The sequence below is a fragment of the Flavobacterium frigoritolerans genome (assembly GCF_025847275.1).
In the GTDB taxonomy this organism is placed as follows: Bacteria; Bacteroidota; Bacteroidia; order Flavobacteriales; family Flavobacteriaceae; genus Flavobacterium; species Flavobacterium frigoritolerans.
This window is the reverse complement of sequence record NZ_JAOZEV010000001.1, coordinates 346,028-461,370: the sequence shown is the minus strand read 5'-3', so window position 1 is coordinate 461,370 and position 115,343 is coordinate 346,028. Positions and strand designations below refer to the sequence as shown.

The 115,343-nt window shown below is 32.7% G+C and carries 101 protein-coding genes and 1 tRNA gene (2 of these 102 running past the window's edge); 43 read left to right on the top strand and 59 right to left on the bottom strand.

Annotated features, from left to right (window positions below):
* On the bottom strand, positions 1-983 hold the 5' portion of the coding sequence (locus OIU80_RS02005; protein WP_264285433.1) for a Kelch repeat-containing protein. Its footprint begins 397 nt before the window's first position; 983 of the gene's 1,380 nt are visible here — the first part of the coding sequence; the start codon lies at positions 981-983; its stop codon lies beyond the left edge, outside the window.
* A 244-nt stretch (positions 984-1,227) separates the two neighbouring features.
* Between OIU80_RS02005 and OIU80_RS02000 the strand changes: the two genes are divergently transcribed.
* On the top strand, positions 1,228-2,457 hold the full coding sequence (locus OIU80_RS02000) for a C40 family peptidase (RefSeq protein WP_264285432.1): 1,230 nt from the start codon (positions 1,228-1,230) through the stop codon (positions 2,455-2,457).
* A 54-nt stretch (positions 2,458-2,511) separates the two neighbouring features.
* Here the strand turns inward: OIU80_RS02000 and OIU80_RS01995 are convergent, their stop codons facing one another.
* The 3 genes from OIU80_RS01995 to OIU80_RS01985 form a co-directional block, all read right to left on the bottom strand.
* Positions 2,512-2,877, bottom strand: coding sequence for an iron chaperone (locus OIU80_RS01995; RefSeq protein ID WP_264285431.1), 366 nt, complete (start codon positions 2,875-2,877; stop codon positions 2,512-2,514).
* A 72-nt stretch (positions 2,878-2,949) separates the two neighbouring features.
* Positions 2,950-4,422 (bottom strand): serine hydrolase, encoded by a 1,473-nt coding sequence (locus OIU80_RS01990; RefSeq protein ID WP_264285430.1) that lies wholly within the window; start codon positions 4,420-4,422, stop codon positions 2,950-2,952.
* Positions 4,423-4,514: 92 nt separating this feature from the next.
* Complete coding sequence (locus OIU80_RS01985; RefSeq protein WP_264285429.1) at positions 4,515-5,615, bottom strand: glycosyltransferase family 9 protein; 1,101 nt, start codon at positions 5,613-5,615, stop codon at positions 4,515-4,517.
* A 481-nt stretch (positions 5,616-6,096) separates the two neighbouring features.
* Between OIU80_RS01985 and OIU80_RS01980 the strand changes: the two genes are divergently transcribed.
* The gene (locus OIU80_RS01980; RefSeq protein WP_264285428.1) at positions 6,097-7,506 is read left to right on the top strand and encodes an APC family permease; all 1,410 of its coding nucleotides are present in this window, start codon (positions 6,097-6,099) and stop codon (positions 7,504-7,506) included.
* A 129-nt stretch (positions 7,507-7,635) separates the two neighbouring features.
* Here OIU80_RS01980 and ald read toward each other — a convergent pair whose 3' ends face one another.
* On the bottom strand, positions 7,636-8,754 hold the full coding sequence (gene ald, locus OIU80_RS01975; protein ID WP_264285427.1) for an alanine dehydrogenase: 1,119 nt from the start codon (positions 8,752-8,754) through the stop codon (positions 7,636-7,638).
* 202 nt (positions 8,755-8,956) lie between these two features.
* Here ald and OIU80_RS01970 point away from each other — a divergent pair, with 202 nt between their 5' ends.
* Positions 8,957-9,418, top strand: coding sequence for an Lrp/AsnC family transcriptional regulator (locus OIU80_RS01970; RefSeq protein WP_264285426.1), 462 nt, complete (start codon positions 8,957-8,959; stop codon positions 9,416-9,418).
* 195 nt (positions 9,419-9,613) lie between these two features.
* Here the strand turns inward: OIU80_RS01970 and OIU80_RS01965 are convergent, their stop codons facing one another.
* Together OIU80_RS01965 and OIU80_RS01960 are read right to left on the bottom strand one after the other, a co-directional pair.
* Positions 9,614-11,062 carry a glyceraldehyde-3-phosphate dehydrogenase gene (locus OIU80_RS01965; RefSeq protein ID WP_264285425.1) on the bottom strand — a complete coding sequence of 483 codons (1,449 nt, stop codon included), beginning with the start codon at positions 11,060-11,062 and terminating at the stop codon, positions 9,614-9,616.
* A 237-nt stretch (positions 11,063-11,299) separates the two neighbouring features.
* Positions 11,300-12,700 carry a trypsin-like peptidase domain-containing protein gene (locus tag OIU80_RS01960; RefSeq protein ID WP_264285424.1) on the bottom strand — a complete coding sequence of 467 codons (1,401 nt, stop codon included), beginning with the start codon at positions 12,698-12,700 and terminating at the stop codon, positions 11,300-11,302.
* A 135-nt stretch (positions 12,701-12,835) separates the two neighbouring features.
* Here OIU80_RS01960 and dapF point away from each other — a divergent pair, with 135 nt between their 5' ends.
* The 4 genes from dapF to OIU80_RS01940 all read left to right on the top strand — a co-directional run bounded on the left by dapF (position 12,836) and on the right by OIU80_RS01940 (position 16,452).
* Positions 12,836-13,618, top strand: a complete 783-nt coding sequence (dapF, locus tag OIU80_RS01955) for a diaminopimelate epimerase (RefSeq protein ID WP_264285515.1) — start codon at positions 12,836-12,838, stop codon at positions 13,616-13,618.
* A gap of 56 nt (positions 13,619-13,674) precedes the next feature.
* The gene (locus tag OIU80_RS01950) at positions 13,675-14,208 is read left to right on the top strand and encodes a GNAT family N-acetyltransferase (RefSeq protein ID WP_229990317.1); all 534 of its coding nucleotides are present in this window, start codon (positions 13,675-13,677) and stop codon (positions 14,206-14,208) included.
* A gap of 57 nt (positions 14,209-14,265) precedes the next feature.
* Positions 14,266-15,306, top strand: coding sequence for an endolytic transglycosylase MltG (mltG, locus tag OIU80_RS01945; protein ID WP_264285423.1), 1,041 nt, complete (start codon positions 14,266-14,268; stop codon positions 15,304-15,306).
* Positions 15,307-15,807: 501 nt separating this feature from the next.
* The gene (locus tag OIU80_RS01940; RefSeq protein WP_264285514.1) at positions 15,808-16,452 is read left to right on the top strand and encodes a peptidoglycan-binding protein LysM; all 645 of its coding nucleotides are present in this window, start codon (positions 15,808-15,810) and stop codon (positions 16,450-16,452) included.
* A gap of 56 nt (positions 16,453-16,508) precedes the next feature.
* On the opposite strand, the gene scpA is transcribed toward OIU80_RS01940, so the two are convergent.
* The 10 genes from scpA to dnaA form a co-directional block, all read right to left on the bottom strand.
* Positions 16,509-18,647 carry a methylmalonyl-CoA mutase gene (scpA, locus tag OIU80_RS01935; protein WP_264285422.1) on the bottom strand — a complete coding sequence of 713 codons (2,139 nt, stop codon included), beginning with the start codon at positions 18,645-18,647 and terminating at the stop codon, positions 16,509-16,511.
* Positions 18,648-18,689: 42 nt separating this feature from the next.
* Positions 18,690-20,060 carry a methylmalonyl-CoA mutase subunit beta gene (locus tag OIU80_RS01930; protein ID WP_264285421.1) on the bottom strand — a complete coding sequence of 457 codons (1,371 nt, stop codon included), beginning with the start codon at positions 20,058-20,060 and terminating at the stop codon, positions 18,690-18,692.
* Between the two features lie 24 nt (positions 20,061-20,084).
* Entirely contained in the window at positions 20,085-20,408 is a 324-nt protein-coding gene (locus tag OIU80_RS01925; protein WP_264285420.1) for an FtsB family cell division protein, read from the bottom strand.
* Positions 20,409-20,519: 111 nt separating this feature from the next.
* Positions 20,520-21,128: a uridine kinase gene (gene udk / locus OIU80_RS01920; RefSeq protein ID WP_264285419.1), complete on the bottom strand. Its 609-nt coding sequence runs from the start codon at positions 21,126-21,128 to the stop codon at positions 20,520-20,522.
* Between the two features lie 200 nt (positions 21,129-21,328).
* Positions 21,329-22,210, bottom strand: coding sequence for an SDR family oxidoreductase (locus OIU80_RS01915; RefSeq protein WP_264285418.1), 882 nt, complete (start codon positions 22,208-22,210; stop codon positions 21,329-21,331).
* A gap of 77 nt (positions 22,211-22,287) precedes the next feature.
* Positions 22,288-23,415 carry a methionine aminotransferase gene (locus OIU80_RS01910; protein WP_264285417.1) on the bottom strand — a complete coding sequence of 376 codons (1,128 nt, stop codon included), beginning with the start codon at positions 23,413-23,415 and terminating at the stop codon, positions 22,288-22,290.
* Between the two features lie 98 nt (positions 23,416-23,513).
* Positions 23,514-23,972 (bottom strand): energy transducer TonB, encoded by a 459-nt coding sequence (locus tag OIU80_RS01905; protein ID WP_264285416.1) that lies wholly within the window; start codon positions 23,970-23,972, stop codon positions 23,514-23,516.
* Between the two features lie 22 nt (positions 23,973-23,994).
* A complete protein-coding gene (locus OIU80_RS01900) occupies positions 23,995-24,717 on the bottom strand; it encodes an SAM-dependent methyltransferase (protein ID WP_264285415.1) in 723 nt (240 codons plus the stop codon).
* Between the two features lie 35 nt (positions 24,718-24,752).
* Positions 24,753-25,220 carry a low molecular weight protein-tyrosine-phosphatase gene (locus tag OIU80_RS01895; protein WP_264285414.1) on the bottom strand — a complete coding sequence of 156 codons (468 nt, stop codon included), beginning with the start codon at positions 25,218-25,220 and terminating at the stop codon, positions 24,753-24,755.
* Between the two features lie 7 nt (positions 25,221-25,227).
* Complete coding sequence (dnaA, locus tag OIU80_RS01890) at positions 25,228-26,655, bottom strand: chromosomal replication initiator protein DnaA (RefSeq protein WP_264285413.1); 1,428 nt, start codon at positions 26,653-26,655, stop codon at positions 25,228-25,230.
* Between the two features lie 186 nt (positions 26,656-26,841).
* Between dnaA and OIU80_RS01885 the strand changes: the two genes are divergently transcribed.
* The gene (locus tag OIU80_RS01885) at positions 26,842-27,252 is read left to right on the top strand and encodes an acyl-CoA thioesterase (protein ID WP_264285412.1); all 411 of its coding nucleotides are present in this window, start codon (positions 26,842-26,844) and stop codon (positions 27,250-27,252) included.
* Positions 27,253-27,276: 24 nt separating this feature from the next.
* Here the strand turns inward: OIU80_RS01885 and OIU80_RS01880 are convergent, their stop codons facing one another.
* Genes OIU80_RS01880 through ribD form a run of 3 tightly spaced genes read right to left on the bottom strand, consistent with a single transcriptional unit; the run spans position 27,277 to position 29,569 of the window.
* On the bottom strand, positions 27,277-27,909 hold the full coding sequence (locus tag OIU80_RS01880; RefSeq protein ID WP_264285411.1) for an IMPACT family protein: 633 nt from the start codon (positions 27,907-27,909) through the stop codon (positions 27,277-27,279).
* A 9-nt stretch (positions 27,910-27,918) separates the two neighbouring features.
* Complete coding sequence (locus OIU80_RS01875; RefSeq protein ID WP_264285410.1) at positions 27,919-28,521, bottom strand: HAD family hydrolase; 603 nt, start codon at positions 28,519-28,521, stop codon at positions 27,919-27,921.
* Positions 28,514-29,569: a bifunctional diaminohydroxyphosphoribosylaminopyrimidine deaminase/5-amino-6-(5-phosphoribosylamino)uracil reductase RibD gene (gene ribD / locus OIU80_RS01870; protein WP_264285409.1), complete on the bottom strand. Its 1,056-nt coding sequence runs from the start codon at positions 29,567-29,569 to the stop codon at positions 28,514-28,516. Before ribD ends, OIU80_RS01875 begins: the two co-directional genes overlap by 8 nt.
* Positions 29,570-29,870: 301 nt before the next feature.
* Between ribD and OIU80_RS01865 the strand changes: the two genes are divergently transcribed.
* Genes OIU80_RS01865 through prmC form a run of 3 tightly spaced genes read left to right on the top strand, consistent with a single transcriptional unit; the run spans position 29,871 to position 32,054 of the window.
* Positions 29,871-30,356 carry a GNAT family N-acetyltransferase gene (locus tag OIU80_RS01865; RefSeq protein WP_264285408.1) on the top strand — a complete coding sequence of 162 codons (486 nt, stop codon included), beginning with the start codon at positions 29,871-29,873 and terminating at the stop codon, positions 30,354-30,356.
* Between the two features lie 4 nt (positions 30,357-30,360).
* On the top strand, positions 30,361-31,170 hold the full coding sequence (locus tag OIU80_RS01860) for a hypothetical protein (protein WP_264285407.1): 810 nt from the start codon (positions 30,361-30,363) through the stop codon (positions 31,168-31,170).
* Positions 31,171-31,199: 29 nt separating this feature from the next.
* Positions 31,200-32,054, top strand: coding sequence for a peptide chain release factor N(5)-glutamine methyltransferase (gene prmC, locus OIU80_RS01855; protein WP_264285406.1), 855 nt, complete (start codon positions 31,200-31,202; stop codon positions 32,052-32,054).
* Between the two features lie 274 nt (positions 32,055-32,328).
* Here prmC and OIU80_RS01850 read toward each other — a convergent pair whose 3' ends face one another.
* Complete coding sequence (locus OIU80_RS01850; RefSeq protein WP_264285405.1) at positions 32,329-33,573, bottom strand: ABC transporter permease; 1,245 nt, start codon at positions 33,571-33,573, stop codon at positions 32,329-32,331.
* A 144-nt stretch (positions 33,574-33,717) separates the two neighbouring features.
* Here OIU80_RS01850 and hisS point away from each other — a divergent pair, with 144 nt between their 5' ends.
* From hisS to OIU80_RS01795, 11 genes are all read left to right on the top strand, one after another.
* A complete protein-coding gene (hisS, locus tag OIU80_RS01845) occupies positions 33,718-35,091 on the top strand; it encodes a histidine--tRNA ligase (RefSeq protein WP_264285404.1) in 1,374 nt (457 codons plus the stop codon).
* Between the two features lie 306 nt (positions 35,092-35,397).
* A tRNA-Trp gene (locus OIU80_RS01840) sits at positions 35,398-35,468 on the top strand.
* 385 nt (positions 35,469-35,853) lie between these two features.
* Complete coding sequence (locus tag OIU80_RS01835) at positions 35,854-36,432, top strand: nucleotide exchange factor GrpE (protein WP_264285403.1); 579 nt, start codon at positions 35,854-35,856, stop codon at positions 36,430-36,432.
* A gap of 96 nt (positions 36,433-36,528) precedes the next feature.
* The gene (dnaJ, locus tag OIU80_RS01830) at positions 36,529-37,644 is read left to right on the top strand and encodes a molecular chaperone DnaJ (RefSeq protein WP_264285402.1); all 1,116 of its coding nucleotides are present in this window, start codon (positions 36,529-36,531) and stop codon (positions 37,642-37,644) included.
* A 171-nt stretch (positions 37,645-37,815) separates the two neighbouring features.
* Positions 37,816-38,736 carry an ABC transporter ATP-binding protein gene (locus tag OIU80_RS01825; protein WP_264285401.1) on the top strand — a complete coding sequence of 307 codons (921 nt, stop codon included), beginning with the start codon at positions 37,816-37,818 and terminating at the stop codon, positions 38,734-38,736.
* Between the two features lie 151 nt (positions 38,737-38,887).
* Positions 38,888-40,204, top strand: a complete 1,317-nt coding sequence (locus tag OIU80_RS01820) for an ABC transporter permease (RefSeq protein ID WP_264285400.1) — start codon at positions 38,888-38,890, stop codon at positions 40,202-40,204.
* Positions 40,205-41,019: 815 nt separating this feature from the next.
* Positions 41,020-42,183, top strand: coding sequence for a sigma-54-dependent transcriptional regulator (locus OIU80_RS01815; protein ID WP_264285399.1), 1,164 nt, complete (start codon positions 41,020-41,022; stop codon positions 42,181-42,183).
* 94 nt (positions 42,184-42,277) lie between these two features.
* Positions 42,278-42,931, top strand: a complete 654-nt coding sequence (locus tag OIU80_RS01810) for a DEAD/DEAH box helicase (RefSeq protein WP_264285398.1) — start codon at positions 42,278-42,280, stop codon at positions 42,929-42,931.
* Positions 42,932-42,969: 38 nt separating this feature from the next.
* Positions 42,970-43,188, top strand: coding sequence for a putative signal transducing protein (locus OIU80_RS01805; RefSeq protein WP_035622589.1), 219 nt, complete (start codon positions 42,970-42,972; stop codon positions 43,186-43,188).
* A gap of 98 nt (positions 43,189-43,286) precedes the next feature.
* Positions 43,287-44,078 (top strand): Cof-type HAD-IIB family hydrolase, encoded by a 792-nt coding sequence (locus tag OIU80_RS01800; protein WP_264285397.1) that lies wholly within the window; start codon positions 43,287-43,289, stop codon positions 44,076-44,078.
* Between the two features lie 5 nt (positions 44,079-44,083).
* Positions 44,084-44,611, top strand: coding sequence for a GNAT family N-acetyltransferase (locus tag OIU80_RS01795; protein ID WP_264285396.1), 528 nt, complete (start codon positions 44,084-44,086; stop codon positions 44,609-44,611).
* Between the two features lie 153 nt (positions 44,612-44,764).
* On the opposite strand, the gene OIU80_RS01790 is transcribed toward OIU80_RS01795, so the two are convergent.
* A complete protein-coding gene (locus OIU80_RS01790; RefSeq protein WP_264285395.1) occupies positions 44,765-45,283 on the bottom strand; it encodes a hypothetical protein in 519 nt (172 codons plus the stop codon).
* Positions 45,284-45,899: 616 nt separating this feature from the next.
* On the opposite strand from OIU80_RS01790, the gene mtaB reads away from it, so the two are divergent.
* Complete coding sequence (mtaB, locus tag OIU80_RS01785) at positions 45,900-47,234, top strand: tRNA (N(6)-L-threonylcarbamoyladenosine(37)-C(2))-methylthiotransferase MtaB (RefSeq protein ID WP_129537510.1); 1,335 nt, start codon at positions 45,900-45,902, stop codon at positions 47,232-47,234.
* A gap of 96 nt (positions 47,235-47,330) precedes the next feature.
* On the opposite strand, the gene OIU80_RS01780 is transcribed toward mtaB, so the two are convergent.
* The 5 genes from OIU80_RS01780 to OIU80_RS01760 form a co-directional block, all read right to left on the bottom strand.
* On the bottom strand, positions 47,331-48,149 hold the full coding sequence (locus OIU80_RS01780) for a hypothetical protein (RefSeq protein ID WP_264285394.1): 819 nt from the start codon (positions 48,147-48,149) through the stop codon (positions 47,331-47,333).
* Between the two features lie 7 nt (positions 48,150-48,156).
* Complete coding sequence (locus OIU80_RS01775; protein ID WP_264285393.1) at positions 48,157-48,978, bottom strand: hypothetical protein; 822 nt, start codon at positions 48,976-48,978, stop codon at positions 48,157-48,159.
* Between the two features lie 16 nt (positions 48,979-48,994).
* Positions 48,995-49,570: an STM3941 family protein gene (locus tag OIU80_RS01770; RefSeq protein ID WP_264285392.1), complete on the bottom strand. Its 576-nt coding sequence runs from the start codon at positions 49,568-49,570 to the stop codon at positions 48,995-48,997.
* 86 nt (positions 49,571-49,656) lie between these two features.
* The gene (locus OIU80_RS01765) at positions 49,657-50,088 is read right to left on the bottom strand and encodes a hypothetical protein (protein WP_264285391.1); all 432 of its coding nucleotides are present in this window, start codon (positions 50,086-50,088) and stop codon (positions 49,657-49,659) included.
* Between the two features lie 709 nt (positions 50,089-50,797).
* Positions 50,798-51,514, bottom strand: coding sequence for a 3-ketoacyl-ACP reductase (locus OIU80_RS01760; RefSeq protein ID WP_264285390.1), 717 nt, complete (start codon positions 51,512-51,514; stop codon positions 50,798-50,800).
* Between the two features lie 578 nt (positions 51,515-52,092).
* On the opposite strand from OIU80_RS01760, the gene OIU80_RS01755 reads away from it, so the two are divergent.
* A complete protein-coding gene (locus OIU80_RS01755) occupies positions 52,093-52,938 on the top strand; it encodes a L,D-transpeptidase (protein ID WP_264285389.1) in 846 nt (281 codons plus the stop codon).
* A gap of 65 nt (positions 52,939-53,003) precedes the next feature.
* On the opposite strand, the gene OIU80_RS01750 is transcribed toward OIU80_RS01755, so the two are convergent.
* The 3 genes from OIU80_RS01750 to OIU80_RS01740 form a co-directional block, all read right to left on the bottom strand.
* Positions 53,004-53,591, bottom strand: a complete 588-nt coding sequence (locus OIU80_RS01750) for a phospholipid scramblase family protein (protein ID WP_264285388.1) — start codon at positions 53,589-53,591, stop codon at positions 53,004-53,006.
* 108 nt (positions 53,592-53,699) lie between these two features.
* Positions 53,700-54,323 (bottom strand): hypothetical protein, encoded by a 624-nt coding sequence (locus OIU80_RS01745; RefSeq protein ID WP_264285387.1) that lies wholly within the window; start codon positions 54,321-54,323, stop codon positions 53,700-53,702.
* Positions 54,324-54,427: 104 nt separating this feature from the next.
* Positions 54,428-55,264: a DUF6929 family protein gene (locus OIU80_RS01740; protein ID WP_264285386.1), complete on the bottom strand. Its 837-nt coding sequence runs from the start codon at positions 55,262-55,264 to the stop codon at positions 54,428-54,430.
* Between the two features lie 257 nt (positions 55,265-55,521).
* Between OIU80_RS01740 and OIU80_RS01735 the strand changes: the two genes are divergently transcribed.
* From OIU80_RS01735 to OIU80_RS01710, 6 genes are all read left to right on the top strand, one after another.
* Entirely contained in the window at positions 55,522-56,403 is an 882-nt protein-coding gene (locus tag OIU80_RS01735; protein WP_264285385.1) for a PPK2 family polyphosphate kinase, read from the top strand.
* A gap of 197 nt (positions 56,404-56,600) precedes the next feature.
* Entirely contained in the window at positions 56,601-58,058 is a 1,458-nt protein-coding gene (locus OIU80_RS01730) for a PhoX family protein (RefSeq protein WP_264285384.1), read from the top strand.
* A gap of 95 nt (positions 58,059-58,153) precedes the next feature.
* Entirely contained in the window at positions 58,154-59,935 is a 1,782-nt protein-coding gene (locus OIU80_RS01725; protein ID WP_264285383.1) for a cytochrome-c peroxidase, read from the top strand.
* 330 nt (positions 59,936-60,265) lie between these two features.
* Positions 60,266-60,865 carry a porin family protein gene (locus OIU80_RS01720; RefSeq protein WP_264285382.1) on the top strand — a complete coding sequence of 200 codons (600 nt, stop codon included), beginning with the start codon at positions 60,266-60,268 and terminating at the stop codon, positions 60,863-60,865.
* A gap of 355 nt (positions 60,866-61,220) precedes the next feature.
* Positions 61,221-62,273, top strand: a complete 1,053-nt coding sequence (locus OIU80_RS01715) for a sensor histidine kinase (RefSeq protein WP_264285381.1) — start codon at positions 61,221-61,223, stop codon at positions 62,271-62,273.
* A gap of 297 nt (positions 62,274-62,570) precedes the next feature.
* A complete protein-coding gene (locus tag OIU80_RS01710; RefSeq protein WP_264285380.1) occupies positions 62,571-63,284 on the top strand; it encodes a LytR/AlgR family response regulator transcription factor in 714 nt (237 codons plus the stop codon).
* 1 nt (position 63,285) lies between these two features.
* Here the strand turns inward: OIU80_RS01710 and OIU80_RS01705 are convergent, their stop codons facing one another.
* Positions 63,286-64,221 (bottom strand): DUF6268 family outer membrane beta-barrel protein, encoded by a 936-nt coding sequence (locus OIU80_RS01705; RefSeq protein ID WP_264285379.1) that lies wholly within the window; start codon positions 64,219-64,221, stop codon positions 63,286-63,288.
* Positions 64,222-64,394: 173 nt separating this feature from the next.
* Entirely contained in the window at positions 64,395-64,907 is a 513-nt protein-coding gene (locus OIU80_RS01700; protein ID WP_264285378.1) for a hypothetical protein, read from the bottom strand.
* A 192-nt stretch (positions 64,908-65,099) separates the two neighbouring features.
* On the opposite strand from OIU80_RS01700, the gene OIU80_RS01695 reads away from it, so the two are divergent.
* The 3 genes from OIU80_RS01695 to OIU80_RS01685 all read left to right on the top strand — a co-directional run bounded on the left by OIU80_RS01695 (position 65,100) and on the right by OIU80_RS01685 (position 68,796).
* A complete protein-coding gene (locus tag OIU80_RS01695; RefSeq protein ID WP_264285377.1) occupies positions 65,100-66,485 on the top strand; it encodes an MATE family efflux transporter in 1,386 nt (461 codons plus the stop codon).
* Positions 66,486-66,575: 90 nt separating this feature from the next.
* Positions 66,576-66,803 carry a hypothetical protein gene (locus OIU80_RS01690; protein ID WP_129537524.1) on the top strand — a complete coding sequence of 76 codons (228 nt, stop codon included), beginning with the start codon at positions 66,576-66,578 and terminating at the stop codon, positions 66,801-66,803.
* Positions 66,804-66,858: 55 nt separating this feature from the next.
* Positions 66,859-68,796, top strand: coding sequence for an LTA synthase family protein (locus tag OIU80_RS01685; protein ID WP_264285376.1), 1,938 nt, complete (start codon positions 66,859-66,861; stop codon positions 68,794-68,796).
* A gap of 287 nt (positions 68,797-69,083) precedes the next feature.
* Here OIU80_RS01685 and meaB read toward each other — a convergent pair whose 3' ends face one another.
* The 3 genes from meaB to OIU80_RS01670 form a co-directional block, all read right to left on the bottom strand.
* On the bottom strand, positions 69,084-70,175 hold the full coding sequence (gene meaB / locus OIU80_RS01680; protein ID WP_264285375.1) for a methylmalonyl Co-A mutase-associated GTPase MeaB: 1,092 nt from the start codon (positions 70,173-70,175) through the stop codon (positions 69,084-69,086).
* 171 nt (positions 70,176-70,346) lie between these two features.
* On the bottom strand, positions 70,347-70,988 hold the full coding sequence (locus OIU80_RS01675) for an NAD(P)-dependent oxidoreductase (RefSeq protein WP_264285374.1): 642 nt from the start codon (positions 70,986-70,988) through the stop codon (positions 70,347-70,349).
* 55 nt (positions 70,989-71,043) lie between these two features.
* Positions 71,044-71,451 carry an Rrf2 family transcriptional regulator gene (locus OIU80_RS01670; RefSeq protein WP_264285373.1) on the bottom strand — a complete coding sequence of 136 codons (408 nt, stop codon included), beginning with the start codon at positions 71,449-71,451 and terminating at the stop codon, positions 71,044-71,046.
* A 114-nt stretch (positions 71,452-71,565) separates the two neighbouring features.
* Here OIU80_RS01670 and OIU80_RS01665 point away from each other — a divergent pair, with 114 nt between their 5' ends.
* The 3 genes from OIU80_RS01665 (at position 71,566) to OIU80_RS01655 (ending at position 74,465) form a co-directional block, all read left to right on the top strand.
* Positions 71,566-72,477, top strand: coding sequence for an AEC family transporter (locus tag OIU80_RS01665; RefSeq protein ID WP_264285372.1), 912 nt, complete (start codon positions 71,566-71,568; stop codon positions 72,475-72,477).
* Between the two features lie 32 nt (positions 72,478-72,509).
* Complete coding sequence (locus OIU80_RS01660) at positions 72,510-73,727, top strand: MFS transporter (protein WP_264285371.1); 1,218 nt, start codon at positions 72,510-72,512, stop codon at positions 73,725-73,727.
* A 99-nt stretch (positions 73,728-73,826) separates the two neighbouring features.
* Positions 73,827-74,465, top strand: a complete 639-nt coding sequence (locus tag OIU80_RS01655; RefSeq protein ID WP_264285370.1) for a peroxiredoxin — start codon at positions 73,827-73,829, stop codon at positions 74,463-74,465.
* Positions 74,466-74,519: 54 nt separating this feature from the next.
* On the opposite strand, the gene OIU80_RS01650 is transcribed toward OIU80_RS01655, so the two are convergent.
* The 4 genes from OIU80_RS01650 to OIU80_RS01635 all read right to left on the bottom strand — a co-directional run bounded on the left by OIU80_RS01650 (position 74,520) and on the right by OIU80_RS01635 (position 79,783).
* Entirely contained in the window at positions 74,520-76,757 is a 2,238-nt protein-coding gene (locus OIU80_RS01650) for a cation:proton antiporter (RefSeq protein ID WP_264285369.1), read from the bottom strand.
* Positions 76,758-76,935: 178 nt separating this feature from the next.
* The gene (gene purB, locus OIU80_RS01645; protein ID WP_264285368.1) at positions 76,936-78,282 is read right to left on the bottom strand and encodes an adenylosuccinate lyase; all 1,347 of its coding nucleotides are present in this window, start codon (positions 78,280-78,282) and stop codon (positions 76,936-76,938) included.
* 92 nt (positions 78,283-78,374) lie between these two features.
* Positions 78,375-79,067, bottom strand: coding sequence for a sterol desaturase family protein (locus tag OIU80_RS01640; RefSeq protein WP_264285367.1), 693 nt, complete (start codon positions 79,065-79,067; stop codon positions 78,375-78,377).
* Between the two features lie 17 nt (positions 79,068-79,084).
* Positions 79,085-79,783 (bottom strand): SIR2 family NAD-dependent protein deacylase, encoded by a 699-nt coding sequence (locus OIU80_RS01635; protein ID WP_264285366.1) that lies wholly within the window; start codon positions 79,781-79,783, stop codon positions 79,085-79,087.
* A 406-nt stretch (positions 79,784-80,189) separates the two neighbouring features.
* Here OIU80_RS01635 and cysC point away from each other — a divergent pair, with 406 nt between their 5' ends.
* The 3 genes from cysC to OIU80_RS01620 all read left to right on the top strand — a co-directional run bounded on the left by cysC (position 80,190) and on the right by OIU80_RS01620 (position 82,549).
* A complete protein-coding gene (gene cysC, locus OIU80_RS01630; protein ID WP_264285365.1) occupies positions 80,190-80,726 on the top strand; it encodes an adenylyl-sulfate kinase in 537 nt (178 codons plus the stop codon).
* Between the two features lie 119 nt (positions 80,727-80,845).
* Complete coding sequence (locus OIU80_RS01625; protein WP_264285364.1) at positions 80,846-81,823, top strand: sulfotransferase family protein; 978 nt, start codon at positions 80,846-80,848, stop codon at positions 81,821-81,823.
* A gap of 63 nt (positions 81,824-81,886) precedes the next feature.
* Positions 81,887-82,549, top strand: coding sequence for a TrmH family RNA methyltransferase (locus tag OIU80_RS01620; RefSeq protein WP_264285363.1), 663 nt, complete (start codon positions 81,887-81,889; stop codon positions 82,547-82,549).
* A 101-nt stretch (positions 82,550-82,650) separates the two neighbouring features.
* Here the strand turns inward: OIU80_RS01620 and secA are convergent, their stop codons facing one another.
* The 4 genes from secA to OIU80_RS01600 all read right to left on the bottom strand — a co-directional run bounded on the left by secA (position 82,651) and on the right by OIU80_RS01600 (position 87,830).
* The gene (gene secA / locus OIU80_RS01615; RefSeq protein ID WP_264285362.1) at positions 82,651-85,992 is read right to left on the bottom strand and encodes a preprotein translocase subunit SecA; all 3,342 of its coding nucleotides are present in this window, start codon (positions 85,990-85,992) and stop codon (positions 82,651-82,653) included.
* A gap of 91 nt (positions 85,993-86,083) precedes the next feature.
* Positions 86,084-86,305 (bottom strand): DUF2795 domain-containing protein, encoded by a 222-nt coding sequence (locus OIU80_RS01610; RefSeq protein WP_007138072.1) that lies wholly within the window; start codon positions 86,303-86,305, stop codon positions 86,084-86,086.
* A gap of 149 nt (positions 86,306-86,454) precedes the next feature.
* Positions 86,455-87,024: a cob(I)yrinic acid a,c-diamide adenosyltransferase gene (locus OIU80_RS01605; RefSeq protein WP_264285361.1), complete on the bottom strand. Its 570-nt coding sequence runs from the start codon at positions 87,022-87,024 to the stop codon at positions 86,455-86,457.
* A 107-nt stretch (positions 87,025-87,131) separates the two neighbouring features.
* Complete coding sequence (locus OIU80_RS01600; RefSeq protein ID WP_264285360.1) at positions 87,132-87,830, bottom strand: ABC transporter ATP-binding protein; 699 nt, start codon at positions 87,828-87,830, stop codon at positions 87,132-87,134.
* 315 nt (positions 87,831-88,145) lie between these two features.
* Between OIU80_RS01600 and OIU80_RS01595 the strand changes: the two genes are divergently transcribed.
* A complete protein-coding gene (locus OIU80_RS01595; RefSeq protein WP_264285359.1) occupies positions 88,146-88,796 on the top strand; it encodes a DUF6565 domain-containing protein in 651 nt (216 codons plus the stop codon).
* Positions 88,797-88,873: 77 nt separating this feature from the next.
* On the opposite strand, the gene OIU80_RS01590 is transcribed toward OIU80_RS01595, so the two are convergent.
* Positions 88,874-89,659 (bottom strand): O-methyltransferase, encoded by a 786-nt coding sequence (locus tag OIU80_RS01590; protein WP_264285358.1) that lies wholly within the window; start codon positions 89,657-89,659, stop codon positions 88,874-88,876.
* A gap of 177 nt (positions 89,660-89,836) precedes the next feature.
* On the opposite strand from OIU80_RS01590, the gene OIU80_RS01585 reads away from it, so the two are divergent.
* A complete protein-coding gene (locus OIU80_RS01585) occupies positions 89,837-91,390 on the top strand; it encodes an SDR family NAD(P)-dependent oxidoreductase (RefSeq protein ID WP_264285357.1) in 1,554 nt (517 codons plus the stop codon).
* Positions 91,391-91,504: 114 nt separating this feature from the next.
* Here OIU80_RS01585 and OIU80_RS01580 read toward each other — a convergent pair whose 3' ends face one another.
* From OIU80_RS01580 to OIU80_RS01565, 4 genes are all read right to left on the bottom strand, one after another.
* Complete coding sequence (locus tag OIU80_RS01580) at positions 91,505-91,975, bottom strand: FKBP-type peptidyl-prolyl cis-trans isomerase (protein ID WP_264285356.1); 471 nt, start codon at positions 91,973-91,975, stop codon at positions 91,505-91,507.
* 152 nt (positions 91,976-92,127) lie between these two features.
* Positions 92,128-92,496 carry a four helix bundle protein gene (locus OIU80_RS01575; RefSeq protein WP_264285355.1) on the bottom strand — a complete coding sequence of 123 codons (369 nt, stop codon included), beginning with the start codon at positions 92,494-92,496 and terminating at the stop codon, positions 92,128-92,130.
* Positions 92,497-92,736: 240 nt separating this feature from the next.
* Positions 92,737-94,599, bottom strand: coding sequence for an ABC-F family ATP-binding cassette domain-containing protein (locus OIU80_RS01570; protein WP_264285354.1), 1,863 nt, complete (start codon positions 94,597-94,599; stop codon positions 92,737-92,739).
* Positions 94,600-94,990: 391 nt separating this feature from the next.
* Entirely contained in the window at positions 94,991-98,104 is a 3,114-nt protein-coding gene (locus tag OIU80_RS01565) for a non-ribosomal peptide synthetase (RefSeq protein WP_264285353.1), read from the bottom strand.
* 1,004 nt (positions 98,105-99,108) lie between these two features.
* Between OIU80_RS01565 and OIU80_RS01560 the strand changes: the two genes are divergently transcribed.
* The gene (locus OIU80_RS01560) at positions 99,109-100,332 is read left to right on the top strand and encodes a YncE family protein (protein ID WP_264285352.1); all 1,224 of its coding nucleotides are present in this window, start codon (positions 99,109-99,111) and stop codon (positions 100,330-100,332) included.
* Positions 100,333-100,434: 102 nt separating this feature from the next.
* Here OIU80_RS01560 and OIU80_RS01555 read toward each other — a convergent pair whose 3' ends face one another.
* From OIU80_RS01555 to pdxR, 3 genes are all read right to left on the bottom strand, one after another.
* On the bottom strand, positions 100,435-101,442 hold the full coding sequence (locus tag OIU80_RS01555) for an ATP-binding protein (RefSeq protein WP_264285351.1): 1,008 nt from the start codon (positions 101,440-101,442) through the stop codon (positions 100,435-100,437).
* A 2-nt stretch (positions 101,443-101,444) separates the two neighbouring features.
* The gene (locus tag OIU80_RS01550; protein WP_264285350.1) at positions 101,445-101,792 is read right to left on the bottom strand and encodes a hypothetical protein; all 348 of its coding nucleotides are present in this window, start codon (positions 101,790-101,792) and stop codon (positions 101,445-101,447) included.
* Between the two features lie 569 nt (positions 101,793-102,361).
* Positions 102,362-103,828 carry a MocR-like pyridoxine biosynthesis transcription factor PdxR gene (pdxR, locus tag OIU80_RS01545; protein ID WP_264285349.1) on the bottom strand — a complete coding sequence of 489 codons (1,467 nt, stop codon included), beginning with the start codon at positions 103,826-103,828 and terminating at the stop codon, positions 102,362-102,364.
* A 164-nt stretch (positions 103,829-103,992) separates the two neighbouring features.
* On the opposite strand from pdxR, the gene OIU80_RS01540 reads away from it, so the two are divergent.
* Entirely contained in the window at positions 103,993-104,442 is a 450-nt protein-coding gene (locus OIU80_RS01540; protein ID WP_264285348.1) for a GNAT family N-acetyltransferase, read from the top strand.
* Positions 104,443-104,647: 205 nt separating this feature from the next.
* Here OIU80_RS01540 and OIU80_RS01535 read toward each other — a convergent pair whose 3' ends face one another.
* The 8 genes from OIU80_RS01535 to OIU80_RS01500 all read right to left on the bottom strand — a co-directional run.
* Entirely contained in the window at positions 104,648-105,082 is a 435-nt protein-coding gene (locus OIU80_RS01535; RefSeq protein ID WP_264285347.1) for a hypothetical protein, read from the bottom strand.
* Between the two features lie 4 nt (positions 105,083-105,086).
* The gene (locus OIU80_RS01530) at positions 105,087-106,175 is read right to left on the bottom strand and encodes an efflux RND transporter periplasmic adaptor subunit (protein WP_264285346.1); all 1,089 of its coding nucleotides are present in this window, start codon (positions 106,173-106,175) and stop codon (positions 105,087-105,089) included.
* A gap of 187 nt (positions 106,176-106,362) precedes the next feature.
* A complete protein-coding gene (locus OIU80_RS01525) occupies positions 106,363-109,518 on the bottom strand; it encodes an efflux RND transporter permease subunit (protein WP_264285345.1) in 3,156 nt (1,051 codons plus the stop codon).
* A 10-nt stretch (positions 109,519-109,528) separates the two neighbouring features.
* On the bottom strand, positions 109,529-110,914 hold the full coding sequence (locus OIU80_RS01520) for a TolC family protein (protein ID WP_264285344.1): 1,386 nt from the start codon (positions 110,912-110,914) through the stop codon (positions 109,529-109,531).
* A 78-nt stretch (positions 110,915-110,992) separates the two neighbouring features.
* A complete protein-coding gene (locus tag OIU80_RS01515) occupies positions 110,993-111,400 on the bottom strand; it encodes an HYC_CC_PP family protein (protein WP_264285343.1) in 408 nt (135 codons plus the stop codon).
* A 389-nt stretch (positions 111,401-111,789) separates the two neighbouring features.
* Entirely contained in the window at positions 111,790-112,773 is a 984-nt protein-coding gene (locus OIU80_RS01510; protein WP_264285342.1) for a T9SS C-terminal target domain-containing protein, read from the bottom strand.
* Positions 112,774-113,154: 381 nt separating this feature from the next.
* Positions 113,155-113,643: a hypothetical protein gene (locus tag OIU80_RS01505; protein ID WP_264285341.1), complete on the bottom strand. Its 489-nt coding sequence runs from the start codon at positions 113,641-113,643 to the stop codon at positions 113,155-113,157.
* Between the two features lie 14 nt (positions 113,644-113,657).
* Positions 113,658-115,343, bottom strand: partial view of an RHS repeat-associated core domain-containing protein gene (locus OIU80_RS01500; RefSeq protein WP_264285340.1) — the 3' portion only. The gene runs 4,809 nt beyond the window's last position; the window shows 1,686 of its 6,495 coding nt (coding positions 4,810-6,495); the start codon falls outside the window, past its right edge — the gene reads right to left on this strand; it ends in the stop codon at positions 113,658-113,660.

Here is a 115,343-nt window from a genome sequence, read left to right as displayed (position 1 = left end):
ATAAGATAAATTTTATCGTCTATCAGTATTCCGTTAGCTTCTTCTGCCGTTGGCATGCTCGTAAGTTCATACCAATATCCGGAAGTAATATTGTACAAATGCACTTTATCTGTAAAATCTTTTACACCACTTTCAGTTGCTTTTATAGAACCTCCCATTACAATAATATTGTCTTTATAAGTAAAAGAAGCGAAATCAGCAGCCTGATGTGGATTTGTCTTATCGACTTTAATGGTAAGTTTTTCAATATCTAAAACTTCAATTTGATCTTGTAGATATTCCCAGCTACTTACTTCATTTACGAACATTTTTTTTCCACCCAAAATATAAATCAAATTGTTATAGAAATGAAGGTTATGATACGCTCTAACCTGTAGTTTTAAATCTGGAAATTCCCAAGAGTTGGTTTTGATATCATAAATAGAAAGATACTTTTTATAATGTCGTTTTGTTGTTCCTTTTCCTTCATTAAAAAAATCCTTAAAGGTAGGGGCAGCTATTTTTGCCCGCACTTTAGCCATGTGATCGATTTCAGGATAAGCGTCACCGCCACTAATATAAATTTTATCGTCTTTTAAAAAAGATCCAAATGAATAAACAGGATGTTTTAAAGAAGTTATTTCTGTAAAAGCAAGTTTTGTTTTCAATTTAGGATTGGCGGCAATTGTAACACCTGATAAATTTTGTACCTCTTCTTCAAGAAAAATTTTGTAGTTATTTTTTGCTAGATAGGTTAAGGAAACATTTTTAGTAATGTAACCAATATGAGAAAGTTCTAATGTTTCATCGTCTTTAAACTCAGGAAGAACTTTCAAATAAAACTTACCATTTTCATCGGTTATAGTTCCAACTTTACTAGACAATGCAAATACATTGGTGTTTTCAATCGGAAGATTGTCTTTTTGAGAAATTACATTGCCTTTTATATTTTGAGCAATTAATATTGCAGGAAAAAGAATGAAAATAAAAATTAAATTTTTCAAGATGACTTTATTTTAAAAGGTTATTCTTTGTTTAAAAGTAATGCTATTTTTTAGTAAAAAATAATTGAATTAATATAGAACGATTATGTTTTATGCGGAATTTGTTAATTTGAATATAAAGAGTTGTTAAAAATTAGTGATTTTTAGTTTAAAAAGTTAAATTAGCTTTTTAAGTAATTGGATTGTTGTTTTTTGATTTTTTTAAATGAATTAAATAGAATCTGCGAATGTAATTTGAATAAGAATGAAAAGTTTTGTATTAGTATTAGCATTGTTTTTTTTTAGTTTTGGTGTTTTTTCACAAGAAAAATATATCAAGCATAAAATTTCTAAAGGAGAGAATGTTAGCGTAATAGCAAAAAGATATAATGTAAAAGTAAAAGATATTCTGGATTTAAATCCTAAGGCAAGCAAGTTATTGAAACTAAATTCAATTTTGCTAATTCCAAGTTCAGAGAAAAATGTTGCCAATAAAGATAAAGCAACAAAAACGAAGACAAAAGAAAAAGAAGTAATTGCAAGTAGTAAAAGCAATTCAAATAATTCGACTACTACAACGAGTAATCAAGAAACTACTACTCATGAAATTCTAGCAAAAGAAACATTGTACGGAATTTCAAAACAATACCAACTTACAGTCGATGAATTAAAAAAAGCCAATCCAAAATTAGAAAGCGAAGGGCTTAAAATAGGACAGCAAATTATAATTCCGGCAAATGCAAAGCCAATCATAATAGCAGGTTCTAAATCGGTTGAAACAGAAAATGTAATAGTTGCTACACCTCAGCCAGAGATAATCGAAAAAGCTATAGAGACTGAAATTGTACGAGAGGTTTTGCCTAAAGAAACTAAATATGCAATTGCAAAGGAATTTGGACTTACAGTTGCAGAATTAGAAAAACAAAATCCATTTATAAAAAAGAAATTACCAGTTGGTTCAGTTTTGAAAATTCATCCTTCAAGTAGTTATGTGAAGAAAGATGTGCAAGAAGAGGCTAAAACTTCAATAGATAATACTGCTACAGCAGTAGCAACGGCAGTTACTAAAGATACTGCAACAACGGCAAACGTAAAGTTTACTCATGATTCAGATTTATTAAACCAATTGGTTTTAAATGCTACTGAAAATGTAGGTGTGCGTTATCGCTCAGGAGGAACAACCAGATCAGGTTTTGATTGTTCAGGTTTGATGGTAACAACATTTGGTAGTTTTGATATTAAGTTACCTAGAAGTTCTATTGAACAATCTCGTGTTGGAGTTAAAATTGCTTCAGAAGAAGCAAAAAAAGGAGACCTAATCTTCTTTAAAACAAATGGGAGACGTCAGATAAATCATGTTGGAATGGTAATAGAAGCTAACGATGGTGAAATCAAATTTATTCATTCTTCAGTTCATCGTGGGGTTATAGTTTCATCTACAAAAGAGGCATATTACGAAAGAAACTTTACACAAGTTAATCGCGTTTTGGAATAAGATATCCTCTAAAATATATTTGAGATTATTTAAAAGTTTTTCAGTTAAAAAAAACTACTTTTTTATTTTTTCTAAATTTTCTTCAACCCGAAATTTTACAATCTTAGTTATTAAATTCAAGGGGATAGGTTTGTCTAATGGGAATTGAATTGAACCTTTTCCTGATTTATAGGCAGATAGTTCTTCTTGAAAAGCTTTGTTACCCGAGGGCATTGCATAAAAACCAATATGATTCTTGAAAGCCGCAAAGTGAACTAAGTTTCTATTAAGAGTAAAAGTAGGAATGGCATAGCTTAGTTTTTCTTTAGCATCTGGAGCAGCCTTTTTTATTGTCTGTCGAACTTGTTCTAGTATTTCCTGAATCTCAGATGGGAAATTAGTAATGTATTCATCAATATTTTTGGGTTTTGAAGTTGTCATAGTTTTTTGTTTTATAAAACAAAACCGCAATTTGACAAAATTACGGTTGTTCTAATAAGTTTATTAAAGGTGTTATTTAGATATTTCTTCTAATACCTTTTTTGCATTTCCATTTTTTGGATCAAATTGTAATGACTTTTTATAGTTTGTAATGGCAAGTTTTTTATTCCCATCTTTTAAATAAGCTTCACCTAAGCTGTCATATGCATTTCCAGATTGAGGAAAAGTATCGACATTTATTTTAAAAACAGCTATAGCTTCTTTAGTCTTTCCTGACTGTAATAATTGATATCCGGCACTGTTCATTTCGTTTTCCTTTATAGCATATTCATCAGATTTGTTGAGCTCTTTTAGTTTTGCTAATCCCGCCTCTAGTCCTTGAGATTTAATAACATCTAAAAAAGCATAAGCGCTAGATCTTTTAGGCATGTCATATGGTTTATCATATAAAATTGCTCTTATAGCTTTACACATTTCATTAAGGCTAGCTCCGCCAGTATTATTTAGTAAGACTATCAGGTCTTTAGATGATGGAATTCGGGTAATTAATGTATTGAAACCATTTATTCCTCCACCATGTTCGATAATTTGCACTTTCTCGTCTGATTTCCCAATGTTAACATCTTCAATAGACCAGCCATATCCGTAATAAGATGGAGGTCCTGCAGGAATATATTTTCCAAATAATAGATCTCTATATTTAGTCGATAAAAGTTTTTCAGTATAAAGGGCTTGATCCCATAAATATAAATCTTCTACAGTCGAATATAGAGAACCAGCAGCGTAAGGAATAGACATGTCTATATAACGCGAGTTTACATAGGCTTTTCCATTTCTTTCATATCCGGTGGCTCTATTTTCTAAAATGACGCTATGATGATCATATCCAGAATTAGTCATTTTAAGTGGGGTGAAAATGTTTTCTTGTAGGTATTGCTCATATGTTTTTCCAGTAACTTTTTCTATTATATAACCCAATACAAAATAGCCAGAGTTGCTGTAAGTAAATTTTTCTCCTGGTTTGAATTGAAGCGGTAAATCGGCGAATGTTTTTATAAAAGCTTCTGGTGTATAGGGGTTCCTACTAACATCTGGAAAAAAATTAGGAAATGAAGTGTAATTAGGTATGCCTGATGTGTGTGTTAGTAATTGATGAATAGTTATTTTATCGCCATTGGTTTTAGAGTAGTTAGGAAGATAAGTAGATATTGGAACATCTAGTTGGAGTTTTCCTTGTTCAACTAGTTGGAGTATTGATAGTGCAGTGAATTGTTTAGTAATAGAACCCAATCTGAATTTTGTATTAGGTTGGTTGGGAATTCCCCATTCCATATTGGCTAATCCAAAGCCTTTTTTGTAAATAATCTGGCTATTTTCTGTTACAAGTGCAGTTCCTGTAAACTGATCGTATTTTGAATATAAGCTTAGTAGTTCATTTATTTTGTCGGCCTTGGTTTGTGCAAAGTTTGTGTTTACTAAGATGAATTGAAAAAGAACACTAAAAATAAGCACTTTAGATAAAGAGTGATTTGAATTTTTTTTCATGATGATTGATGATTTTTGGTTACTATATTATAAGCATATATTAGTAATAGACGATTAAAATTTAATATAGTTACTAAAATCCAGAACTTTATTTAATATAAAGCTATAATTGTTGATGTAGTGGTAACTCGAAGTGATAAGTTATGACTAATCATGTATGTTATGATTTTGATAGATTGCAAAATAGAAGTTTTGTTAGTGTTTATGGCTATACTATTATTGTAGTAAGGTTCGTATTTTTTTTGTTCACTAATAGAAAATAACCCAATTGTAGATGTTTGTACGGAACTTGCTAAGTGCATGATTCCGCAATCAGCTCCAATAAAAGCTTCGGTGTTTGCGATTAATGCGCCGATTTTACGAATATCTTTACTATAAAAATGAGTGGCTTTAAAACCTATTTGCGAGACATTTTCGATAGGTAAAATTTCAATAATATTATGGTTGGGGTATTTGGTTTTTAATCTTTTATAGAATTTCCCCCACCACAATTCCGAATAACATTTGTCACCTGTTGCATAGGTATATATACAAAGTGTTTTTTTATCGTTATTGACTAAATTGGTTAATGTTTTTTTTCCTTCAATAATTTCAGAACTACTTAATTTGAGATTTAGAGCACCAATTGGAGTGTTGTTAGGAGCAATGTTGATTGCACTTAAATAGCTCCTGAAGTTATATACAGGGTATTTTGCAATATGCGCATAATCGTTATATTTTAATTGAATGTCTTCGGTAGTAGGATCACCAAAGAATTTGAATTTTGAATTTGAAAACTTGACCGAAAGTCTTCCAGATGAAGAATTTTTATCGACATTAATTGCAATGTCATATTGTTTTTTTCGGAGAGATATCCAGACTTTAATATATTGAAGTAAATTCTTAAAAGGTTTTCTAGGTAATTGGATTATTTTATTGACATTATCATAGTTTTCGAATAAGATAGGAGCTAAGTTTCCTTTTACGAATAAATCTATTTTGCACCCAGGGAATGTGTTTATGACTTCTTCTAATAGTGGAGTAATTAATAAAAGGTTTCCTAATCGGGCATTTGGTCTGGAAATTAATACTCTTTTAATTTCGGTTTTAGAGATTGGGTTGCCTTTCTTATTGAGTGTTGAGTTACCAACATTTTTGGTTAAGCGGTGCATTAAATTGCGACGTATTATGTTTATGCTTTTTAAGATTTTCATGGTAAAAATATTATTGATTAAACTTATTTTTAGTTAAAAAAGAATAAATGGTAACTCAAAAATCAATAGAGCTAAAAGCTAAATTAATAGTACATATTGATAATTGGTATTGCTAAACGACTCAATAAATTATTTTTGAAGGGTCTTTAATGTAAAGTTAATTTGTTCATTTATAAGGAGATTACATGATTTTGTCTTTTTCTTATATTATTAAACGAAATTATTTTTTTTAAAATAATTGATGGTAAAGTATTAGTTATCTTGTGATTAAGTTTTTGGATGCTGAAAAGAATAATAGCGAAAGAGATTATTCATTGATTTTTAGATTTTGTATTGTAAATAAAAATAGCTTAGGCTTTACTCTGCTTGAAGATGTTATTAAAACTAAAGATTAAGACTGTGGTATAATCTAAAAATCAATGATCTAAAAACTAAGATTTCCAAAAAAAGTATATCTTTAGCTAACCAAAAACCAAAATATATGCAAGAAAACAAACCAGAAGATTTTAAAAGAGAACTCGGATTATTGGATGGAACTATGCTAGTAGTTGGATCCATGATAGGCTCAGGAATATTTATTGTGAGTGCCGATATTGCTCGACAAGTGGGTTCTGCTGGTTGGCTAACTATGATTTGGCTGATTTCGGGATTAATTACAGTTATAGCAGCAGTGAGTTATGGAGAGCTAAGTGCTATGTTTCCAAAAGCAGGAGGGCAGTATGTTTATTTAAAAGAGGCTTACAACAAATTAATAGCTTTTCTGTACGGATGGAGCTTTTTTGCAGTTATCCAAACAGGTACAATTGCAGCTGTAGGTGTAGCTTTTGCAAAATTCGCAGCTTATCTTTATGAGCCATTTAGCGATGAGAATATACTTTTTGAGATTGGTGCTTTCCGTTTAAATGCGGCTCAATTGGTTTCTATTGTTACGATTGTTTTCTTAACGTATATTAATAGTCGTGGAGTTAAAAACAGTAAAATATTGCAGACAGTTTTAACGATCATTAAAATTTTATCGCTTTTAGGATTGATTGTTTTCGGATTAACACTAGGCGCTAAAGCTTCTATTTGGGATGCAAATTGGGCAGATGCTTGGTCAACACGAGCTTTTGATACAGATACTAAATCTTGGTTCCCAATTGGAGGAACAGCATTAATTACAGGTATTTCGGCTGCTATGGTTGGATCCTTGTTTTCTAGTGATGCCTGGAATGGGGTGACTTTTATTGCTGGTGAAATTAAAAATCCAAAACGCAATGTAGGCTTTAGTTTGTTTCTAGGAACCTTTATAGTTACGATTATCTATGTTCTAACTAATCTAATGTATTTGGCAGTTATTCCTTTGGATGAAATAGCTACAGCAAAATCAGATAGAGTAGCAGTTGTAGCATCACAATATATTTTTGGAAATATTGGAACATTAATCATTGCAATTATGATTATGATTTCGACTTTTGCTTGTAATAATGGATTAATTATGGCAGGTGCCAGAGTGTATTATACAATGGCTAAGGATGGTTTGTTTTTTAAGAAAGCAGCAGTCTTAAATGAGTCGAGTGTTCCTGCTTGGGCTTTATGGGCACAATGTATTTGGGCTTCGGCTTTATGCTTGACAGGAAAGTATGGAGACTTACTTGATTTTGTAATTATCATTGTTTTGATCTTTTATATTTTGACTATTTACGGAATCTTTATTTTGCGTAAAAAAATGCCAAATGCAGAAAGACCTTATAAAGCTTTTGGCTATCCGTTCCTGCCAATCTTGTATATTGTAGTAGCGTCGGCAATATGTATTTGTTTGTTGCTTACCAAATTCTCTACTTGTGGTTGGGGAGTATTAATTATGCTAACAGGAATTCCAGTATATTATTTGACCAAGCCGAAAGAGTAATAAAAGGTAAAGTTTGTTTTAATTAAAATTTAAAACTAAAATCGAACTGAAATAAATTTGTATAAAAACAGAAAACCCGTCATATGACGGGTTTTCTAGTGTAGTAAGCACTTGTTATAATGCTAGCAATTATATGTTTGCTAACACTAATTCTTCATTATAAGGAAGATTCCAAGCTTCGGCAACTCCTTTGTAAAGAATTTTTCCATTTGCAATATTTAAACCTTTTCTCAATTCTTCATTTTCATTACATGCTTTTTGCCATCCTTTGTTAGCCAATTGTAAAGCATAAGGAAGAGTAGCATTTGTTAAAGCAAGTGTAGATGTGTAAGGTACAGCTCCAGGCATATTAGCCACACAGTAATGTACAATATCATCAATAATAAAAGTTGGGTTTTCGTGAGTTGTTGGTGTACAAGTTTCAATACATCCACCTTGGTCAACGGCAACATCCACAACAACAGTTCCTGGACGCATTAATTTAAGCATATCACGAGTAACTAAATGTGGAGCTTTTGCTCCTGGAATTAAAACAGCTCCAACTACTAAATCAGCATCAGCAATTGCTTTAGTGATATTATAGTGATTAGACATTTCTGTATTTACATTAGCAGGCATAATGTCATCTAAATGACGTAGACGTGCTAAACTTACATCCATGATAGTAACTTGAGCTCCTAAACCAGCAGCCATTTTTGCAGCTTGAGTACCTACGATTCCACCACCAAGTACTAATACTTTAGCAGGAGGAACACCAGGAACACCGCCTAAAAGAATTCCTCTTCCTTTTAATGGCTTCTCAAGGTATTTAGCTCCTTGTTGGATAGACATACGTCCAGCAACTTCTGACATTGGAACTAATAAAGGTAAACTACGATCTGTTTTTTCAACAGTTTCGTAAGCTAAACATACAGCTCCTTTTTCGATCATAGCATGTGTTAATGGCTCTGATGAAGCAAAGTGAAAGTATGTAAATAATAATTGATCTTTTTTGATTAAATCATATTCAGAAGCAATAGGCTCTTTTACTTTAATAATCATTTCAGCAATAGCATATACTTCTTCAATAGTTGCTAGAACCTGAGCTCCAGCCGCAGTGTACTCCTCATCACTGAATCCGCTTCCTAAACCTGCAGTTGCTTGAACGTAAACAACATGACCATGTTTTTTCATTTCAGAAACCCCAGCTGGTGTAACAGCTACACGGTTTTCGTTATTCTTGATTTCTTTTGGAACACCTATTATCATTTCTTAAGTTTTTTTTGTTTTTGTTAATTTTGTTTTACAAAGCTACATATAGAGAATATATTATTGATATTATGATTATAATTAAGAAAATATTGTTTTTATTTAATATTTTTACAAAAAAATATTCTTTTTAAGAGGCATTTAACGACTGTAAAAAGAAAAAATGACTGATTATCAATAATTATTTGAAACACTTTTTACTATGCTTTTAGACGAAACTGACAAAAAAATCCTACGCCTTTTACAAGAAGATGCGCGCCATACTTTAAAGGACATAGCAAATAAAATAAATTTGTCTCTTACGCCTGTCCATGACCGAGTTAAACGTCTTGAAAGAGAGGGAGTTATTGAGAAATATGTGTCTATTTTAAGTAAGAAAAAACTAGGGAATAATCTTACGGTTTATTGCCAGGTAACGCTCACAAAACAAACGTATGATACTTCGGAAGGATTTAATCAATCTATTTTGAATTTACCTGAAGTTGTAGAATGTAATTATGTTTCAGGAAATTTTGATTATATGCTTAAAATTATCATTCCTGATATGGAATCCTACCATCAATTTCATCAAAAGAAATTATCTGTTTTGCCAGAAGTTTCTTTAATCAATACTGTCTTTGTAATATCCGAAGTAAAGAGCACAACAGTTTTACCAATAATATAAAGACTATTGTTTAAGTTAAGTTATTGTTGAGACAAATGTGAATCATATAAGTGATTATTAATTAGTATAAAACTTAAAAGACCCTACATCGCTTATATAGTTTAAATTAATAAGACTAGAAGATTGTCTAAAACTAAAAAAGCATCAAGAAATCTTGATGCTTTTAAGAAAAAGTTGGTTTTGGTTGTTTGTATACTAGTAATAGGTAAAGCGTCTTACTTTGGCAATATATTTAGCCAATCGAATTACTTGATGGCTGTAACCAAATTCATTGTCATACCATATATATAATACAATACTTTTTCCATCTTTGGAAACTATTGTCGCGTTGCTATCATAAATAGATGGTGCCGAAGTACCAATTATATCAGAAGAAACCAACTCAGTATTCAAAGAGTATTTTATTTGCTCTACCAGTTCCCCTTCAAGCGCATATTTTTTCATTATTTTATTGATTCCAGCAATCGAAGTAGCTTTTTTTACATCAAGATTCAATACAACCAGAGAGCCATTAGGAACAGGAACACGAATTGCATTCGAAGTTAATTTTCCTTCAAGAGATGGTAATGCTTTTGCAACTGCACTTCCTGCGCCAGTTTCGGTAATAACCATGTTTAAAGCAGCAGCTCTCCCTCGACGGTATTTTTTGTGCATATTATCAACTAAATTCTGGTCGTTCGTATAAGCATGAATAGTTTCTAGATGACCTTTTACAACTCCTAGCGTATCTTCTATTGCTTTTAGAACAGGAGTAATAGCATTTGTGGTACAAGATGCAGCTGAGAAAATATCATTCTCATCTGGGTTATATTCGTTGTGATTTACTCCATGTACAATATTAGGAACTCCTTTTCCTGGAGCAGTAAGTAAAACTTTGTCAACGCCTTTAGAAACTAAATGTCTGCTCAAAGCCTCTTGTGTTGTAAAAGCACCAGTATTATCAATAACTAAGGCGTTGTTGATGCCATATAGAGTGTAGTCTATTTCTTCTGGAGAATTTGCAGAAATTACATGAACTGTAGTTCCGTTAATTAATAAAGCATTGTTCTTAGGATCAGCTACCACAGATCCTTGGAAGTCTCCATGAATAGAATCATATCTTAATAAAGAAGCTCTTTTTTCAAGATTTGCAAGTTCACTTTTGTCACGAATAACAATAGCTCTTAATCGCAATTGATTTCCTTTTCCGGTTTTCGACATTAATTCTCTAGCCAATAAACGGCCAATTCTACCAAAACCATAAAGAACAACATCTTTAGGTTGAATCTCTTCAGATGATTTAGCTTCTTTTAATTTTTCAATTACAAAATGGCGGGCATCAGGGTATTTTTCATCCTCCAAACGATATTCATAAGTTAACTTTCCAATATCTATTTTGGCAGGTGGTAATTTTAGAGATAAAACAACTCTTGCAATTTCAACAGAATCAAAAATAGTAATAGGTTTACCTACAAATTCTCCTGCATATTGATGCAGGTTAATGATGTCGCTTACATTTTTGTCCAGTAATTGATTTTTAAATAAAACCATTTCGATGGATTTGTCATACCATAAATCGCTTATGATTTTAATCAATTCTACTCCGGCTTTTCGTCTGTCGACTTGAAATGATACTTCTTTTTGGTACAATGATTTTTTGCTCATAGTTGAAAATTTCTAAAAATAAAACAGCTTGTTTTTTTAAATTTGGCGCAAAAGTACCTATTTCAATCGATTTCGTAAACTATTTTGTGATTTATTTTGGAAACTTATATAGAATTATTTTCTTCCAATAAAATCAAAATAGGATCTTCTAATAACAAAAACTTAAATCATATATCGAAAGAAAATAAAAAAGCCATCTTATAATTAAGATGGCTTTAGTTTTGGGAAATAAAAAAATTAGATGATAACTCGGATAACTTCTCCGTTTTTATTAATCATTTCAATTCGTATGCTTTGATTCTCGTCTTTTTGATTTAAAAGTCTTGAAACAGTTTCGATATCTGTCGCTTTTATATTATCTATACTTAATATAATGTTGCCTTTTAATTCATCGTTATATTGTTTAAGATTTTCGTTTGTAAGTGCTTTTATTTTTACACCATAGTTTATACCAAACTTCTTTTTGTCAATACCATCGATATTTTCTAATTCGATTCCTTTAAATTCGGTACTAAAAAATTCATTTTTATTTAAAGTAACAGGTACTACTTTGTTTTTTCCGTCACGGATATAAGTTACCTGAACTACGTCATTAGGTCTTTTTGTATTAATATATCCAGAAAAATCGGCGTAAGTAGAAATATCTCGATTATCTAATTTTACAATGATATCTCCTCTTTGAAGTCCAGATTTTTCAGCTCCAGATTTTTTAGTCACTTTATTGATATAAAAACCTTGGGTTTGTGATATACCTAATTCTTTAGCAGCTGTATTATTAAGTTCACCGCCTTCAACACCTAATATAGCTCTTTGAACATTACCAAACTCCATTATATCTTCGATGATTTTTCTAGCAATATTAGACGGAACAGCAAATGAGTATCCTACATAAGAACCTGTTGTAGATGAAATCATGGTATTGATACCGATTAATTCTCCTCTTGTATTTACTAATGCACCACCACTATTACCTGGGTTTACAGCGGCATCTGTTTGAATAAAAGATTGGATCCCGTTAGTGTCTAAATTTCTTGCTTTTGCTGAAACAATTCCTGCAGTTACTGTAGAAGTTAGGTTATATGGATTTCCTACTGCCAAAACCCACTCACCAACTTTTACTGAATCCGAATTAGCAAAAACGGTATAAGGTAATTTTTCGTCGGCATTAATTTTTAATAAAGCAATATCCATTTTTGAATCTGTTCCGATAAGTTTTGCGGTATAAGATTTTTTATTGTTTAAAGTAATTTCAATTTCAGTAGCATTTTTTATAACGTGATTATTGGTCACGATATATCCGTCAGCAGAAATAATTACACCAGATCCTGTACCAACTTGTTCTTGCGTCTGTTGACCTCCATACCCGTAAAAAAATTCTAACATCGGGTTAGTAACAGTTCTGCGGGATACATTTTTTACGTGTACCACTGTATGAATCGTTTTATCTGCTGCTGCAGTAAAATCTACAGTTTCGGCAGCTAATCCTACTTCTTTGGAGTACGAATTAGGAGCTACAGTTACTATTGGATTTTTTTCACCAAAAAAAGACCCGTTATTATCAAATAATAACTTGTATGCACCAAGTGTAGTAGCGCCGCTTAATAGGGATACTAAAAATAAGGTTGAAAATCGTTTCATAGTTGATTAGTGTTTTAAGTTATCTATTATAAAATTATATCAAAAAAAATCTGAAGTAAAGTGGTTTAACTCTCTTTAACAATGATTAACATTTCATTAATAGTTCGTACTTTTGTAGTTAATAATTCAAGAATAATGCAAGTAGAATTTTATAAATATCAGGGAACTGGAAATGATTTTGTAATGATTGATAATCGTTCTGATTTTTTCCCAAAGAAAGATACAAAATTAATTGAACGTTTGTGCGACAGAAGATTCGGAATAGGTGCAGATGGACTTATTTTATTAGAAAACGATTCTGAAACCGATTTTAGAATGGTGTATTATAACGCCGATGGAAACCAAAGTTCGATGTGTGGTAACGGCGGTCGATGTTTGGTTGCATTTGCCAAAAAGCTGAATGTAATCGAAAATGAAACTACTTTTATAGCGACAGATGGTTTGCATCATGCTACAATAGCACCAGACTCTATTGTTTCTTTGCAAATGATAGATGTTGATGCTGTAAATAAATTTGAAGATCATACGTTTTTAGATACAGGTTCTCCGCACCATGTACAATTAGTAGATGACTTAGAGCATTATAATGTAAAAGAAAATGGTGCTGCTATACGCTATGGCGATTTATATGGTAAACCAGGTAGCAATATCAATTTTGTAAAGAAAATAGATGATAAGACGTTTTCATTACGTACCTACGAAAGAGGGGTAGAAGATGAGACACTTGCTTGTGGAACTGGTGCTACAGCAGTTGCAATAGCCATGAATGCGATAGGAGAAACAAATGAAACAGACATTAACTTAAATGTTGAAGGAGGTAAACTAGTGGTTTCTTTTGAAAAAATAGGAGAGCATTTTACCAATGTTTTTCTTAAAGGACCTGCTGAATTTGTATTTAAAGGAACAATCAAAATTTAGATAGTATAATCCTAATTATTAGCCGGAGAAAGTCTAAGGCGAACTAAAAACATCAAATGATAACATTAAAAGGAGATACCATTTATATACGAGCATTAGAACCTAATGATTTGGAGTTTATTTATGCAGTCGAAAACGATCTTAGAATTTGGGAAGTCAGCAATACTCAAACACCTTATAGCCGATTCTTGATAAAACAGTATCTAGAAAATGCACATCAGGATATTTATGAAGCAAAACAATTGCGACTAGCTATTTGTCAGGATCAGGATTTTCCTGCCATTGGTTTAGTTGATTTATTTGATTTTGATCCTAAGAATAATAGGGCAGGTATCGGAATTGTAATTCAAGATAATGAAAAAAGGAACCAAAATATTGGTTCAGAGGCTTTAGAGCTATTAATTAAGTATTCTTTCTATCATCTTAATTTACATCAATTATATGCAAATATTGGTGTTAAAAACGAAGCAAGTAATGCACTTTTTACTAAATTTGGCTTTGAAAAAATTGGAACAAAAAAAGATTGGCTTTTGGTGAACGGTGTTTACCAGGATGAAGCAATGTTTCAATTAATTAATAAGAAGTTTTAAATATTTAGTTTTAGATAATTTTGATTTTATAAATACTAGCAAGTAATGCAACCCCATATGAATATAAAGAAAATTATAACGATAAGTGCCGTTATTGTAATTTCGGTTTTGATGGTTTACGGATTCATTTTGATAAACCAAATTTTTAGTGCTAATACTAAATTTTCTGAGAAAGAAGTTTATGTATATGTGCCTACGGGATCAGATTATGAAAATGTCAAAAAAATATTGGAGCCCTATGTAAAAGATTTAAATAATTTTGAAATGGTTGCCAATAAAAGAAACTATCCGGAAAATGTAAAACCAGGACGTTTTTTATTGACCAAGGACATGAACAATATGGATTTGGTAAGAGCAATGCGATCTAATGTTCCAGTTAAATTAGCGTTTAATAATCAGGAACGTTTGGAGAATTTTGCAGGGCGAATTGGCTCTCAAATTGAGGCTGATAGCTTGTCTTTGTTGACCGCTTTTAAAGATCCTGAGTTTTTGAAAGAAAATGGTTTTAACGAAGAAAATGTATTTGCAATGTTTATTCCGAATACTTATGAAGTGTATTGGAATACTTCGGCGCTAAAGTTTCGTGATAAAATGATTAAAGAATATCATAATTTCTGGACTGATGAACGAATTGCAAAAGCCAAAGCACAGGGATTAACTCCAGTAGAAGCTACAATTTTAGCTTCAATAGTACATAAAGAATCGGTAAAAAAGGATGAGAGACCAAGAATTGCAGGGGTTTACCTAAACAGATTGCGTTTGGAAATGCCATTACAAGCAGATCCAACAGTTATTTATGCAATCAAAAAGAAAACAAATGATTTTGACCAAGTAATAAAAAGAGTTTTCTATAAAGACTTAACAATGTCTTCTCCTTATAATACTTATATGAATACGGGACTTCCTCCAGGACCAATTGCAATGCCTGATATCACAGCACTAGAAGCAGTTTTGAATCCTGAGAAAAATGATTATATCTATTTTTGCGCAAGTATAGATCGTTTTGGGTACCACGAATTTGCCTCTACTTTAGCACAGCATAATGTAAATGCAAAAAAATATTCAGACTGGATTAATAGCCAAGGAGTGGTAAGATAGTTTTGATAGTGAAAATAGCAGTTTGTCTAAATAAGGTTTTTAGATATAATTGAAAAATATAAAAGATGCCGAAGTTATATGACTTCGGCATTATTTTTTAGTTGATTTTTTTTGAAATTTAATTTGGTTGCCGAGTTATCTGAAATTACTATAACATTAAACTGTTTTTTTGGGGAAAGTAATGCTCTTTTTTTTATTGAGAATACAGAAAAAAACAATACTAATTTGATGAATTGAGACATAAAAAAGGCTAGCAGGTTTTACCTGTGTCTCGACGTTTTTCTTACAAAAATTGAATGGAAACTAGTTTTTTAGAAAACGTTTTCATTGGCTTTTAGCGCGATCAAGAATTAAAAATATTTTCTGGAACGCTCTTCTAACTAGGAGGTTAGGGGTGTTTTTAGAAAAGTTTAACTAGTTGATTTATAGCTTTATAAATTTTGTTGTATCTTTGCGGGCAGAAATTTTTGAATGGGACAGCGTTCAAAAGAAAAACAATCTATGATAAAGAAATGGTATTTTTACACAACGTTAACAGTTATTATTGCATTTTTAAGCACGGGTTTTAAGCCCTTTAAATTAGACGCCAAACCTTGGTTTCTTACAGAAAATACAGATGGAACCGAATACTTACTACCATCTAAAGAGAAGAAAGATTATCCTGTTGTAGACAGTATTCCTTTCACCGGAAACCACCTAATCGGTTTCAAAGAAGCAATCGCTTTAAAAGAATCTCAAGGCAAATACAGAAAAGTAAATACACTTGGTTATATGGGGAAATATCAATTCGGAACCCAGGCCTTACGTGCAATTGGAGTTCGAAATAATGAAGCATTCCTAAAAAATCCTGCGTTACAAGAAAAAGCATTTATAGCTTTATTGTCTAAAAACAAATGGATATTAAGAAAAGAAATCGAGAAATACGAAGGGAAGTTGATTAGCGGAATTTATATTACCGAATCAGGAATATTAGCGGCGGCTCATTTAGGAGGTGCTGGTTCTGTTAAAAACTTTTTTAAGCATAATGGACAAAAATACTTCAGAGATGCTTATGGAACGTCTATAAGAAGCTATATGAAAGCTTTTGGAGGATATAATGTATCTTCTGTCGAAGCAGACAATGATGCTACTGTGCATTCAATGTAATTTATTAGAATTAAGGATATAAAAAAACCTGCAAGTGATTGCAGGTTTTTTGTTTTTTAATCAATTAGGATTTCCAGAATTGTAATTGCAGCTTCGCTTATTTTTGTACCAGGTCCAAAAACAGCAACTGCACCTGCATCAAATAAATATTGATAATCTTGTGCAGGTATTACGCCTCCTACAATTACCATAATATCTTCGCGTCCATGTTTTTTAAGTTCTTCAATAACTTGTGGAACAAGGGTTTTATGCCCCGCAGCAAGTGAAGAAACGCCTAGAATATGGACGTCATTTTCTACAGCTTGTTTGGCTGCTTCAGCAGGAGTCTGGAAAAGTGGGCCAATGTCTACATCAAAACCTACATCGGCATAACCAGTGGCAACTACTTTTGCGCCTCTGTCATGACCGTCTTGCCCCATTTTGGCAATCATAATTCTTGGACGACGACCTTCTTGTTTTGCAAAGGTATCGGCCAATTGTTTTGCTTTCTCAAAGCTTTTGTCGTCTTTTATTGCTGCACTGTACACGCCACTAAAGGATTTAATTTGTGCTTTGTATCTCCCAAAAATAGTTTCTAATGCATCGCTAATCTCGCCTAAGGTGGCACGATTTCTTGCTGCATCAATAGCTATTTCCAGTAAATTTCCGTCGCCGGTTTTAGCACAATGAATTAATTTTTCGAGTATTGCTTTTACTTTTTCAGAATCTCTCGTAGCTTTAATATGTTCGAGTTGAGCAACTTGTTGCTTTCGAACCATTTGGTTGTCGACATCAAGAATCTGTAAAGGATCTTCTTTTTCTAGTCGGTATTTGTTAACACCTACAATTATATCTTGTCCGCTGTCTATTCGGGCTTGTTTTCTTGCAGCCGCTTCTTCTATTCGTAATTTAGGAATACCTGCTTCAATAGCTTTAGTCATTCCGCCTAGTTCTTCAACCTCTTCAATTAGTTTCCATGCATTGGTCACTATCTCATTTGTTAAGCTTTCAACATAGTAACTACCTGCCCATGGATCAACTGTTTTGGTTATTTTGGTTTCTTCCTGCAAGAAGATTTGTGTATTACGAGCAATTCTTGCCGAAAAATCTGTTGGTAATGCAATTGCTTCGTCTAGTGCATTTGTATGTAAAGATTGTGTACCGCCAAAAGCAGCAGCAGTAGCTTCAATACAAGTACGTGCAACATTATTAAATGGATCTTGTTCTGTTAAACTCCATCCGCTAGTCTGGCAGTGTGTTCTTAATGCTAAAGATTTATCATTTTTAGGATTAAACTGTTGAACCAGTTTGGCCCAAATCATTCTTCCAGCGCGCATTTTGGCGATTTCCATAAAGTGATTCATTCCTATAGCCCAGAAAAAAGACAATCTAGGAGCAAACTCATCTATAGACATTCCTGTTGCCAGTCCAGTTCGAATATATTCTAATCCGTCAGCAAGAGTGTAGGCTAATTCAATGTCGGCTGTTGCTCCTGCTTCCTGCATATGATATCCTGAAATTGAAATCGAATTGAATTTTGGCATTTTTTTGCTTGTAAATTCAAAAATATCAGCAATAATCTTCATTGAAGGAGTTGGTGGGTAGATATACGTGTTACGCACCATGAATTCTTTTAGGATGTCATTTTGGATGGTTCCTGAAAGTTTTACAGGAGGAACACCTTGTTCTTCGGCTGCAACAATATAAAAAGCCATAATTGGTAAAACAGCTCCATTCATTGTCATTGAAACTGACATTTCTTCAAGCGGAATTTGATCAAATAAGACTTTCATGTCTTCGACTGTATCAATAGCAACTCCGGCTTTACCCACGTCACCTACAACACGTTCATGATCAGAGTCGTAACCACGATGGGTAGGTAAGTCAAAAGCAATTGATAAGCCTTTTTGACCAGCAGCCAGATTACGTCTGTAAAAAGCATTACTTTCCTCTGCCGTTGAAAAACCTGCATATTGCCTGATTGTCCAAGGGCGTCTGACATACATAGTTGCATAAGGACCTCTTAAATTAGGCGCAAATCCTGCTCCAAAACCAATATGTTCTATGTTTTCAATATCTTGTTCAGTATAGGTAGCTTTTAAATCAATGCCTTCGGCTGTTTCAAAGTAGTTGGTTGGCTGTTGATTTTTAGAAACAACATCTAACTTCTCACTTTTAACATCTAGCCTGATATGGTTGAGGTCTTTTCGTATCATTGAAACACTTTTTGTATGGGTTGTTATTACTTTAAAATTAGATTATTCAAGAGCTAAACGTTCCTGTTCTAATTTTTCGGACAACCGTTTTTCTATTATTGGTGTAATTAATGTTTTTCTAGGTTTTATTTTTACAAAAGGAAAGAGCTCTAAATCATGCTTCATTTTGTCTTCTTTGTTTGGGTACTTATTTGTCCCGAGCAATATTTCTTTTTTTGAATCAAATAATTCCTGTTCCTTATCTGCACTTTCCTGAATCCTTCTTTTAATGGTTCCTTCGTTCAGTAGTTTTAGGAACCCACCATTAGCTTCGATGTCTTTAAAAAGGGTTAATGCTTTTTCGGCAAGTTGTTTAGTAAGACTTTCGATATAATAACTTCCGTCGGCAGGATTATTGACTTTGTCAAAATAACTTTCGTTTTTAAGAATCAATAGTTGATTACGAGCTATTCGATCTCCAAATTCATTGTCTTTGTGGTATAAAGCGTCGTATGGTAAATTTGCAATAGCATCAGCACCACCAATTATTGCCGACATACATTCGGTTGTGGTACGTAGCATATTTACATTATAATCATACAAGGTTTTATTTCGTTTTGTTGGAGAAACCAATAAATGGCATTCGATATTTGAATTGTATTCGGTTGCAATCAGATTAAAAAGTAATCGCAAAGCACGAAGTTTGGCTATTTCAAAAAAGTAATTTGTTCCTACTGATATTTGTAACACTATAGTTCCGTTTATCGAAGGAATTCGGTTAAAATATTCGTTGGCATGTGCTACAGTATATGCAATTTGTTGAACCATATTGGCGCCAGCATTTTGATATAAACCTGCATTAATACTTATTAATGATGTATTTGGAATTTCCTTTGAAAGAATCTCAAGTGTTTCGAAATTGTTTTTTTCTTTGGTTGTAAATGAAAACCAATTTCCATCTTTTGCTAGTTGTCCAATTGGGTCAATAGTATAATAAAAAGTTGCGTTTTTCTGTTTCGATATTGCGTTTAGTTTTTTAACGAAATCGATTGAAATGAAATTCAAATTAAAGTAAACGTTTCTATTTTTCAGATCTAAATTTTGCAATAATTTTTCAATGTCAATAGTGTCATCTTCAATTGTAAAACGTAAACTTTCGGCTCCTCTTTTTAGTGAATCTGAAGCCCTTTCAACTGATTTTGAAACGTCATGAACAAATATGTTCTGGCATATTTTAAAATCAGTTGCTTTGGTTGTGACTTCAACAGGCTCTATATCTTCATCATTATGATAAAATGGTTTTACCTGAATGTCTTCTGGCGAATTCCAAATCAGTGTTTCGTTATAATCGGCACCATCCAATTCAAATTGAATTTGTTGTTTCCACTGTTTGGATGATACGGGATTAAAATTATCGAAAAGGGGAGTAGCCATTTTTATCTTTTTATAATTTTGATTTTATTTTTTTTTGATAGTGTCACCTTCAAATTCTATGATGTATATGTCTTCACTATCTTTTTTCATAAAGTACTTTTCCCTAGCATATTTCTCAATTTGCTCTGGGTTTTTAAGCTCTTTTATTTGTTCCTGATCTTTTTTTATTTCTTCCTGATAATAGGTTTTATTGTCTTGTAACTCATTTATTTGATTATCGAGAAAACGATGGTCAAAATAGGAGTAATTATCTAGAAAAACCATCCAGACTATAAAAAATAACAATACCCAAACATACTTGTTGCTTAGGAATTTAAACCAGGATTTGTCTTTATATGGATTAGTCATTTTTTATTTTTTAGCCCCGGTAGAACCGATATCCTTTGTGAGGAACGAACAAAGATAAAGGTGAAAACGGGATTAGCTCCTAATTATTAATGCAATAAATTTACAATAAAATTATAGAATACGTTGAGTAATTACTGCACGAACTACATCTATTGCTACAGTATTGTATTTGTCGTTTGGTATTATGATGTCAGCAAAAGCTTTAGTAGGCTCTATAAATTGCTCATGCATAGGTTTTAATGTGTTTTGGTAACGTGTTAAAACTTCGTCTAGGTCACGACCACGTTCTGCGATATCACGCTTTAAACGTCTGATAAGTCTCTCGTCAGAATCGGCATGAACATATACTTTAATGTCAAAAAGCTCTCTAAGTTCTGGGTTTGTAAGGATTAAAATCCCTTCTACGATCATTACTTTTCTAGGATGTGTGCTAATTGTATCGTCGGTTCTATTATGAGTGATGAAAGAATAAACTGGCTGATCGATTGTTTTTCCTTCTTTAAGGTCTTTTAAATGGCTAACTAATAAATCGAAATCTATCGCACGTGGATGATCAAAATTAATTAGAGCTCTTTCATCAAAAGATAGATTTTTATTTTCTTTGTAATACGAATCCTGAGAGATTACGCCCACTTCGGCATGAGGTAATTCATTCATGATTTGATGTACTACGGTTGTTTTTCCGCTTCCTGTTCCGCCTGCAATTCCAATGATGAGCATAAAAATGTTGTTATAATTTGAAGCGGCAAAAATAAGAATTAATACGGATTTGTCACCAGATAAAATTCTTAAAATTCGGTGTAGCTTTTATGTTACTTTTTGAACTTTTTAAGTAAAAGAAAAGGTCTCAATTACATTGTAATCGAGACCTTTTGTGCAATCAGTGATTTGTTTAAATACCTGACTTTAGTAAGCACTTATTATTTGTTTTTCTTTGCTTTTATCATCATTTCAAGCTGATCCCAAAGCTCTTCTGGAATTGCTTCTAATAAATTAAATTGTCCAGCTCCTTTTAACCATTCGCCACCATCGATAACAATTACTTCACCATTTACATAGGCTGAGAAATCAGAAACTAAATAAGCAGCTAAATTGGCTAATTCCTGATGGTCTCCCACACGTTTTAAAGGCACTTTTTTTGCCATGTCGAATTTTTCCGCAAGATCTCCAGGAAGTAATCTGTCCCAAGCTCCTTTTGTTGGGAATGGACCTGGAGCAATAGCATTAGTACGGATTCCGTATTTTGCCCATTCTACAGCAAGACTTCTTGTCATAGCTAGTACTCCAGCTTTTGCAGTAGCACTTGGTACAACATAAGCAGAACCTGTCCAAGCATAAGTGGTTACAATATTTAATACTGTAGCTGATGTTTGTTTGGTGTCAATCCAGTGTTTTCCAAAAGCAAGTGTACAGTTTTTAGATCCTTTTAGTACAATATCGATAACAGTATCAAAAGCATTAGCTGATAATCTTTCGGTTGGTGAAATAAAATTTCCAGCAGCATTATTTAGTAAAACATCTACTTTACCAAAAGCTTTTAAAACTTCTTGTAACATGTTTTCTACTTCTTCATAATGACGAACATCACATTGTAGTGGCAAACAAGTTCCTCCTGTTTGGCCTTCAAGTTCTGTCGCTGTATTTTTTAGTTTTTCTAAATCTCTCGACGTTATAGCAACTTTAGCACCCAACTCTAGAAAGTATTTAGTCATGGCTTTTCCTAGTCCGCTTCCTCCGCCAGTTACCACTATTACTTTGCCTTTTAAAGCATCGTCTCTTAACATTTTATCTGTATAACTCATGTTTTTTTAAATTTAAAAGGTAAATATAAGAATTAAATAGTATGCATGCATAATAAATGTGTTAATTTTAGTTTACGCTAAATGTTGCATAATCTTTCGGCAGCTGCCTCGAGTGTAGCGTTATCTTTGGCAAAACAAAAACGGATTAATTTTAAATCTTTTCCGTTGGCATAGAAAGTTGAAATAGGTATTGCTGCAACTCCATATTCAGTTATTAGTCTTTTGCAGAAAGTTACATCATCTTCGTCGGAGATTGACTTGTAGGATGCAACCTGAAAATAAGTTCCTTCGCATGGTTTTAATTCGAATCGGCTTTTTTCTAATAATTTTTTAAAGTAATCTCGTTTTTCCTGATAGAACTTGCCAAGTTTAGTAACATCAACAATATCTAGGTATTCGCTTATGGCAACTTGTGAAATGCTGTTTACGCTAAAAACCAAAAATTGATGTACTTTTTTAATTTCAATCATTAAATGTTCTGGCGCTACAACATAACCAATTTTCCATCCTGTAATATGAAATGATTTTCCAAAAGAGGAAATCATGATGCAACGGTTTAAAAGTTCTTGACGGGTGTGTGCCGAGATGTGTTTTTCTTCAAAAGTGATATATTCATAAACCTCATCAGATAATACTAATAGGTCAGGATATTTTTCAAGAATCTTTTCTAATTTTATAAAATCTGCTTCCGCTAAAATTTTCCCTGTTGGATTATGCGGATTATTGATGATTATCATTCGGGTTTTTATAGAGCAAGCCTTTTCTATGATTTCCCAATTTGGAGTGTAATCATCGTTTAAAGGAACCCTAATAGCATGTGCGTTACATAATAAAACAGGAGCTTCATAGCAATCGTAACTCGGATCGAGAATGATTACTTCTTCATTTGCTTTGATTAATGCCTGAATAGTGGTAAAAATACCTTGTGTGGCTCCTGCAGTTACCAAAATTTCAGTTTCTGGTTGAACTACACGTTTATAAGAGTCTAGAATAAGCTTTGCTATTTTATTTAATAGCGGTGGGTAACCAGACATTGGTGTATATTGGTGTACATTCTCGGTTGCGAGACGTGCTACAATGCTAGTTAGTCGTTCGTCAACCGGAAAATTTGGAAATCCTTGCGATAGATTAATTGCATTGTGTTCGTTTGCCATTTTAGACATAACGGTAAAAATACTTGTACCAATTTGTGGAAGTTTGCTCATAAAAATCTATAATTACTTTTATAAAGATAGCTTTTTTATGATAATCTGAATTTCTTTTCTGAAACGAATGTTGTTCTAAAAAGAGAATTTGTAATTTATTAATTTACAGTTATAGGAAGAGAATAAAGAACTCTAACTTGCTTGTTATTTTGTATTCCAGGAGTCCATTTAGGAGATGTTTTTAAAACACGAATAGCTTCAGCACCGGTTCCATGACCAATATCTCTTAAAATTTTGATATCACTTAATGAACCATTTTTTTCTATTATAAACGTCACATGTATTTTGCCCTTTACTTTATCTGTCGGTTTTATATAATTTTGTTTTATAAAACTATCAAAACCGATTAAGCCACCAGGAAATTCAGGTTTTACTTCTATGCCAGCTGTGTTGTAAATTTGATAATCATCGTTAGGAATAGTTCCTTGTGGAGGAATTGAATCATCGATACTTATAGTAGGTGATGGATCTATGGTAAGTTTGTCACCTTCTTTTATTGTTTGAGAAAATGTATTTTGCACAAAGCAAATCAAGACAAGGATTAAGAACTTCTTCATAGACGATAGTTTTAAGATTTGATTACATTTTATGAATGATAAAAATCGTAGGTCGATTGTGTAAATCTACCTTTATTTTTTTCCAATCGGCTATACGCATTGTTTTGATAAACTCGGTTGGCAAAGTGATATCTGTTGCAATACAAAGATGCGTTGCAGGATTTAAGATTTGTAAAATATCTTCGACTAATTTATTGTTTCTATATGGAGTCTCAATAAAAAGCTGAGATTGATTTTTATCCTGAGATAATTTTTCAAAATACTTTAATGCTGATTTTTTTTCGTCTTTATCAATAGGTAAGTAGCCGTTGAAGGTAAAGCTTTGTCCGTTCATTCCAGAAGCCATCATGGCTAACAAAATAGAAGAAGGTCCAACAAGTGGTACTACCTGAATTCCTTTTTCATGTGCTAATTTTACAATTACAGCTCCTGGGTCAGCTACACCAGGGCAGCCTGCTTCGCTCATTAGCCCTACATTTTTACCTTCTAATAAAGGTTTTATGAAGTCTAAATGCTCGCTGTTTTCGGTGCGTTTGTTTAGTGTAAAAAGGATAAGCTCAGATTGTTTTTTCTCAGGAGAAACTGCTTTTATTGATTTTCGTGCTGTTTTCTCGTTTTCTACAATATAATGGTCTATAAAATCAATGCTTCTCTTTATTGTTTGTGGTAAAACATCCATAGCGTCACTTTCACCTAAGGTTGTCGGAATCAAATAAAGTTTTCCTAATAAAGAAGTTGATTTCATGTGTGTGATTTTTAATTTATAAGACCGAGATTTGATTATTGATGTTTGGCTATTAGTTTTTTAGCAATTACTTCGGCAGCTTCGTCTAGCATTTCGTATACAGAGTTGAAGCCGTTGGGTATGCCATAATAAGGATCAGGAACATCAACATTTTCGGAAGGAAATAATTCGTTCAGAATAAGTTGTACTTTATCTTTTTGCTCTTGTTTTTTTGTCAATGCAATAACGTCATTATAATTGGAGCTGTCCATGACGTAGATATAGTCGAAGGTGTCAAAATCGGAAGTTTTGAATTGTCTTCCTTTCTGATTAGAGATATTTAGGCCGTTTTTTTTTGCTACTGCAATAGATCGTTCGTCTGGATTACGGCCAACATACCAGGAACCCGTTCCGGCTGAATCAACTAAAAATATATCTTTAGGTAATTTAGAGGCTAATATGCCTTCGGCTAACGGTGATCTGCAAATATTACCCAAACAGACCATTAAAATTTTTACGGGCATGTTGCGTTTATAGCGTTAATTTTTTATTGATGTCTTCTACAAATTTTTTGAATTGTTTGTCTGTAGAAACTAAGTTATCAACGGTTTTACAAGCGTGTAATACGGTTGCGTGATCGCGATCACCTATTTGTGAGCCAATGTTTGCTAAAGATGCTTTGGTAAATTTCTTAGCAAAAAACATAGCTAATTGTCTTGCTTGAACAACGTGCCTCTTTCTTGTTTTAGATTGAAGTGTTTCTATGTCTAGCTGGAAATAATCAGATACAATTTTTTGAATATAATCAATAGAAATTTCTCTTTTTACATTTTTAACGAATTTTTCAACTACACTTTTGGCCAATTCAAGCGTTACTTCTTTTTTGTTGAAAGAAGATTGTGCGATCAATGAAATAATTGCTCCTTCTAGTTCTCGTACATTTGATTTAATGTTACGTGCTACATATTCGATAATATCTTCTGGAATTTCAACTCCGTCACGATATAGAATATTTTTTAAGATAGAAATTCTTGTTTCGTAATCTGGCTGATGTAACTCGGCAGATAATCCCCATTTAAAACGCGATAATAAACGTTGTTCAATGTCTTGCATATCTACAGGAGCTTTGTCAGAAGTCAAAATTACCTGTTTTCCGTTTTGATGTAAATAATTAAAGATATGGAAGAAAACGTCCTGAGTACCTGATTTTCCAGATAAAAACTGAACGTCGTCAATAATTAAAACATCGATTAACTGGTAAAAGTGAATGAAATCATTACGATTATTCTTTTTTACCGAGTCGATATATTGTTGTGTGAAAATTTCGGCAGAAATATATAAAACCGTTTTTTCTGGATATTTGTCTTTTACTTCAACTCCAATTGCGTGAGCTAAGTGTGTTTTACCTAAACCAACGCCACCAAATATCAATAAAGGATTAAATGATGTTCCTCCAGGTTTGTTGGCAACAGCCATACCTGCAGAACGAGCTAAGCGGTTTGAATCTCCTTCAAGGAAATTGTCAAAACTATAATTTGGATTTAATTGAGACTCAATTTTTAAGTTACGTATTCCCGGAATTACAAAAGGATTTTTTAATTCTGGATTTAAGTTTTTAAATGGAGCGTCAACATCTTGAGGTTTCATAGGGCCTCTATTGGCACTTGGCAGTTGTTCCGTAAACGGTTGTTTATTGCCATAAGTGTTTTCCATTTTAATTTTATAGAGTAACTTTGCATTTTTTCCCAGTTCTTTGGTAAGAGCTACTTTAAGTAATTTAACGTAGTGTTCTTCCAACCATTCATAGAAAAATTTACTTGGGACTTGAATATATAATGCGTTGTCGGTTAGCTCAACTGATTTGATTGGCTCAAACCAAGTTTTGTACGCCTGATCTTGAATGTTGTCTTTTATGAAAGACAAACAGTTTTCCCATACCGATTGTGCAGTTTTAGTCATAGATTCAATTAAATTTATGTGTATTGATAATAATTGTCTTATAAAAACGAGGTTGGATATTTGTCATTTTTCAAGATAACAAATATGTGAACAAATTTCGTTAAAAAAAAATATTTTGGATGGTAATTTTCTAAAATAATGTTGTAAGGCAGGTTCTAAAAAGTAATTTTTTTTAATAAATAAATAATGAAAAGTCATCAAACTCAAGTGCGTGTTCGTTACTCAGAAACGGATCAAATGGGAGTCGTTTATCATGGTAATTATATTCCATATTTTGAAATTGGCCGCGTCGAATGGCTTAGAAACAAAGGAGTTTCTTATAAAAGTATGGAAGAAAGCGGAATTGCTTTGCCAATCGTTTCTATGAATATTAATTATAAAAAATCAGCACGATATGATGAATTATTAACAGTGCATACAACATTTAAAAGTCAGACATCTGTCAAGATAGAATTTGATTGCGCAATCTATAACGAATTAAATGAGTTATTAACAACTGCTGTCTTTATTTTGGTATTTGTGTCTCTAAAAACGGGTCGTCCAATGGCTCCTCCAAGCTATATTTTGGACCTTCTTAAAAACATCGATAATTGCTAAAATTAGCCTTAAATGAGGATGGTTTTAGCAGGGTTTTATCTCTATTTCAAACATTGAATCAAAAATGTCGAATACTATTTCGGCATTTTTTTTGCGTATTTGAACCGTTATTTTACCAATTGGCAGGCCAGAAACCTCGTTTATTTCCATTTCTTGGGATATAATTTCAAGTTTTTTTTCTTTAATTACCCGCATTACCTTATTCATGTTTTTATAGTCAAATGAAATTAAAAAGCGTACATCAATCGTTTTTTCGATAATTTCACAAACTTCTAGCGCCATTTGGGCTGTTGTTCGGTACGCTGCGATTAAACCTCCTACGCCTAATTTGATTCCTCCATATATCCGTACAATAACAATAAGAACGTTTGTAACGCCAAAAGATTGTATTTGCCCATAAATAGGCATTCCTGCAGTATTGCTTGGTTCTCCATCGTCATTGGCTCTGTAGCTTACAGTAGGTTCGATTCCTAATTGATAAGCATAGCAATAATGTACAGCACTCGGATGTTGTTTCTTTAAAGTTTCGATAATGGGTTTAACTTCTTCTTCGGATATTATTGGGTAAGCATAGCCAAAAAACTTGCTGCTCTTTTCTTTATACAAGACTTCTTCCGAAGGGGAAGCTATCGTTTGGTAGGTGTCTTTGATTTCCAATATTATTTTTTAAATTATTTTTTTGTCAAATAAATCTACGACATCTTCTTTACCTACTTGTAGGTTCCATACTTGAAGGCCTAGTTCGGCTGCGGCATTGGTATTTTCGATTTTGTCGTCAACAAACAACGTTCGTTTTGGAGATAGTTCGTGTTTGTTTATAATGTAGTTATAGGCTTCGTGATTTGGTTTTCTCATTCCGATTTCGAATGAAAAATAGACTTTTTCAAAACATTGGTAGAAATCACTGTAAAAGGAAACGCCAGTTTTATGCTCGAATGTTTTAATATGAATTGAATCGGTGTTGCTTAATAAGAATAGTCTATATTTTTCAGAAAGCATTTGAAGAAACTCTAACCGATATAATGGAAAATCTAAGAGGACGGCGTTCCATGCATTCAGGATTTCTTTTGCAGATGCATTAGGAATCTCTTTTTGGAACCCTGATATAAATTCTTCGGCAGTAATGTTACCAGTTTCAAATTTAATGTTCAATTGATCCAGATTTTGGTTCCATTCTGATAGGCCGAGCTTTTTTAATCCATCAATTGTAGCTTGTTTGTCTAGGTTGATAAATATATCCCCAAAATCAAAAATAATAGTGTCAATCATGGTTTCTAACTTGTATTAATTCGTCTTTGCCAATGTGTGTGTGTTTATATTTTTTGCCAGTAACTACAGGAGCTTTGGTGCCTTTTGTAAAGTAAGTATTTCCAACAAAAAAGCGACCTTCATCCCAAAGATTGGTATCAATAAAGGTTTGTAAAGTTTGCAGTCCGCCTTCAATAATAATTGATTGAATCTGATGTTGGTATAAAACAGCAAGTATTTGCGGGATTATATTTTCTTTAAAATCAATTACTTCAAAGATAAGGTTTTCTTTTTCAATGGCAATTTTGGATTTTGTAAATACGATAGTTTTAACATCATTGCTAAAAATATGACTGTCTTGAGGAATGCGATTGTTCTGGTCTAAAACTACACGCACAGGGTTATTTCCAGTCCAATCACGAGTATTTAATTTAGGGTTGTCGTCGATAACGGTTTGAGTTCCTACTAAAATGGCTTGTTCTTCACTTCGCCATTTGTGTACCAGCTGTCTGGAGTATATATTCGTAATCCAGATAGGTTCTCTTTTTGAAATAGTATTGTTGTCTTTTTCGGGAGCAAGGAATCCGTCTTTAGATTCTGCCCATTTTAAGATTATATAAGGTCTTTTTTGTTGATGAAAAGTAAAAAAACGTTTGTTTAGTTCGTTACATTCATCTTCTAGAACTCCAATGATGACTTTTTTTCCAGCTTCAAGAAGTTTTTTAATTCCTTTACCCGCAACCTTTTCGTTTGGATCAACTGTTCCCACAACTACATTCGGAATTTCATTTTCAATAATTAAATCACAGCAAGGAGGTGTTTTTCCAAAATGACTACAGGGTTCTAAACTTACGTAAATAGTTGCTTTTTTGAGTAACGATTTATCTTTCACAGAGTTTATTGCATTTACTTCGGCATGAGGTTCTCCGGCTTTTTTGTGCCAGCCTTCTCCTATTATCGTATCATTATAAACGATTACGCTACCAACCATTGGGTTTGGATAGGTAGTTCCTAGGCCGTTTTTGGCAAGTTGAATGCAGCGTTTTATGTATTTTTCATGTATATTCACAATACAAAAGTAGTTATTTTTGAGTTTATGATTTAATTTTGAAACTATCTAAAACGGCAATATTATATAATCCATTGGACATGATTTTTTTAACGTATAGATTCATAGTTTACGAAGTTTAAAAAAAAGAGGTTTCACTTGAAATAATAAGACCATATGAAAAGATTATGATTTTCTAGAATCCTTTATAATTGTAAGTTTAAATCGATGCTTTTATCTGTTAGATTTTTTTTTACGAATTGCATCCAACGAGTTAAAGTATATTTACTTTTGTACTTTAAGTAAGACAGAATAAGAAGAAATGGAAAATTGGATTATCAGAAAAATAAAAAAAGAAGACAATCAGGCTGTGGCACAATTAATAAGAGCGGTTTTTGATGAGTTGAATATTCCAAAAGTAGGAACAGCATACGAAGATGCGTATTTAGATTTTATGTTTGAAGAATACAATAAGCCTAAGTCGGTTTATTATGTGGTCGTAAATAATGATAAAATCGTAGGATGTGTAGGAATTGCTCCTCTAGAGAATGAAGCATCAACAATTTGTGAATTGCAAAAAATGTATTTCTTACCAGAAACCCGTGGCTTAGGAATAGGGAGTAAAATGATGGAAAAATGTTTGGAAAGCGCTAAGGATTTTGGTTTCGAAAATTGTTATATCGAAACGATGCCTTTTATGCATGCAGCTCAAAAATTATATAAAAAATCAGGTTTTGAATATCTTGATGCTCCAATGGGGTGTACAGGTCATACTTCATGCCCAATATGGATGTTGAAAAAAATATAAGTGTATGAAAAAAATTGTTGTTGGAATTGTTTTAATTTCAATCTTATTTTCTTGTAAAGATGCTAAAGAAATAAAAACAGAAAAAACTATTGAGGTTAGTGAGAAACCGGTTGGGAAAGATTCTATCCAGGAAAAAGAAGTAGTTTCGGATGAAGAATTTAAAAATGACTTTGATATTTTGTTGCCACGAAGTTATCGAAGTTATGAAGGTGAAAACCCTGCAGCTTCTTTAACTAAAACGTGGATTGATTTATATGAAATGAATGGGGAGTACTATTTAGGGAATGCAGATTTTAAAATAGAAAAAGGATTCGATGAGTGTTCAGGAGATTCTTTAATATCAATTATTCCTAAAAACAAATCAATCATTTTTATAGATTATCCTAGTTTGAAATTAGGAAAAATAAAATCGTTGAAAATTAACAAAGACAAAATATGGCCAACCGAAAAAGTAACTTATACATTTAATAATATAAATTATATTTTGCGTGCCGAAGGTAAAGTGCTTTCTTCTGAAATGGTTTCTACGGATGATAATAAAGAAGAGGTTTTTAAGAAGGTCGAAAATTATAAGCTTTACCTAACCTCAGGGAATACTACCGAAAAATTACTTTTAACAGAACAGTCATTTAACGATACATTTGTAGTGTTACTTTTTGCAGGAGATATTGATGGTGACGGAAAATTAGACTTTGTTTTTAGTGCCAATAGGGATTATGAAGAGGAACGAGTAATTTTGTTTCTTTCATCAAAGGCAAAAAGTGGAGAAGCGATAAAAAAAGTTTCTGAAATTGCAGTGCAATTTGATTGCTAATTAAACCTGCTTTTAACAACAAATATAAAATGAAAATAAAACAATATAGAACGCAATTTATTCAAGAGCTTTCAGAGATTTATGATGTTCTGGAAGTGGAGAGTTTTTTCTATTTAATTTTAGAAGAGAAACGAAATCTCAAACAAATAGATTTGGCTTTAAATCCGGATTTGTCTTTTTTAGAGGAAGAAATTGTAGATTGGAATATGTTAGTTGCTGAATTGAAAAAGGAAATTCCGATTCAATATTTGTTAGGAAAGACAAATTTCTACGGATTGGATTTTGAGGTAAATCCAAATGTATTGATTCCACGACCAGAGACAGAAGAACTAGTGGAGTGGATTATATCTAATCATCTAGCAATTCAAAAAAACAAAAATCTAAAAATTTTAGATATAGGTACAGGAAGCGGCTGTGTTGCAATTTCGTTGGCTAAGAACCTTACTAAAGCTCAGGTTTTTGCAATTGATGTTTCAGAAGGAGCTTTGGCTACAGCCAAAAGGAATGCGATTTCTAACGAAGTTTCGGTTACTTTTTTGCATCAAAATATTTTAGAAACAGAAGATTTAATGCAAGAGTTTGATATTATAGTTTCGAATCCACCTTATGTTCGAAATTTAGAAAAAGAAGAAATAAAGAAAAATGTCTTAGATAACGAACCTCATTTGGCGCTTTTTGTGGCTGATAATGATGCGCTGATATTTTACAGAAAAATAGCTGAATTGGCACAGAAAAATTTGGTAAAAAACGGAAGTCTTTACTTTGAAATTAACCAGTATTTAGGAAAAGAGACAGTTGAATTGCTTGAAAATCTAGGTTTTAAAAACATCGAATTGCGTAAGGATATCTACGATAATGATAGGATGATTTTTTGCATTAAATAAGTTTTTTGTTTTGTGAAAAGTGAAAAATAAAATGGGAGTTTCCTGCAAGGTTTTTTTTAACCTTGTAGGATGAGAACGTGATTTGAAAATGGGAGTTGTAAAATAGCCCCGATTGTAGTGGAAATCCTTTTATCTTGATATTTTTTCAAGATAAAAGATTGGAACGTAAAGCGGGACAGTCCGTGTTATCAAACTATTAAGTTGTGCTCCTAAAAACTTTCTTTTGGTAAAATAGTTTAGTTATGTTGTAGCTGCGATTGCCAACTATGAAAGATTACTCATAGCGTAAAGCCTCGATAGGATCAAGTTGGGATGCTTTTATAGCAGGATATAATCCGGAAACTATAGCAACAATAAAACTTGTGGCAAATGCTGCAAAGATTGCTACCCACGGAATTACGAATATAAAATCCATGGCCGATGAAATTCCGTAACCAATTAAGATTCCTAGAATAATTCCGACTAATCCGCCTAATTGTCCGATGAGTAAGGTTTCGATAAAAAACTGAACGGCAACAGTTATCTTTTTAGCACCTAAGGCTTTACGAACACCGATTTCGCGCGTACGCTCTGTTACGGATACAATCATGATATTCATTAAGGCGATTGATGAACCTAATATGGTAATAATGCTAATGGCCCATGAAGCCAAACTAAGGTATTGTGTGATACTGAGGATTCGATTAATAAGATCATCGCTTCGTACTACTCCAAAATTATTATCACGTATTGGACTTAATTTTCGAACACGACGCATGGTACTTGTAGCGTTGTCGATGGCTTGATCCAGTAATTCTTTTTTAGAAACCATTACGCTTATGGTGTAATTTATGTTTGGAGCGGTAAATAGGGAACGTGCTACTTGTATGGGAATTAGCACGCGTAAATCCTGACTGTTTCCAAATGTGGATCCTTTTTCTTTAAGTACACCAATAACTTTAAAACGCGCGCCACGTATGGATATGATTTTATCAATTGGATTTACATCTTTTAATAGGCCTTTCATGAAATCGGAACCTAATACGCATACATAGGTGTTGTTTTCGATATCAAATTGATTGAAGGTTCTTCCGATACTAGTTTCTAGACCTGAGTTCCTAATAAAATGCTCATCGACACCCAGAACTTTAATTTCGGGATCGGTTTTAGTGGCGAGGTATTTTACTTCGGCGGTAGAAGTTGCTGTAAATGAAAGCGAAGTTTCGCTAAACGGGTATTTAAATTTGTTTTTGAAGACGACAGCTTCGGGATAGGAAATAATAGGATTTACGACCTCTCTTTCGTTGCCACCACGGTTTCTAACTTCGTTTTCGTACTGATTAATGTTGAAGGTATTTGCTCCCATAGAAGCAAAATCGGTGGAAATAGTATTTTCTAAAGCAGAAACTACGGTTAGGATTCCAACTAAAGCAGTGATGCCGATTGCGATAATTAAAACGGTAAGAATCGTTCGTAATAATTGAGTTCGAATCGAACCAAATGCAATTCGGATATTTTCTTTGAATAATTTTAGCATCATACTAGTTTGTCACGAAAATACAATTTTTGTTACAAGTTTGTTTTAGAAGAGTCAATATTTATTTTAAAAAGTGAGATATTTGCACTCGATTTATGATTAGGAGAAATTTAAATCATTAATCTAAAATTTTAAATAGTAAGATAAATGGCATCAAAACCTAGTATTCCTAAAGGAACCAGAGATTTTTCACCAACAGAGGTGGCAAAACGTCAATATATTATTCAGATTATAAAAACCAATTTCGAGAAATTTGGTTTTCAACCAATTGAAACGCCATCTTTTGAGAATTCGGAAACCTTAATGGGGAAATACGGAGAAGAAGGAGATCGATTGATTTTTAAAATATTGAATTCGGGTGACTATTTGTCTAAGGCAAATGAAGCGCATTTGGAGGCAAAAGACAGTACAAAGTTAACTTCAAGTATTTCTGAAAAAGCATTGCGTTATGACTTAACTGTTCCGTTTGCGAGATATGTGGTGCAGCATCAAAACGAAATTGAGTTTCCTTTTAAAAGATATCAGATTCAGCCAGTTTGGCGTGCTGATCGTCCGCAGAAAGGGCGTTTTAGAGAGTTTTTTCAATGTGATGCCGATGTAGTTGGTTCTAAATCATTATGGCAAGAAGTGGAGTTGGTGCAATTGTATGACACTGTTTTTACCTCTTTGGGGTTAAATGGGGTAACAATTAAAATAAACAATCGAAAAATATTATCTGGAATTGCTGAAGTTATTGGTGCTTCGGATAAATTAATAGATTTTACAGTAGCGCTGGACAAGCTTGATAAAATAGGCGAAGATGGTGTGAAGAAAGAAATGATGGAGAAAGGAATTTCGGAAGAAGCGCTTGTAAAAGTGCAACCATTATTTAGTTTTACAGGAACTATTTCGGATAAAATTAATCAGCTTTCAGATTTATTATCTTCTTCAGAAGAAGGAATGAAAGGTGTGGAAGAATTACGATTTATATGTGATAACGTTTCAAATTTAGGTTTGTCTACTGCAATTCTGGATTTAGATGTTACGCTTGCTCGTGGACTTAATTATTATACAGGAGCAATTTTTGAAATTGGAGCGCCAAAAACGGTTGCCATGGGATCTATAGGTGGTGGCGGAAGATATGACGATTTAACTGGTATTTTTGGATTGAAAAATATGAGCGGTGTTGGAATCTCTTTTGGCTTGGATCGTATTTATTTGGTACTTGAAGAATTACAATTGTTTCCAGAAACTGTTGCTGCAACTTCTAAAGCCTTGTTTATAAATTATGGTGATAAAGAAGCATTTTATGCACTGAAAGCAATTCAGGAACTAAGAAAAGAGAATATAAAAGTAGAGTTATATCCTGAAAATGTAAAGGTCGGAAAGCAGTTTCAACATGCTGATAAGCGTGCAATTCCTTTTGCAGTTATTGTAGGTGAACAAGAAATAGAGTCAAATTCATATTCACTAAAGAATTTACTAACAGGCGAACAAGTTTCGGTTGATTTAGAAGGGTTAAAAAAGGCTTTGTTAGATTAGTTTTTAACTGCAAAGTCCGTTAGATTTAATTTTACTTCACGCATATAAAATATAAAGTTCGCAAAGCTAGATGAACACAAAGCTTTGCGAACTTTGCGTTTTTATAAAACAATATCTTTAAAATCTTAGTAATCTTTGCGGTTATTCTGCAAAATTTTTGTTTCGAAAGAAAAATGTAGGTTTCATAAAGCTTTGGAGGTGATTGTGTTAATGAATTATTGGTATTTATTAGTTTAAATCGGTTTAAATTTGCGTGAAATAATTGGTAGAAAAGAAAAAAAAGCGTTTAATTTGCGGCCTTAAGTTACGGGCGTAGTTCAAGGGTAGAATAGCGGTCTCCAAAACCGTTGATGGGGGTTCGAATCCCTCCGCCCGTGCAATAAAACAGATTAAATAACAACTGTTATTAATTATTTATCACAGGCTTTCGTAGAGTTAAAGGTAAAAAGCATAAAAAAAAGCTTCGTCTTAAATAGGCGAAGCTTTTTTTAATATAAGGTAAAGTTGAATTAATAATTTATTATAAAGCCGAAGCTAACCTTAAATTCAATTTTGATAGGTAATAATTAATTTTTGTAATTATATCAAATGTATTTATTCTAGATTGCAATTTTCTTAAAATTATATTAATTTTTTGAGAATATGATTGCTTTAAATGTGTTAATTAGCTGTTGAATAAAATGTAAATTTGTCAAAAGGTGACAATTTGACATTTTATAAGATTTGGCAGTACTTTTGCAATCCATAGAAAAGAATAAAAAAATGAAGTTTAAGAATATTTTTAAAAATAAAAGTAATATGACTACGGAGAATACAGAAATCGATCAAGAAATAGATGACGTAACGTTAGAGAATAATGCCAATGGCGAACAAATTATTATTGAGGAATTAAGTGTAGAAGAACAATTAGCTCAAGACTTAGCAAAAGAAAAAGATAAATTCTTGAGATTGTTTGCTGAATTTGAAAATTACAAAAAAAGAACTTCAAAAGAAAGAATGGATTTGTTTAAAACCGCTAATCAAGAGGTGTTGTTATCAATGCTTCCTGTATTAGATGATTTTGACAGAGCATTAATTGAAATCAATAAATCTGATGATGAGCTTTTGGCAAAAGGAGTAGAGTTAATCTATGATAAACTAAAAAGTACATTGGTATCTAAAGGATTGGAGCAGGTAGAGGTAAGAGCAGGTGATGCATTTAATGCAGATTATGCTGAAGCAATTACTCAAATACCAGCACCTTCGGATAAACTGAAAGGTAAAATTGTTGATGTACTTGAAAAAGGATACAAATTAGGAGACAAAATTATTCGTTATCCTAAAGTGGTTATTGGAAACTAAAATAACAAATTATAAATCCCAAACCCCAAATAGATAGTTTTGAATTTTCAGAATTGAGTTATTTATTGGGTTTTGTTTTTTGGAATTTAAACAATTATGAAAAAAGATTTTTACGAAATATTAGGCATTTCAAAAAATGCGGATGCTGCTGAGATTAAAAAAGCGTACCGTAAATGTGCGTTAAAATATCATCCAGATAAAAATCCGGATAATAAAGAGGCAGAAGAGAACTTCAAATTGGCTGCAGAAGCATATGAAGTTTTAAGCGACCCTAATAAAAAAGCCAAATACGACCAATACGGGCATCAAGCCTTTGATGGTTCAGGTGGTTTTGGAGGTGGTGGACATGGTGGCATGAATATGGATGACATATTCAGTCAGTTTGGCGACATCTTCGGAGGCGGATTTGGTGGTTTCGGAGGCGGCGGAGGCGGTGGTCCTCGTCGTACAAAAGGAAGTAATCTTAGAATTAAAGTTAAATTAACTTTAGAGGAGATTGCAAATGGTGTGGAGAAAAAAGTAAAAGTAAAACGTAAGGTTCAAGCCAAAGGGGTTACTTATAAAACATGTTCTACATGTAATGGTCAAGGGCAGGTAATGCGCGTGACTAATACTATTTTAGGTAGAATGCAATCAGCTTCGACTTGTCCAAGTTGTGGAGGTTCTGGTCAGATTTTAGATAAAAAACCTGCCAATGCAGATTCGCAAGGAATGGTTCAAGAAGATGAAACTGTATCAATCAAAATTCCTGCAGGAGTTGTTGATGGAATGCAGTTAAAGGTTTCTGGTAAAGGAAATGATGCGCCAGGAAATAGCGTACCAGGTGATTTAATTGTTGCAATTGAAGAACTTGAGCACGAATTACTGAAGCGTGAAGGAGAAAATTTACATTACGATTTATATATAAGTTTTCCAGAAGCTGTTTTAGGTATCTCAAAAGATATTGAAGCAATTAATGGAAAAGTACGAATTAAATTAGAAGAAGGAATTCAATCAGGAAAAATTCTGAGATTGAAAGGAAAAGGAATTCCAAGTATCAACGGATACGGAAATGGAGATTTATTAGTACATGTAAATGTTTGGACACCAAAAACATTAAGCAAAGAACAAAAACAATTTTTTGAAAATGCTTTAACTGACGAACATTTTATTCCGAATCCTGAGAAAACGGATAAATCATTTTTTGAAAAAGTAAAAGATATGTTTTCATAAGTGCATCTTAATCTTTTATAAAAAGTTACAATTAATTTACAGACCCATCTTAACTTTGTTTTAGGATGGGTTTTTTTTTGTAACAATACTTAGTATTCGCTACTAATTATTTACTTTTACACACGCGAGGCCAAAATGGCCATATTGACTTAGTAAATCCAAAAAAAAAGCATGAGCAACTTACTCGAAGTACATAATGTCGTAAAACAATACGGTGATTATGTTGCGCTTAATGAAGTTTCATTAAATGTTCCAAAAGGTAGTATTTATGGACTATTAGGGCCAAATGGAGCTGGAAAAACATCACTTATACGAATTATAAATCAAATTACTTATCCAGATAGTGGAGAGGTAATTCTTGATGGAGAGAAATTGCAACCTAAACATGTTCAACATATCGGATACCTTCCTGAAGAAAGAGGATTGTATAACTCTATGAAAGTAGGAGAGCAATGTTTATATCTGGCTCAGATGAAAGGATTGTCTAAAGCCGAAGCTAAAAAACAATTAGAATATTGGTTTGATAGATTAGAGATACAAGGATGGTGGAACAAAAAAGTTCAGGAATTATCAAAAGGAATGGCACAGAAAATCCAATTTGTAGTTTGTGTATTGCATAAACCAAAATTATTGATTTTTGACGAGCCATTTTCTGGTTTTGACCCTGTTAATGCCAATGTCATAAAAGATGAAATTTTGGCATTAAAAGAACAAGGTTCAACAATTATTTTTTCGACACATCGAATGGAAAGTGTAGAAGAACTTTGTGATCATATTGCTTTGATTCATAAATCAAACAAACTGATTGAGGGGAAATTGGTTGATGTAAAAAGACAATTTAAGACGAATAGCTTTGAGGTAGGGATATTAACAAACAATATAGAAGGTTTGATGTATGATGTTACGCAAAAATTCACTGTTTTACCTGCAAATTTTAAATCATTGAGTGACGAATTAAAACTGGAAATCCAGATAGGAAATGCCACCCCAAATGAGTTATTAAATATATTAACGCAACGTGGACAAGTAACTCATTTTGTTGAGAAGATTCCAAGTGTAAATGATATTTTTATTCAAACAGTAACGAAATAGATTGTTAGACTTGCTTAGATTTTTGGACTACTTAAGTTAATCTTAAAATCCAAATAAGCCCAAGAAAGTCTAGAGAAATCAAAAAAAATGAATAATCAAATAATCTAAGCAAGTTTAAGTAGTCTAAAAATCTAACAATCTAAAATAAAAAATGAGTATAATTTCATTAATTATAAAAAGAGAATTTATTTCTAAAGTCCGTAATAAGTCTTTTGTCGTAATGACTTTTTTAAGTCCGCTATTATTTGTTGGGATAGCTGCTTTTATCGGATATTTAAGTTCTATGAAAGCTGAAACAAAGCGTATTGCAATTCATGACGAAACAGGTTTGTTTGCTTCGCAGTTTACAAAGCAAAATGCGAAAAACATTGAGTTTAGATATCTCGATTTATCAAAAGTGCCCTTGCAATCTTTAAAAGATAGTATTGCTAAAGAACGTTTAGACGGATTGCTTTTGATTCCTAAAGCAGATAAAATAAAAGATTTAGAAAGTAAAATCGAATTTATATCGAATAATAGTCCGAGTATTTCTTTTATTGAAAACACACAAAATACAATTGCCGATGAGATTACCCGAATTAATTTTCAAGAGGCAAATTTAGATACATTGGCTATAAAAAATGCCCAAGCAAATGTGAATATACATCTTGCAAAAGCATCGGGAGAGGAAAGCTTAAAAGGGCTAAACGAAATAAAAATTGCAATTGGAGGATCTTTTGGTTACTTAATAATGATGTTTATCGTTATTTATGGTAATATGGTTATGCGAAGTGTAATCGAAGAAAAAACCAATCGAATTATCGAGATTATTATTTCATCAGTAAAACCTTTTCAGTTGATGATGGGTAAGATAATCGGAACTTCATTAGCAGGCTTATTGCAGTTTTTAATTTGGGCAGTAATAGGATTTGCTCTAATGTTTGCAGCATCAGCATTTTTTGGTGTAAATGTTGGACCAACAGCTAAGATTCCACCAGAATTAATGGCTACCGCACAAAAAGAGTTTGTGGGCACGGCGCAAATGTATATTAATGAATTATGGAGTTTGCCAATTGGGAGTATTCTAATTGGATTTGTAATTTATTTTATAGGAGGGTATTTTTTATATAGTTCGTTTTATGCGGCTATTGGTGCAGCAGTTGATAATCAAACCGATTCTCAGCAATTTCTTTTGCCTATTATTATGCCATTGATTTTGAGTGTTTATATTGGTTTCTTTACTGTAGTAAATGACCCGCATGGGACAATTGCTGTCGTATTTTCGATGATACCGCTAACCTCACCAATTGTTATGTTAATGCGACTTCCGTTTGGAGTGCCTTGGTGGCAAATACTTATTTCCGTAACTTTATTGTTTGCTTCATTTTTTGCAGTAGTTTGGTTTGCTGCCAAAATTTATCGCGTAGGAATATTGATGTATGGTAAGAAACCTACATGGAAAGAATTATATAGATGGCTTAAGTATTAAAAAAAAGTAGCAAAGATACAGAGGGACAAAGGTACAAAGTTTAAAATCTTTGTTCTTTTTAACCTTTGCGGTTAATATTAAAATAATAATAAAGCTGTAGGGTTATAAAACGACAAAGATTTTAAACTTTGTACCTTTGAGCCTTTGCAACTTAGAACCTCAAAAAAAAGATACAGAGTAACAAAGGGGCAAAGGTTTTAGACTTTGTGCCTTTGTTCTTTTTAACCTTTGCGGTTAATATTAAAATAATAATAAAGCTGTAGGGTTATAAAGCGACAAAGATTTTAAACTTTGTACCTTTGAGTCTTTGCAACTTAGAACCTCAAAAAAAGATACAGAGTGACAAAAGGACAAAGGTTTTATACTTTGTGCCTTTGTTTTTTTAATCTTGTGGTTAATATCAAAATAATAATAAAGCTGTAGGGTTATAAAGCGACAAAGATTTTAAACTTTTTACCTTTGAGCCTTTGCAACTTAGAACCTTAAAAAAAAGATACAGAGTAACAAAAGAATAAAGGTTTTATACTTTGTGCCTTTGTTTTTTTAATCTTGTGGTTAATATCAAAATAATAATAAAGCTGTAGGGTTATAAAACGACAAAGATTTTAAACTTTGTACCTTTGAGCCTTTGCAACTTAGAACCTTAAAAAAAAGATACAGAGTAACAAAGGGGCAAAGGTTTTAGACTTTGTGCCTTTGTTCTTTTTAACCTTTGCGGTTAATATTAAAATAATAATAAAGCTGTAGGGTTATAAAACGACAAAGATTTTAAACTTTGTACCTTTGAGCCTTTGCAACTTAGAACCTCAAAAAAAATGAGTAGAATACTAATTATAGAAGACGAAGCAGCTATCCGTAGAGTACTTACTAAGATACTATCAGAAGAAAACGATAGCTATCAGGTAGAGGATGCAGAAGATGGAATTTCGGGACTTGAAAAGATAAAAAATAACGATTACGATTTGGTTTTGTGTGATATCAAAATGCCAAAAATGGATGGTGTCGAGGTATTGGAAGAAGTGAAAAAAATCAAACCAGAGATTCCGATGGTTATGATTTCTGGACATGGTGATATGGAAACAGCAATTCATACGATGCGCTTAGGAGCATTTGATTATATATCGAAACCGCCAGATTTAAATCGTTTATTAAATACAGTTCGTAATGCTTTGGACAGAAAAAAGCTTGTTGTTGAAAATAAGATTTTAAAGAAAAAAGTTAGTAAGAATTATGAAATGATCGGTGATAGTGAAGCTATTAGTCATATTAAAATTATGATTGATAAAGTAGCCGAAACTGAAGCTAGAGTTTTAATTACAGGACCTAACGGAACCGGAAAAGAATTGGTTGCACACCAATTGCATGAAAAAAGCGGACGTTCTAATTTTCCTTTAATTGAAGTAAACTGTGCTGCGATTCCTAGTGAGTTAATCGAAAGTGAATTGTTTGGACACGTAAAAGGAGCTTTCACATCGGCTGTAAAAGACAGGGCGGGTAAGTTTGAAGCAGCTGACAAAGGAACTATCTTTCTAGATGAAATTGGAGATATGAGTCTTTCGGCTCAAGCCAAAGTATTACGTGCTTTACAAGAAAGTATGATTACCAGAGTAGGAGCTGAGAAAGATATAAAAGTAGATGTTCGTGTGGTTGCCGCAACTAACAAAGATTTAAAAATAGAAATTGCTGAAGGGCGTTTCCGTGAAGATTTATACCATCGTTTGGCTGTGATTTTGATAAAAGTCCCGTCTTTAAATGATAGAAGAGAAGATATTCCTGCATTGATTACGCATTTTGTAGAAAAAATAGCTTCAGAACAAGGAAATGCGGTTAAGTTATTTTCGCCACAAGCAATACAATTATTACAAGAATATGATTGGACAGGAAATATAAGAGAATTAAGAAACGTTGTAGAGCGCTTAATTATATTAGGTGGAAGCGAAATTTCTGAAACAGATGTAAAAATGTTTGCAAGCAAGTAAATACAAAAAGCTTTAGGCAGTAAGCCTTAGGTATTTAAAAATATAAATAATTTTTGCTTGAAGCATATCGCTTAAAGCTTAAAGCATTAAAAAGATGAAACTAAAAAAAATAAACGAAAAGTTACAGGAGGCATTAATAGAAAACGGTTTAACCGAAGCTAATGCATTGCAGCAGGAAACTTTTTCTACGCTAAAGAGTGGAGTAGATTGTATTATTGTGGCTCCAAAAGGTAGCGGAAAATCAACAACGATTGTATTGAACGTTATTCAGCAATTGGCGGGTAAAAATGAAGAGTCACCGCGTGCTTTGATTATTGTAGAGGACAAAGCGAAGGTGCTTGAAATGGAAGAACTTTTTGAAAAGTACGGAAAGTATAATAATCTTGAAGTTTACGGAGTACATGATAAAGGAGATACTGATTATGACAAAAACTATATCTCAACAGGGATTGATGTTTTAATAGGAACACCAAATAAATTAAGCGATATGTTTACTACAGCTGGGTATAATGTAAATCGTTTGAAAATGTTTATTTTAGATGATGCAGATCCGATTTTGAAATTACGTCATGAAACTAGAATTATGCGTATTTCAAATAGTATTGCTAAAACGCAACGAATTGTTTTTACAGATAAACTTACAGAACGTATCGAAATTTTGACTGATAAAATGTTACTGGAACCTTATTTGTTCGAAATCGATGAGGATGAAGACATAGAGGATGAAGAAGAAGATATTGAAGAATAGATTTTAATTAAGTTATTAATAAATAAAATAGAAATGATATGGGATTAATGAAAGTATTTTCGGGAAGTGAAATTTTAGCGCAAGCGTTACAACAAAAATTAGAAGAGGCGCAAGTAGATACAGTAATTAAAAACAATATCCAATCGGCTCGTTTAGGTGGTTTTGGAAATACAGATTTAGCTGTTGAGGTATTTATTCAAGAGACTGATTTTGCAAAAGCAAATCCTATTATCGAAGATTTTAGAATGAGTCTTTAAAAGATAAGTAAACAGTTTTTAGTAGCAGTTTACAGTGCTTACTGTGACTGAAAACCGAGACTAAAACTGGTAACTCAATAAAGAATATGCAATATAAAATGCTGGTTTTAGACATGGATGATACCTTGTTGACCGATGACCATAAAATTTCGGATATCAATAAAGAAATGCTCCTTAAGGCTCAGGCAATGGGAGTTTATGTAGTTTTGGCTTCTGGGAGACCCACTTCGGCGATGACTTCTTTTGCAAAAGAATTGGAATTAGATTTAAATAATTCATATATGATTTCTTTTAACGGAGCAGTTATAAGTAGTGTAAAAGATGATGAAATTCTTTTTGAACAAACTTTGTCAAAAGAACAAATACACGAATTGTACGATTATAGTTTAAAGAACAAAACGCATATTATTACCTATTTAAATAATGAGATTATCAGTGAGACTGATTCGGAATTTATTGAAATAGAAAAAAATATTACAGGTTTAAAACACCATAAAGTGGCGAGTTTTAAAGATGCAGTTACTACTGCTGCTGTAAAATGTATTTTGCTAGAAGAGCCAAACTATTTGAAAGGTCTTGAAGATGATTTAAAAAATGCAATGCCTCATTTGAGTGTAGCAATGTCTAAACCTTTTTTCTTGGAAGTAGCTCAAAACGGAATAGATAAAGCGGCAAGTTTAAAACTTTTGGCAGAAAAATTAAATATTCATCAAAGTGAGATTATTGCTGTAGGAAATGCAGGTAATGATTTAACAATGATAGAATATGCAGGTTTAGGAGTTTGGGTAGACAATGTTACTCCCGAATTACGTGATAGAGCAAATGTTATTGTAGCATCAAATAATAATCATGGTGTTGCTGAAGTAGTACAACGATATATTTTAAACTAAGCTATATGAAATCTTCAATTGAAACAGAACGATTATTATTAAGAGAACTACTTTCTTCAGATGATGAAGGAATGTTTGAGTTGGATTCGAACCCAAATGTACATAGGTATGTAGGTAAAAAACCTGTTATTCATATTGATGAAAGTCGTACCGCTATAGGACTTATACAAAAACAATATGCAACTTTTGGAACAGGGCGTTGGGCTGTAGTTCTTAAAGAAACTAATACTTTTATAGGTTGGTCAGGAATAAAATTCATTAGTGATACTATTAATGGTCATAAAGATTTCTATGAAATAGGATATCGCTTTATTGAGGAACATTGGGGAAAAGGATATGCTACTGAATCTGGAAAAGCTTTTATAGATCATGCTTTTAATGAAATGAAAGTAGAAGCAATTTATGCTTACGCCGATCCAGAAAATAGTGGCTCTAGAAATATTCTAGAAAAACTAGGATTAAAGTATGTGAATTCTTTTATGCTTGATGGCGAAGAAGAAGTTTGGTATGAACTAAAGAATCCTAATCTTTAGATTTTAAAAAACATAATGTCCCCCATATCTTTACAGACTCTTAGTTTTTAATCTAGTAACAAATTGTAGGTAAGTTGTTGCCGATTTTTGTATGTAAAGATTTGGGTAACACAGTTCCGTTACAAGATAACGGTATCTTAGGAGCTTTTAAGCTTATTTTTTAGCTACTGAAATAAAATACTTATTTCCATCACCCATTGTAAGTTTCACACGTTCGTCGCAAACATCAATAGAGTAGTTAGCATTCTCATAACAAGTACAAGTTGTATTTTTATCTTTAGACATTTCTGTTTTACAGTTGTTGCTTTTGTAAGTAGACAATTGTGGCGTGTACAATGATACTAAATCAGTCGAAGCAGTTACTAGTGATATGATACTTGCAGTATTACCATTAGCAATTCTATAAACGATTCTATCTGTATAAGAGATGTCATTTACAGTTACTTTTCTGATATAAGTAAAGGCAGTAGAACCTTCCTCAACAGATTTTACTTCGAATTTAAACCCAATACCACGAACTTCAATATCAAATTTTGATTGTGAATTGTAACTTGCCCATGAGGTAAGTGTAGTAATAGAAGGAAAAGGATTGGTAGTTGTACTAGCAGTTTGTGCTTGCACTCCAAAAGTAGTTAATAGCATTAATAAGATTGTAGGGAAAAATGCTTTCATATTTTTTAAATTAATTTTAATACCTACTCTATATGGTTTTCGGCTTGCCCATTTTCGTTTTTATTCAATTAAGAACTTTATGAAAAATAACTAACGTAAATTGATGTTAATTAGTGTTGTTTTTACCACATTTTTCGTGTGGTGAATTTAAGACGAATATTTACGCGAACAAAGCGTATAATAGGAAAACTTTATTTTTTAAAATCATTTTTTTTAAAAGGTTGCATTTTGCTAATATCCATTTAATTGGATAGATTTTGTTAGTGTAAGATGGCTCTAGAGGGAAAAATGGGACTATGTATAAATAAGATTTATCTGTAGTTAGAATGTTTTTTACATTATTTATTTCATTTAAATTGATAAAAAAAATCGAGTCAGCGTTTTTATTGTGTCAAAAGGATACTTTTATCTGGTTTTCCAAGATTTTGCTTTTCATTTTTGTTAAAAGTAAAACTAGGATTGTTTTTTTGAGAAGAAATAAATGTTCATTCAATTCAAAATATTGATATCTAGTTAATTATTGATTTCGTTTTGAAGAAAATTGTACGTAAATTTGCAACCTCTTTTATTAAGAGATAAATTATAATAGATACTACTTAAAACGTAGTTTATTGCTATGGAAAATAGAAAAAAAGTTGCTTTTTATACGCTTGGATGTAAACTGAATTTTTCGGAAACATCTACAATTGCCAGAAATTTTAATGATGAAGGTTTTGATCGTGTCGATTTTGAAGATGTTGCTGATATATATGTAATCAATACGTGTTCAGTAACCGAAAATGCTGATAAACAGTTTAAGCAGGTTGTAAAAAAAGCGATGAAACTTAACGATAAAGCATTTGTTGCAGCTGTAGGGTGTTATGCACAGCTTAAACCAGAAGAATTGGCATCGGTAGATGGTGTTGATTTGGTTTTGGGAGCAACCGAAAAGTTTAAAATCACTGATTACATCAATGATTTGAGCAAAAACGATATGGGCGAAGTACATTCTTGCGAAATTTCGGAAGCCGATTTTTATGTTGGTAGTTATTCAATAGGTGATAGAACTCGTGCTTTCTTAAAAGTTCAGGACGGCTGTGATTATAAATGTACCTACTGCACGATTCCACTTGCAAGAGGAATTTCTCGTAGTGATGCTTTGGAGAATGTATTGCAGAATGCCAAAGAAATATCGGCTCAAAATATCAAAGAAATAGTTCTAACTGGAGTTAATATCGGAGATTACGGAAAAGGGGAATTCGGGAATAAAAAACACGAACATACTTTTCTGGATTTAGTACAAGCTTTGGATAAAGTAGAAGGAATTGAACGATTGAGAATTTCTTCGATAGAACCCAATTTGTTGAAAAATGAAACAATTGAATTTGTGTCTAAGAGCAGAACTTTTGTACCTCATTTTCATATTCCGTTGCAATCAGGAAGCAATGATATCTTGAAATTAATGAAGCGTCGTTACCTTCGCGAAGTATATACAGAGCGAGTAAATAAAATCAGAGAAGTCATGCCACATGCCTGTATTGGTGTTGATGTAATTGTTGGATTCCCTGGTGAAACTGATGAGCATTTCTTAGAGACGTATCATTTTTTGAATGAAATGGATATATCTTATTTACACGTTTTTACTTATTCTGAACGAGACAATACCGAAGCAGCTAATATGCCAGGAATTGTTCCTGCAAATGTGCGTGCCAAACGTAGCAAGATGTTACGAGGATTATCGGTTAAGAAACGTCGTGCTTTTTATGAAAGTCAATTAGGAGCTAATAAAACAGTACTTTTTGAAAGTGAAAATAAAGAAGGCTACATTCATGGTTTTACTGAGAATTATGTAAAAGTAAAAACTCCTTGGAATCCTGAATTAGTGAATACTTTACACGAAATTAATTTGACTACTATTGATGAAGACGGAAGTGTTCGTTTAGAGTTTGTAAATAAATTAGCGGAAGCTTAAAAATTTAGTATATAGTTTGTCATTTTTCCCTTTGGACGAAATGATAAAAAACATAAAAGCCCTTTTTAAAGGGCTTTTATGTTTTTGTTAAGATATCTATTTTCGTTCTATTATTTCAATTCCATTGTAGTCAGGTATTTTTCCAATTGATTTAGAAAAATGGAAAGGATTTGTTGACTTTACTACATCTGTTTTATTTATTGAATCCATCTTCTTTTTATTAAAGAATTCGAGTATTTCTTTTTTTTCAGATATTCCTTTTGAACTAATTTTATAAGGTGTATTACCAAAATCATTATTTTTTCTGGATAAAGAGTTCCAGTCACTTTCACTAAGACCAATTCCTTCTGCTTTATGTTTATTGCGAACCATTAATAAGGTATCGTTTTTTATATCCATAATTTTAAATAGGGTTTTAGAAATCTTATTTTCAACAGCTTTTTCGTCGGCAGATATAAACATCGAATCGATATTGACTTTATAAATATCTCCAACTTTAGGACTTTTAAGTAGTTCATTATTATCTGTCTTATTACTCGAGAAAGACCATAATGAAATTAGACCATAAGTAAGAGCTAATCCTAATAAAATGAAAACAGTCCAAGGATTAATAAATTCCAAAAGACTTCGTTTACGACTTGCCTGAATGTCTTTTATGCCATTTGTTACGCCAGGCGAGTATTTGTTTTTGTCAAATAAAGGCGTATTGACTGATTTTATCTCATGACCACATTCTATACAACAAACACTCGTTGGCCTGCCCATCGAAAGAATAGGGATAAATACCTTAGCATATCTCAAATATAGAGTAACTTCTATGCAGCCTTTTTTGTTGCAAGCGGGACACATTTCATCACTTAATATAATTGATGTTAAGGGCTTTGTGATAAAGCTATAACGGTAAAAGTGAAACATAATAGATCTATTTTCGTTCTACAACTTCAATTCCATTAAAATTAGGAATTCGGGCTATTGATTTTGAAAAGTGAAGTGGATTTGTTGACTTTACTAAATCTGTTTTATTTATTGAATCAATCTTCTTTTGATTGAAGAATTCAAAAAGTTCTTTATTTTCTGCAATTCCCTTTAAACTTATTTTATGAGGAATAGATTCAAATGCATTATTTTCTCTAGAGAATGTACTCCATTCATTTTCCTTAACGCCAATTCCTTCTTTTTTCTGCTTATTACGAACCATTAAAAGAGTGTCATTTTTTATAGCTACGATTTTAAATAAAGTTTGCGAGTTTTTGCTTCCCATAGTATTTGCATTCAATAAGTACATAGAGTCAATAGTTACTTTATAAATATCTCCAATTTTTGGATTAGCAAGCATTTCGCTGTTTTGTGAATTAGTATGTTTTACAGAGTATTGCATTACTAATCCACAGATCATTGCGATGCCTAATAAAATCATTAGCGACCAAGGATAAACTAATTGCCAAAGCGTGCGTTTATGATTGGCTTTAATATTTTTTATTGCATTAATTATTCCGGGAGAATATTTTTTTTGACTAAATGCTTCAGCGAGTATAGGTGTGTTTACTGATTTAATTTCATGACCGCATTCGGTACAATGTACACTAGTTGGTCTGCCTAACCCAAACATAGGGATTATTGCGGCCGCAAATTTCATGTATAATATAACTTCTATAGTTCCTTTTTTAGAGCAAACTGGGCAAGTTTCTTTTTCTATTAAGGTAGAAGTTAAAGGTTTTGAGACAATACTATAATAATAAAACATAATTTTTATAGATTAATTAAATATTAGTTTTTTCGATCATTTGATAAATAGTTTTTTTGAACTTTATAGTGTCCACATCTAAAACTGCTGATTCAATATTAAATATTGATTGAATACTATTTTTAGTGTTAAATTTTACCATTTTTTTTTGATGATTTTTTTCCATTTTGTCTAAATAAATAGATGGTGTTTTAACAGTAATGCAAAGTTCTTTTACTTTCGTAGAACCAAAATAAGAACTCCCTGTTTCTAATTCTGTTACGCCAGTAATTTCATTCCAGGGAACAATTCCAACTGCAGCATAATCCTTATTGAAAAACTCAATTCCTTTTTCTGAAAGATTCAGTATTGCGTTATTATTTGATGCTACTTTATGTTTTTTTATCGTCTCAATTAATAGTATTACAAAACATATTGGCATAAAAATCACTAATTTAGGGTAGTAGAAGTCTGCGGTGAAAAAATTTCCAGTTCCGTACCAAAATCCGAATAAACATGATAAGGCAAGTACCCCAAAAATTATCGATTCATTTTTTGCTTTTGCTTTGTTTACATAAATACTCTTTGGGAATTGTAAGTTTTGTGATTCCATGATTAGGTTTTATTTGTATTTCGTTTTTAAATTCTTTTTTTATACTTATAATAATATGTCTGTAATAGCTGATTATTGTATAGAAATTAGTTTTTATGTAGCCAGCCTTTTATTGTTAGATCATTTGCAGCATAATTTGAGGAAGAAACAAACACTTCGTTAGGTGGATCTGAGAATGTGAAGTCAGGATATTGTTCTATTGAATTTATACTATAAGGTATAATGTCTTTATGTCCATATTCAATAGAGGTATTTCCCCTTTTGCTATAACCAACTAAGTCAAAAAATAGAGGAGTTGGGGTATCATTGATTATGATACATGATATTTTTTCTTTGTCGAAGTTTATTTGCAATAAATCTCCGTTTTCAAGTTGGTATGTTGTGTTATAAATTAAGACGTATCTTTTTACAGACTCTTCATTTTTTACAATACATACATTTACACATCCAAAAGTTACATAAATACAAAGGCTGACAATAGGAATCAGGAATGTAAAAGCAACTATATTTTTGCGCACACCAAAAGAGGTTTTGCGAAGAATTAGTAACATTACTGTAGCTAATAAACTTGAAAAAATTAGAATAAAAAATAATAAGAGCCAATAAGATACCATTGTTTTTAAGTTTTTTAAGTTTTTTGATTAATAATTGAAAATAGTTGTTATATTTTTTAAGTTTTTATTTGCCAATTCAACGAATTAATATCTTGATTTTTATAAATATAAAGTAAAATAGTATCGCTGATTTGCGAGTGCAAAGGTCTTGTATTAAAAACAACAACAAGCTCATATAAAATTTAAAAAACATCATTTTAAGCTATTTATTCAATGGATTGAAGAGACGTTACAATAAAGCTGGATTAGAAGCTCAAGCAATTAGCCATACAGTCAGAAAAGATTAAAAACAATAAAGCCCTTTAAAAAAGGGCTTTATTGTTTTTTTTAAGAGATTCTATTTCTGAACTTCTAGAATTACTAATTTCAAAGAATTGATATAATCCGGAGGAAATTCAATTACTCTAATTTTCTCCGGATTTAAATCCAGTTCACTACTAAGCTGACCTTTTATGTCTAAGGTTAGTTCTTCGTCATTTAATTCTATTGCAATTAATTATCTTAAATAGTGTTCCATCATTTTAGTTTTGAAATTCCAACACTAAAATTCCAATAACAGAATGTTGTGTGTTATTGGAATTTGGAATTTTAAGATTTGGAATTTTATTTATGTTTAAGGATTTGTAGACCAAATACTGCTGTTTTTAATAAAAACTCTACGGTTTAGTTTAAGTTGGGCAATGATTAGCTCAGCAATATCCTCAGATTGCATTACTTTTTCAGGATTACCATCTGTTAGTTTTAAATCTTTTGCCATATCAGTTGCTACGGTACTTGGTGTTAATGCTGTAACTCTGACATTGTGTTTTCTCATTTCCTGCATTAAAGAATCAGTTAGTCCAAGAACTGCAAATTTTGAAGCACTATATGCACTAGTCAATGCGTTTCCGTTTAACCCTGCAGTCGAAGAAATATTGATGATATCTCCAGTTTGATTTTCAATCATATTTGGTAAAACCGCACGAGTTACATAATAAGTCCCCATTAAGTTTACCTGAATAATTCTTTCCCAAGCTGCTGGTTCTAATTCTAAGAAATTACCAAAAGCAGCAATTCCGGCATTATTAATTAAAATATCGATAGATTTAAATTCTGCTAATGCTTTCTTTACAGCATTATTAACGGAATTAATGTCAGATACATCAGCAGTAATTGCTAATGATTTTACTCCAAGTGCATTTATTTCGGTTGCTACAGTATCAATATCAGCTTGAGTTCTTGCCATTAAAATTACATTTACACCTTCTTTGGCCAATGCAATTGCAACTGCTTTTCCAATTCCTTTTCCTGCACCAGTAATTAGTGCATTTTTATTTTTTAGATTACTCATAGTAGTTATTTTTATGTATTGTAAAGTACAATTTGTTTAAAATAGTTTGTCATGCAAAAATACTTATTTTCGACTTTGGAAGTGGTTTTAATAGGGATTCTTAATATAAAATTAACTGCATTTTTTACTATTACGTTTTCGTTTTTTTTATTTTAAAATGTGTTAAGTTTTATTACTACATATGCTTCGAGTGTACTTCATGAAAATTTCATTTTACACATAGAAACATAGATTTTATATAAAAAAAGAATGCAAAAAGAAATATATTTCTTTCGCATAGTTAGCTTTGTGCTTTTTAAATAAGTAAAAACGTCTTTTCTAAGATGTGCAAAATCTATGTTTTAAAACAGATACTGCTTTTTATTTATAGTTAAAAAGATTGTTATGAAAATTGAACGCAGATGATGCGGATTTTAGTGGACTTAAAATTAAAGTATAGAAAGAAATGATATAGTGCTAAATTACTAATGCTTCTATCAGATACTTTATTGGTATCTTTAAATAAAGAAACAAATGGAGAAAATTATGTAATGCTTTTTTCTATTGAATAAACCAAATTTGTAATAAACACTTTTATTATGAAAAAGACACTTCTTATTTTAACTATAGCAATTCTGTCATTCTCATGTAAAAAAAATGAGGCTCCAGAGATAAAAGAAATGGAAATACGAAAAAAACCAACCGCAATTTCGTATCATATTGAGAATAGAAAAGATTGGTTGAAGGCTAATACAACAAGTGATGCACAGTTAGGCATTCTTGTTGCTGTTAATCGAACTGATAAAGCAAATTTTCCCAAAATGGATTCTATTATTGTTCCGTCAGTTTTAAATGAAAAGGTTGAGAATTATCTTCCGTTTCCGCTGACAGTTCCGTATTTAAGAGATATTGATAAGATAATCTTCTTTTCGTACCCATCGCAAACATTTGCAGCTTATGAAAAAGGGCAATTAGTTTATACTGGACAGACTAATATGGGAAGAAAAAAAGATCCAACGCCAACGGGACTTTTTTATACCAATTGGAAAGCCGAAAAAACAACAAGTACTTTTAATGATGAGTGGGAGTTAAAATGGAATTTTAATATAGAGAACAAGAAAGGTGTTGGTTTTCATGAATACGCTTTACCAGGTTATCCTGCTTCGCATTCCTGCTTGCGACTTCAGGAAAAAGATGCTCGCTATCTTTATGATTGGGCTAATCAGTGGGTTCTTGCTGACAAAGAGAATGTAAAGGTTAAAGGAACTCCTGTAGTCGTTTTTGGAACTTATGATTTTGATGGAAAGAAGCCTTGGCTACAATTAGTTAAAAATCCTAAGGCTTTGGAAATTTCGAAAGAAGAGATAGAAAAAGAAACAACGCCTTTCTTAGAAAAGATTTTGACTGAACAGAAGAATAGAGAAGCGTATCAAAATAATAAATAATGAAAAAGCCACGAATCCTTTTTATTGAGGTAATTCGTGGCTTCTATTCTATTTGAGTGTAATTTTTATTCTTTCAATACCATATCGATACACATTACTGCAGCTAAGATCAGTTGTCTTGAACTATCGTCCTGGTTAACGGTATTTTCAATTTGAAGGACATAATTATCAGCACTGGTAAAGAATTCTTTTCCGATTCCAGCCCATTTTTTATTTACTTGTCCAAGCATTTTGGTGTCTTTAGTAAATTTAAAATCCCAACCGGTCCATTTTCCTTGTAGAGTACAAACTAGCTTTTCGTTTTTGTCTAAAATTTCAAATTTTCCTCCAATAGAAAGCAATTTTTGTTTGAATGTACCAATTAAGCGATCTTTTTCGTCGAATACTTCTACTGTAGAGCGAAAAATTGCTACCCCACGTTTTACATTGATTATTTTTTCTCCTGCAGGTGTGGCAATTTCTATGTTAAAAGGAGTTGCTCTTTTAAAATCGGTAAAACGTAATATTTTGGTAAAAATGCCTAGATTTTTTTCTCGGCAATTCATGATTAGTTCATTGTTCTCTGGATTGTAGATATCGTAGTTATTTGCAGCTTTGAACATCCCGACATGTTCTTTTACTAAAAATAGATTTTGATTTAAGATTGGGTTCATTCTAATTGTTTAAAGTTAATTTATAAATTGTTTTCTGTACTATTCTTTTAGATTTTAAGATAACTAGTAATAATCTCATTTCCGTCTGGATAGATTGTTTTTTATTTTTTATTGTTCGTAGCAAATGTCATTATAGTATTCAACTATCTCTTTAATTTGATAAGCAGTAAACTTGTTATCTTTTATTTTTTTGACAAGAACATCACAATCAGAAAAATAGCTGGTTGATATTTTTTTCCAATTAGAGAGAATCCCAATATTTATATGAGTTGCATATTGATTATTCTTTCGTTTTAAATAGTAAAGATCTTTTGTTTGCTCTGTAGAGTAAGCGTAATTTGGTAGTGAAGTTATATTCTGATTTGGTGAGGCTGTTGGCTTTAATTTGGACTTTATAAAATCTTGTGATTTTTCCATTCTATATAAATTGACTTCTCCATCAACTACAAGTTCAACTAGTTTCGGATTACCCGAAGAATTTAGTTTTACATATTCATAGGTTTGCACAATATCAATTCCAAGAAATTTAATTTTATAAACATTTTCAAAATCCCAAGAATCTGTTTCACTGTCTTTAGAAATCTTGAATTTTATTTTATTATTTCGAATTAAGCCGTAACCCTCAATAGAATCTCCTTGTTTAAAATAAATAATACATTCTTGATCTTGTGCATAAATCTGAGTACTAAAAAAGAATAAGAAGATAAGTACGTTTTTATAGGTTTGTTTCATTTTTTAATACTCTTGGTAATAGAGGGAGTAGAGCTTGATATTTATAATGATATTTTAAGCTACGGATTATTTAATTTATGAAGCTTTGTTGTTTTGAATATTAATTACTTTAAAGGTAAAGTTAATTTGTAGATTGTTGTTTTTAAAACTTCCGTATCGTTGTCTTCGCAAAGTAAAAAATCAATTTGATTGTTTGATTTCTTATATAAAGTCAATCCTTCGAATTTGTTAGTAGAACTTATTTTTTTTGTATAGTCTATTTTCATGGTCTTTAAATCGATTCGACCAATAAAACTTCCTAAAATTTCTCCATCATTGTAAGTCGATTTAGTGTCTTCGGCTGTAGCCAAAAAGTAAATTTTATCATCAACAAGAATTGCATCGGTAAAACTGCTTCGAACTCCTTTTATCTTTGGGAGTTTATAATCTACAGAAATAAGACTAAATTCTTCGCCTAAACTTTTGGCATGTATGGTAAATATGGCATTTTCATTAGTTTTCCCGTTTCCGCGATTGAATAAATACCAATTTTCACCATCGAAAATAGCACCTTCAAGATTGAAATCTTCTGGTTTGATGCCTGAGAAATTTTGCATTACGGCATAAAAATCGGTTAAATTGTTTGTGGCAATTTTAGTTTTTGATTTTAAATCGAATTCAACCATTTTGTTTCTTTGAGCGGTAGAGCCAGAACCAAAAATGTAAAGGGTATCATTATGATTTGTGATGGACTCAAAATCAGGTTTTAGATTTTTGGCAATATTTTCGGTAGGATTTGCAATTATTTCATGCTTTTTTAAATCGGAATTATCAATGTTGTATTCGTATAAATAACCGCTATTGTCACTAATAACAAATAATGAGTTGTCTTGATATATAAGTCCTGATGCGGAACCAATCCCGATGATTTGAAATAGTATTTCGAGTGTAAATTTTTCCATGATTGTTGTTTTTAAATCTAGTTGTTTTAGCTCCGATTACTTCACTATATTTTTATTTTAAATAGAGTTCAGTGAATTCCATTTGTAATGAAAATACTTTGAGAGGAAATTGTTATTTTTTTTTGAAGAAGCAGAGCGACCAACGGAAACTCCTGTTACTTTATTAGAAAAAAGCAATTTACTGAAAAGTATTGTAATGCAAAGAGGGAAAAAGCTGACCAAAAATAGTATATTTACTTTAATTAAAACGATGAAATATGAAATCAATTGACCCAAAAAAATTTAAAGTTGTTGATAAAATAAAATTATCAAAAATCCCTACCTTACTGGATATAGATGCCGATGAGAAAGAAAAGGAAGTGAAGCTGGATAAGGTTCAAGCCAAATTGAGTAAACTACAAGATACGATGTATGCTCATAATAGGTACGGCGTTTTGATTTGCTTGCAAGGAATGGATACTTCAGGAAAAGACAGTTTGATACGTGAAGTATTTAAGGAGTTTAATCCTCGTGGGGTTGTGGTTCATAGTTTTAAAACACCTAATTCGACTGAGCTTGAGCATGATTATTTGTGGAGACATTATCTTGCTTTGCCTGAAAAAGGTAAGTATGCGATTTTTAACCGTACGCATTACGAAAATATTTTGGTTACTCGTGTGCATCCTGAGTTTATATTAAATGAGAATTTGCCTGGAATTGAGAAAGTAGAAGATATACCAGAGGATTTCTGGAAGAACAGGATTGAGCAAATTAACAACTTTGAAAAACATATTACCCAAAACGGAATTATTGTTCTGAAGTTTTATTTGCATTTGAGCAAAGAGGAACAACGCCAAAGATTATTGCGACGATTGGATAAAGAAAAGCACAATTGGAAATTTTCTGTAGGGGATTTAAAGGAACGTGAACATTGGGATGAATATCAGCAATATTATGAGGAGGCAATAAATAAAACTTCGACTAAGGATGCTCCATGGTATGTAGTTCCTGCTGATGATAAAGAAATGGCACGTTATATTGTTGCCAAAATTATTTGGGAAGAAATGCAAAAACATACGGATATTAAGGAACCTGAATTGGCTGAAGCTATAAAAGATAATATTAAAGTTTATCAACAACAATTAGAAAACGAGTCTTAGAAATAAGGCTCTTTTTTTTGGTTTGATGTTACTGAAAGCTTATGAATGTTTTGTATTACTAATTTAATGTTAATTATTTTAGGGTTTATTTGGCAGTTTTGATATAACTATTGTTTTTTTGATAATATCTAAATCATTTTTAGTTAAAGAGTGGGGGCTTACTTTGCCAAAAAAATATAAACCAACTTAAACTAAAAATGAAAAGAATTATTTTACCCCTAATTATTCTAGGCTCGTTAATGACATCATGTAATAACGATTCAAAAGATCAAGAGGAAGTGGCAACATCAAGTGTTGTATTAAAAGACCAATCGCTTACACCGAGTTTATTAAAAGCAAAAGCAGGTTTCGAAAGCCTAAAAATCTATTCTCTTTTTAGTTCTGATGATGTTTTCCCAGATAGTCCTAAGTTTGTTTTTGGAGGTTCTGCAGATGGTTCTGGTTTGTTAAAAAATACAGATGGAACTTTTACTTTTTTGGTAAACAATGAAGACAATTTTGCAGTTTCTAGAATTACTCTTGACAAAACATTTAAACCTACTAAAGGGGAATACTTGCTAAACTCTAGCGGAGGAACTTGGAGATTATGTGGAGCTACAATGGCTACGCCAGCAGAGCATGGTTTCGGACCTGTATATTTAACTTGTGGAGAATCTGGAGAGGAATCTCGTACGCATGCATTAGATCCTAACGGAAGTGTAGGTTCGGCATCGGTATCTAAAGAATTAGCAGGTTTTGGTCGTTTAAGTGCCGAAAATGCGTTGCCTTTACGTACAAATGCTTACAAAGGAAAAACAGTTGTTGTAATTGGTGATGATGACTCTGGAACTTATGGAGGTCAGGTTTTTATGTATGTATCAAATACTGTAGGTGATTTATCAGGAGGTTCTTTATATATGCTAAAAAGAAACGACGATAACCAAAGAGAGATGGATATGGCGGTTAGTAAGTCTTACCCAGTTTCTTTTGTAAAAATTGAAAACCATAAAACGCTTACAGGTGCACAAATTAACGCATCAGTAAATACTCTAAAAGCAATTAAATTTGGTCGTGTTGAAGATTTAGATTACCGCAAAGGTGGTGGTACTGCAGATCGTGAATTGTATTTTAACGCTACAGGACAAAATACTACTGGAACAAATGCGGATGGTTCTAGAACTAAATATGGTAGAGTTTATAGATTAAATCTTGATGCAGCCGATCCATTAAAAGGAACTTTAGAAGTTGTTCTTGATGGAGATAACCGTTCTGGAATTGCAGGTAAATTTCAAAACCCTGATAATATTTGTGTAACGAAAAACTATGTGTACGTTCAGGAAGATGCTAACGGATATGGTGATGAAACGCATGATGCTTATATCTATCAATATAACATTGCAACTAAAGATTTAAAAGTAGTGGTTGAATTGGATCACCGTCGTACACAAGCAGATGCTGCTAAATATAACGTAGGAGGTATGTCTAAATTTGGAGATTGGGAATATGGTGCTTTGATTGATGTTTCTGAGCAAGTTGGTATCGAAGACACTTTTATGTTAAGTGTTCAGCCTCATAGCTGGACTGGCGACAAATATAAAGGTGTTGATGGTGGAACTAACCGTCCTAACGAACAACAAGCAAGTCAAATCTTAGTACTTAAAGGTTTAGCAAGATAAATTTTTAAGTAATTATAAAACAGCTGTCCACTACTTCGATCTGAGGTAGTGGTTTCTGTTTTTCTGAATATTCCTCTTTTAATCGTTATTAAATCATGAAAAAAATATATTGTTTGTTGTTGCTAGTAGTATTAGTTGCTTGTCAGAAAAAAAACAAACATCAGGAAATAAATGAATTGTTTAAAGCCGATATTACTTTATTGATTCAAAAAGTTGCCAAACTTAAATATTCGGTTCAATCGGATTCGACCGAAGCACAAATCCAGAGACAATTTTTAGAAGCACACCAAAGCTATAAGAAAGTCGAAATGATAAGCGAATATTACTCGCCAACAGTTTCTAAAGCTATTAATGGCCCAGCAATAAGTGAGTTTGAAGAAAATGATAAAATAACAGTTCCACCCGAAGGCTTTCAGGTTATTGAAGAGTTGGTTTTTCCGAAATATAATGCAGAAAGCAAAAAAGAATTGGTTCAGGAACTGGGAGTGCTTGCTGCTAATTTAACTCGTTTAGAAAAAGTTTCGAGTACAAATGAATTAACCGATGCTCATGTATTTGATGCTATGCGATTGCAGGTATATCGAATAATTACCTTAGGAATTACAGGATTTGATTCGCCTGTTATTTTTAACTCCATTCCCGAAGCATTGGTATCTTTGGAAACGATCGAAAAATATTATCGAGTTTTTATAGAGGATAAGAAGGTTTCGAATGCTAAACAGGTTCTTGATATCTTTGAAAAAGGAAAGAAATACTTAAAAGCAAATACTGATTTTAATACTTTTGACCGCGCTTTTTTTATTCGAGAAATTGCGAATCCATTGAGTAGAGGACTTTATACAACTCAAACAGAACTAGGGATTCCGTTTATGACAGAATCAAGAGGTTTAAAACCAACAGCACAAACTATATTTGATAAAGACGCATTTGATGCAGAAGCATTTTCTGGTTTTCCAGATTATAAAACAACACCAGAAAAAATTGCTTTAGGGAAAAAGTTATTTAACGATCCAATTTTATCTGGAAACAATACGCGCTCTTGCGCTTCGTGCCATCATGAAGAAAAAGCATTTACAGATGGTTTAGAACGAGCGATTTCATTAGACGGAAAATCGATGATTCAACGTAATACACCAACGCTAGCTAATATCGCTTTTCAGCGTGTATTTTTCTCTGATTCCCGAGTAGGTTATCTCGAAGATCAGGCAGTTGCAGTTATAAAAAATGAAAACGAAATGCATGGCTCTCTAGAAAAATCAGCATTGGTAATTAAAAATAATGCTGACTATGTGAAGGAGTTTAAAAAAGCATTTCCGAAAGGAGAAATAAATGAATTTGAAATAAAAAATGCTTTGGCATCTTACATTCGTTCTTTAAGTCATTACGACTCTAAGTTCGACAGATATATGCAAAATAAAGCAACATTTACAGCAGATGAAAAAGCAGGTTTTAATTTATTTGCAGGCAAAGCCAAATGTGCAACTTGTCATTTTATTCCGCTTACAAACGGAACAGTTCCTCCAAATTTTGATAAATCTGAAAGTGAAGTGTTGGGTACGCCAAATAAAAATAAAATGCTTGATGGCGATTTAGGGAAGTTTGTATTAACACAAGCAGCCATTCATAAGTTTTCGTTTAAGACACCTACAATAAGAAATATAGAACTTACAGCTCCTTATATGCATAACGGGGTTTATAAAACACTCGAAGAAGTTGTTGATTTTTATAATGATGGTGGCGGAATAGGTTTAGGTTTTGATCTTCCTAACCAAACGTTACCTGAAGATAAACTAAACTTAACCGAAAAAGAAAAGAAACAATTAATTGCCTTTATGAAGACGCTGACGGATGATAGGTATTTGGTGGGTAAGAAGTAAGATTATAGAGGCAAGATGAAAGACTGGGAGATTCAAGATTATAGAAGCAAGATTATAGAAGCAAGATTATAGAGGCAAGATTATAGAGGCAAGATGAAAGACTGAGAGATGAAAGATTATGTATAAGAGATACGAATTTCTAATTTTTTTTAATCTGCTAAAGATTCACATGTTGCTTTGCGAACTTTGCGGTTACTTTTTTTGTCACAGATTTCACAGATTAAAATGATATCTGTCCGTTGGTCAAAAGTGTAATGCCGTTCATCAAACTAATTTTAATAGAGATTATAGTTTATGCTCCTTTGCATCAAATTAATAAAAACTATTATCATGAAAATTTACAAATTACTATTATTGACAACTCTTTTCTTATTAAGTTTAATTTCTAGCAAAGCAATTGCCCAATCTCCATTACCAATCCATATAGGTATAAAAGGGGGAGCAAATTACTCAGAGCTACCAGTTTCGGATGGCTTTAGTTCTAAATATGCATCAGGTTATTTTGGAGGTGCAATGGCACGGTTTGATGTAGGGAGGTTTTATATTCAAAATGAAATCTTGTATAGCGAGAAATCTTCTAAGATTGAGAATACTTCTTTGATGGGCGCTCGAAATGTAAAATGGAAAAGTATTGAGGTTCCATTAGTTATTGGTTATAAAGTAGTGAATTTTGATGCACTAAATGTGAGAGTTTTTGGAGGAGGAGTTTACTCTTATGTTATCGACGAAAATATTACGTCATTAAATCAATTAAAAAACTCATTTGGGAAATTTAATAAGTCCAATATAGGATATCAGGTTGGAGCAGGAGTTGAGATGTGGAAGTTTACTTTGGATTTTACTTATCAAGGAGGTCTAAATAATATAAGTAAAGACTTCAATTCTAAAGTAAGTTCTTTTAATGTGAGTGTTGGATATTTCATATTATAAACCATCTCCGTTGGGTGTAATTAATTTTAGCACATAGAAACATAGGTTTTGTACTCTCAAAGAAGGCATTTCACTTATTTTAAATGCACATAGCCTAGCTATGTGAAAGAAATGTATTTCTTTTAGTGCTCTTTATTTATACATAAAATCTATGTTTCTATGTGTTAAATGAAATTTTTACGACCAAGCGAAGCGACCAGGCGAAGTAATTACCCCCAGAGGTTAAGATTCCTTCGACCTTATAATTAACCCAGAAGTAGCAGCAAAGGATTTTTTAGTTCTTTGCTGCTCTTTTTAGAAATATCGGGTTACTTTTGAATGCTAAATTTCTCTAATTACTTATTTCTTTTTTTACATGAAAGCAAAAAATAAAGTTCAATTTCACTGGATATTTATAGTCTTTTTTTGGTTTATATTAGGAACAACCATTTGGGCACAAATGATTGAAGATTATGATTTCTTGGATGCTACTTACCAAGTGATTTTGGTTTTATTATGTTCCATTATTCTAGGACATTTTCTTAGTGATATATTGCTTCCTAAGGCATTGCGTAAGAATAAAATGCAACTATTTGCAATACAAGCGTTATTTATAGTTTTGCTTCTGTCATTTTGTTTGGCATTAATCTATACGGCTTTTTCGGATGTTTCTTTTAGAACACGATTGTATCCAGAGGAGGCTGATATGACTTCGCTACAGTTTTTATGGGCAAGGTTTTGCGGTAGTGTTCCAGCCGCAATCTTAATTAATGGTACAGCATGTGGTATTCGATTTTATCAGGAACATAATGTTATCGAAAAAAACCATGCACAATTACAACAAGTGCATTTAGAGGCGCAAATAAAGATTTTACAAGATCAAATTAATCCACATCTGATGTTTAATGTGCTTAACCACATTCATATTTTAATGCAAAGCAATGTAAAATTAGCATCGGATTTATTGATTCAGTTTTCGGATATTTTGCGATACCAATTGTATGAATGCAATAAAGAATATGTTTCGTTATATCTAGAAATTAAGTATTTAAAAGATTTGGTTTCTGTCGAAAAAACTCGATGGGGAGATGAATTGGAAGTGGAGACTAATTGGAATATCCAAGACGGGCAACTCCAAATCGTACCTTTGCTTTTGGTACCTTTAATAGAGAATGCATTCAAACATGTTTCACGATTACCAAACCAAAAAGGGTATGTGCATTTATCTTGCGAACAAGAAAATAAGCAACTGGTTTTTAAAATAGAAAACTCTTATACCGAGCAATATAAAATTCCATCCAAAAGTCAGGGATTAGGGCTTGAAAATGTAAAAAAGAGACTTGCAATCCAGTATCCAAATCGACATGAGTTAAGGATAAATAAGACCGATTCGGATTTTACAGTTGAGGTTGCTTTGGATTTAAATTAATACATTTTTGTTTGCCACAGATTATGCAGATTTTTTACCGCAAAGAGCGCAATTTTTTTTACACTGATGGTTTTATAAAACGCAAAGTTCGCAAGGCTTTGTGTTGAAATACCTTTGTGAACTTTGTGTATCCCGATAGCTATCGGGACTGCAAACTTTGAGGTTAATTTTTTGCCACAGATTGCGCAGATTTAAAGGATTTTATAAAAGAATAAATCTGCAAAATCTGCGAGAAACCTTTTTAAATTATAAGCACCAAACCTGAAAGAAAGAAAACCTGAAACAAAACTTAAAAAAATGAATATGAAATGCCTCGTAATCGATGATGAGCCTATAGCTAGAAATGGGATTGTAGATTTTATTTCTAAGATAGATTTTCTAGAAGTAATAGGTACTTGTGCTTCGGCGCTAGAGGCCACTTCGTACATTCAGGAAAAGCAAGTGGACTTGTTATTTCTGGATATAAATATGCCGTATCTTTCAGGTTTAGAATTTTTAGAATCTTTGGATAATCCGCCATTAGTGATTTTTACCACAGCCTATTCCGAACATGCTTTGGATGGATATCGTTTGCAAGTGGTAGATTATTTGCTGAAACCGATAACATTTCAACGATTTTATCAGGCTTCTTTAAAAGCGAAACAATGGCATCAAATGGTTGGAGCTCCTAAACAAACTCCACTAGATCCATTTCTTTATGTACGTCAAGAAGAAGGATTTCAAAAAATTTCTTGGGTAGATATTTTATATATAGAAGGAATGCAAAATTATGCCAAGCTGCATTTTAAGGACAAGGTTATTGTAATTCATCAAACGATGATTTCATTAGAAGAAACACTTCCTGCTGAGATTTTTTTCAGAATTCATAAATCATTTTTGGTAAATATTACCCATATCGATTCCGTCTCTGGAGGACGTTTGTTTATAAAAGGACAAGAACTACCAATTTCAAGAACACGTCGAGAAGCGTTATTGAAAGAGGTAGTTTATAAAAATTTATTGAGCCGATAATCTAGAACTTCCATTTCATAGCAACGGCTCCATAAAAAGTGGTTGTAAATTTTGGGTCAGCAAGGTCTTTTTCTTTAAAAATGTCTTTTATTTTTCGGTTATTGGTCGAGAAAGAACGAACTAAAGTTGATCCTATAGTGGGTTCAAATATCCAATTTTTACCTAGTTTTACTTGTGGCTTAATACCAGCAATAATTTGTTGATAACCTAATAAAATCGATTTATTACCTACATTAGTTTCAGCAGTCATTCCGCCTAATTCCAAAACAGCTTTTAAGTCGAAATTTTCAGACATTCTGTAACCTAATTCGATTCCTTCTGGAAAGTTGACTCTAAAATGTAAAGCTCCTTGGGATTCCCAATTAAAATAAATTCCAGGAAGTACCATTGGAACACCAAAACTATTGGTAAGAACTGGCCCCATTCCAAAAGCTAAATTTGGATTGAATTGTTTGATGAAAAGAACGCCTCCTTGAATTAATACATCATCTTTATTAATTTGTTCCATATCGGTATAAACACCAACAGAAGCCATTATTAATAATGACCAAGACTTAGATATTGATCGTAGGTGTTTGACTCCAATTTGTGCATTTAAGATTTCTGTAGGGAACCCATTTGGTAATTCAGTAGGAAAAGATAAGATGTCATAATTTTTATTTTCCATTTTGGCATAAGCACCCTGAACACCAATTGACCAAAGTCTTGGATGATTGTATTTGTCCATTTTTAAAGAAATGGGAACTTCGAGTGTAAGTTGAGCCCTCTTGAAATTACTCTTTGCGTCAGTTTTAGAACTGTCTATTGGTCGTACATAATTAGAAAACGGGACATAATCAATTTTAGCTTCCCCTGATATGCCAGTTTGCGCTTTCGTAGAAATCGAAATTAATAGAAACAGAAACAGTTGTGATAGATAAAAAACAGATTTTTTCATGATTTAAATTAAAATTTTCCACGAAGTACCATGTTCGATATCAATCCTAAAAAAACGTTTGACTAATGGTTAGTATCTGTTGACCAATGGTAAAATTCAACACATATCAAATTGTATAAAACTAAAAAAGCCTCTCTTTCGAAAGGCTTCTTATGAATGTTTTATAATGAGGTTTACAATTTAAACCCGTATGCCAATCGCAATGCAACCTGATTGGTGTTGAATTTGGTATAATCTTCATATCGCACGCTTATGTCAACATATTTATTAGCATAACCAATTCCTGGAGCCCATAAAAATGTAGTGTCATTGTATCCGTTTGTAACTGCAAAACCAGCACCAACTTCGCCTAATACATAAAATTGATCTTCCCAAATAAAAGCTTTGAAACCCGCTTTTGCAGGAATGAATCCTATGTCTTTTAAGTCCTGTTTGTTGACAAATAAATTAGTAAAACCAGTTGTTAGGGTTAAAGATGTTTTCATAGATAAATCATACTGTAATCTAACATCACCACCTAAAGACCAACTATAAACTTTATTAGTCGGAATTCCACCGTTTAAACCAAATCCTAAGCGGAAACCTTGGTCATAATTTTTTATTTCGGTGCTTTGTGCCATTGCAGAAGTACAAATAATTGCTAAAACTGCAATTAACAGCATTTTTAAATTGATTGTCTTTTTCATAATATCTGATGTTTTAGTTTTTAATGATGTAAAAGTAGTAGTAGGGTAGTGTGAGGACGTTATATAATTATTAGCTTTTATTATATAATATTTAGGTTCCCAAGGAATTGAATAATAAATAGGGTTATAAATTGAATAATAGGTAAAGAATTGAAAGCTTCTAATTATCTTTGCACACTAAAAAAATACAAAGTGAACTTTTCTCAATACACAAAAGAATTTTCTTATAATCTAAAATTAGCATATCCAATAATATTAGGAATGGTTGGGCATACCCTTATTGGTATTGTCGATAATATAATGGTAGGAAAACTAGGAAGTACAGAACTGGCTGCAGTTTCATTAGGGAACAGCATGATTTTTATTGCAATGTCATTAGGAATCGGATTTTCTACTGCAATTACTCCTATAGTTGCCGAAGGCGATGCAGAGAAGAATGATAAAAAAATTCGCAACGCATTTCATCATGGATTATTTTTATGCACCATTTTAGGATTGATGCTTTTTGGAGTAGTTGTTTTGGCAAAGCCAATAATGGAATTACTAAAACAACCTGCCGATGTAATTGCTCTTGCTAAACCTTATCTTGATTGGGTAGCTTTCTCATTGATTCCTTTAATTATGTATCAGGGATACAAGCAGTTTGCCGATGGACTTTCGCTTACTAAATATTCTATGTATGCTATGGTTATGGCAAATGTGCTGCATGTAGGAATAAATTATTTGTTGATTTACGGTATCTGGATTTTTCCTAAAATGGGAATTGTTGGGGCGGCACTTGGAACAGTAATTTCAAGAATATTTTTGGTAATGTTCATGCATATTATGATATCAAGAAGAGAAGAATTAAAGCATCATTTTCAGAATTTTAGTTTTTCAGAAATTAAAAAAGAAACAATTAAAAAAATTATAAGCATAGGATTTCCATCAGCGATGCAAATGCTTTTTGAAGTAGTGTTGTTTACAGCATCAATTTGGCTTTGTGGTAATATTGGTAAAACCAGTCAGGCAGCCAATCAAATTGCTTTAAGTTTGGCTTCAATGACCTTTATGTTTGCTATGGGATTAAGTGTAACTTCGATGATTAGGGTTAGTAATCAAAGGGGATTAAATGATTTTAAAAATTTAATTGTAGTTGCGCGTTCCATCTTTTTACTTGCAATTATAATCGAAACAGTTTTTGCGATTCTATTTATAGCTTTCCATAATTACTTGCCACATATCTTTTTGAATATGGAAAATGGAGGACAGCTTTTGGATAATAATGAAGTAATAGCTATTGCATCTAAACTGCTTTTAATAGCGGCAGTTTTCCAAATTTCAGATGGAATTCAGGTAGTTGTTTTAGGAGCTTTACGTGGATTGCAAGATGTTAAAATACCGATGTATATTACATTTGTAGCGTATTGGGTTATCGGTTTTCCTATTTCATATTATTTAGCCGAATACACCGATTTAAAAGCGGAAGGAGTTTGGATAGGACTTTTGGCAGGATTAACCGCAGCGGCTATATTTTTGTATATTCGTTTTCATTACCTGACAAAAAAATTAATCAATAATTCAGTTTCAAATTCATAAATTTGGAGCAAAATAAATAACCACAGACGAAGTAAATCTGTAAAAAATAGTCCGCATAGCGGATAATAGCAAAATAAAACAAAAACAAAAATGGAATTACCTAAATTTTTACTCGGAGACAATACTGATTTTCCAGATGATATCTTCATTATTCATCTTGATTACCCAAGATTTATCATCAATTTAAAAGATGATGAGGTTGAGTTTATGGAAGAAGCAGAAGATCTTGATGAGGCTGAATTAAATGCCGAAATGGAAGGATTGATTGTTCTTGCTAATGAGTTTTATGATAGAGAGATAAAACTTTACGAAGAATAAACACCTTACTTTAATTTAAATATTTTTTTTCAACACTTTAAAAAGTCCTTATTAAATGAAAAAATTCGCTTTTTTAAAACCGATTTTTAATTTTATAGCAATTGGATTGCTAATTACTACTTTAAGTCGAATATTTTTATTTTTCATATTTAAGGATAGAGTAGTTGAGACTCCTAATTTTTGGTATATTTTTCCAATTGGGTTACGAATGGACTTGATATTACTATGTTATTTGTCATTTCTTCCAGCACTATTAGTTACTTTATTACCAAATAACTGCATCAAATTCACAAATAAGTTCTTGGTGTTTTATAGCTTCTTATTCCTTTTTCTGATTCTTTTTGTAGAATTGGCAACACCAGATTTTGTGAAGCAATATGATACGCGTCCAAACAAAATCTTTTTAGATTATTTAATATATCCGAGAGAAGTAGTAGGGATGCTTTTAAAAAGCTATTTGGTTTCTATAATCGTTACTTTCATAATTTTAGGAGTTGTAGTATATTTTGCTTTTAAGAAGGGAAAGAAATATTTTCATACACATCCAGCTGATTATAAGTTCAAATTAATTGTATTTCCATTTGTAGCTTTTCTATTGTTCTTTGGAGCACGTTCAAGCCTTACATCTAAGCGACCAATAAATGCAAGTAATGCCGTTTTTTCTACAGATCAGTTAACAAATACCTTAGGATTAAATTCATTTTATACAGTAGCTTTCGCAGCTTACTCTATTAAAAATGAAGGAAATACTAAGATGTATGGTAAAATGGAAGAAGCAGAAGCTATTGCTCGTGTAAAAAAGTACATGACAGTAAATCCTAATGATTTTACAGATTCGGAAATTCCATTTCTACATATTCAAAAACCAGATACGCTTTTAAGACAACCATATAATTTGGTCATATTTTTGCAAGAAAGTCTTGGAGCAGAATACGTTGGGATTTTAGGAGGTAAGCCATTAACTCCAGAGTTTGATAAGCTTTCAAAAGAAGGATTGCTCTTTACCAATTTATATTGTACAGGAACGCGTAGTGTTCGAGGAATTGAAGCAGTTGTTACAGGGTTTCTACCTTCGCCTTCAGAAAGTGTAGTGAAATTAGGAAACTCACAACAAGGATTTTTTACTTTGGCAGATGCCTTAAAACAAAAAGGATACGAAACTAGTTTTATATATGGAGGAATGGCCAATTTTGATAACATGGCTTCTTTTTTTAATGGAAATGGTTTTGAAGATATTGTAGATCAGGAAGATTTTGATAGCGATGGACATAAATATGCATTTAAAGGAACTTGGGGGTATTCAGATGAAGATTTGGCTGTAAAAGCAAATAATTATTTTAAAGCCAAAGGAGACAAACCATTTTTCTCATTAATGTTTTCAACTTCTAATCACGAACCATTCGAGTACCCAGAGGGTAGAATAAAACCATATGATAAAAAAGCTGCAACAGTTAATAATGCAATGAAATATGCCGATTTTTCGATTGGAAAATTCTTCGAAATGGCTAAGAAAGAAGCTTACTTTAAGAATACTATTTTCATCGTAATTGCAGATCATAACACAAGAACATACGGAAAGAATCTAGTACCAATAAACAAATTTCATATTCCAGCCTTAATTATGGGACCTGGAGTTCCTAAAGGGAAAGCATATGACAAATTGGCTAGTCAGATTGATATTCCTCCTACGTTATTAAGTTACATAGGAGCACAGTTTGAAACACCAATGGTAGGAAGAAATTTAACTAAAATAGGACCAGATGTAAAAGGAAGGTCTATTATGCAGTTTAATGACATTAATGCATTTAGAGTTGAAAATAAGGTTGTAATCATGCAGCCAAATTTAAAACCATTGCAATTTGAAATTAAAAATGATACTACTTTAATTCCAGTTAAACTAGACGAAGAATTTGCAAAAGATGCTTTGGCACATGTAATAACAGCAGGGAATTTGTACAAACAGAATAAGTATAAACTTAGAAAGAAGAAGTGATTTTTAAGATGCAAAGGTTCAGAGATACAAAGTAACAAAGGTTTTTAAGTCGTTACTAAGATATAAAGGTTCTGAGGTACTAAGTTTAGTCTGATTTTTAACTCAGAAACTTAGTATTTTAGGACCTTTTTTAAAACAATTTTAATAGATGTTTTTGACTGTAAAAACAGAAGAGGATTTATATTAAAGCGACAGAGGTTCAGAGATACAAAGAAAAAATAGGTACAAAGACTCAAAGTGACAAAGGTTCATAGGTGTTTTACTCTCTATCTTTGTTACTTCGTTCCTTATGAACCTTTCTTGTATAAATTCAACAAAATACTAGCAGCTGCAAAAGGTGAAATTTCATCATTTTGCACTGCTTTTTTGTTTTTATCAAGTTCAGCTATGATTTCGGGATGATTATAAAAGTTGTTTTTTAATTGCTCATTTATGGTTTCCATCATCCAAAATTGATTTTGCTCTTTTCTTTTTTCCTGAAAATAAAGACTAGTTTTTGCCATTTCAAAATAATCAAGAATCGTTTGCCAAACTTCTGGAATCCCTTCGTGAGTGATGGCGCTACAAGTTGCGACAGTAGGTTGCCATCCTGATTTTTTTGCTGGAAATAAATGCAACGCTCTATTAAACTCCGTTTTTGCTAATCTTGCTTTTTTAATGTTATCACCATCTGCTTTGTTTATGACAATAGCATCAGCCATTTCCATAATACCTCTTTTAATACCTTGCAATTCATCACCAGCACCAGCTATTTTTAATAATAAGAAAAAATCAACCATACTGTGAACAGCAGTTTCGCTTTGACCAACACCCACGGTTTCAATCAATATCGTATCAAATCCAGCTGCTTCGCAAAGTATAATTGTTTCTCTGGTTTTTCGGGCAACACCACCAAGAGTATCACCTGAAGCACTAGGTCGGATAAAAGCATTTTTATCTTTTACCAATTCTTCCATTCGGGTTTTATCACCAAGAATACTTCCGTGAGAGAATGAACTACTTGGATCAACTGCCAATACAGCTAGTTTTTTTCCTAATCCGGTGAGTTGTTTACCAAAGGCTTCAATAAAAGTGCTTTTTCCAACTCCGGGAACTCCGGTAATTCCTATTCGAACAGATTGATTGGCATGAGGTAAGCAGCTATTAATTATTTCATTGGCTTTTGCCAAATGATCAGGATTGGTGCTTTCTATAAGTGTAATTGCTCTGCTTAATGCAGTTATGTTTCCAGACAAAATACCAGAAACCAATTCTTGTGCAGAAGGTTGAATTCGTCTAAAACGCTGAATTTGCTCAATCGATGTTCCACTGGTGATTTCAGGTTGTGAAATTCCAGGTTTTTCATTTAAACTGCTTCCTTGTTTTTTATGTGCTGACAAACTCTTTACTTTTTGAAAGGTAAAAGTAATCAAAACAAAAACAGTTTCAAAAAGTTAGTTTATCTCGAATTACACCAATTTTACTAATTAAATATTCGATTGAATATTTGCTAAGTATGATTAGCATAAATAAATTAGTGAAAATTGGTGTAATTTGTGGCTATAAAAAAATTAATAAGCTGCAGTAAAACGTACTTGATGATGTTTAGGATTTTCAACTTCATCGGCAATTACTACTGCCAAATCCTCTACAGATATAATACTTCTTTGATTTTCATCAAACACAGGATTGTCTAATCCTAAACGATATTTAGCAGTTCTTCCTGTTGTAATACCAGGATGCATTTCGAAAGCAGGGCTAAAAAATGCCCAATCCAAGTCTTTTTCTTCTTTTATAATATTTAAGTAATCTCTCGCAGCCGAAGCTCCAGCATGATATTCTTTTGGGAAATCTGGCGTATCTACAGCTTGTAAATTAGGAGCAATAAATAAACTTCCTGCTCCTCCAATTGTAATAAAACGTTTTACTCCCGATTGTTTAACAGCTTCCTGAATAGATTTTGAACCTGCTATAAAATCATCATAAAGATTAGGGTTTGTCCAACCAGCATTATAAGCGCTAATTACAACATCATTTCCTTTTAGTATAGTTGCTAATTCAGTTGTGTTTAGGATATCTGCTTTTACCCAATTTACATTGGTAGAATCTTTTGGGTTTCTTGCTATAGCAGTAATTTCATGATTGCGATTTGCTAATTCGTTTAAGATAGTTGAGCCTACAAAACCTGTAGCTCCGATAATTGCGATTTTCATAATATATAATTTAATTAGTAATAAAAAATGTTACAGTTTGGTGTAAAAAAATAGATTAGAACTGATTTGAGAAATTTTCTAATGTAACTGTGCTTAATTGCGCATTTATTTTTTCGTTTATATCAGCATATAATAAGTCTAGATTTTCGTTTATTTTCTTTCCAACAGGGCAATCTGGATTAGGTTGATTTTTAGCGTAACCAAGATTTACAGTATCAAAAGTCATTTTAAAAATATCAAGTAAAGTAATTTCGGAAGCAGGTTTTAATAATCGTGTACCTCCATTTTTACCTTCCTTACTCTCTACAACATGATTTTTTTTCAGGTTCGAAATTTCTTTTCGTACCAAAACAGGATTCAAATTAATGCTACCCGCAATGTATTCCGATGATAGATAATCATTCGGAAATTTAGAAAGTAACGTAAGAATATGTGTTGTTATGGCAAACTTACCTGAAATCATACTGTAATAAAATATGTTACAAATTTATAGGTTTATATTGAACTGACAAAATAATTTACTTTAAAATTAAGTTATTTAAGAAGATTTTAAGTGCTATTTTTGTTTTTTTCAAAGATGACCAACTTTATTCTAATTTTCGTTTTTATTACTGCAGGGCTTATATTGCAAAATATCAAGGGTTTCCCTATACATATCTATAAGACATTAAACAAAATTGTGATTTATTTATGTCTTCCTGCCTTGGCATTGTTTTTTATTCCAAAAATAAAATGGAGCACCGAATTGCTATTTCCTATTGGAGCAGCATGGATTGCTTTTATAGTCGCATTTCTTCTTTTTTCGATTTTAGGAAAAAAGTATGGATGGTCAAATAAACTAATAGGATGCTTGATTCTCACAGCTGGATTAAGTAATACCTCATTTCTTGGTTATCCTATAATAGAGGCTTTATATGGGAAATCAGGGTTAGAAACGGCTATTTTGGTTGATCAGCCAGGTTCTTTCGTGGTAATTTCGACTTTGGGTGTTTTTGTAGCGGCATTTTATTCCAAAGGAAGTCCTAATTCATTCGCAATTGCAAAGAAGATATTGACTTTCCCACCTTTTATTACCTTTGTTGTAGCCTGTTTTATGAATGTTTTTAATTATGATTTTGATGAGAACCTTCAGGTTGGGTTTCAAAAGTTAGGCAGTTTGGTTACGCCGCTTGCATTACTTTCTGTGGGATTGCAACTTCGTTTTGAAAAGAATAGCAGACATTGGAAGTTTTTGACCTTAGGGTTATTCTTTAAGCTTATCATCACGCCATTATTATTTTTGATATTGTACGTTTTTATTTTAAAACAAAATTCATCGGTAATTAAGGTCACAATTATGGAAATGGCTATGGCACCTATGATTACAGGAAGCATTTTAGCTTCGACATATGGTTTAAAGCCCAGATTGAGTAGTATGATGATTGGTTTTGGAATTCCTATTTCGTTTGTTACACTTGCAGTTTGGTATTTTATTATGAATTTTATTTAGTTTATATATTAATTTTTTAGTTCAATTTTATTATGAGTTCGTCAAGTAATTCAGCTACAATCGATAGTTCGGTTTTAGTTCAAAAAACAGTTTATTCCGTATTATTCTCAATAGCATTTGCTCATTTACTTAATGATTTAATGCAAGCAGTAATCCCTGCTACTTATCCTATATTAAAGGATAACTTCAAATTAAACTTTACCCAAGTCGGATTAATCACTTTTGTTTTCCAGCTTACAGCTTCTTTATTGCAGCCTTTTGTGGGGCTTTATACTGATAAAAAACCAATGCCATATTCATTAGTGATTGGTATGATATTTACTATTTCGGGATTGTGTCTATTATCGATATCAAGCACATTTTGGATGTTATTAGTCTCAGTAGGATTAGTAGGTATTGGATCTTCTATATTTCATCCAGAAGCTTCCAGAGTTGCCTTTTTAGGTTCAGGAGGAAAGCGCGGTTTAGCGCAGTCTATTTTTCAATTAGGTGGAAATGCAGGTAGTGCGATAGGGCCATTGTTAGTAGCTTTAGTAGTTGCTCCTTATGGACAATTCCACGTAATTTGGTTTGTTATTGCTGGAATATTGGGCATTATCATTTTGTCAAGAATTGCTGTTTGGTATGAAAATCATATGAACTTGCGTGCTGCCAAAAAAATAGATATAGAAGAAACGACAGTTCCATTATCAAATAAAAAGATAACCATTTCGATTATCGTCTTGTTATTCCTTATTTTTTCTAAGTTTTTCTATATGGCAAGTATGTCTAGTTATTTTACTTTTTATTTAATAGACAAATTCGGAATGAGCATTCAGGATTCTCAATTTTATTTATTTGTTTTCTTGGCGTCTGTTGCAGCAGGAACATTAATAGGAGGGCCATTAGGCGACCGTTTTGGACGAAAGTATATCATTTGGATATCAATACTAGGAGCTGCGCCTTTTACATTATTACTACCTTATGCTAACTTGTTTTGGACAGGAATCTTATCTGTAATAATTGGAATCGTAATTGCTTCTGCATTTTCGGCTATTTTGGTTTTTGCACAAGAATTAAAACCTGGTAAAGTTGGAATGATTTCGGGATTGTTTTTCGGATTTGCTTTCGGAATGGGAGGTTTAGGTTCGGCAATTTTAGGTTATGTTGCAGATCAAACAACTATTGAGTATGTTTTTAAAATAAGTTCATACTTACCTTTAATAGGAGTTCTTACTTATTTCTTACCTAATATTAAAAAGCAAGCATAATTCTATCAAGTCTATCAACTTTGTGATTTTTTTATAGTGGTCGATGTTTTCCTTGTGCTTTTTTTACTTATTTTTAAATAAAATTTTAAATAAATACTCATGGCAACACTACGATTAGGAGATATAGCTCCAGATTTTGAAGCAGATACAACTCAAGGCCCAATAAAATTTCATGAATGGTTAGGAGATTCTTGGGGAGTGTTATTTTCTCACCCCTCAGATTTTACTCCTGTTTGTACAACAGAGTTAGGAACTGTGGCTAACTATTACCCAGAATTTGTAAAAAGAAATACAAAAGTTATCGCTCTAAGTGTAGATGGTTTAGAATCGCATTTGGAATGGATTAAAGATATTAACGAGACTCAAAATACAACTGTAAATTATCCTATTATTGCTGACGAAGATAAAAAAGTGGCAAATTTATATGATATGCTACATCCAAATGCAAGTGATAAATTTACTGTACGTTCGGTTTTTATTATTGGAAACGATAAAAAGATAAAACTAACATTGACTTATCCAGCATCTACAGGAAGAAATTTTGACGAATTGCTTCGTGTAATTGATAGTCTGCAATTAACAGCAAATTACAGTGTAGCAACACCAGCAAACTGGAAAGACGGTGACGATGTGGTTATATCTCCATCGATTCCAGATAGTGATATTGCGGCTAAGTTTCCAAAAGGACATAATCCTATAAAACCTTATTTGAGGATGACTCCTCAGCCTAATAAATAGGTTTAAATATTGTAATAAAAAAAGGTATAATTTTCATTATACCTTTTTTTTGTGCTATACTTTTTTTCCAAATTGTTTCATTCGTTTTTTGTCTCCAACAACCCAAATGATATCATCTTTTTCCAAAATTAGTTGCGATTCAGGATTCAGGATTCGTTTACCGTTTCTTTCAATTCCAACTACTAAAGCATTTGTTTTATGTCTGAATTCACTAATGGTTTTTTTAGCAAATTCATCATCAGATAGTTCTAATTGATTTAAAACAATCTCTGATTCTTCAACAGCTTGTGGTATTTCAATTTCATTTTTGGTTAGATAATTTGTAAACTCATTTACTTGTGCATCTGTACCAATAACGCATATTTCATCTCCAGGGAATAAACGTTCTGTTTTGGTTGGAATTTGTATGGTAATATCACCTCGTCTTATAAAAGCGATATTGATTCCTAATTCTTCTCTAATTTTTAATTCTTCCAGTGTTTTACCAGCAAGATTAGATTCTTTGGCAATTTCAAATATCGACATGTGGCCATCCCAAGGAGTTAAGTTGGCGTATTTTCTATCTATTTTAGTTGTTTCACGATCATTAAGGTTTTTAAGGAAATGACTCTCTATTCTGTGGTATTGTTCGTTTAGTTTTTTAGGGAAAAATTGATATGCAGCAACGGCAATAACTAAAGCAACAAAAGCAACTAAAGGCGAGAAGAAGATATTCAATAGGAACCCTACGTAAAATAATCCTAACCCGATTCGTATTAAGATCATCATCATAATCGGGCCACGGTATTTTCTTTCTTCCCATAAAAGCTCAACTTCTTTTACTGCAACACGTCTTAACGAAAGAGCCCACAAAAATGGAGCAATAACTATAAGGGTTATAAGTGCAGCAATTGTATTTCCAAATCGTGTATCCTCAACTAATGGGGCTACATATTTAGAAGAGAGCAAAATAACTGCAGTTATGATTATTGTGTGTATTACAATTTGAGTGATGTAAGAGCGTAATACAATTTGCCATGTACTAACAGATTTTATGGCTTGTGCGTTAAGACTGTAACGGTTGATGTTTTTGATCCATTTGCGGGGTAGTTTTCGTTCTAAGTAATCGGAGAACGGACCAGCAAATTTAACCATAAATGGAGTTGTAAATGTGGTTACAGCTGATACTGCAACAACTATAGGGTATAAAAAGTCACTTGTTACATGAAGTGACATTCCTAAAGTGGCTATAATAAATGAGAACTCCCCAATTTGAGCTAAACTCATCCCAGTTTGTACCGATTGTTTTAATGGTTGTCCAGAGAGCAAGGCTCCAATAGTAGAACTTATTGATTGACCAAAAATAGTAACGAGGGTTAAAATTGCTACCGGAAGGGCATGCGTGATAAGCATCTCGGGATTGATTAACATTCCTACTGATACAAAGAAAATAGCGCCAAATAAATCTTTTACAGGTTTTACTAAATGCTCAATATGTTCTGCTTGTGTAGTTTCGGCAATAATAGATCCCATAATAAAAGCTCCCAAAGCTGGAGAAAAACCAACATTTGAAGCTAAAATCACCATCATTAAACACAAAGCAAGTGAAATGATAAGCAACATTTCATCTGTTAATAAATGTTTGGCTTTTTTTAATAAAGTAGGAATAAAGAAGATTCCTCCAACAAACCAAGCTGTAAGGAAAAAAGCTAATTTTAATACGGAAAGTAATAGAGCGCTTCCCGAAAATTGTTGGCTTACTGCAATAGTCGATAGTAAAACCATCATTAAAATAGCAACAATATCTTGTACAATTAAGGAACCAATTACAATACCAGCAAATTTTTGTGCCTTGACGCCCAATTCATCGAACGTTTTGAGGATAATGGTGGTGGAGGAGATTGATAAGATTACACCTAGAAAGATACTATCCATTTTAGACCAATCCATCCATTGACCGACCAGATAACCTAAGGCGACCATTGTTATTATTTGTGTAATTGCAGTTATAGAGGCGGTACCTCCAACTTTCATTAATTTTTTAAAGCTAAATTCAAGCCCTAAACTAAAAAGTAAAATAATTACACCAATCTCAGCCCAAACTTCTACACTTTTATTGTCGGTTACAGAAGGAAAAAAATCAATATGATTTCCTGCTAAAAATCCAGCGATTAAGTAGCCAAGAACCAAAGGCTGTTTTAATTTTTTAAAAATTAGCACAGCAATTCCTGCAGTCATTAGGATTAATCCTAAGTCACTAATTAATGGTTCTAAATGTTGTGTGGCATTTGTTACAGTCTCTGTTGGACTCATGGGCGTATACTTTTATATATTTATTTTTTGAATTGTTGTAAGTTAGCAAAAATTAAAAAAAAATGAAAGTAATTGTATTTAGAAACGCAAAATTTAAGATAATTTTATAAAAGAAAATCTCGTTATTTATAGTAAAAGTACTTATAATTAACGAGATTTTTATCTGTGAATGAGTGTTTTAGATGCCCAAAAAGTTGCTAGGCGTAATTTTCATCAGCTCTGCTTTGATTTCTTCTGAAACATCTAGAGTTGCAATAAAACTATGAATAGCGTTTTTATCAATCGCTTCATTTGTTCTTGTTAAACCTTTTAATGCTTCGTATGGATTTGGATATGCTTCACGACGCAAAATTGTTTGAATTGCCTCGGCAACGACTGCCCAGTTTTTTTCTAAATCTTCATGGAATTTTGATTCATTTAAAAGTAATTTATTCAATCCTTTTAATGTCGCTTCAAAAGCAATAATGGTATGACCAATAGGAACACCAACATTTCTTAAAACAGTACTATCTGTTAAATCACGTTGTAATCTTGAGATTGGCAGTTTAGCCGAAAGATGTTCGAAAATTGCATTGGCAATTCCTAAGTTCCCTTCAGAATTTTCAAAATCAATAGGGTTAACTTTATGTGGCATAGCCGATGAACCAATTTCTCCAGCTTTGATTTTTTGTTTGAAATATTCCATTGAAACATACGTCCAAATATCTCTGTCTAAATCAATTATTATATTGTTGATTCTTTTTAAAGCATCAAAAAATGCGGCAAAATGATCATAATGTTCTATTTGAGTCGTTGGGAAAGAATGGTGTAGTCCTAGCGTGTTTTCTACAAAATTACCACCAAATTTTTTCCAGTCAATTTGCGGGTAAGCAACATGGTGTGCATTGTAGTTTCCTGTTGCTCCACCAAATTTTGCAGCAAACGGGATATTGAATAACAAACGCATTTGCTCCTCGATACGTTCTACAAAAACGCCAATTTCTTTACCTAAGCGAGTAGGAGAGGCTGGCTGTCCGTGAGTACGAGCAAGCATAGGAATGTCTTTCCATTCTACACTTAGTTCTTTTAATTTAGCAGTAAGTGTAATTAATGATGGCATATATACTCTTTCAAAAGCTTCTTTTGTCGAAAGAGGGATAGCTGTATTATTAATGTCTTGAGAAGTTAATCCAAAGTGGATAAACTCTTTGTATTCAGATAAGCCTAGTTTTTCAAAAGCATCTTTGATAAAGTATTCAACCGCTTTTACATCGTGGTTAGTTACTTTTTCAGTTTCTTTTATCCAAAGGGCATCTTCAGTAGAGAAGTTTTTATAAATGTTACGCAAACTTTCAAAAAGATCTGAATTTACGTTTGCAAGCTGTGGCAATGGCACTTCGCATAAAGCAATAAAGTATTCAACTTCAATCAATACCCGGTATTTAATCAGCGCTTCTTCAGAGAAAAAAGGAGCTAATGAAAGGGTTTTGTTTCTATATCTTCCGTCAATTGGCGATATGGCATTCAATTCGTTTAAAGTAGTCATTGTTGTGTTGTTAATTTTGAAGATGCAAATGTAAGTTATTGTTAAAACTTCTGAAAGTTAGTTGCGAGTTATTATAGTTAAACATTGCAATTTTAAATGATTGTTTTAAATATTTTGTCCCAAATAGTAAAATAAAAGCCAAAATTATGGGATTCGTTTTTATGATGGTTCGAATGGAATTGTGTGGTCGAAATCCATTTTGTGACAACATTGGTATTCCAAAAATTCGGAAAAATATCGTTGTTTAAATGACCTATTATTCCATAAGATAAATTCAAGATTAAATATAGTATAATACTGATGAAATTAAACTCCACTATCGAAATTATAATGAGCCATATAGTCCCAAAACCTAAAGTTTCGATGGGATTAAGAACAAACAAGCTGTAAACGTTAGTGTCGATATGGGTATGATGTAATTGATGAATGGGATGAAACCACGTTAATTTATGTGCTAAATAATGAAAGCAAAACATAAAAAAATCCATTAGTAAAATTAATAACAGCGTATCTAATACTATCGCAAAAAATGAAGTAGAAAAGTCTATTTTAATAATTTGATATTGATACAGTTTATAGCCTATTAAAGTCACAAGCATGTTACATAGTAAGGTGCTAATGACCCATTTTATATCTGATTTTTTAATTTTAGTGGCTTCACGGTCAATTATTTTGCCAATACCGATTGCCAAAAGCATTAGTAATAAATTTTCGATAAGAAAAAAAACTATTACGGTAAAAAGGTTATAATGAGACAATATCTCAAGCCATTTCTGTACTATCATTTATGATTTTCTGTTTGTTATTTTGTCGTTATTTCGGCTAGTTTTGTTTTTAATATTTCCATCCCCTTAGAGGCTATTTCAGGAATAACTTCAATTTTATTTCTCAAGTTTGGAATTTTAATGGGTTTTGGGTCAATGTAAAAAAGAGGTGCACTTGCAGGAGTATAAGAAATTAATCCAGCAGCAGGATATACTTGCAAGGAAGTTCCTATTACAGCAAAATAATCGGCTTGCTCTGCAATTTGTATTGCTTCTTCTAAGGCAGGAACTTCTTCGCCAAACCAAACAATATGCGGACGAAGCTGATTGCCTTTTTTATCTAAATGATTCATAAATAAATCATCATGCCAATCTAAAATATAATTTAAATCTTGGGAACTTCTTACTTTTAGTAACTCACCATGCAAGTGTAAAATCTTGGTGCTTCCGGCGCGTTCATGCAAATCATCGACATTTTGGGTTATGATATGTACATCGAAATCTTTTTCGAGTTCAGCCAAAATAGTGTGTCCTAAATTGGGTACTACTTCTTTTAGTTGCTTGCGTCTTTGATTGTAAAAATCAAGAACCAATTCGGGATTTTTGTACCAACCTTCTGGAGTTGCTACATCCATTACATTGTGACCTTCCCAAAGACCATCACTATCACGAAAGGTTTTAATGCCACTTTCGGCACTAATTCCTGCACCAGTTAAAACTACCAGTTTCTTTTTCATTTTGATTATTTCTAAAAAAATAAAGTTAACCGTTGAGTGTAATTAATTTTAATACATAGAAACGTAGGTTTTGTACGCTCAAAAAGGCGTTACACTTGTCTTAAATGCAGATAGCTAGCTTTGTGAAAGAAATGTATTTCTTTTTGTTTTCTCTTTTACAAATAAAATCTATGTTTCTATGTGTTAAATGAAATTTTGCGACCAGAGCTAAGCGACCAAGCGAAGTAATTACACCCAACGGGTTAAAATTAGTCAATTTTAGTATAAAATGAGCTTTAGATACTTGTTAAAATGATTTTATTAAAGCGAGACTTTTTTTAGTATTTTTACAAGTAACAATAACCAAGATAAGGATTTAGGTTACTGCTGTTTTGTAAATGAAAGTTTAAATAATGATAATTTTTAAATGATATTAATACAATTTACAGGTTTGTCGGGTTCAGGTAAAACTACATTGGCAGAAAATGTTGGAGAATTATTGCTGAAAAAGGGCTATAAAGTCGAAATAATTGACGGTGATGTTTACCGAAAAAGCCTTTGTAAAGACTTGGGGTTTTCTAGAAATGATAGATGCGAAAATGTTCGTCGATTGTTTAGCGTAGGACGGGATTTTGTTAAATCAGAAATTATCGTTTTAATGTCGGTAATAAATCCTTACGAAGACTTAAGAAATGAAATAGGACAGCATGAGTTTGTAAAAACGGTATTCCTAAATTGTTCGATTGACAATCTTATTAAGCGCGATCCAAAAGGATTATACAAAAAAGCATTATTACCAGATAATGATAGTAATAAAATTAGCAACTTTACAGGAATAAGCGATGTTTTTGAAACTCCCTTGAAAGCTGATTTAACACTGAAAACCGACTCAGAATCGGTGTCAGTTTCAACCGATAAGCTTTATTATTTTATAATAGAAAATATACCTAATGCCACTATTTAAAGTATTTTTTATTTCTAACAGTCTGTTACGGAGATTGTTTTTTTGTGGAAATTATATAATTGAATTACAATACGATAGAAACTTAATGATAGATTTATAAGAAAATATATTTTATAAAAATGGAAAACGCAGATCATCCCCTTTTAAATTGGATTCCCTATAAATTAGTAGAAACAGATAATGAGGTATATTTTGAATGGATTTATCTAGGAGATAAAAAGTATGTAGATCCTTTTTTTGATGAAACTCTTATGAAATGTAAGGTTCATTATAATAATTCAACCAGATATAGAGTAGTGAGTAGTGTAGAAAACCTTATTGAATGGTCTACAGAATTGGTCTCTACGGAATTAAAATCATTATTATTTCATGTGTCTCGTTGTGGTTCTACAATGATGACTCAGTCTTTGGCTATTTCACCTCAAAACATTGTAGTTTCTGAGGCTCCAATTATTGATCAAATTATAAGAAGTGACCTTTTTGATTTGGATAAAAAAAGAGAGCTTATCAAATCTGTAATAGTATTGTTAGGACAGAAAAGATTTTCTGAAGAAAAGAATTTAATTGTAAAATTAGATTCCTGGCATATTTTTGAGGTAAATCAGTTGCGATTAATTTTTCCTGAATTGCCTTTTGTTTTACTTTACAGGAATCCAGCCGAAGTATTAAAATCTCATGCAAAATTAAAAGGAATGCATATGGTGCCTAATTTGTTGCCTGCATCTATTTTTGGGATTAGTGACCAAGAAATTCAAGAAATTTCTTTTCATCAATATGGAGCAGTAGTTCTGGAGAAATATTTTCAGGCCTATCTTGATTTTTATGCAACAGATAAAAATGTTTCAATATATAATTATAAAGATGGAATGAAGTCCGTTTTGGAAAGATTTTTATCTTTTATTGATGCAGATTATTTTGTAGAAGAGGTAGATCAAATGTGTGAGCGTTTAAACAGACATTCTAAAAACGAAAATGTTGTTTTTAAGGGAGATTCTTTTGGAAATGATGCTTTGGTAATAGATTTGGTTAAGGCAAATACACTATATGAAAAATTAGATAATAGTATAGCAGAATATGGTGCTGTTAATATATCATAGCAAATTGTTTTTATAACCTTAATTGTGCTGTTTTTTAGTATTTTTGCCACAAATACTATTGAAATGATTAATTTAGATTATCTCGCTTTTCTTGAAAATATACTTACTGAAAACCGGAAGAGCAAATTTTTAAAGGTCCTTGAAAACCGCACAAAACACTTTACTATTGTTGTTGAAGATATTTTCCAGATGCATAATACCAGCGCTGTAATGCGTAGTTGCGAAGTTTTTGGAATTCAGGAGCTCAATGTTATTGAGCAGCGTTATGGTAAAAGTATCGATAAGGAAATTGCTATGGGAGCTCAAAAATGGGTTGATATCAATACATTCGATAGTATTAGCAATTGCGTGGATACACTAAAAAATAAAGGATATCAAATTATTGCCACAACGCCTCATGAAAATGATTGTTTGTTAGAGGATTTTGATATAACTAAACCCAGTGCTTTATTTTTTGGTACAGAAAGAGATGGTTTGTCAGAAGAAATTTTACAAAAAGCGGATGGATTTCTTAAAATTCCGATGGTAGGATTTACAGAAAGTTTGAATATCTCAGTTTCGGCGGCAATAATTATTCAGAATCTAACTAGCAGATTACGAAATACAGAGATTGACTGGCATTTATCTGATGATGAAATTTTAGAGAAACGTTTGGCTTGGGCTAAAAGCTCAATTAAAGATATCAAACGAATTGAAGCTCGTTATTTTGAAGAGAATCCAGAATAAAAAAATCCCCAATTACATTGTAATTGGGGATTTTTTTTGAGTTTCTAGTTTCAGTTTTCAGTCTCAAAATGTTAATTGAGACTGAATGCTGAGACTTAAAATTATTTAACGATAACCCATTCACCAGAAGCTAATAAGCTTTCTGCTTTCTTAAATTTCATCGTTTCGATTGTTCCAGTTGCAACTTGCTGTACTGTTACATTATCATTACGATTAATTTTAGGCATATCTCTAGTGATAGTTTCAGTTACTTGGCGTTGCTGAGTTTCTCCAGCTTCACGGTTGATATCTTCACTATTTTCGATTTCGTCTTTGCTTAATTTGTAATTTTCTTTTTGACGGACTTCTCTTGCTTCCTGAATTTCTGGAGCGTTTTGAGCTGGTAAATCACCTTTGAATAAGAATGAAATTACTTCTCTATTTACGTTATCCAGCATAGAACGGAATAAGTTAAAAGCTTCTAATTTATAGATAAGCAATGGATCTTTTTGCTCGTGAACGGCTAATTGAACAGATTGTTTCAATTCATCCATTTTGCGTAAGTGTTTTTTCCAAGCCTCATCAACGATAGATAAAGTGATGTTTTTCTCGAAATCAGCAATTAGTTGTGCACCTTCAGTTTCGTATGCTTTTTTAAGATCAGTAACAACATTTAATGTTTTGATACCATCTGTAAACGGAACTACAATACGCTCAAATTGATTGTTTTTTTCTTCGTAAACACCCTTAATGATTGGGAAAGCTTCTCTAGCACTACGTTCTGTTTTTTCAGTATAATAAGCTAAAGTTTCTTTGTATAGTTTTCCTGTAATCTCATTTTCTGTTGATTTGATAAAATCAGCTTCAGATATTGGAGAGGTTATAGAGAAATAACGAATTAATTCAAACTCGAAATTTTTAAAATCATTTGTTGCTTTGTTTTGGTTTACAATAAGTTCACAAGTATCGTAAAGCATGTTTGCGATATCTAGTTTTAAACGTTCTCCAAACAAGGCATGACGACGACGTTTGTAAACTACTTCACGTTGTGAATTCATAACGTCATCATATTCTAATAAACGTTTACGAACTCCGAAGTTGTTTTCTTCTACTTTCTTTTGAGCGCGCTCAATAGATTTTGTCATCATAGAATGCTGAATTACTTCACCTTCTTGTAATCCCATTCTATCCATTACTTTGGCTACTCTTTCAGAACCAAATAAACGCATTAGGTTATCTTCAAGAGAAACATAAAATTGAGAGCTTCCTGGATCACCTTGACGACCAGCACGACCACGTAACTGTCTGTCTACACGACGAGAATCATGACGTTCTGTACCAATGATTGCTAAACCTCCTGCAGCTTTTACTTCTGGAGACAATTTAATATCGGTACCACGACCAGCCATATTGGTTGCAATGGTTACTACTCCTGATTTTCCTGCTTCTTCTACAATTTGTGCCTCTTGCTTGTGCATTTTGGCATTCAATACATTATGTGCAACACCTCTCATTTTAAGCATACGGCTTAATAATTCGGAGATTTCTACAGATGTTGTTCCAATTAATACTGGTCTTCCAGCTTTTGATAATTCGGTTACATCTTCGATTACAGCATTGAATTTTTCACGTGTAGTTTTATAAATGTAATCTTCTTTGTCTATTCTTGACATAGGACGATTCGTAGGAATCTCAACTACATCTAATTTATATATTTGCCATAACTCACCAGCTTCTGTTACTGCAGTACCAGTCATACCGCCTAATTTGCTGTACATTCTAAAGTAGTTCTGTAATGTAACAGTTGCAAAAGTTTGAGTTGCAGCTTCGATTTTTACATTTTCTTTAGCCTCAATCGCTTGGTGTAATCCGTCAGAATAACGACGACCATCCATGATACGACCTGTTTGCTCATCGACAATCATAATTTTGTTGTCCATTATAACGTATTCTACATCTTTTTCAAAAAGAGCATACGCTTTTAATAACTGAGTTAAAGTATGGATACGCTCGCTTTTTACTCCAAAATCTTGAAATAATCTTTCTTTGGCTTCAGCTTCAGCATCTTTGTCTAATTTTTGTTTTTCGATAGCAGCGATTTCAGTTCCAATGTCTGGTAATACGAAAAAGTCTGAATCTGTATCTCCTGAAAGGAATTTGATTCCGTTATCAGTTAATTCAACTTGATTGTTTTTTTCTTCAATTACAAAGTATAAAGCCTCATCAATTTTATGCATGTCACGGTTGTTGTCCTGCATGTATTGATTTTCAGTTTTTTGAAGCAATTGTTTGATTCCTTCTTCACTTAAAAATTTAATTAAAGCTTTGTTTCTTGGTAAACTTCTGTAAGCTCTTAATAATAAGAATCCACCATCTTTAGTGTTTCCTTCTTTTATTAATTTTTTAGCTTCTGCTAAGAAACCATTTGCCAATTGGCGTTGTAAACTTACTAAGTTTTCAATTTTTGGTTTCAATTCATTAAATTCATGACGGTCTCCTTGAGGAACTGGACCAGAAATGATAAGTGGTGTTCTTGCATCATCAATTAATACTGAATCGACCTCATCGACGATTGCATAATTGTGTTTTCTTTGTACCAAGTCATTTGGCGAATGCGCCATATTATCTCTTAGGTAGTCAAAACCGAATTCATTATTTGTTCCGTAAGTAATATCGGCATCGTATGCTTTCTTTCTTCCTTCTGAGCTTGGTTGGTGATTATCAATACAATCAACAGTTAAACCATGAAATTCGAATAAAGGTGCTTTCCATGTACTATCACGTTTTGCCAAGTAATCATTCACAGTTACTAGGTGTACTCCGTTTCCAGTTAAGGCATTTAGATAAAGAGGTAGAGTTGCTACTAAGGTTTTACCTTCACCAGTTTGCATCTCTGCAACTTTTCCTTCGTGTAATACCATACCACCAATTAATTGAACATCGTAATGAACCATGTCCCATGTAATTTCTTTACCAGCAGCATTCCATTTATTTGCCCAGATAGATTTTTCTCCATCTATTGTAATATACGTTTTTGCAGCCGAAAGTTCGCGGTCTTTTGCAGTAGCAGTAACTTCAATATGTGAATTATCTTTAAAACGGCGAGCTGTTTCTTTTACTACTGAAAATGCTTCTGGAAGAATTTCTAGTAATGTTTTTTCTGAGATTTCGTAAGCTTCTTTTTCTAAAGTATCTATAGCTTCGTAAATGTCTTCTCTTTTATCAATATCTTCAATGCTTTCTACTTCTGTTTTAAGAGAAGCAATTTTTGCATCTTTTTCGGCTCTTGCGTCCTTTATCTTTTGTTTAAAAAATGCTGTTCTAGCCCTCAGTTCGTCATGAGACAAAGCTGTTAAGCTAGTTTCGAAAGTTTTAATTTTGTTTAAATAAGGTTGTAAAGCTTTGACATCTTTTTGTGATTTATCACCTACAAAGACTTTAATAATACTGTTAATGAAACTCATGATCTGTTGGTATTTCTATAATTTATCTAAATGTGTAAATTTGAACAAAAAAAAAGCCTCTTTTTTGAGACTTTTTCTTTGGGGTTACTTTTTAATATTCATCCTCATTCCAAAGATAATCTTCGTCTGTTGGATAATCTGGCCATATTTCTTCCATTGATTCATATATCTCACCTTCGTCTTCAATTGACTGTAGGTTTTCTACTACTTCTAATGGAGCTCCTGCTCTAATAGCGTAGTCTATAAGTTCGTCTTTGTTAGCAGGCCACGGCGCATCACTTAAATATGATGCTAATTCTAATGTCCAATACATGTTTTGTCAATTTAGTTTGTGCAAAAATAATTTTTTTACTGAGAAAGACAAGTAAAAAACGATTTATTTTAGTAAAATTTAAGAACGTTCCTTTTAGTATTCAATTTTCTGTTACAGTTTACATTGCAAATACTAAAAACTGTAGCAGATTACTTTCTCGGAATCCATTTAACTTCCTCCGCTTTTAAGTCAGAAGACAACTTTCGTGCCAAGACAAAAAGGTAGTCAGAAAGTCGGTTTAAGTACTGTATTGCTATTTCTGGAACAGTCTCATTATGACTTAAATGGACTGCCAATCGTTCGGCACGACGACAAACGCAACGTGCAATGTGACAATATGACACGGTTTGGTGTCCTCCAGGTAGTACAAAGTGGGTCATTTGCGGTAGTGTGTCTTCCATGGCATCAATTTCATTTTCAAGTAATTCGATGTCAGTTGGTACAATGCCTAAATTTTTAAGGCGCAATTCTCCGTTTTTTAAGACTTCTTTTTCTACAGGAGTTGCTAGAATTGCACCTACAGTAAATAATCGATCTTGAATTTCGATTAAAATGTTCTTATAGTGTGCATTAATTTCCTGATCTCGTATGAGACCTATATAAGAGTTTAATTCATCAACGGTTCCGTAACTATCAATACGGATATGGTCTTTAGGAACGCGAGTACCGCCAAAAAGCGCAGTAGTTCCTTTGTCTCCTGTTTTGGTATATATTTTCATTTTTTTTAAGATGCTAAGGTTTTGAGATACTAAGAATTTAAGTTTTCTAGAATAGGGGGCTGCAGTTTTCTACAACTTGAAACCTGAGACTTTTTAAAATTCTTAATCTAAAATTGTTTTGTAGTTTTTGTATCGCTTTCGATCAGGCCGTCACGCAAACGGATTACACGATGGGCGTAGGCGGCAATATCCTCTTCGTGTGTAACTAGAATCACAGTATTACCATTGGCATGAATGTCACCAAATAGTTTCATGATTTCTACAGAAGTTTTACTATCTAAATTCCCAGTTGGTTCATCAGCCAAAATAATCGATGGTTTGTTGACTAATGCTCTTGCAATTGCTACACGTTGTCGTTGTCCTCCTGAAAGCTGATTGGGTTGGTGATCCATTCTGTCTTCGAGATTCACTTGTTTTAGTACTTCGGTAGCACGGACTATTCGTTCTGATTTAGAGTGCCCAGCATAAATCATTGGTAAAGCAACATTATCTAGTGCAGTAGTTCTTGGTAAAAGATTAAATGTTTGGAAAACAAAGCCAATTTCTTTATTTCTAATTCCTGCTAATTCATCATCTTTCATCTGGCTAACATCTTTTCCGTTTAAGATATAACTTCCAGAAGTAGGAGTGTCTAAGCATCCCAATAAGTTCATTAATGTTGATTTTCCGGAACCCGATGGTCCCATTAAGGCAACATATTCTCCTTTATTTATTTCTAAATCAATTCCTTTTAAGACATAAACAATTTCGTTTCCAAGCACAAAATTTCGTTTAATATTGGTTATTTTAATTAATGGATTTGCCATTGAGGTTTATGATTGTTGATTTACAATTTTTAGATTTTAAAAGTACAAAACACTTTTGAATTAATCATAAGTAGTTTAAAATACATTTTTGTTACACTTATTTATTATTGGTAAGGTAGTAAGATTGTTTTTTTTAGGCGTAAAATACAAAACAGATTAAATGTTTTATATAATTACTTTTTATATTTATATAATTATCATATTTGGTTAATTTTTATAATTTTAATTCAATAAAAATCATAATATTTTAGTAAATATTAATTTTTATTCAAAAATAATATTATATTTGATGAATAATATTAACAAATCGGAATTATGAAAAATACACAATTATTATTCGGAATAGCATTTGTTGCCATGGGGTTTACCTCATGTAAAGATGAAAAAGCAGCGCAAGCTGAAAAAACCATTGATTCATATGTAGTATATGTAGATTCAATAAAAAACGTAACTGCAGAAAATGCTAAAGCCAATTGGAAAACAATTGAAGATGGATATGCAACACGTGCAGAAAAAGCAGAAATGGCTTTGGCTGATATTAAAGAGAATGCAAAAGCTCAAGAGCGATTAGAATCGAGTAAAGCTAAATATGAAGCTTTTAAAGCAGAAATGACTGTTGTAAAAACACCAAGTAAGATACAAAAAATGCGAGATGATCTATTTGGAGAAGGGAAAATAGGAGAGGATATGAATTTTGATTGGGTGAATGCTAAAAATATTCATGGTGTGTACCAACAATTTGTACATACAGTTGAGAATAATAAAGATAGTTATTCTCGAGAAGACTGGGATAAGATTAAAATGATGTACGAAGCACTTGATAGCCGTAAAAATACAGTTGAAAAAGAAGGTCTTACGTCTGAAGATAATAGAAAAATTGCTGGGTTGAAATTGAAATTTGCACCAATGTATACTCTAAATAGAATGGGAGCAAAATCAGAAGAAACTGCTGAAGCAAAAAAGTAAGTTAATTAAGTATTTTATATTAGGTTAAATTTTGAATTTTGAGCAGAAATGACAGTCAGTAATGGCTGTCATTTTTTTTATGCTCTAATTATAAAATGTTCTTTTTCCTGTTCATATCTAAAAAACACCAATCCCCATTGATATGTATCGATAGTAACTTTTACTTTGGAATGATTTTTTATGATTTCCCAAGCCTCTTCCATTTCTGAAGACCAATGAATGTCGTCAAAAATCCAAACGGTATCATTAGATATTGTGGGCAGTAAAAGCTCAAAATAATCTAAAGTTGCTTTTTTAGAGTGATTTCCATCAAAGTAAATGAGGTCGTAGTTTTTAGTTTTCAATCCCAATTGAAGACTTTTAAAATAGCTTTCAAATTCTGTAACTACCGATTTTACATTAGCACAATTAAATTTTTGTAATTGTAATTGAGCTTCTTTTGCCGTTTCTGGGCAACCTTCGAGTGTTGTAACTGTAGCTTTTGGATTTCCTAAGGCTAGGGCAGAAGTTGCCAATCCTAAGGAAGTTCCTATTTCTAGTATATTATCTGGTTTAAAGTAAGCGGTAATTCGGAATAGTAACTCGGCTCTTTTAGGAGAAATCCCTGCTGTTTTAGCAATCTTCGAAATTTGTCTTGTATTGTCTTTAAAGACTCTTGACCCTGCGCCCAAGTCAGTTACTTCGATTGTATTCTTATTTTGTAAAAATGATTTTCGATAAGCGCTTAAAATGGCATATTCTGGCTTTGTTTTTTTGTCATAAAAACATTTCGTTAATAAATTAAACACAAAAGGCGAATGCACTGCGTGTTCGTTTTTGGAGTTCCAAAGGAATTTGAGATATGATTTTATTTGAAATAACATAATGACTTTTGCAAAGTAGGCGCGAAGATACAAAAAAGTCGAGAGGCATAAAGTCTAAAAAGTATAAAGTAAAATGTAAAAAGGGAGACTTTATGACTTTTAGACTTTCGACTTTCAGACTCTAAAAAAGACTATATTTGCGGGCTTTAAATTTGAGCTAATAGTAATACGCATTTTATGATAACGAAGGAAGAAACGGAAATAAAGAATACAATAACTTCGGAAGAAATAGACCGATGTATTGCTGTTTTGGCACAATTAAACACTGATACTGATCAAATATTTGATATTCCCAAAGAACAAAGAATTGCTCTGCTTAAAGAAGCGGGTATGTTTTCCAGACCAGATAGAGGTGAGTTTTCTCGAAGAATTAAAGACGGTAAGGAAGCTGTTAAACGTAAAAAGGAAAAGAAGGATAAAACCGCTCGTAAAGAAACTGGAATTCGACATGCTCGTGAAGCAAGCATATTTGTTGCACCAAAATTATTGGCTTATAATGATCTTGCTCACAAGGAACAATTGGAGTTAGAAACGCCTAGGAATTGTTATGTATGTAAAACTGGATTTACCAAGATGCATCACTTTTACGATACAATGTGTACGGATTGTGGTGATTTTAATTATGCCAAACGTTTTCAAACTGCTGATGTAAAAGGGCAAGTTGCTGTTATAACAGGTTCTCGTTTAAAAATTGGATATCATATTACTTTGATGCTTCTGCGTGGCGGGGCAACCGTTATTGCAACAACACGTTTCCCCGTTGATTCTGCATTGCGATTTTCTAAAGAGGATGATTTTATGGAATGGGGACATCGTTTAAAAATTCACGGATTAGATTTACGTCATATTCCGAGTGTGGAGATTTTTTGCAATTTTATTGAGCAAAAGTACGAGCGATTGGATATTCTTATCAATAATGCTGCACAAACAGTGAGACGTCCAGCTGGATTTTATACTCATTTAATGGAAAATGAGGAGCTTGCAATAGCTTCTTTACCTAAACAAGCACAAGAATTATTACTAGATCATACGAATTGTTTGGATGAGTTAAAGGTACTGACTTCGGGAGCTTCTTCTAACCAAAATATGCCTGTAACCTGGCATGGGCCTGAACCTGGAATAGGATTGCGTGCTTCGGCTAAATTATCTCAGATTCCTTATTCTTTTGATAATGCCCTTGTAGCAAATGAGGTTTTTCCAGAAGGAGAACTTGATGCTGATTTACAACAGGTTGATTTACGTAAAACAAATAGTTGGCGTTTAAGATTGGGACAAATAGAAACAACTGAGATGATTGAGGTTCAATTAGTAAATTCGGTTGCGCCTTTTGTTTTATGCAACCGCCTTTCGGAAGTAATGAAGAAAGACAACACAGGACAAAAACACATTATAAATGTTTCGGCAATGGAAGGGAAGTTTCATCGCTTTTTTAAAGAAGACCGTCACCCGCATACCAATATGGCGAAAGCTGCTTTGAATATGTTAACGCATACTTCATCGGGAACATTGGCAAAACATGGAATTTTTATGAATGCTGTTGATACGGGCTGGGTAACCGATGAAGATCCTGCCGAATTGGCCAAAAAGAAACAAGAACTAGAAGATTTTCAGCCACCACTAGATATTGTTGATGGCGCTGCACGTGTAATGGATCCTTTATTCGATGGAATTAACACAGGGAAGCATTGGTGTGGTAAATTCTTGAAAGACTATAACCCGATTCCTTGGTAGAATTAGTTTTCAGTCTCGGTCACAGTCTCAGTTTTTTTACCTCATAATAACAAAAACCACAACAGAATTAAATTTTGTTGTGGTTTTTGTTATTTAAAACAGTAAATAAAAAATTTAGTTTACTGAAATTAATTTAATATCAAAAATAAGTACTGAACCTCCGGGGATAGAACTGTAATCATTGTCTCCATATCCTAAATGTGCAGGAACTATAAGTGTACCGCTGCCTCCAGTTTTAAAATAAGGAATACCTTCTGTCCATCCTTTTATAACTTGGTCTAGACCAAAAGAAATTCCAGCACTACTTTCATCAAATACTTTTCCATCTATAAAAGAACCTTTGTAGGCTACCGTTACGTTAGAGGTTGCTGTTGGCTGTGCTCCAGTTCCAGGCTCGTTGACTACATAATACAAACCAGATTCAGTTCTATGTGCGTTTAATTTATTTTTGGCTACATAATCTTTGATTTGTTGTTCGTTTTTAGCAACATTGTCAACAAGAGTGTCAGTGTTTTCGGTTTTTTTGTTTTTAGCACAAGAAATAAAAAGTGTTAAAGCTAATAGTGCAGGTATAAGGTGTTTCATGTAAAGTGATTTTTTAAAGGCGTAAATATAGTATAATTTCAGTGTTTAGTTTCAGTCTCAGTCTCGGTTTACAGTTTCAGTATTCTTTTTAAGTAATTATTTAGCAGTTTAACATCTGCTATCTAGTGAAAACTGAAAACGGTGACTGATTACTAAATTGTGCAACCAAATTTACTAGGATTGTTTATCATGTAATTAATTAGTTTTCCAATTTCAATGCTTCTATTATTTAAATTGTCAAATGTTTCTTTGTTTATGTATTTACATTGAAAACAAAATTGTAACCAAACATTTGTTTCTGAGTTTTCGGCATCGCTATCAGTGAGTTTGCTTATGAAGTGATTTACATATCTTCTTTTTCGATATGACTCAGAAATATTTGCAGATACACTTCTGGATGAACGTCGTATTTGATCAGTAAGAGAATACTTTTCTTCAGAGGGAAATGATTTTGATAGTTCAAATATTTCCATTGCAAGTTGAAATGATTTTTGATACGCTAATAATTCTTTAAAACCCATTAATTTAATTTTTAACAAGTATATGAAAAAATAAGATAAAACCTTCAAATTAGCTTAAAAAGAAACTCTGTGAAAAACTTTAAGTTGAAAAATAGAACGATATAAAAAACAAAAAGCCAAAACAAGATTTTACTTTGTTTTGGCTTATATATTTATAAATCAATAGGTTTTAACTGTCCAATTGTAGCTAAAGACTGCTATTGAAACTGAAAACCGAGACCGATACTGTAAACTAAAATTTTACCCTTCAATCTTAGCAGAAAGCTCAAACCAGCGCTCTTCTTTTTGATCTATTTTGTTAATGATATTTTGCAACTCATTGGCTTTTTTCTCGATATCAGCATCAGCTACTTTTCCGTCAGAGAATAATTGCTCAATTTTAGTTTTATCAATCTCTAAATCTTTGATTTCTCTTTCTAGTTTTTGATATTCTTTTTGCTCATTGAAAGTTAGATTTCCAGTTGGATTGTTTTGTTTCCAATCTTTCTTTTCGGCTTTGTTTTCTTCTTTTTGAGCTACATCAGTACTATCTTCATAGGCTCTAAAATCGGAGTAATTTCCTGGGAAATCTTCAACAACACCTTGTCCTCTAAAAATGAATAAGTGATCCACAATTTTATCCATAAAGTATCTATCATGAGAAACTACTAATAAGCATCCAGGATAATCCAAAAGGAAACTCTCCAAAACGTTTAATGTTACGATATCTAAATCGTTTGTAGGCTCATCCAGAATAAGGAAGTTAGGATTCTGAATCAAAACGGTACATAAATACAAACGTTTTAATTCTCCACCACTTAATCTATCTACAAAATCATATTGTTTTTTGGCATCAAAAAGGAAACGCTCTAATAATTGTGAAGCTGAAATAATCTTTCCTTTCATTAACGGAATATACTCTCCGTATTCTTTGATAACATCGATAACACGTTGTCCTGGTTTAGGATTGATTCCGCTTTGGGTATAATATCCTATTTTGATTGTTTCTCCAACAACAACTTTTCCTGAATCTAGCGGAAGTGTCCCCGTTAATAAATTAAGGAAAGTCGATTTTCCAGTTCCATTTTTACCAATAATTCCGATACGTTCTCCGCGTTGGAAATCAAAACTGAAATTATCTAAAATAACGTGATCTTTGAATTTTTTAGAAATTTTGTGAAGCTCAATAATTTTGCTTCCCATACGTTCCATATTAATTTCAAGTTCGACTTTATTTTCGCGACGACGACTTTGTGCTTTTTCTTTAATTACATAAAAGTCATCCTGACGAGATTTAGATTTTGTCGTTCTTGCTTTTGGTTGGCGACGCATCCATTCTAATTCTTTTACAAATAAGTTTTGTGCTTTATCTACACTTGAGTTTTCAGAAGCAATTCGCTCTTCTTTTTTCTCTAAGTAATAAGAGTAATTTCCTTTGTATTGGTATAATTTACCGTTGTCTAATTCTATGATTTCATTACAAACACGCTCTAGGAAGAAACGGTCGTGTGTTACCATAAAAAGGGTAATGTTTTCTTTAGCAAAATAACTTTCCAGCCATTCAATCATTTCAAGATCCAAGTGATTGGTAGGCTCATCCAGAATTAATAAATCAGGACGGTTGATAAGGATAATCGCTAATGATAAACGTTTTTTCTGCCCTCCAGAAAGACTTTTTACTTTAAGTTTAAAGTTCTCTAGTTTTAGTTTAAACAGAATTTGCTTGTATTGTGTTTCGAAATCCCATGCATTATGTTGATCCATTCCGTCAAAAGCTTTTTGATATGCTTCTTCATCTTCTGGATTTTCTAATGCTTTTTCATAGGCTTCAATAACTTTTAGGGTTTCATTATCAGAAGCAAATATGCTTTCTTCGATAGTAAGTTCCTCTTGTAAATTATTATTTTGGGAAAGAAAGGCCATTTTGATTCCTTTTCTTAAAACTACCTGACCTGTATCTGGTTCTTCTAAACCATTGATAATACTCATAATAGTTGTTTTTCCAGAGCCATTTTTGGCAATGAAAGCAATTTTTTGGTCCTTATTGATTCCAAAAGAGATGTTGTCAAATAAGGTTCTTTCACCAAATGACTTGGATATATTTTCTACAGAAAGGTAATTCATTTTTTAATTTATTTAAAATCAGATAGTTACAATGCATTGTTGTTTGTAGGTCTCTAATTAAGTCTTTAACACTAAAAGACTGTTTTTCTTTAATTTGCTGGCAAAGATACCCTTTTGAACGTAACAAAAAAAGATAGCACTAGGCTATCTTTTACTTTGTATTTTTAATAGTTCGTTGACCTTATTCTCTTTCGATTGGTAAAAGGACTGTAGGCTTTAATTTTGCCTTCGATTTTATATTTGCCAATGGTGGTTTAACTTCTAATTCCTAAAATAATCATTGCTTCTTTAGTGTTTATATGTTTACTTGTAAAATTACCTTTTCAAATTTAAAGGACTCTTTCAGTGTCCTCTACTTTTTAGACAGCCTTTTTGTAAAAAATAATCATTATTAAAGACTGATCCCCAGATAAGCCAGATAAGCATCCATTACTTTCTTATTGAATATAGGTTCTTTGATATCGCTATCTTTAAGGAATGTTTTGACTTTCGTATTATCCCATATATAAGTGTTCTGATATAGCTCTACCGTAGAAAGTCCTTCATGCATATTGTCTTTAAAAAGACTTGTAAGAGGATACAGCTCACAACTGCTGTTATCTTCCCAAACTTTGCGCCATTCTTTATAGGACATTTTTTGTAATTGCAACGGGTAATAATCATGCAACAACTGGAAGAACTGCTCAAGGGTCAGATTGGTTTCTGGAGATGCGATCAGGTTAAATTTGTGACCAATAGCATCAGGGTTTTTAGAAATATGTACGATCGATTTTACCATGTAATCTACTGTAATCAAGCCTTCACGGAGTTCTTTAAGATCTGGGTACATATTGTGCTTCAAACAAAGTTTTACTAGACCTGCCCACCATTGGTAAGGTGCGCTTGCACCACTTGTGCCATGACACATGGCGTAACCCAAACGATACGTAATAACTGGTAATCCTTTTGAGGCAGCTAGATCTGCAATTTCTTCCATTACATACTTGCTTCGAACATATCCAATGTCTTTACTAACAGCAAGTATATTTTGCTTGATATCATCATACTCTGTCATTACAGTTTTATTTGTAAACACATGTCCCCAACTGTAAACAGATATGGTAGATAAAAGAACTAAGCATTTGAGTTTACTGTGTGCTGCAAAATGTACAATCTCTCGAAGACCATCGACATTTGTAGCTTTCATATAGGAATAAGGCTGAATAAAATTTACAGAACTTGCAGAATGATAAATCACGTCTATTATATCTGCCAACTTATTAAATTGCGTAGCTGGCAGACCTAAACTTGATTTGGTTAAATCTCCAATTACTGGCACAATTCTTTTTTTAAGTTCTTCATTAATTGAAATATGGAATTTATCCATAAGTTCATTAATCTTAAGCAGCGCATCATATTCATTTTTGGCACGTATCAGACAATAAATATCAGCCTCGGTTTTTAGCAGTAATTCTTCGACTAAATTGATCCCTATAAAACCTGTAACCCCTGTTAGAAAAATATTTTTTGGGTCGACAAGGGTGTTAGTATCAAAATTTCCCCTGATAACAGTACCCGGTGATAAAAACACATCTTTTTGCAATTCAATCACTGGCTCTACATCTTCCTCAGGAATCACTGAAACAGCCATTTTTCGTTTTGTTAATATAGCTGCCAGTGATTCTATGGTAGGATATTGATACATCTCTCTCATGAATGTTTTCACATTCAATTTACTGGTAATATCAGTAACGGCTATTGCCACCAATAATGAGTCTCCTCCAATATCAAAGAAATTATCTGTTACGTCAATTGAGTTCCTGTCCAGCAATTCTCTCCATACATTAGCAATAATTTCTTCTGCTTTTGTTTTTGGAGCAGAAACTATACCCGCATTTGCATTATCTTCCATATGAAGCTCATGCAGACGATTAATATCTGTTTTTCCATTGGCATTCATTGGTATTTCGTCTATTACAATAAAATGTGCTGGAACCATATATCCTGGCAGTTCTTCCTTAATATATTGTCGAATTGGATTTACATAAGCTTGCTCACTAGCGATATCTAAATTTTTCTCTAATACTATAAATGCTACCAGGACTTTATGTTCTTTACTGTTCTCTTTGGCTATCACCACTGCTTTACTCACAAAAGGTATGCAAACAAGCACATTTTCAATTTCACCCAATTCTATTCTGTATCCGCGTATTTTTACCTGATTATCAATTCTTCCAATATATTCTAAATTACCATCAGTCAGCCAGCGTACAAGATCTCCTGTTTTGTATAATTTTTTCCCGGGTTTAAAAGGATGTTTTATAAATTTCTGATTGGTTAATTCAGGTTGTTTCCAATATCCTTTAGACAAACATTCGCCGCTAATACATAACTCACCAACTGCGCCTACAGGCAACAAATCCAGTTGAGGACTCAGTACATAAGCTTGAGTATTGGCAATAGGTTTGCCAATTGAAGAAACATAAGTTCCTTCAGGATGATTCACCGTATAAAAAGTGGCATAAATAGTACATTCTGTGGGGCCGTAATAATCTATGAATGTGTATGGGAGTCCCTTTGTATTTACTGGCTTCAATTTTTCACCCGCTGTAAACAAATAGATTAATGAAAGTTTTTTTTCTTTGGATACTTTAATAATCTCTGGAGCCAAGACAGTTGGCGCAAACCCATGACTTATTTTATTACGGATATAATATTCCAATAACTGAATGGCATTGGTGCGCTCTTCGTTGTCGGCAATATACAATATTGCCCCAGCCGCCAATGATGACCATATTTCCCAAACCGCAATATCAAAACCGGATCCTGCGACAAAACTAAGACTGCTATTAGAAGTTATATTAAAATGTTTATTGTGCCATGTTACCAAATGCTCAATAGACTGATGGGTAACCATTACACCTTTTGGATTTCCGGTAGAGCCAGAAGTATAAATAACATAAGCGAGATCATCGGGTGTTATGGCAACTGGTGTGAATTGATCAGACTGTTTCTGAAATACATTATCTGTTAAAGAAATACTAACCACATCGTCGGATATTGTGCCCTTTCTGGCAATGTCTGTAATAATCACTTTGGCGTCTGAGTTTGCTATGATGTAAGAAATTCTTTTAGAAGGAAGCGAATAATCTAAAGGGATGTAAGCCGCACCGGATTTTAAAATTCCAATAATAGAAATAATCATTTCAATAGAACGATTTAACTGAATGGGAACCAGCGATCCTGCGCCTATACCAAAAGAAAGCAAATAATTAGCCAGCTTATTACTTTGCTCATTCAGTTCCTGATAAGTGATACTTTCATTACCGTAAACAACTGCTGTATTCTTAGGGTATCTATATGTTGATTCCCTAAATAAATCGGGTAATGTAAGATGGGGGGCATACGATGTGCCTGTGTCATTAAATGTTTCAAGCAAAAGGTTTTTTTTCTGATTTGTAAGATGTTCTGATGTGCTGTTTTGAAGGAAACTATCCGTTTCATAATTTGGGGGTGGTACATTCATATGTATTTGTTTTAAATATTGATTAGAAATTATATAAAAATATACTAAGGTGAATAAAACACTCATTCTACCATGATTCATTACATTTACTCTTCTTTTTTATCAAGGGTGTTTCGATAAGTTTAGCAGGTGTTATTTTCTAAAACAGAACTATATTCTAAAATTGTACATTTTTCTTTATTTTAAATAAGAACTGGATTAAATATATTGACATTTTTCATGCAGATATGTTTTATCATGCTGATTTTTAATTATTTATAAAAAAAAAGCATAAATTAACATTATAAAAATGTTGATTTATGCTTTTTACCCCAATTGAATATGCTTTCAACGTTACTTTTTTAAATTAAATATACTAAGTGGTCGGTGTAATTAAGAAATATAAAAAATTAAAAGAATTTACTGTAAAGAAAAAACCAGTCTAACTTTAGACAGCCTCTTATTTATAATTTACAAATGTGTTATTTTATTCGGGCTGTGCCTGACTAGTATCGGGAACGTTACGTTTAATGTGCAGATAGAAATCCTTAAGATGTCACTAGGCGGGGTACATCTCCAAGTAGGCATTAAAATTGCGCATAACGATGTAGCAGCTGCTTAAGAAAACCTACGTATTACTAATTTTATCCCTAGCTCAATGCCCGTGTTAATGCTTTAAATTGAAGAGCAAGCAATGAAAGTGATATAATTACAATAGACGATTTGGAGATTAAAATAATTACACCAACGGGTTAGTGTTACTAAAATGTACTTTTCAGAAAAATGCTTATAAAATGTGATGGTAAATTTTACTTTGATTTTATTTTGACCGACAGTTGGTATTTCTCGATTGAGAATATGATTTGTTGTGAAATTATCAAAAAAAAGTGTTTTTATTTAAAATACTTTTATTTTCCGAACGCATTTCTTTTGATATTTTTATAATATCTGTGCGTAAAAGTCATTTAATCAACTTATTATGTTAATTTAGCAGTAAAATACCTATTAACCAAACTAAAAAAAATATGAAGACTAGACTTAAACCATCAGTTTTATTTATTATCAGTTTTATTTTATTTACTAGCTGCCAAAATGATAATGATAATCAGGACCATCCTCATAGTTCCTTATTTTTTATTGATTACAGAAATCTTGAAGGAGGCAAAGACGGAATAGCCGTAATAGAACTCGATCCAGAATCGACTGATTTTGGATCAATTAGTAGCAAACTGGAATTAGGTATTGGAGTTTTACCACACCATATTTATTATAACTATGACGCCAAAAAACTTTACACAACTGCATTGGGAGGGAGCTATCTTTACCAGATAAAAACTGATAAAGATCACAATGGATCTCCTATACTAATTAGTGCAAAAGCTATTAACACTGGAGAAAACACCGTAGGCGAAAACATATTTTTCACTAGTGACGGAAGGTATTTCATGACGTTTATGGGAGGGAGCGGAGGCTTAAAAGATGGAAGTATAGGTGTTTTTAACGCTGATAACCAACTTATAAAAACCATTAAAGCCCCGATTGAAACTAATCCAAATAAATTTATAATGTACCCACATGGGATTTCTATTGATGAAAAAAAAGGACTAATGATGGTATCCTCTACAATTCATCCAGATCTAACCAGTGGATTTGGAAATACTTGCACATTATTAGATATGAATACATATGAATTAAAAGAAACTTACCAAGTTGCAGACTCTTCAACTGATTTATCCAGTCCTGTGGAAGTTTTATTATTACGAGGAGAGTTTCCACAATATGCTCTTGCCACGACCATGTTAGGAGGAGATATCTGGATTGCTCCATTTAATGAGTCAACAGGAAAATATAATGCTTTTACCAAAGTGTTTGATGGATCATCACAAGGATTAGGCTGGGCACTTGAAATGTATATAGATACGAATGGTAAATTATATGTGAGTTTTGCAGAACCAGGAAAAGTACTGGTCTTTGATTTAAGTAACCTCCCTCATCTCAAACTTTTAAAAACGCTGAATGCTGATAAAGGGGCACATCACATGGCATTTTTCAAAACCAAATCAGGTAAAGAGGTTGTTGCGATACAAAATAACCTATTGAATCTTCCTAACTTAAATTCTGGAACAATCAGCGTAGTCGATATTCATACTGGCGAAACCTTGGGTACAGTCAATTTACGCACTCGTTATGGAATGCTCCCTGAATCGATTGAAGGAACAAACGGACCAGGAAATTATATGCACCACTAAATTAGCCCAAAGTATTTTTACATCTTAGACAAATTGTACCCAATATTAAGAAAAACTCTTGTAATACTACAGGAGTTTTTCTTTAGAATTAGGTTTACTTTTTTAAGTTAAATTTAAAAAGATAGAGAAGGAGGTACCTGATTTTCCGTCACTTTCCATTTTTATGGTACCACCATGTAGTTCTACAATTTGTTTGGTAAGATGCATACCTAGTCCAGTTGTGTGTTCACCAGCTGTTCCTACACGTTTTGCTTGGGTGAATTTATCAAATATATGTTCTTGTAAATTTTCTGGAATACCAATTCCATCGTCTTTTACAACTAGTTTTAGTTTATTATTTTCAGTAGAAGTGGAGATATCAATAGCTCCATTTTCATATGTAAATTTAAGACTGTTAGATAGTAAGTTATGGATTACTCGTTCAAATTTTGGACGGTCAATCTTAATTGTTTTGCCGAAATTAAGGTTCTTTACTAATGTAATCTGTTTTTGTTCAAGTTCCTTCGAAAAATAAGTAATGGATTCTTCAATTAGGCTATCAAAATCTTCATGGGTATAGAAGGCAGCTTCTTCAGTGACTTGCTCAGTGGTTAGGACGTCTTCGATAATTTTAAGGGCAAAGTCACAACTTTGATTTAAATAGTCTACCAGCTGTTTGTTTTCTATAAGTTTAAGATTGTTTTGAAGCATGTCGCTTATCATTCTTATGGAAGCAATTGGGTTTTTTAGATCATGAGCAGCCCATTGCATCGTTTGTTTTTGGATGCTAAGGCTAGAATTTAAATGATATATGATGTCATTTTGAGAAATTGTACCTACAAAAGTCTCTTTGTCATATACCATTAAAACGTTTTGCCCACTACTATCCATGACATTAAGTACATCTGTAATTTTATCCGTTTTGTAAACAACAGGTTTTTCGGTAAGGCAATCTATAATAATCGAGTGTTGTTTTTTTGCTAAATCAGAAGAGGTTAGGATACCAATAGCTTCATTTTCTTCCATTACAATAATTCCTTTCTCTATATATTCGCTGCGTCTTGCAGTTACAACACCTTCATAGGCATCTAATGTAACATAATCGTAATTTACAAATGGTGTTATACTCATAGTTAAAAATCCTTAAGTACTATATTTTTTACAGAAATATTTATTTTAAAATCTACACTTATAAGTTCGCCTTCTGATATATATGGGAAGACGTTTTTTTCTAAAATTTGTATCACTTTTTCTCTGTCAATCTTAGTAAGTATGTTTTTATTGACAAAAACAGTTTCTATATTTTTATTGCCAACATCGATAGTTTCAAAGCCATTTGGGACTAATAATTCAAATGATTTTGAAAGTCCAATCTTACCTTGAATAGAGTTTTTTGCAAGAACAAGTATATCTTGAAATGGAGGAAGTTTTATTTCTTCAAAGCTAAGATTAATAGTGTATGTTTTGTTTAAGTCGTTCATATTGTGAGTAGTAAAAAAAAGAAGTAGAGAAACAAATATACATTTAAATTTTCATCTTTAAATAAACCAAGCAAAAGCAATACTATTGACTTCAGATTTTTCTTATTTTGAGTATTTCGATTTAATGTAGTGTTATATTCCCTAGCTGAAATTATATATTGTTGAGATTGATATTTCCGTTAAATGAGCGTTTGCTTATTAGATAAATATAGTGTTTTAATGTAGTTTTTTTACGACGTATATAAAAAAAAGGAATGGGTTTTAGGATTAAAATAGTAATGAATAAATAATAAATCATGTACTAGTTTGGTTTTTAGTGATTTGTTACTGGTTTTTAGAAGGATAAATTATGTTAAATATAAATCATACTTTATGAATTAATGTGTGTTCATGCATAAAAAGAGAGCTAAAACATGCTAATTATCAAATAAGAAAGAAGCAAATTTTACTAAAATTAAAATAAATGATTCTTTATTTAACAAATTAGAAGCCACTTTTATAGGGTTTTTAAAATTTATTGTTGCGATATAACTGTAACATATGGAGTAGAAACAGCAATGAAAAAATGTTTAAGAGTTTAATTTTTTATAAACAGCTCCCATAATTTTTAATCCTTCTGTAAGTTCTTCTTTGTTTAGGGAGCCATAACCAAGTCTTAAGGAATTAGAAGGTTGATTATTTAAATAAAAACTTCCCGGCGGTACAATTTGAACTCTTTTTTGTTCAAGCAATGCAATATATTGGATGAGGTCTATTGGCTCATTAAATTTTATCCAAAAGGCGAGTCCTCCTGATGGTTTATTAAAACTAATGGCATTTCCGAAATTTTCATGTAAACAAGCTTCCATTAAATCACGTCTTTCTTTATAAATAGCGACGACTTTGCGAGCATGTCTTTTTATGGTTCCATCTTCCATTAACTCGGCTATGGCATGCTCAAGAATAGTATCTCCTTGACGATCAATTTGCACACGTAAGTTTACCAAAGATTCCATAAATGTTGCGGGTCCAGTTACGTATCCTATTCGTATTGCAGGTGCAATGAGCTTGCTTAGCGAACTAATATATATGACATTATCTGATTTTTCACTACTGGCTAATGCAAGGTTATTTCCTGCTCCAAAATGATATTCATGGTCATAATCATCTTCGATTATAGCAAAATGATATTTTAAGGATAGTTCTAGTAATTGTATTCTTCGTCCCGCTTTCATGGTAATTGTAGTGGGAAATTGATGATGTGGCGTAACATATACTGCTTTGATTTTTGTCTTACGGCATAATTCTTCAAGTTCCTCAACGTTAATCCCATCATTATCTATTTCGACTGTTTTTAAAATAGCTCCTGTTTCTCGAAATATCTTTTGAACGGCATAATAGGCGGGATTTTCGACTACCACAGTATCGCCAGATTTAATAAGAACTTTGGCAACAAGATATATTGCCATTTGGCTTCCTCGGGTTACACATATAGCATCTGGGTTTACATTAAGACCTCTATCTCTAGAAAGCATTAAGGAGAGCATTTCTCGAAGTTTATAATCTCCTTTTTCGCTACTATAACCAAGTAATCCCCATTTTCCTTTGCGCAGAAAGATACGCTTGTATGCTCTCGATAGCTCTTTGAGTGGGACTAGTCGGGTATCTGGAGCACCTTCATTAAAAACAATGCGACTTCCTTTGAGTGCGCGATCGGTAAGATAAAAAGGATTGTAATGTATGTGTTCAAAAGTGGCTGTCTTTTTTTGAACTGTTGGTTGCTGTTTTTTTATTAATGGTAAATTCTCAGATATAAATGTTCCTGATTTGTATTTACTCTCTAACCAGCCTTCTTCGATAAGCGCTTCATAAGCAAAAACAACTGTTTTTCGGTTTACTCCAATATCCTCGGCTAGAATTCTGGTGCCAGGTAAGGGAGTTCCTCTTTCAAGTCTTCCTTTAATAATTTCTTTACGGATAACGTCACTTATTTGTTCTACCAAAGTTTGGTCGGAATTAAACGAAATATTAAAAATAGTCTTCCAGGGTCTTAACATCGGTTCTCTTATTTTATTAGAATATCCTTTGGATTCAAATTTAGCTATTTTGTAGTGACTTCTTTCGTCTGGACCTATTTGTTTATCAAAACTGGATTAATTAAAGCCTCCTGTAATACGTGACATTTACTCTTTTATAAATCATTAATTAAAATTATTAAATTATGAAACACATTGAAATTGCTACATTAGATCATTTGGATGAATTTGCTGAATTGTTCAACAGTTACCGTGTTTTTTATAGACAACCATCTAATGTCGAAATAGGGAAAGTTTTTCTTAAAGAGCGAATCAGTAACAATGAAACAACTACTTTTTTAATTAAAGCTGATGGTAAATTTGTAGGATTTGCACAATTATACTCATTATATCATTACAAGACACTACAACGACAATGGCTGTTAAGCGATTTATTTGTTGCACCCAATTTTCGAGGTCGAGGTTTTTCTAAGGACTTAATTGATAGATGTAAACAATTTTGTGATAAAACGGATGCTTGCGGTTTGTTATTAGAAACTGAAAAGACAAACGAAATTGGTAATATTTTATATCCTAAATGCGGTTTCGAATTAGACCAAGATCATAACTATTATAATTGGTGGAAGAATGCTTAATTAGTTTTATGAATAGCTACGATAAATTGTAGTTTAAAAGAACTGTTCAAAATATTTTGAACAGTTCTTTTTTTGTATTTCTATTCTCATTTTTGAATGGATAATAAAATGAAGGTATAGATTGGTATTATAAAATTAAAAATCCACTTTATTGTTAGTAAAGTGGATTTTAGGTAAAAGGATTCTAATGTATAAAATTAGGCAACTAGTTTTTTGTTCGTTCGTTATCTTTCATAAACTTTTGAAAATTTTCTTCAGATGCAAAATAAGCGACATTTCCTTCTTGGTTTAATGACACAATATATGCCGAGGCTTTATCGATTTTTTCTCCAGTAAAAGGGTCTGTTGCTTTACGCACGCTTTCGTCGTTTGGAATACGTTCTACGCACATGGCACAACATCCGAAGTACATTTTCCCATTAAAGGGAACTTCCATTTGCTTTTTTCCCATGTGTTTGTCATTTACCATACATACCTCATCATTAGGGACGTGCTTCGCTTTATTAGGAGCAGTATTTTGTTGTACTGGCTGTTCTTGCTGAGTTTGTGCTACAATTTGTTCTTTGGTTTCTTTGTTTTTACAAGAAATTAGTACCGTTGCAATTGTGGCAATAATTAAGTATTTGCTATATGTTTTCATCGTTTTATTTTTTAATTTTTGTTCCTTCAATTATTTCTTCGGTGGCTTTTAGGAGTATGTTATCGCCTTCATTTAATTCACCAAAAACTTCGATTTTATCCATTAATGGTCGCCCTTTTGAAACAGGGATATTTTTTGTCATTCCGTTTTCGATGCGAATTACATACATACCAAGATTACTTTCGATCAAAGCTGTTTTTGGAATAAAAAAAGTTGCTTCTTTTGCCTGTAATGGTATCATTGCTTCGACTACCATTAAGGGTTTTAGCTCAGGATATATTTTCATTAAATCGGCTTCGATACGTTCAGAGCGGAGTTTGAAATCCAGCACTCCTGATTTTCGAGATATTTTTGCCATATACTTTTTCTGAGGTATCGAATTTACCCTGAAATGTACCGAATCTCCTAAGTTTAAATACCCTGTATTGGCTTCGGGAACAGAAAGAGAAACTCTTAGTTTTTTATTATCCTGAAGTACCAATAAAGGTTTGTCGGAACCTTTTCCCATTGGGCCAACATACGAACCTAAGTCGATGTTTCTTTCGGCAACGATTCCGCTAAACGGAGCTCGGATTACTAAGTAATCATTCATAATTTGGATTTCCTGATAGGCCGATTTGGCTGCTTCTAGTTGTGCTTGATCGGCTAGTTTTCTTGCTGTAATCTGGTCTAAAGCATCTTTGGCAATGGCGCCTTTTGTTTCATTGGCTTTGAACATTCGGTCGTAATTGGATTTTGTTGCAATGTATATTGCTTCTTGTGCTTTCCACTTTGATTTTGCCGATGCTAATTGTGCCTGAATCTCTGGTGCTTCGAGTACAAGAATAATTTGTCCTTTGGTTACTACGGAGCCAATATCTACAGGAAGTTTCTTGACATAACTGTTTACTTTGGCATAAATAGCTGTTTCCTGATCTGAGACTAATTCTCCAGCTAGTTTTAATTGTACTAATGGATTGCTTTTCTTGATGGATATTGTTTCAAAATTGGGCATCATCATCATTGGCATCGCGTCTGTTTTTTCGGCCTTTTTAGTTTCTGAATTGCAGGATGCAAATACAATTCCGATAAGGATATAATAGATTAGTTTCATATGTATTTTATTATTGATTATGATTTTGAATCATGGTGATTTCATGATTTTATTTTCTAATGTTAATCGTTGGGTGTAATTAATTTTAACACATAGAAACATAGATTTTGTTCTCTTAAAAAAGTCGTTTCACTTAGTTAAAATACACATAGCTATGTTTCTATGTGTTAAATAATATTTTTATGAATTACACCGGAGGGTTTGTCGTTATATAATGTGTACTGTTTTCGTCTTCAGGGTCTAATGATGGGGATTGCGTCGATGCTTTGCCTTGTATCCATACGAATACCAATGGTAATAACAACAATACACTAAATGAGGATGCGATTAATCCGCCAATTACGGCTCTGCCTAATGGTGCAACCTGATCGCCACCTTCGCCATGACCAATAGCCATAGGTAACATTCCAGCGATCATTGCCAGCGATGTCATGATAATAGGACGAATACGTAATGACGCTGCCTGAATGGCTGCCGTTAACGCATTCCCGTTTTGCATGCGTAAGGTTTCGGCGTTACTTATTAATAGTACGGCATTGGCAATAGAAACTCCTACAGACATAATGATTCCCATATAAGATTGTAGGTTTAATGTTGAGCCAGTAAGTTTCATTAATAGTAACGAACCTAAGATTACAAACGGTACGGTTGTTAGGATTACAAACGAAACTTTGAACGATTGATAATTGGCCGCCAACATCAGGAAGATAACCATAATGGCAATTAATAATCCCAATGCCAAGCTACTCATGGTTTCATCCAAAACGGGAACCATTCCCGAGATTTGAATGTTTACTCCTTTAGGTAATTCTCCCAATGATGCAATCGCCGCTTGTACATCTTTTTGTGCACGGCCTAAATCGGTATTATGAATATTTGCTGTAACTGGCGTATAAGCCATTGTTCCTAGATTGTAACTTTCGCCCAAAACTTTTGTTGGGGTTATTGTAGCTACATCACCCAGAACAGGTCGGTCGGAGTTTTTTCCTAACGGAACATTAAGTAATTCGTCCTTGCTGTTTAGTATATTTTGAGGTGTTTGTACTTGTACATCGTAGGCAATTCCCATCATTCCGCCTACCCACATATTCTTGCTGGTATAGCGCGAAGATGCTGTAATTGGTACTAATGAACGTGCAATGTCCTGAGCATCGATTCCTAATTGCGCCGCTCTTAACCTGTCGATATTAATTTCGAAAGCTGGATAACTTAGCGATTGCGGAATTTGCTGATCTCTTAAATAGTCGATTTCTTTTAGTTTAGCCAGTAATTTATTGGCGTACATGATGTTCATTTTTTTCATCATTCCAGAGAAACGAACTTCAATAGGCGTATTAGTTCCTTGACTAAGAATCTTTTCTGTTAGTTCTATTGGTTCGAAAGAAAAATGCAATTCTGGCATTTTTGCTTTCATGTGGTGACGAATTTTTTCTTTTAAATCATTGGTGTTTCCGTCAAAATCTTTTAATGCAATCTGCATCAACGCTTCGTGAGGTCCTGCGTTGTATAAGTAAATAGGGCTTACTGCAAATGAGGATGGATGCTGACCAATAAATACCGAAGAAATGGCAATATGGTCTTTGCCAATTACGGTTTCTAGTTCGCGTAAAACCTGCTTGATTTTTAGCTCCGTTTTTTCAATTCGAGTTCCTTCGGGTGCTTTTATGCGCACTTGAAACTGACTTGAATTCACGGTTGGCAATACATCCTTTCCTGTATTACTGTACATTATAAAAACACCTAATGAAACCAAGACAAAACTCGCAATCAATATAATTTTGCGTTTTTCCATTATGGATTGCAAGAACATTATAAAACGATTTTTAAATCGATCAAAACGGTCTTCTTTGTGTTCGTAATCTTCTTCTTTGGCTTTCATTAACCAGTTTGCCATTACGGGAACAAAGGTTTGCGATAGGAGGAATGATACAATCATCGAAAATCCAATAGCAAGTGCCAACGGCATAAATAATGAACCAGGGATTCCTGTCATCATAAATGCGGGTGCAAATACAGCCAAAATACAAAGCAGAATCAATAATTTAGGAAAGGCAATTTCGCGACAAGCATCCAGAATTGCTTTGGCTTTAGTTTTGCCCATTACAAGATGTTGGTGGATGTTTTCTATCGTAACCGTACTTTCGTCAACTAGGATTCCTATGGCTAGAGCCAATCCTGATAAGGACATAATATTGATACTTTGCCCGAATAATTTCAGGAATAATACGCCCGAAATAATCGAAATAGGAATCGTTAATACCACAATTAAAGCCGCTCTTTTATCACGCAAGAATAGCAATACCATTAATCCGGTTAATAAAGCACCTAATACGCCTTCGAGAATTAAACTTTTTACGGCATTGATAACATATACAGATTGGTCAAACTCATAAGAAATAGTAACATCATCTGGTAAATTATTCTGAATCATCGGGATGGCTTTCTTCAAATTTCTTACTACATCCCAAGTCGATGCATTACCCGATTTTGCAATATTGATATACACTGAACGTGCTCCGTTAATCAAGGCATAACCAGTTGTAATATCGGCTCCGTCTTTTACAGTTGCTACATCACGGATATAAACATTCTCGACTGCACCTTTAAAAATCGGAATATTTCCAAAATCGGCAACTTCTTTAATCGTATTGTTTGTAGGTGTTAAATAATTAATATCATCAATGTATATATTTCCAGATGGAGAAGTAATATTATTGCGGCTAATAGCTTCTACAATTTGCTCAGGCGTTAATTGATGGGTACGTAATTTATTCGGGTCGATGTTGATCTCGATAGTTCTAGGGCTTCCGCCAAAGGGTGGTGCGGTGGTTAATCCCGGAATTTTAATCAAAAATGGTCGAGCCGTAAAGTTGGCAATATCCTGCAATTCATTATTAGTTTTCGAATTACTCTTGAAAACCAATTGTCCAACAGGTTGCGACGATGCATCAAATCGGATGATGAATGGAGGCGGAGCACCCGGTGGTAAAAATACCTGAGAACGATTAGACAGTGCATTGATTTCGGCAATAGCCTGACCCATATCTGTACCTTCATAAAAGTTTATTTTCATTAAGGTAAGACCTTGAGTATTCTTGGTTTCGATGCTTTCGATTCCGCTTGTAAAGAGCATCATGTTTACGTACATCTTTGTAAAATAACCTTCCATTTGTTGAGGTGTATAACCATTAAAGGAATGGGCAATATACACGACAGGAAGATTCATATCTGGCAGAATATCTACCTTTATATCTTTGGTAGCTTTAATTCCGAAGAATAAAAGCCCTAGCACCATCACCATAATCGAGATGGGCTTGCGCAAGGCAAAACGTATTAAATTCATAATTTATGCTTTAGTAAATGGCGTTTAATAAAATAGACAGATCACCTTTGGCGGCAGCTTTAATCCATAAGGCTTGCCAGATGTTGTTTTGCGCTATTTCATAGTCTATTTCGGCTCTGTTGAGCGTATAGAAAGATTGAGTCAGATCTACAATAGTTGTTAATCCGTTATTGTATAGTGCAGTATGTTGTTGGTAAGCGGCTGTCGCAGCTTTTACTTGCGTTTTGGTTTCTTCAAAATTTTCAAATGCATTTTTTAATTTGTCATCTGCCAATTTTTGTTGTGCCACAAGCTCCTGATTCATATAATCATATTCTTTTTGCAAAGATTGGGTAATGAATTTTTGCTCTTTCTTTTTGGACGACTGACGGTATATATTCATCAGATTCCAACTTATGCCAACGCCAACTAGATAATTGCTGCGGTCTATGCCAACTCCATCAGAATAGGATTTAGAAAAGGCTGAATTATCTTGTACATAATTCCAATCGAATCCCGAACCCCGACCTTGAATTACGCCAAATGACGAAATAGTAGGAAGTCCAAGTGCTGATTGTAGTTTTTCTTGTTGCATGCTTTTTTGAACCGCACTGTTTTGCCATTCCAAAATAGGATGTTTACTAGTTTCTAATGGAGATTCAAGAAGTAGAGAAGGAGTTTTGTTGGTAAAAAGGCTATCCAATTCGTACTTACGATATTCTTCACCCATCATAACCGCCAGCGCTTTGGAGTAATCGAGTTCTAAATCATAAGCTTTTATTACTGCCGATTTAGTATTAGCAACTTCGGCTTTCGCCAAAGAAAAATCGACTTCTGGAATCAAACCGCTATTCGAACGGCTCTCGGTAGTTGTAGCCACAACTTCGGCACGTTCCAGATTTTTATCCTGTACAAATTTTACACGTTGTGCAGCCAAGAGATTTAAGTAAGCAGCACCAACTTTTACCTGATGTTGGAATTTTAGTTGATCCAAGTCTTTTTGAGCAACAGATTCATCGGCTTTGGCAATAGCAACCTGGCTTTTTATTTTACCAAAAGTAAATAGGTTCCAATTGATGTTTGCCAAGTAAAGCGAGCCAAAAGCGGCATTCCAGTTTTGTTCTTGCAAAGGCATAGAAGTCGATGCAACACCCAAACCACCAAAGCCATACATAGGTCCGTTTTGAGCGTTGATAGTTCCATAACTCTGTTGTGCCATCAAGGTGAAATCAGGTAAATATTGACTTTTTTGGTATATTACATTTTCTCTTGAAGCAAGTACCATTGCTTCTTTGGCTTTTATTTTTTCAAAATTCTGAACAGAACGTTCAAGAGCATTTGGTAAAGTTACGGTCTGCGCCAAAAGATTTCCAGAGGCAAAACCGATGAATACCAATGCAAAGAATTGCATTTTCATACATTAAATATTTAAAATTAAACAATAGAAGTCCCGTGCTATTCTTTAGAAACAGCACAGTGTATCAATTGAATAAAATCAAATTCGGTACACGCAATAATAAATGTAGAGTAAGGTATTCCTAATAGGAATCGTTGTAAATACGTATGAAAACCTAGCAGTTTTTACTTGCGGGAGTTCATAACCAAAAACAACTTTGAAGAAATGAAAAGGCAAGGCAACTCCCAAGTATTTTAAAGGAGGATTATCAGAAGATGCTTTTTGCGCCTTTTCTGTTATTTTTAATAATTTGGTTTCGTGCTTACAGCAATCTTTACGTATTTTTCCGTCTTTAAAAGCACATTTAGTACAAGGTTGACCTTCTTTATTTTGTGCGAAAAAATAAGTTTCTTGTTGAATTCCTTTGCAGATATGAGTATTCTTGGTAAAGCCACATGACAATACCAAGTAAAAAAAAGAGAGGAATAAGATTAATGCTTTTTTCATATCAGAGAGCAAAGGTTGCTATCTTCTAGCAAATGGTTGTTGCATAATTTTGGTAGATATTTGTAAGATTTACAAATTTTACTTTATCATTAAAGATATTAACCGCAAAGGGCGCAGGGGGATACGCAAGGTTCGCAAAGATTTAAAATCTTTTTAATCCTTTTATCCCGATAGCTATCGGGAGTGGCAGGAAAAATTAACCGCAAAGAGCGCAAAGTTTTTCCATGATATTGTCATTCTGAGCAGAGTCGAAGAATTATACGCAGAATTCGATAATCTGGGATAAGTTTGTGAGAACATTGAGTATATACTCTATGTGTCCGTTTTTCTCCATAAAGAAGTTAAGAAAATGCAGGTTTAGCATAATGAAACTTTAATCTCTTAAGTAGTTAGATCTTATTTTGAGATTGTTGCCCCAAATAGGTGCTGAGAAAAGTACTTAAGTCAACTCGATGGATTTGTTGAGGTGTATTAAGTACTGGCTTTCTAACCAAAGATTCATTAGTTAAATAATAATGCAAACCATCTTCGGTTGCAATACCTTCAATTTGATGAAATGGCAATGCGATCTTGATTTTTCGTTTATTACCTGAGAGAAAATCATTGTTTTTATAATCATATAAAAGATATAAAAATGGTTTCCCAATTTTTGAATATCCACAAAGAACTATCAGTTTCTTGGAAGGCAAATGAGTAGCACCAGTTACCAATCCTTTTACATCGAGGGTTTCTTTTAGTTGCGCAATATGATTTCCGGGTGTATTGGGTAAAGTATAAATGCTGGTTTTAGTTTGTTTCCATTGTTTGGTAAACAAATAAATACTGTCGGTTGTAACGATAAAAGCTTCGCAATCAAAGTTGGTTTTGTTTGGGTTTTTCTTGGTAAAATTGGTTTGATTGGAATAAGTAAATGAAATGGTATCGATGATAGGTTTTCCTGCTAAAAACGATTCTTTCTCGATTTTAAGGATATGCAAATTACTTCTGTTTACTGTATAATTATTTCCAAAATCGCCTATGTATATATGTGTGCTGTCTTGCGAGATTTCTTCCCAGTCGGTATTAATTACTCCCTCCAGTACGATTTTCTTTTTAATTTCTCCTTGATGATTTAGCCGATAAATGGTTTTGTCATGGTCATCATTATGTGTCCACAACAACGAATCGAAAGCTATTAATCCCGAAGTTTCTTTTATAGAATCACTTAGCTTATTAGAATACTCTGGTTTTATTTTTACTGATTTGTAAACACAACTTCCATCATTCTCAGTAGCTTTCGGATTGTAGTTTTTAGACAACGGATCGGTACAACCTAAGGTTTGTCCGTAGGTTGAAGTAATGCATAAAAAGAAAAGCAAAAGGACTTTTTTCATTGGGATGAATTGTGATTATCAAAAGTAAAGGAATATTTTTTGATTGTGGATGTTCTGAAATTTTTGTTTAGTTCTTAAAAAAGGAGTTGCATTATCAATCAAGTCAAAGAAGGAGACAAAACAATTGTTTTTAAAATAGATTGATACAATGGTAATCAAAAAAGAATTTAAAGACTTTTTATTAAAAATGTAATAATTATAAATTTAAAAAGAAACCTAGCAAATTTGCTAGGTTTCTTGGTTCTTGATTTGTTTTTATGCTCCCATTTATGGCTGAAAAGGCAGAGCCACTAGCACAGTATTCATAACTTTTAGTGATTTTTCTATTTTTTATAAAACACCTTGGATAGCTGAAGAATGACATAACATAATGAATATCAACTAAATCATTGGATAAAAAACTTTTTCCTTTGTTATCTTAACATCTTTGAAGTTTTCTTCTAATATTGTGTCAATTTTACTTGAATACAAAGAGGTAATGATAAAAAAAGACTCGTCTAGCAGTTTTATTTTTGCATAATAATACTTACTATATGCTAAAGTGCCATTAGAAGTATCTTTTGAACCATTGAGACGAAATGTTATTTCGCTGATATCTGAATTGTTGTACTTTAAAATCTCTATTCCTCTTTTTTTTAATATAACATTTTTGCTTATTTCATAAACGACATCTTTAGTTTGATTTAAATAATTAAAGTGTAACCATAATACAGGAAAGATAAACATCAAAAAATAAGGAATAAGTAGATAAACAATCAGTTTAATATCAAAAGATAAGAAATAATATATCATAAAAAAATAGACGAATGTTATGAAAATGAGATCTGACAGCATTTTCAATTGGTTTAAAAAACTTATTCTTAATGTCATACTAATGTTGTTATTTATCTTACGAAATTGCCTCTGTTTAAGGCATTAAAAGTATGATTGAAACTCTCTTGTATTTGAGGTGCAATAGTATTGTAGCCGTCTTCAACTCCTTGGAATATAACGCCTAAGCCAACTGCTGCTAAAACTCCATATGGTCCTGCATATGACCCACCAATACCCCATGCTGAGATAGTGCTTCCAACGCCCCACGATACTCCTGTTCCGATCATTCTATAGCTGTACAATTGAAGTGAAATCCCTCCATTTTCTTCACCTCTATAATATTTTACACTATTATTAGCAACTTGTGATAAAGTTGCTATATTACCTACTTTTGTACCAATTGTTGTCATATAAGGAGCTGCAGTTTTTGCGGCTTGTAATGCTCCTACAAGTATTGCAAAAGATGTTCCAATTTCGTTAGTTTTTCCAAATGCTTTGTCACTTAATTCCCAATTACTCATTGGGGATTTATTATCATCCAGGGCTATAGGTTTAACAACAGGTTCGTTTTGAATAATGCCACTTGCACTGTCTTTGGAATTATTATAACCAAAATCAGTACTAAAAGAAATACCAAAAAAGATTCCTGCATTTTTTGAAGCTGCATTCCAATCTCCGGTTTTTTTATATTCTTCATAAGTAGCCGCAAAATGACTAACACCAAGACCGATTAATGCCCCTCCAAGAACACCAGTTGTTCCAAATGTAACAATCCCCGCAGCAACCAAAACTACTCCAACTGCTATGGCTACACCCGCAATTACATCATTCGCATTTTTTCCAATCCATCTTCCAATAGATTTTAATGACAATTCCCCACTAGGATCAATGTACTTCAATGGGTTATTTAATACATAACCATAACGGTTATAGTTTTGAGTATTACCAGGGTCTTGTACATAATTGTCTGGTTGCAGGAAACGATGAAGCTTAGGATCGTACAGGCGTCCGTTCATATGTATAAGACCTACGCTTTGTAAATGCTCATGCCCAGTGTAACCTCTGTCAAGAATTGTAAGTCCAGTTAATGTATTACCAGTACCGTCTTGTACTTTTATAATAGCACCCCAAGCGTCAAATTGCCTTTTTTCTAAAAGTGTACCTGTTTCGTCAGTTATTGCTAAGATACTACCTTGGTAATCTCTGTGTAAATATAAGGTTTGTTCTTGAGTCGCTCCTACGCTATTATACGTTTTTTTATAAACTACTGGTGCAGCGTATCCATCACCACCTACATAAGTAACAAACTCTAATGCTCCTGTTTGGGTATTTTCCTTAATCTCCATAGTACCATCGGCACTATAGTGTTTGCGATAGGTTCGGGTTTGTTTGAGTCCTAAACCACCGTAAAACATAACACTACGGTTATTGTTGTCATTATACACAAAGCTTATCTTGTCTTTACCCTCTTCTACTATTTCTACAGGACTCTTAAATGTATTGTAACTAACAGACTGTGAGGGCTTAGTTTGGTAATCCGATAAAGCTTCGGGAGTTAATGTTATTGAAGTATTTTGGTATTTTTTTCCAGCGTTGGCATAATTATACACACCTACTGTATTCGATTTAATACGTCCATCTTCTTCATAGGTTTGGTTTTCTTCTATACCTTCTGCATTAGGGTATGCTGTAAGACGGTCTTGTGAATCGTACCTGAAATTTTCGGTAGCGTTACCAAAAAGGCTGTTTTTACGCCA

Coding starts and splice junctions, on each gene's coding strand:
- OIU80_RS01790 (WP_264285395.1), bottom strand. CDS start 45,283: ATGAAAGCATTTTTCCCTACAATCTTATTAATGCTATTAACTACTTTT.
- OIU80_RS01800 (WP_264285397.1), top strand. CDS start 43,287: ATGCTGGTTTTAGACATGGATGATACCTTGTTGACCGATGACCATAAA.
- OIU80_RS01795 (WP_264285396.1), top strand. CDS start 44,084: ATGAAATCTTCAATTGAAACAGAACGATTATTATTAAGAGAACTACTT.
- OIU80_RS01900 (WP_264285415.1), bottom strand. CDS start 24,717: ATGAAATCAACTTCTTTATTAGGAAAACTTTATTTGATTCCGACAACC.
- hisS (WP_264285404.1), top strand. CDS start 33,718: ATGGCATCAAAACCTAGTATTCCTAAAGGAACCAGAGATTTTTCACCA.
- OIU80_RS01875 (WP_264285410.1), bottom strand. CDS start 28,521: ATGATTGACACTATTATTTTTGATTTTGGGGATATATTTATCAACCTA.
- OIU80_RS01995 (WP_264285431.1), bottom strand. CDS start 2,877: ATGACAACTTCAAAACCCAAAAATATTGATGAATACATTACTAATTTC.
- OIU80_RS01715 (WP_264285381.1), top strand. CDS start 61,221: ATGAAAGCAAAAAATAAAGTTCAATTTCACTGGATATTTATAGTCTTT.
- OIU80_RS01650 (WP_264285369.1), bottom strand. CDS start 76,757: ATGAGTCCAACAGAGACTGTAACAAATGCCACACAACATTTAGAACCA.
- OIU80_RS01950 (WP_229990317.1), top strand. CDS start 13,675: ATGATAACATTAAAAGGAGATACCATTTATATACGAGCATTAGAACCT.
- OIU80_RS01690 (WP_129537524.1), top strand. CDS start 66,576: ATGGAATTACCTAAATTTTTACTCGGAGACAATACTGATTTTCCAGAT.
- OIU80_RS01710 (WP_264285380.1), top strand. CDS start 62,571: ATGAATATGAAATGCCTCGTAATCGATGATGAGCCTATAGCTAGAAAT.
- dapF (WP_264285515.1), top strand. CDS start 12,836: ATGCAAGTAGAATTTTATAAATATCAGGGAACTGGAAATGATTTTGTA.
- OIU80_RS01755 (WP_264285389.1), top strand. CDS start 52,093: ATGAAAAAGACACTTCTTATTTTAACTATAGCAATTCTGTCATTCTCA.
- OIU80_RS01640 (WP_264285367.1), bottom strand. CDS start 79,067: ATGATAGTACAGAAATGGCTTGAGATATTGTCTCATTATAACCTTTTT.
- OIU80_RS01990 (WP_264285430.1), bottom strand. CDS start 4,422: ATGAAAAAAAATTCAAATCACTCTTTATCTAAAGTGCTTATTTTTAGT.
- OIU80_RS01850 (WP_264285405.1), bottom strand. CDS start 33,573: ATGATGCTAAAATTATTCAAAGAAAATATCCGAATTGCATTTGGTTCG.
- OIU80_RS01595 (WP_264285359.1), top strand. CDS start 88,146: ATGAAAAATACACAATTATTATTCGGAATAGCATTTGTTGCCATGGGG.
- OIU80_RS01660 (WP_264285371.1), top strand. CDS start 72,510: ATGAGTTCGTCAAGTAATTCAGCTACAATCGATAGTTCGGTTTTAGTT.
- OIU80_RS01735 (WP_264285385.1), top strand. CDS start 55,522: ATGAAATCAATTGACCCAAAAAAATTTAAAGTTGTTGATAAAATAAAA.
- dnaJ (WP_264285402.1), top strand. CDS start 36,529: ATGAAAAAAGATTTTTACGAAATATTAGGCATTTCAAAAAATGCGGAT.
- OIU80_RS01780 (WP_264285394.1), bottom strand. CDS start 48,149: ATGTTTCACTTTTACCGTTATAGCTTTATCACAAAGCCCTTAACATCA.
- OIU80_RS01805 (WP_035622589.1), top strand. CDS start 42,970: ATGGGATTAATGAAAGTATTTTCGGGAAGTGAAATTTTAGCGCAAGCG.
- OIU80_RS01905 (WP_264285416.1), bottom strand. CDS start 23,972: ATGAAGAAGTTCTTAATCCTTGTCTTGATTTGCTTTGTGCAAAATACA.
- OIU80_RS01940 (WP_264285514.1), top strand. CDS start 15,808: ATGATAAAGAAATGGTATTTTTACACAACGTTAACAGTTATTATTGCA.
- OIU80_RS01535 (WP_264285347.1), bottom strand. CDS start 105,082: ATGAAAACATATAGCAAATACTTAATTATTGCCACAATTGCAACGGTA.
- OIU80_RS01705 (WP_264285379.1), bottom strand. CDS start 64,221: ATGAAAAAATCTGTTTTTTATCTATCACAACTGTTTCTGTTTCTATTA.
- OIU80_RS01960 (WP_264285424.1), bottom strand. CDS start 12,700: ATGAAACGATTTTCAACCTTATTTTTAGTATCCCTATTAAGCGGCGCT.
- OIU80_RS01635 (WP_264285366.1), bottom strand. CDS start 79,783: ATGAAAAAGAAACTGGTAGTTTTAACTGGTGCAGGAATTAGTGCCGAA.
- OIU80_RS01970 (WP_264285426.1), top strand. CDS start 8,957: ATGCTTTTAGACGAAACTGACAAAAAAATCCTACGCCTTTTACAAGAA.
- OIU80_RS01620 (WP_264285363.1), top strand. CDS start 81,887: ATGATTAATTTAGATTATCTCGCTTTTCTTGAAAATATACTTACTGAA.
- mtaB (WP_129537510.1), top strand. CDS start 45,900: ATGGAAAATAGAAAAAAAGTTGCTTTTTATACGCTTGGATGTAAACTG.
- OIU80_RS01550 (WP_264285350.1), bottom strand. CDS start 101,792: ATGAACGACTTAAACAAAACATACACTATTAATCTTAGCTTTGAAGAA.
- OIU80_RS01625 (WP_264285364.1), top strand. CDS start 80,846: ATGGAAAACGCAGATCATCCCCTTTTAAATTGGATTCCCTATAAATTA.
- OIU80_RS01610 (WP_007138072.1), bottom strand. CDS start 86,305: ATGTATTGGACATTAGAATTAGCATCATATTTAAGTGATGCGCCGTGG.
- OIU80_RS01510 (WP_264285342.1), bottom strand. CDS start 112,773: ATGAAAAAAGTCCTTTTGCTTTTCTTTTTATGCATTACTTCAACCTAC.
- prmC (WP_264285406.1), top strand. CDS start 31,200: ATGAAAATAAAACAATATAGAACGCAATTTATTCAAGAGCTTTCAGAG.
- OIU80_RS01930 (WP_264285421.1), bottom strand. CDS start 20,060: ATGGCTACTCCCCTTTTCGATAATTTTAATCCCGTATCATCCAAACAG.
- OIU80_RS01925 (WP_264285420.1), bottom strand. CDS start 20,408: ATGACTAATCCATATAAAGACAAATCCTGGTTTAAATTCCTAAGCAAC.
- OIU80_RS01565 (WP_264285353.1), bottom strand. CDS start 98,104: ATGAATGTACCACCCCCAAATTATGAAACGGATAGTTTCCTTCAAAAC.
- OIU80_RS01760 (WP_264285390.1), bottom strand. CDS start 51,514: ATGAGTAATCTAAAAAATAAAAATGCACTAATTACTGGTGCAGGAAAA.
- OIU80_RS01775 (WP_264285393.1), bottom strand. CDS start 48,978: ATGTTTTATTATTATAGTATTGTCTCAAAACCTTTAACTTCTACCTTA.
- OIU80_RS02000 (WP_264285432.1), top strand. CDS start 1,228: ATGAAAAGTTTTGTATTAGTATTAGCATTGTTTTTTTTTAGTTTTGGT.
- OIU80_RS01720 (WP_264285382.1), top strand. CDS start 60,266: ATGAAAATTTACAAATTACTATTATTGACAACTCTTTTCTTATTAAGT.
- OIU80_RS01810 (WP_264285398.1), top strand. CDS start 42,278: ATGAAACTAAAAAAAATAAACGAAAAGTTACAGGAGGCATTAATAGAA.
- OIU80_RS01910 (WP_264285417.1), bottom strand. CDS start 23,415: ATGAGCAAACTTCCACAAATTGGTACAAGTATTTTTACCGTTATGTCT.
- OIU80_RS01540 (WP_264285348.1), top strand. CDS start 103,993: ATGAAACACATTGAAATTGCTACATTAGATCATTTGGATGAATTTGCT.
- OIU80_RS01740 (WP_264285386.1), bottom strand. CDS start 55,264: ATGGAAAAATTTACACTCGAAATACTATTTCAAATCATCGGGATTGGT.
- OIU80_RS01590 (WP_264285358.1), bottom strand. CDS start 89,659: ATGTTATTTCAAATAAAATCATATCTCAAATTCCTTTGGAACTCCAAA.
- OIU80_RS01530 (WP_264285346.1), bottom strand. CDS start 106,175: ATGAAACTAATCTATTATATCCTTATCGGAATTGTATTTGCATCCTGC.
- OIU80_RS01915 (WP_264285418.1), bottom strand. CDS start 22,210: ATGAGTTATACAGATAAAATGTTAAGAGACGATGCTTTAAAAGGCAAA.
- OIU80_RS01655 (WP_264285370.1), top strand. CDS start 73,827: ATGGCAACACTACGATTAGGAGATATAGCTCCAGATTTTGAAGCAGAT.
- OIU80_RS01515 (WP_264285343.1), bottom strand. CDS start 111,400: ATGAAAAAAGCATTAATCTTATTCCTCTCTTTTTTTTACTTGGTATTG.
- OIU80_RS01685 (WP_264285376.1), top strand. CDS start 66,859: ATGAAAAAATTCGCTTTTTTAAAACCGATTTTTAATTTTATAGCAATT.
- OIU80_RS01605 (WP_264285361.1), bottom strand. CDS start 87,024: ATGAAAATATATACCAAAACAGGAGACAAAGGAACTACTGCGCTTTTT.
- OIU80_RS01505 (WP_264285341.1), bottom strand. CDS start 113,643: ATGACATTAAGAATAAGTTTTTTAAACCAATTGAAAATGCTGTCAGAT.
- cysC (WP_264285365.1), top strand. CDS start 80,190: ATGATATTAATACAATTTACAGGTTTGTCGGGTTCAGGTAAAACTACA.
- OIU80_RS01575 (WP_264285355.1), bottom strand. CDS start 92,496: ATGGGTTTTAAAGAATTATTAGCGTATCAAAAATCATTTCAACTTGCA.
- OIU80_RS01580 (WP_264285356.1), bottom strand. CDS start 91,975: ATGAAACACCTTATACCTGCACTATTAGCTTTAACACTTTTTATTTCT.
- OIU80_RS01820 (WP_264285400.1), top strand. CDS start 38,888: ATGAGTATAATTTCATTAATTATAAAAAGAGAATTTATTTCTAAAGTC.
- OIU80_RS01815 (WP_264285399.1), top strand. CDS start 41,020: ATGAGTAGAATACTAATTATAGAAGACGAAGCAGCTATCCGTAGAGTA.
- OIU80_RS01525 (WP_264285345.1), bottom strand. CDS start 109,518: ATGAATTTAATACGTTTTGCCTTGCGCAAGCCCATCTCGATTATGGTG.
- pdxR (WP_264285349.1), bottom strand. CDS start 103,828: ATGTTAAGACCCTGGAAGACTATTTTTAATATTTCGTTTAATTCCGAC.
- OIU80_RS01700 (WP_264285378.1), bottom strand. CDS start 64,907: ATGAAAAAGACAATCAATTTAAAAATGCTGTTAATTGCAGTTTTAGCA.
- OIU80_RS01860 (WP_264285407.1), top strand. CDS start 30,361: ATGAAAAAAATTGTTGTTGGAATTGTTTTAATTTCAATCTTATTTTCT.
- secA (WP_264285362.1), bottom strand. CDS start 85,992: ATGAGTTTCATTAACAGTATTATTAAAGTCTTTGTAGGTGATAAATCA.
- OIU80_RS01730 (WP_264285384.1), top strand. CDS start 56,601: ATGAAAAGAATTATTTTACCCCTAATTATTCTAGGCTCGTTAATGACA.
- mltG (WP_264285423.1), top strand. CDS start 14,266: ATGAATATAAAGAAAATTATAACGATAAGTGCCGTTATTGTAATTTCG.
- OIU80_RS01835 (WP_264285403.1), top strand. CDS start 35,854: ATGAAGTTTAAGAATATTTTTAAAAATAAAAGTAATATGACTACGGAG.
- purB (WP_264285368.1), bottom strand. CDS start 78,282: ATGACTACTTTAAACGAATTGAATGCCATATCGCCAATTGACGGAAGA.
- OIU80_RS01555 (WP_264285351.1), bottom strand. CDS start 101,442: ATGAGTATAACACCATTTGTAAATTACGATTATGTTACATTAGATGCC.
- OIU80_RS01675 (WP_264285374.1), bottom strand. CDS start 70,988: ATGAAAATCGCAATTATCGGAGCTACAGGTTTTGTAGGCTCAACTATC.
- OIU80_RS01560 (WP_264285352.1), top strand. CDS start 99,109: ATGAAGACTAGACTTAAACCATCAGTTTTATTTATTATCAGTTTTATT.
- scpA (WP_264285422.1), bottom strand. CDS start 18,647: ATGATACGAAAAGACCTCAACCATATCAGGCTAGATGTTAAAAGTGAG.
- OIU80_RS01520 (WP_264285344.1), bottom strand. CDS start 110,914: ATGAAAATGCAATTCTTTGCATTGGTATTCATCGGTTTTGCCTCTGGA.
- OIU80_RS01600 (WP_264285360.1), bottom strand. CDS start 87,830: ATGGCAAATCCATTAATTAAAATAACCAATATTAAACGAAATTTTGTG.
- ald (WP_264285427.1), bottom strand. CDS start 8,754: ATGATAATAGGTGTTCCAAAAGAAATCAAGAATAACGAAAACCGTGTA.
- OIU80_RS01965 (WP_264285425.1), bottom strand. CDS start 11,062: ATGAGCAAAAAATCATTGTACCAAAAAGAAGTATCATTTCAAGTCGAC.
- OIU80_RS01980 (WP_264285428.1), top strand. CDS start 6,097: ATGCAAGAAAACAAACCAGAAGATTTTAAAAGAGAACTCGGATTATTG.
- OIU80_RS01895 (WP_264285414.1), bottom strand. CDS start 25,220: ATGCCCGTAAAAATTTTAATGGTCTGTTTGGGTAATATTTGCAGATCA.
- OIU80_RS01770 (WP_264285392.1), bottom strand. CDS start 49,570: ATGGAATCACAAAACTTACAATTCCCAAAGAGTATTTATGTAAACAAA.
- udk (WP_264285419.1), bottom strand. CDS start 21,128: ATGCTCATCATTGGAATTGCAGGCGGAACAGGAAGCGGAAAAACAACC.
- OIU80_RS01750 (WP_264285388.1), bottom strand. CDS start 53,591: ATGAACCCAATCTTAAATCAAAATCTATTTTTAGTAAAAGAACATGTC.
- OIU80_RS01865 (WP_264285408.1), top strand. CDS start 29,871: ATGGAAAATTGGATTATCAGAAAAATAAAAAAAGAAGACAATCAGGCT.
- dnaA (WP_264285413.1), bottom strand. CDS start 26,655: ATGACTAAAACTGCACAATCGGTATGGGAAAACTGTTTGTCTTTCATA.
- OIU80_RS01585 (WP_264285357.1), top strand. CDS start 89,837: ATGATAACGAAGGAAGAAACGGAAATAAAGAATACAATAACTTCGGAA.
- OIU80_RS01745 (WP_264285387.1), bottom strand. CDS start 54,323: ATGAAACAAACCTATAAAAACGTACTTATCTTCTTATTCTTTTTTAGT.
- OIU80_RS01885 (WP_264285412.1), top strand. CDS start 26,842: ATGAAAAGTCATCAAACTCAAGTGCGTGTTCGTTACTCAGAAACGGAT.
- OIU80_RS01570 (WP_264285354.1), bottom strand. CDS start 94,599: ATGAATTACCTTTCTGTAGAAAATATATCCAAGTCATTTGGTGAAAGA.
- OIU80_RS01825 (WP_264285401.1), top strand. CDS start 37,816: ATGAGCAACTTACTCGAAGTACATAATGTCGTAAAACAATACGGTGAT.
- OIU80_RS01670 (WP_264285373.1), bottom strand. CDS start 71,451: ATGATTTCAGGTAAGTTTGCCATAACAACACATATTCTTACGTTACTT.
- OIU80_RS01665 (WP_264285372.1), top strand. CDS start 71,566: ATGACCAACTTTATTCTAATTTTCGTTTTTATTACTGCAGGGCTTATA.
- OIU80_RS01985 (WP_264285429.1), bottom strand. CDS start 5,615: ATGAAAATCTTAAAAAGCATAAACATAATACGTCGCAATTTAATGCAC.
- OIU80_RS01725 (WP_264285383.1), top strand. CDS start 58,154: ATGAAAAAAATATATTGTTTGTTGTTGCTAGTAGTATTAGTTGCTTGT.